Annotated in this window: 111 protein-coding genes (2 of these 111 cut by a window edge); 42 read left to right on the top strand and 69 right to left on the bottom strand. The window is 66.7% G+C overall.

Annotation, left to right across the window (positions count from 1 at the left end; all coding sequences use genetic code 11):
* Window positions 1–111, top strand: partial view of a hypothetical protein gene (locus tag BLV60_RS33955; RefSeq protein WP_143042549.1) — the 3' portion only. Its footprint begins 69 nt before the window's first position; 111 of the gene's 180 nt are visible here — the last part of the coding sequence; its start codon lies beyond the left edge, outside the window; the stop codon is at window positions 109–111.
* 74 nt (window positions 112–185) lie between these two features.
* On the top strand, window positions 186–335 hold the full coding sequence (locus tag BLV60_RS06345; RefSeq protein ID WP_176928717.1) for a hypothetical protein: 150 nt from the start codon (window positions 186–188) through the stop codon (window positions 333–335).
* A gap of 13 nt (window positions 336–348) precedes the next feature.
* Here the strand turns inward: BLV60_RS06345 and BLV60_RS06340 are convergent, their stop codons facing one another.
* Both BLV60_RS06340 and BLV60_RS06335 read right to left on the bottom strand, forming a co-directional pair.
* Complete coding sequence (locus BLV60_RS06340) at window positions 349–1,413, bottom strand: FecR family protein (RefSeq protein WP_256328879.1); 1,065 nt, start codon at window positions 1,411–1,413, stop codon at window positions 349–351.
* A complete protein-coding gene (locus tag BLV60_RS06335) occupies window positions 1,410–2,027 on the bottom strand; it encodes an RNA polymerase sigma factor (RefSeq protein ID WP_093051594.1) in 618 nt (205 codons plus the stop codon). Before BLV60_RS06335 ends, BLV60_RS06340 begins: the two co-directional genes overlap by 4 nt.
* Window positions 2,028–2,338: 311 nt before the next feature.
* On the opposite strand from BLV60_RS06335, the gene BLV60_RS06330 reads away from it, so the two are divergent.
* A complete protein-coding gene (locus tag BLV60_RS06330) occupies window positions 2,339–3,091 on the top strand; it encodes a siderophore-interacting protein (protein WP_093051591.1) in 753 nt (250 codons plus the stop codon).
* A gap of 23 nt (window positions 3,092–3,114) precedes the next feature.
* Here the strand turns inward: BLV60_RS06330 and BLV60_RS06325 are convergent, their stop codons facing one another.
* Complete coding sequence (locus tag BLV60_RS06325; RefSeq protein ID WP_093051588.1) at window positions 3,115–4,548, bottom strand: FAD-binding oxidoreductase; 1,434 nt, start codon at window positions 4,546–4,548, stop codon at window positions 3,115–3,117.
* Window positions 4,545–5,018, bottom strand: coding sequence for a DUF2069 domain-containing protein (locus BLV60_RS06320; protein ID WP_256328878.1), 474 nt, complete (start codon window positions 5,016–5,018; stop codon window positions 4,545–4,547). Before BLV60_RS06320 ends, BLV60_RS06325 begins: the two co-directional genes overlap by 4 nt.
* Here BLV60_RS06320 and BLV60_RS06315 point away from each other — a divergent pair.
* A complete protein-coding gene (locus BLV60_RS06315) occupies window positions 5,017–6,228 on the top strand; it encodes a YihY family inner membrane protein (RefSeq protein WP_093051585.1) in 1,212 nt (403 codons plus the stop codon). The genes BLV60_RS06320 and BLV60_RS06315 overlap by 2 nt on opposite strands.
* On the opposite strand, the gene BLV60_RS06310 is transcribed toward BLV60_RS06315, so the two are convergent.
* Entirely contained in the window at window positions 6,225–6,563 is a 339-nt protein-coding gene (locus BLV60_RS06310; protein ID WP_093051582.1) for an Mpo1-like protein, read from the bottom strand. The two genes, BLV60_RS06315 and BLV60_RS06310, sit on opposite strands and share 4 nt — an antisense overlap.
* A 123-nt stretch (window positions 6,564–6,686) precedes the next feature.
* Here BLV60_RS06310 and BLV60_RS06305 point away from each other — a divergent pair, with 123 nt between their 5' ends.
* Both BLV60_RS06305 and BLV60_RS06300 read left to right on the top strand, forming a co-directional pair.
* The gene (locus BLV60_RS06305; protein WP_093051579.1) at window positions 6,687–7,073 is read left to right on the top strand and encodes a thioredoxin family protein; all 387 of its coding nucleotides are present in this window, start codon (window positions 6,687–6,689) and stop codon (window positions 7,071–7,073) included.
* 14 nt (window positions 7,074–7,087) lie between these two features.
* Window positions 7,088–7,750: an NAD-dependent epimerase/dehydratase family protein gene (locus BLV60_RS06300; protein WP_093051576.1), complete on the top strand. Its 663-nt coding sequence runs from the start codon at window positions 7,088–7,090 to the stop codon at window positions 7,748–7,750.
* Window positions 7,751–7,759: 9 nt separating this feature from the next.
* Here BLV60_RS06300 and BLV60_RS06295 read toward each other — a convergent pair whose 3' ends face one another.
* Window positions 7,760–8,701, bottom strand: a complete 942-nt coding sequence (locus BLV60_RS06295; RefSeq protein ID WP_093051573.1) for a LysR family transcriptional regulator — start codon at window positions 8,699–8,701, stop codon at window positions 7,760–7,762.
* Window positions 8,702–8,817: 116 nt separating this feature from the next.
* On the opposite strand from BLV60_RS06295, the gene BLV60_RS06290 reads away from it, so the two are divergent.
* Window positions 8,818–10,245, top strand: coding sequence for a M20 family metallopeptidase (locus BLV60_RS06290; protein ID WP_093051571.1), 1,428 nt, complete (start codon window positions 8,818–8,820; stop codon window positions 10,243–10,245).
* Window positions 10,246–10,253: 8 nt separating this feature from the next.
* Complete coding sequence (locus BLV60_RS06285; RefSeq protein WP_093051568.1) at window positions 10,254–11,243, top strand: Bug family tripartite tricarboxylate transporter substrate binding protein; 990 nt, start codon at window positions 10,254–10,256, stop codon at window positions 11,241–11,243.
* A gap of 12 nt (window positions 11,244–11,255) precedes the next feature.
* Here the strand turns inward: BLV60_RS06285 and BLV60_RS06280 are convergent, their stop codons facing one another.
* Window positions 11,256–12,062, bottom strand: a complete 807-nt coding sequence (locus tag BLV60_RS06280) for an alpha/beta fold hydrolase (RefSeq protein WP_093051565.1) — start codon at window positions 12,060–12,062, stop codon at window positions 11,256–11,258.
* A 1-nt stretch (window position 12,063) separates the two neighbouring features.
* Window positions 12,064–13,374, bottom strand: coding sequence for an O-acetylhomoserine aminocarboxypropyltransferase (locus BLV60_RS06275; RefSeq protein WP_093051563.1), 1,311 nt, complete (start codon window positions 13,372–13,374; stop codon window positions 12,064–12,066).
* 164 nt (window positions 13,375–13,538) lie between these two features.
* Between BLV60_RS06275 and BLV60_RS06270 the strand changes: the two genes are divergently transcribed.
* Window positions 13,539–13,991, top strand: a complete 453-nt coding sequence (locus BLV60_RS06270) for a CBS domain-containing protein (protein WP_093051560.1) — start codon at window positions 13,539–13,541, stop codon at window positions 13,989–13,991.
* Window positions 13,992–14,006: 15 nt separating this feature from the next.
* Here BLV60_RS06270 and BLV60_RS06265 read toward each other — a convergent pair whose 3' ends face one another.
* Genes BLV60_RS06265 through BLV60_RS06255 form a run of 3 tightly spaced genes read right to left on the bottom strand, consistent with a single transcriptional unit; the run spans window position 14,007 to window position 17,189 of the window.
* The gene (locus BLV60_RS06265) at window positions 14,007–15,083 is read right to left on the bottom strand and encodes a nucleoside hydrolase (RefSeq protein WP_176928726.1); all 1,077 of its coding nucleotides are present in this window, start codon (window positions 15,081–15,083) and stop codon (window positions 14,007–14,009) included.
* A gap of 19 nt (window positions 15,084–15,102) precedes the next feature.
* Entirely contained in the window at window positions 15,103–16,080 is a 978-nt protein-coding gene (locus BLV60_RS06260) for a Bug family tripartite tricarboxylate transporter substrate binding protein (RefSeq protein ID WP_256328877.1), read from the bottom strand.
* An 8-nt stretch (window positions 16,081–16,088) separates the two neighbouring features.
* Window positions 16,089–17,189 carry an adenosine deaminase family protein gene (locus tag BLV60_RS06255; RefSeq protein WP_176928716.1) on the bottom strand — a complete coding sequence of 367 codons (1,101 nt, stop codon included), beginning with the start codon at window positions 17,187–17,189 and terminating at the stop codon, window positions 16,089–16,091.
* Window positions 17,190–17,277: 88 nt separating this feature from the next.
* On the opposite strand from BLV60_RS06255, the gene BLV60_RS06250 reads away from it, so the two are divergent.
* Complete coding sequence (locus tag BLV60_RS06250) at window positions 17,278–18,240, top strand: LysR family transcriptional regulator (protein ID WP_093051551.1); 963 nt, start codon at window positions 17,278–17,280, stop codon at window positions 18,238–18,240.
* On the opposite strand, the gene BLV60_RS06245 is transcribed toward BLV60_RS06250, so the two are convergent.
* Window positions 18,237–19,457, bottom strand: coding sequence for a polyhydroxyalkanoate depolymerase (locus tag BLV60_RS06245; RefSeq protein WP_093051548.1), 1,221 nt, complete (start codon window positions 19,455–19,457; stop codon window positions 18,237–18,239). The genes BLV60_RS06250 and BLV60_RS06245 overlap by 4 nt on opposite strands.
* Before the next feature lie 81 nt (window positions 19,458–19,538).
* Here BLV60_RS06245 and BLV60_RS06240 point away from each other — a divergent pair, with 81 nt between their 5' ends.
* Complete coding sequence (locus BLV60_RS06240) at window positions 19,539–20,195, top strand: glutathione S-transferase (protein ID WP_093051545.1); 657 nt, start codon at window positions 19,539–19,541, stop codon at window positions 20,193–20,195.
* Window positions 20,196–20,205: 10 nt separating this feature from the next.
* Here BLV60_RS06240 and BLV60_RS06235 read toward each other — a convergent pair whose 3' ends face one another.
* Window positions 20,206–21,033 (bottom strand): helix-turn-helix domain-containing protein, encoded by an 828-nt coding sequence (locus BLV60_RS06235; protein WP_093051877.1) that lies wholly within the window; start codon window positions 21,031–21,033, stop codon window positions 20,206–20,208.
* Between the two features lie 110 nt (window positions 21,034–21,143).
* Between BLV60_RS06235 and BLV60_RS06230 the strand changes: the two genes are divergently transcribed.
* Together BLV60_RS06230 and BLV60_RS06225 are read left to right on the top strand one after the other, a co-directional pair.
* Entirely contained in the window at window positions 21,144–22,130 is a 987-nt protein-coding gene (locus BLV60_RS06230) for a tripartite tricarboxylate transporter substrate binding protein (protein WP_093051542.1), read from the top strand.
* Window positions 22,131–22,148: 18 nt separating this feature from the next.
* Window positions 22,149–23,465, top strand: a complete 1,317-nt coding sequence (locus BLV60_RS06225) for an aromatic ring-hydroxylating oxygenase subunit alpha (RefSeq protein ID WP_093051538.1) — start codon at window positions 22,149–22,151, stop codon at window positions 23,463–23,465.
* Here BLV60_RS06225 and BLV60_RS06220 read toward each other — a convergent pair.
* From BLV60_RS06220 to BLV60_RS06195, 6 genes are read right to left on the bottom strand one after another with little or no spacing between them, the layout of a single operon-like run.
* A complete protein-coding gene (locus BLV60_RS06220; protein WP_093051535.1) occupies window positions 23,462–23,809 on the bottom strand; it encodes a DOPA 4,5-dioxygenase family protein in 348 nt (115 codons plus the stop codon). The two genes, BLV60_RS06225 and BLV60_RS06220, sit on opposite strands and share 4 nt — an antisense overlap.
* Before the next feature lie 7 nt (window positions 23,810–23,816).
* The gene (locus BLV60_RS06215) at window positions 23,817–24,446 is read right to left on the bottom strand and encodes a DUF4166 domain-containing protein (RefSeq protein ID WP_093051532.1); all 630 of its coding nucleotides are present in this window, start codon (window positions 24,444–24,446) and stop codon (window positions 23,817–23,819) included.
* Window positions 24,443–25,477 (bottom strand): SRPBCC family protein, encoded by a 1,035-nt coding sequence (locus BLV60_RS06210; RefSeq protein WP_093051529.1) that lies wholly within the window; start codon window positions 25,475–25,477, stop codon window positions 24,443–24,445. Before BLV60_RS06210 ends, BLV60_RS06215 begins: the two co-directional genes overlap by 4 nt.
* A 43-nt stretch (window positions 25,478–25,520) precedes the next feature.
* Entirely contained in the window at window positions 25,521–26,477 is a 957-nt protein-coding gene (locus tag BLV60_RS06205; RefSeq protein ID WP_093051526.1) for an SAM-dependent methyltransferase, read from the bottom strand.
* A gap of 35 nt (window positions 26,478–26,512) precedes the next feature.
* A complete protein-coding gene (locus BLV60_RS06200; RefSeq protein ID WP_093051523.1) occupies window positions 26,513–26,935 on the bottom strand; it encodes a thiol-disulfide oxidoreductase DCC family protein in 423 nt (140 codons plus the stop codon).
* A gap of 59 nt (window positions 26,936–26,994) precedes the next feature.
* A complete protein-coding gene (locus BLV60_RS06195) occupies window positions 26,995–27,597 on the bottom strand; it encodes a GbsR/MarR family transcriptional regulator (protein WP_093051520.1) in 603 nt (200 codons plus the stop codon).
* A 120-nt stretch (window positions 27,598–27,717) separates the two neighbouring features.
* Between BLV60_RS06195 and BLV60_RS06190 the strand changes: the two genes are divergently transcribed.
* Window positions 27,718–28,812, top strand: a complete 1,095-nt coding sequence (locus BLV60_RS06190) for a PA0069 family radical SAM protein (protein WP_093051516.1) — start codon at window positions 27,718–27,720, stop codon at window positions 28,810–28,812.
* Here BLV60_RS06190 and BLV60_RS06185 read toward each other — a convergent pair.
* Window positions 28,809–29,363 (bottom strand): MarR family winged helix-turn-helix transcriptional regulator, encoded by a 555-nt coding sequence (locus BLV60_RS06185; RefSeq protein WP_093051513.1) that lies wholly within the window; start codon window positions 29,361–29,363, stop codon window positions 28,809–28,811. The two genes, BLV60_RS06190 and BLV60_RS06185, sit on opposite strands and share 4 nt — an antisense overlap.
* A 332-nt stretch (window positions 29,364–29,695) precedes the next feature.
* Here BLV60_RS06185 and BLV60_RS06180 point away from each other — a divergent pair, with 332 nt between their 5' ends.
* The 12 genes from BLV60_RS06180 (at window position 29,696) to BLV60_RS06125 (ending at window position 41,018) form a co-directional block, all read left to right on the top strand.
* Window positions 29,696–30,628: a LysR family transcriptional regulator gene (locus BLV60_RS06180; RefSeq protein ID WP_093051510.1), complete on the top strand. Its 933-nt coding sequence runs from the start codon at window positions 29,696–29,698 to the stop codon at window positions 30,626–30,628.
* A 394-nt stretch (window positions 30,629–31,022) separates the two neighbouring features.
* Complete coding sequence (locus BLV60_RS06175) at window positions 31,023–31,493, top strand: type IV pilin protein (RefSeq protein WP_093051507.1); 471 nt, start codon at window positions 31,023–31,025, stop codon at window positions 31,491–31,493.
* Window positions 31,490–32,080, top strand: a complete 591-nt coding sequence (locus BLV60_RS06170; RefSeq protein ID WP_093051874.1) for a GspH/FimT family pseudopilin — start codon at window positions 31,490–31,492, stop codon at window positions 32,078–32,080. Before BLV60_RS06175 ends, BLV60_RS06170 begins: the two co-directional genes overlap by 4 nt.
* Entirely contained in the window at window positions 32,077–32,499 is a 423-nt protein-coding gene (pilV, locus tag BLV60_RS06165; protein WP_093051504.1) for a type IV pilus modification protein PilV, read from the top strand. The genes BLV60_RS06170 and pilV overlap by 4 nt, the downstream gene beginning before the upstream one ends.
* Window positions 32,496–33,653, top strand: a complete 1,158-nt coding sequence (locus BLV60_RS06160) for a PilW family protein (RefSeq protein ID WP_093051501.1) — start codon at window positions 32,496–32,498, stop codon at window positions 33,651–33,653. The genes pilV and BLV60_RS06160 overlap by 4 nt, the downstream gene beginning before the upstream one ends.
* Complete coding sequence (locus tag BLV60_RS06155) at window positions 33,650–34,243, top strand: pilus assembly PilX family protein (RefSeq protein WP_093051498.1); 594 nt, start codon at window positions 33,650–33,652, stop codon at window positions 34,241–34,243. Before BLV60_RS06160 ends, BLV60_RS06155 begins: the two co-directional genes overlap by 4 nt.
* Before the next feature lie 17 nt (window positions 34,244–34,260).
* Window positions 34,261–38,025, top strand: coding sequence for a pilus assembly protein (locus tag BLV60_RS06150; protein WP_093051495.1), 3,765 nt, complete (start codon window positions 34,261–34,263; stop codon window positions 38,023–38,025).
* Window positions 38,026–38,052: 27 nt separating this feature from the next.
* The gene (locus tag BLV60_RS06145) at window positions 38,053–38,727 is read left to right on the top strand and encodes a hypothetical protein (protein WP_093051871.1); all 675 of its coding nucleotides are present in this window, start codon (window positions 38,053–38,055) and stop codon (window positions 38,725–38,727) included.
* A complete protein-coding gene (locus BLV60_RS06140) occupies window positions 38,724–39,266 on the top strand; it encodes a GTP-binding protein (protein ID WP_093051492.1) in 543 nt (180 codons plus the stop codon). Before BLV60_RS06145 ends, BLV60_RS06140 begins: the two co-directional genes overlap by 4 nt.
* Window positions 39,263–39,658, top strand: coding sequence for a roadblock/LC7 domain-containing protein (locus tag BLV60_RS06135; RefSeq protein WP_093051489.1), 396 nt, complete (start codon window positions 39,263–39,265; stop codon window positions 39,656–39,658). Before BLV60_RS06140 ends, BLV60_RS06135 begins: the two co-directional genes overlap by 4 nt.
* Before the next feature lie 48 nt (window positions 39,659–39,706).
* Complete coding sequence (locus BLV60_RS06130; RefSeq protein ID WP_093051487.1) at window positions 39,707–40,066, top strand: hypothetical protein; 360 nt, start codon at window positions 39,707–39,709, stop codon at window positions 40,064–40,066.
* A gap of 28 nt (window positions 40,067–40,094) precedes the next feature.
* On the top strand, window positions 40,095–41,018 hold the full coding sequence (locus BLV60_RS06125) for a LysR family transcriptional regulator (protein WP_093051484.1): 924 nt from the start codon (window positions 40,095–40,097) through the stop codon (window positions 41,016–41,018).
* Between the two features lie 24 nt (window positions 41,019–41,042).
* On the opposite strand, the gene BLV60_RS06120 is transcribed toward BLV60_RS06125, so the two are convergent.
* The 3 genes from BLV60_RS06120 to BLV60_RS06110 are packed head-to-tail and all read right to left on the bottom strand — an operon-like array spanning window position 41,043 to window position 47,007.
* The gene (locus BLV60_RS06120) at window positions 41,043–42,533 is read right to left on the bottom strand and encodes an efflux transporter outer membrane subunit (protein WP_256328876.1); all 1,491 of its coding nucleotides are present in this window, start codon (window positions 42,531–42,533) and stop codon (window positions 41,043–41,045) included.
* Window positions 42,530–43,795, bottom strand: a complete 1,266-nt coding sequence (locus BLV60_RS06115; RefSeq protein WP_093051478.1) for an efflux RND transporter periplasmic adaptor subunit — start codon at window positions 43,793–43,795, stop codon at window positions 42,530–42,532. Before BLV60_RS06115 ends, BLV60_RS06120 begins: the two co-directional genes overlap by 4 nt.
* Window positions 43,792–47,007 (bottom strand): efflux RND transporter permease subunit, encoded by a 3,216-nt coding sequence (locus tag BLV60_RS06110; protein ID WP_093051475.1) that lies wholly within the window; start codon window positions 47,005–47,007, stop codon window positions 43,792–43,794. The genes BLV60_RS06115 and BLV60_RS06110 overlap by 4 nt, the downstream gene beginning before the upstream one ends.
* Window positions 47,008–47,116: 109 nt before the next feature.
* Between BLV60_RS06110 and BLV60_RS06105 the strand changes: the two genes are divergently transcribed.
* On the top strand, window positions 47,117–47,623 hold the full coding sequence (locus tag BLV60_RS06105; RefSeq protein ID WP_256216817.1) for a gluconokinase: 507 nt from the start codon (window positions 47,117–47,119) through the stop codon (window positions 47,621–47,623).
* Here the strand turns inward: BLV60_RS06105 and BLV60_RS06100 are convergent.
* Complete coding sequence (locus BLV60_RS06100; RefSeq protein ID WP_093051472.1) at window positions 47,613–48,107, bottom strand: MarR family winged helix-turn-helix transcriptional regulator; 495 nt, start codon at window positions 48,105–48,107, stop codon at window positions 47,613–47,615. The two genes, BLV60_RS06105 and BLV60_RS06100, sit on opposite strands and share 11 nt — an antisense overlap.
* Before the next feature lie 57 nt (window positions 48,108–48,164).
* Between BLV60_RS06100 and BLV60_RS06095 the strand changes: the two genes are divergently transcribed.
* A complete protein-coding gene (locus tag BLV60_RS06095) occupies window positions 48,165–48,692 on the top strand; it encodes a thioesterase family protein (RefSeq protein WP_093051469.1) in 528 nt (175 codons plus the stop codon).
* 3 nt (window positions 48,693–48,695) lie between these two features.
* Here BLV60_RS06095 and BLV60_RS06090 read toward each other — a convergent pair whose 3' ends face one another.
* Both BLV60_RS06090 and gnd read right to left on the bottom strand, forming a co-directional pair.
* Complete coding sequence (locus BLV60_RS06090) at window positions 48,696–49,253, bottom strand: GNAT family N-acetyltransferase (RefSeq protein WP_093051466.1); 558 nt, start codon at window positions 49,251–49,253, stop codon at window positions 48,696–48,698.
* A gap of 4 nt (window positions 49,254–49,257) precedes the next feature.
* A complete protein-coding gene (gene gnd, locus BLV60_RS06085; protein WP_093051464.1) occupies window positions 49,258–50,685 on the bottom strand; it encodes a decarboxylating NADP(+)-dependent phosphogluconate dehydrogenase in 1,428 nt (475 codons plus the stop codon).
* Window positions 50,686–50,839: 154 nt separating this feature from the next.
* Here gnd and BLV60_RS06080 point away from each other — a divergent pair, with 154 nt between their 5' ends.
* Complete coding sequence (locus tag BLV60_RS06080) at window positions 50,840–51,799, top strand: AraC-like ligand-binding domain-containing protein (RefSeq protein ID WP_093051461.1); 960 nt, start codon at window positions 50,840–50,842, stop codon at window positions 51,797–51,799.
* A gap of 8 nt (window positions 51,800–51,807) precedes the next feature.
* On the opposite strand, the gene arsH is transcribed toward BLV60_RS06080, so the two are convergent.
* Genes arsH through BLV60_RS06060 form a run of 4 tightly spaced genes read right to left on the bottom strand, consistent with a single transcriptional unit; the run spans window position 51,808 to window position 54,556 of the window.
* Window positions 51,808–52,527 carry an arsenical resistance protein ArsH gene (gene arsH, locus BLV60_RS06075; protein ID WP_093051457.1) on the bottom strand — a complete coding sequence of 240 codons (720 nt, stop codon included), beginning with the start codon at window positions 52,525–52,527 and terminating at the stop codon, window positions 51,808–51,810.
* Window positions 52,511–52,942 (bottom strand): arsenate reductase (glutaredoxin), encoded by a 432-nt coding sequence (arsC, locus tag BLV60_RS06070; RefSeq protein ID WP_093051454.1) that lies wholly within the window; start codon window positions 52,940–52,942, stop codon window positions 52,511–52,513. The genes arsH and arsC overlap by 17 nt, the downstream gene beginning before the upstream one ends.
* 19 nt (window positions 52,943–52,961) lie before the next feature.
* Entirely contained in the window at window positions 52,962–54,245 is a 1,284-nt protein-coding gene (locus tag BLV60_RS06065) for an arsenic transporter (protein ID WP_093051865.1), read from the bottom strand.
* Window positions 54,239–54,556, bottom strand: a complete 318-nt coding sequence (locus BLV60_RS06060) for an ArsR/SmtB family transcription factor (RefSeq protein ID WP_093051451.1) — start codon at window positions 54,554–54,556, stop codon at window positions 54,239–54,241. Before BLV60_RS06060 ends, BLV60_RS06065 begins: the two co-directional genes overlap by 7 nt.
* Before the next feature lie 143 nt (window positions 54,557–54,699).
* Between BLV60_RS06060 and BLV60_RS06055 the strand changes: the two genes are divergently transcribed.
* Entirely contained in the window at window positions 54,700–55,428 is a 729-nt protein-coding gene (locus BLV60_RS06055) for an alpha/beta fold hydrolase (protein WP_093051448.1), read from the top strand.
* Between the two features lie 15 nt (window positions 55,429–55,443).
* On the opposite strand, the gene BLV60_RS06050 is transcribed toward BLV60_RS06055, so the two are convergent.
* From BLV60_RS06050 to BLV60_RS06005, 10 genes are read right to left on the bottom strand one after another with little or no spacing between them, the layout of a single operon-like run.
* Complete coding sequence (locus BLV60_RS06050; RefSeq protein WP_093051445.1) at window positions 55,444–56,055, bottom strand: 3'-5' exonuclease; 612 nt, start codon at window positions 56,053–56,055, stop codon at window positions 55,444–55,446.
* On the bottom strand, window positions 56,052–56,477 hold the full coding sequence (locus tag BLV60_RS06045) for a TfoX/Sxy family protein (RefSeq protein ID WP_093051442.1): 426 nt from the start codon (window positions 56,475–56,477) through the stop codon (window positions 56,052–56,054). Before BLV60_RS06045 ends, BLV60_RS06050 begins: the two co-directional genes overlap by 4 nt.
* Window positions 56,474–56,863 carry a VOC family protein gene (locus BLV60_RS06040; RefSeq protein WP_093051439.1) on the bottom strand — a complete coding sequence of 130 codons (390 nt, stop codon included), beginning with the start codon at window positions 56,861–56,863 and terminating at the stop codon, window positions 56,474–56,476. The genes BLV60_RS06045 and BLV60_RS06040 overlap by 4 nt, the downstream gene beginning before the upstream one ends.
* Window positions 56,864–56,885: 22 nt before the next feature.
* Window positions 56,886–57,380 (bottom strand): GNAT family N-acetyltransferase, encoded by a 495-nt coding sequence (locus BLV60_RS06035; RefSeq protein WP_256216816.1) that lies wholly within the window; start codon window positions 57,378–57,380, stop codon window positions 56,886–56,888.
* Window positions 57,381–57,428: 48 nt separating this feature from the next.
* Window positions 57,429–58,307 (bottom strand): S-formylglutathione hydrolase, encoded by an 879-nt coding sequence (gene fghA / locus BLV60_RS06030; protein WP_093051433.1) that lies wholly within the window; start codon window positions 58,305–58,307, stop codon window positions 57,429–57,431.
* Window positions 58,304–59,227, bottom strand: a complete 924-nt coding sequence (locus tag BLV60_RS06025; protein WP_093051430.1) for an alpha/beta fold hydrolase — start codon at window positions 59,225–59,227, stop codon at window positions 58,304–58,306. The genes fghA and BLV60_RS06025 overlap by 4 nt, the downstream gene beginning before the upstream one ends.
* Before the next feature lie 19 nt (window positions 59,228–59,246).
* Window positions 59,247–60,353, bottom strand: coding sequence for an S-(hydroxymethyl)glutathione dehydrogenase/class III alcohol dehydrogenase (locus tag BLV60_RS06020; RefSeq protein ID WP_093051428.1), 1,107 nt, complete (start codon window positions 60,351–60,353; stop codon window positions 59,247–59,249).
* A 52-nt stretch (window positions 60,354–60,405) separates the two neighbouring features.
* The gene (locus tag BLV60_RS06015) at window positions 60,406–61,053 is read right to left on the bottom strand and encodes a glutathione S-transferase family protein (protein ID WP_093051426.1); all 648 of its coding nucleotides are present in this window, start codon (window positions 61,051–61,053) and stop codon (window positions 60,406–60,408) included.
* Window positions 61,050–61,892, bottom strand: a complete 843-nt coding sequence (locus BLV60_RS06010) for an aromatic ring-hydroxylating oxygenase subunit alpha (RefSeq protein WP_093051424.1) — start codon at window positions 61,890–61,892, stop codon at window positions 61,050–61,052. Before BLV60_RS06010 ends, BLV60_RS06015 begins: the two co-directional genes overlap by 4 nt.
* A gap of 8 nt (window positions 61,893–61,900) precedes the next feature.
* A complete protein-coding gene (locus BLV60_RS06005; protein WP_093051421.1) occupies window positions 61,901–62,578 on the bottom strand; it encodes a Rieske (2Fe-2S) protein in 678 nt (225 codons plus the stop codon).
* 109 nt (window positions 62,579–62,687) lie between these two features.
* Here BLV60_RS06005 and BLV60_RS06000 point away from each other — a divergent pair, with 109 nt between their 5' ends.
* Together BLV60_RS06000 and aroQ are read left to right on the top strand one after the other, a co-directional pair.
* Window positions 62,688–63,656, top strand: a complete 969-nt coding sequence (locus BLV60_RS06000; RefSeq protein ID WP_093051418.1) for a LysR family transcriptional regulator — start codon at window positions 62,688–62,690, stop codon at window positions 63,654–63,656.
* Window positions 63,657–63,683: 27 nt separating this feature from the next.
* The gene (gene aroQ / locus BLV60_RS05995; RefSeq protein WP_093051415.1) at window positions 63,684–64,124 is read left to right on the top strand and encodes a type II 3-dehydroquinate dehydratase; all 441 of its coding nucleotides are present in this window, start codon (window positions 63,684–63,686) and stop codon (window positions 64,122–64,124) included.
* Between the two features lie 11 nt (window positions 64,125–64,135).
* On the opposite strand, the gene BLV60_RS05990 is transcribed toward aroQ, so the two are convergent.
* The 19 genes from BLV60_RS05990 to BLV60_RS05900 form a co-directional block, all read right to left on the bottom strand.
* Window positions 64,136–65,668, bottom strand: coding sequence for a SpoVR family protein (locus tag BLV60_RS05990; protein ID WP_093051412.1), 1,533 nt, complete (start codon window positions 65,666–65,668; stop codon window positions 64,136–64,138).
* Window positions 65,665–66,957 (bottom strand): YeaH/YhbH family protein, encoded by a 1,293-nt coding sequence (locus BLV60_RS05985; protein ID WP_093051409.1) that lies wholly within the window; start codon window positions 66,955–66,957, stop codon window positions 65,665–65,667. Before BLV60_RS05985 ends, BLV60_RS05990 begins: the two co-directional genes overlap by 4 nt.
* Before the next feature lie 51 nt (window positions 66,958–67,008).
* Entirely contained in the window at window positions 67,009–68,931 is a 1,923-nt protein-coding gene (locus BLV60_RS05980; protein ID WP_093051862.1) for a PrkA family serine protein kinase, read from the bottom strand.
* A gap of 762 nt (window positions 68,932–69,693) precedes the next feature.
* Window positions 69,694–70,833: a molecular chaperone DnaJ gene (gene dnaJ / locus BLV60_RS05975; RefSeq protein ID WP_093051406.1), complete on the bottom strand. Its 1,140-nt coding sequence runs from the start codon at window positions 70,831–70,833 to the stop codon at window positions 69,694–69,696.
* A gap of 108 nt (window positions 70,834–70,941) precedes the next feature.
* Window positions 70,942–72,879 carry a molecular chaperone DnaK gene (gene dnaK, locus BLV60_RS05970; RefSeq protein ID WP_093051403.1) on the bottom strand — a complete coding sequence of 646 codons (1,938 nt, stop codon included), beginning with the start codon at window positions 72,877–72,879 and terminating at the stop codon, window positions 70,942–70,944.
* Between the two features lie 121 nt (window positions 72,880–73,000).
* A complete protein-coding gene (gene grpE / locus BLV60_RS05965) occupies window positions 73,001–73,573 on the bottom strand; it encodes a nucleotide exchange factor GrpE (protein WP_093051400.1) in 573 nt (190 codons plus the stop codon).
* Between the two features lie 151 nt (window positions 73,574–73,724).
* On the bottom strand, window positions 73,725–74,075 hold the full coding sequence (locus BLV60_RS05960) for an FKBP-type peptidyl-prolyl cis-trans isomerase (RefSeq protein WP_013540334.1): 351 nt from the start codon (window positions 74,073–74,075) through the stop codon (window positions 73,725–73,727).
* 84 nt (window positions 74,076–74,159) lie between these two features.
* The gene (locus BLV60_RS05955; RefSeq protein ID WP_093051859.1) at window positions 74,160–74,591 is read right to left on the bottom strand and encodes a winged helix-turn-helix transcriptional regulator; all 432 of its coding nucleotides are present in this window, start codon (window positions 74,589–74,591) and stop codon (window positions 74,160–74,162) included.
* A 136-nt stretch (window positions 74,592–74,727) separates the two neighbouring features.
* On the bottom strand, window positions 74,728–75,579 hold the full coding sequence (gene asd, locus BLV60_RS05950; RefSeq protein ID WP_093051397.1) for an archaetidylserine decarboxylase: 852 nt from the start codon (window positions 75,577–75,579) through the stop codon (window positions 74,728–74,730).
* A 104-nt stretch (window positions 75,580–75,683) separates the two neighbouring features.
* Window positions 75,684–76,679: a Bug family tripartite tricarboxylate transporter substrate binding protein gene (locus tag BLV60_RS05945; protein WP_093051394.1), complete on the bottom strand. Its 996-nt coding sequence runs from the start codon at window positions 76,677–76,679 to the stop codon at window positions 75,684–75,686.
* Window positions 76,680–76,715: 36 nt separating this feature from the next.
* Window positions 76,716–77,783: a lactonase family protein gene (locus BLV60_RS05940; RefSeq protein ID WP_093051391.1), complete on the bottom strand. Its 1,068-nt coding sequence runs from the start codon at window positions 77,781–77,783 to the stop codon at window positions 76,716–76,718.
* 11 nt (window positions 77,784–77,794) lie between these two features.
* Window positions 77,795–78,772 (bottom strand): Bug family tripartite tricarboxylate transporter substrate binding protein, encoded by a 978-nt coding sequence (locus tag BLV60_RS05935; protein ID WP_093051388.1) that lies wholly within the window; start codon window positions 78,770–78,772, stop codon window positions 77,795–77,797.
* Window positions 78,773–78,853: 81 nt separating this feature from the next.
* A complete protein-coding gene (locus tag BLV60_RS05930; RefSeq protein ID WP_093051385.1) occupies window positions 78,854–79,615 on the bottom strand; it encodes an SDR family NAD(P)-dependent oxidoreductase in 762 nt (253 codons plus the stop codon).
* A 34-nt stretch (window positions 79,616–79,649) separates the two neighbouring features.
* Window positions 79,650–81,233 (bottom strand): galactarate dehydratase, encoded by a 1,584-nt coding sequence (gene garD, locus BLV60_RS05925; RefSeq protein WP_093051382.1) that lies wholly within the window; start codon window positions 81,231–81,233, stop codon window positions 79,650–79,652.
* Between the two features lie 14 nt (window positions 81,234–81,247).
* Window positions 81,248–82,543: a TRAP transporter large permease gene (locus BLV60_RS05920; RefSeq protein ID WP_093051379.1), complete on the bottom strand. Its 1,296-nt coding sequence runs from the start codon at window positions 82,541–82,543 to the stop codon at window positions 81,248–81,250.
* Window positions 82,544–82,549: 6 nt separating this feature from the next.
* Entirely contained in the window at window positions 82,550–83,038 is a 489-nt protein-coding gene (locus BLV60_RS05915) for a TRAP transporter small permease (protein ID WP_093051376.1), read from the bottom strand.
* A gap of 64 nt (window positions 83,039–83,102) precedes the next feature.
* Window positions 83,103–84,080, bottom strand: coding sequence for a TRAP transporter substrate-binding protein (locus BLV60_RS05910; RefSeq protein WP_093051373.1), 978 nt, complete (start codon window positions 84,078–84,080; stop codon window positions 83,103–83,105).
* A gap of 40 nt (window positions 84,081–84,120) precedes the next feature.
* A complete protein-coding gene (locus BLV60_RS05905) occupies window positions 84,121–85,017 on the bottom strand; it encodes an SMP-30/gluconolactonase/LRE family protein (protein ID WP_093051370.1) in 897 nt (298 codons plus the stop codon).
* Complete coding sequence (locus BLV60_RS05900) at window positions 85,007–85,822, bottom strand: NAD-dependent epimerase/dehydratase family protein (protein ID WP_093051367.1); 816 nt, start codon at window positions 85,820–85,822, stop codon at window positions 85,007–85,009. The genes BLV60_RS05905 and BLV60_RS05900 overlap by 11 nt, the downstream gene beginning before the upstream one ends.
* 224 nt (window positions 85,823–86,046) lie before the next feature.
* On the opposite strand from BLV60_RS05900, the gene BLV60_RS05895 reads away from it, so the two are divergent.
* From BLV60_RS05895 to BLV60_RS05865, 7 genes are all read left to right on the top strand, one after another.
* A complete protein-coding gene (locus BLV60_RS05895; protein WP_093051364.1) occupies window positions 86,047–86,913 on the top strand; it encodes a FadR/GntR family transcriptional regulator in 867 nt (288 codons plus the stop codon).
* Between the two features lie 112 nt (window positions 86,914–87,025).
* A complete protein-coding gene (locus BLV60_RS05890) occupies window positions 87,026–88,024 on the top strand; it encodes a Bug family tripartite tricarboxylate transporter substrate binding protein (RefSeq protein ID WP_093051361.1) in 999 nt (332 codons plus the stop codon).
* 52 nt (window positions 88,025–88,076) lie between these two features.
* Window positions 88,077–88,988, top strand: coding sequence for a 5-dehydro-4-deoxyglucarate dehydratase (gene kdgD, locus BLV60_RS05885; RefSeq protein ID WP_093051358.1), 912 nt, complete (start codon window positions 88,077–88,079; stop codon window positions 88,986–88,988).
* Between the two features lie 45 nt (window positions 88,989–89,033).
* Window positions 89,034–89,483, top strand: a complete 450-nt coding sequence (locus BLV60_RS05880; RefSeq protein WP_093051355.1) for a nuclear transport factor 2 family protein — start codon at window positions 89,034–89,036, stop codon at window positions 89,481–89,483.
* A 5-nt stretch (window positions 89,484–89,488) separates the two neighbouring features.
* Complete coding sequence (locus BLV60_RS05875; protein WP_093051351.1) at window positions 89,489–90,475, top strand: Bug family tripartite tricarboxylate transporter substrate binding protein; 987 nt, start codon at window positions 89,489–89,491, stop codon at window positions 90,473–90,475.
* Window positions 90,476–90,491: 16 nt separating this feature from the next.
* A complete protein-coding gene (gudD, locus tag BLV60_RS05870) occupies window positions 90,492–91,853 on the top strand; it encodes a glucarate dehydratase (protein WP_093051348.1) in 1,362 nt (453 codons plus the stop codon).
* A gap of 13 nt (window positions 91,854–91,866) precedes the next feature.
* Window positions 91,867–93,303 carry an aldehyde dehydrogenase family protein gene (locus BLV60_RS05865; protein WP_093051345.1) on the top strand — a complete coding sequence of 479 codons (1,437 nt, stop codon included), beginning with the start codon at window positions 91,867–91,869 and terminating at the stop codon, window positions 93,301–93,303.
* 7 nt (window positions 93,304–93,310) lie between these two features.
* Here the strand turns inward: BLV60_RS05865 and BLV60_RS05860 are convergent, their stop codons facing one another.
* Complete coding sequence (locus tag BLV60_RS05860) at window positions 93,311–94,864, bottom strand: ABC transporter permease/substrate-binding protein (RefSeq protein WP_093051342.1); 1,554 nt, start codon at window positions 94,862–94,864, stop codon at window positions 93,311–93,313.
* Window positions 94,865–94,969: 105 nt separating this feature from the next.
* On the opposite strand from BLV60_RS05860, the gene BLV60_RS05855 reads away from it, so the two are divergent.
* Window positions 94,970–96,040: an ROK family protein gene (locus tag BLV60_RS05855; protein ID WP_371127349.1), complete on the top strand. Its 1,071-nt coding sequence runs from the start codon at window positions 94,970–94,972 to the stop codon at window positions 96,038–96,040.
* Between the two features lie 13 nt (window positions 96,041–96,053).
* On the opposite strand, the gene BLV60_RS05850 is transcribed toward BLV60_RS05855, so the two are convergent.
* The 6 genes from BLV60_RS05850 to BLV60_RS05825 all read right to left on the bottom strand — a co-directional run bounded on the left by BLV60_RS05850 (window position 96,054) and on the right by BLV60_RS05825 (window position 104,622).
* Window positions 96,054–97,700, bottom strand: a complete 1,647-nt coding sequence (locus tag BLV60_RS05850; protein ID WP_256328873.1) for an Ig-like domain-containing protein — start codon at window positions 97,698–97,700, stop codon at window positions 96,054–96,056.
* 301 nt (window positions 97,701–98,001) lie between these two features.
* Window positions 98,002–99,531: an efflux transporter outer membrane subunit gene (locus tag BLV60_RS05845; protein WP_093051336.1), complete on the bottom strand. Its 1,530-nt coding sequence runs from the start codon at window positions 99,529–99,531 to the stop codon at window positions 98,002–98,004.
* A 15-nt stretch (window positions 99,532–99,546) separates the two neighbouring features.
* Window positions 99,547–100,674 (bottom strand): ABC transporter permease, encoded by a 1,128-nt coding sequence (locus BLV60_RS05840; protein WP_093051333.1) that lies wholly within the window; start codon window positions 100,672–100,674, stop codon window positions 99,547–99,549.
* An 11-nt stretch (window positions 100,675–100,685) separates the two neighbouring features.
* The gene (locus tag BLV60_RS05835; RefSeq protein WP_093051330.1) at window positions 100,686–101,822 is read right to left on the bottom strand and encodes an ABC transporter permease; all 1,137 of its coding nucleotides are present in this window, start codon (window positions 101,820–101,822) and stop codon (window positions 100,686–100,688) included.
* The gene (locus BLV60_RS05830; protein ID WP_093051327.1) at window positions 101,819–103,609 is read right to left on the bottom strand and encodes an ATP-binding cassette domain-containing protein; all 1,791 of its coding nucleotides are present in this window, start codon (window positions 103,607–103,609) and stop codon (window positions 101,819–101,821) included. Before BLV60_RS05830 ends, BLV60_RS05835 begins: the two co-directional genes overlap by 4 nt.
* Window positions 103,609–104,622 carry an HlyD family secretion protein gene (locus BLV60_RS05825; RefSeq protein ID WP_093051324.1) on the bottom strand — a complete coding sequence of 338 codons (1,014 nt, stop codon included), beginning with the start codon at window positions 104,620–104,622 and terminating at the stop codon, window positions 103,609–103,611. The genes BLV60_RS05830 and BLV60_RS05825 overlap by 1 nt, the downstream gene beginning before the upstream one ends.
* Before the next feature lie 102 nt (window positions 104,623–104,724).
* Between BLV60_RS05825 and BLV60_RS05820 the strand changes: the two genes are divergently transcribed.
* Window positions 104,725–105,414, top strand: a complete 690-nt coding sequence (locus tag BLV60_RS05820) for a TetR/AcrR family transcriptional regulator (protein ID WP_093051321.1) — start codon at window positions 104,725–104,727, stop codon at window positions 105,412–105,414.
* On the opposite strand, the gene BLV60_RS05815 is transcribed toward BLV60_RS05820, so the two are convergent.
* From BLV60_RS05815 to BLV60_RS05805, 3 genes are read right to left on the bottom strand one after another with little or no spacing between them, the layout of a single operon-like run.
* A complete protein-coding gene (locus tag BLV60_RS05815) occupies window positions 105,392–106,771 on the bottom strand; it encodes a phospholipase D-like domain-containing protein (RefSeq protein WP_093051318.1) in 1,380 nt (459 codons plus the stop codon). The two genes, BLV60_RS05820 and BLV60_RS05815, sit on opposite strands and share 23 nt — an antisense overlap.
* A gap of 46 nt (window positions 106,772–106,817) precedes the next feature.
* Window positions 106,818–107,483 (bottom strand): glutathione S-transferase family protein, encoded by a 666-nt coding sequence (locus BLV60_RS05810; RefSeq protein WP_093051315.1) that lies wholly within the window; start codon window positions 107,481–107,483, stop codon window positions 106,818–106,820.
* Window positions 107,484–107,510: 27 nt separating this feature from the next.
* Window positions 107,511–108,632, bottom strand: a complete 1,122-nt coding sequence (locus BLV60_RS05805; protein WP_093051312.1) for a 5-methyltetrahydropteroyltriglutamate--homocysteine S-methyltransferase — start codon at window positions 108,630–108,632, stop codon at window positions 107,511–107,513.
* 146 nt (window positions 108,633–108,778) lie between these two features.
* Between BLV60_RS05805 and BLV60_RS05800 the strand changes: the two genes are divergently transcribed.
* Window positions 108,779–109,058, top strand: the beginning of a protein-coding gene (locus BLV60_RS05800) for an aromatic ring-hydroxylating dioxygenase subunit alpha (RefSeq protein WP_093051309.1). The gene runs 827 nt beyond the window's last position; the window shows 280 of its 1,107 coding nt (coding positions 1–280); the start codon lies at window positions 108,779–108,781; its stop codon lies beyond the right edge, outside the window.

The raw sequence follows: 109,058 nt of genomic DNA, 5'->3' as shown, positions 1-109,058 counted from the left end.
ACGCATCCGCCCGCATTCGACCGTGCCCTGCGCCTCTGGGCACTGGCGGGCGCCGCTCTGGTCGTCAGCCGCCGCAGGAATTTTCATCCGCCCACGGGCGGGCTCGAATGAGGCGCGCCGGGTTGGCCGCGCACTGCCTCGTGCCCGATGAATGCGTCCGCACCGCGGCGTCGCTTTTCGCTTGCATGCACGCCTCGCCGACCCTGCAGAACACGGAGGAACTGGCCCAGTGGCTCGGGAAAGACCCCCGGCACCTGCGCGCGCTCGACATCGCGCTGGCGGAGTGGGGCCTGGTGCAGTCCGGCCACCCCGTGGGGAATGTGCGCGGCGCCTGACGCGGCGAAGGACTCAGCGCGTTCGCAGGGTCACGCTGCCGTCCGGCTGCGGTTCGGCGGCCAGAGGCAGGATCGTCGGCAGGGCGGCCACGAGGCCGTCGGAATCGTTGGTGCGGAAACGGCCCGACAGCCGCATCGCGTCGACGCGCGAACTCGTGCTGACGATGGGCCGTGCGCGATAGCTGTTGACCGCGGCCAGAGCGTCGCCGAGCGGTGTGTTCTCGAAGACGAGCCAGCCATTGCGCCACGCGGACAGGGCTGCCGTGTCGGTTTGCCGCACTGCGGCGGCACGGCCGTCGTCGATTTCAAGCAGGTCTCCCATGCGCAGGTCGATCACTTCCGCCTCTGCGCCAGTGGACCCGTCGCGCGGCGGCATGTGCACGCGCACATGGCCATGCTCCACGCCCACGGTGATCGGGCCGCCACGGTCGCGCACGGTGAACGCGGTGCCGACAACTTCGATGGTGACGCCGCGCGTGCGGACCCTGAAAGGGCGGTCTGCATCGCGCGCCACCTCGAAGCGCACTTCGCCGTGCGCCATGTCGACGGCGCGGTGCTGGCGATAGAGCGCCACGTCGATCGCGCTCTGCGGTGCCAGGTCGAGTTGGCTGCCGGGCGCGCCGCTGCGGCCGTCGGTCAGCGTCACCTTCAGCATCTGCGCGGTACGGGTTTCGTAGGCTGCGCGGAACACGGGTTGCTGCCAGTACCACTGCACGCCCCGGCCCGCGACCAGGCCGGTGCCCAGCAAGGCGGCGACCGAAAGCAGCATCTTGCGGCGCTGCTGCCGGTGCGTCGATGCGGCCGCAGTGGCGGCCGCGTTGGCCATCAGCGCGGCGTCGGGTTCGTCGAAGTGCGCGCGCAAGTCGTTCGCCATGCCGCCGAGTGCGTCCCAGCGCTCGCGAGCCTCCTGCACGGCCGCTGCATGTTCCGCCGATTTGCCGCGCCACTGGTTGAGCAACGCGCGGGCGCGGCCCGCGGCCTCGCCGGGTGCGATCTCTCCTTCGACGATCAGCGCGAGCGCGCGCTCGATCAGCCGTTCGCGCGGAGGAGCGCTTGCCGCCATGCTGTCGCCGTTCACGAGAAGTCTTCGGCCAGCGCCGCGTCGAAGCCCGGCCGGCTCAGCACGACCTGCGGCTCGATCAGCTCCGAGCGCAGCTCGGCGAACACGCGCGAGCAATCGATGGTGGCGCGCAGCAGGTGCTTGGCCACGGCCATCTCGGTGATGTTCAGCCGCTGCGCAATTTCAGCGCGCGTGTGGCCGTAGGCGCGGAACAACAGGAATACCTCGCGCCGGCGCGGCGGCAGTTGTTCCATGGTTTCGACCACCCGCGCCAGCACCCGTTGCTGGGCCACGACGTATTCGCTGGACTGGGCCGTCTGGTGCGTGCCGATGCCTGCATGCGTGCTGACCCATTCCTGCGCGACCTTGCGCCGGCGTGCATCGTCGACGCACAGGTTGCGCGCCACGCGAAACAGCAGGGCGCGGGGCGATTCGATGGAATAGGCGGCGTCCTGCAGATCGGGCAGGGCATCGCCACGATTGCCGCCGCGCGTCTTGAGCGACGCCGCATAGACCCGCTCGAAGCTGGACTGCGCGATGTCGGCCGCGTAGTGCGGGTCTCTCAGGTCGCGAGTGAGCTGCCGGCGCAAGTCCGCGTAGTGAGCTACCAGTTCCTGAACGAGGTCGCGCATCCGGCCGCCTTCTCGCAAGCATCGACGATGGACCCCGGGGCCGCTTGCCAGAACGCACCGACGGATTCGCCCCGACTTCCACTTGGGAAGAGGCGAGCTGGCCGCAGAAGCATTTGGTTTTGAAAATCCCCGGGAAGGGTGAATAAGAACTATTCTTATTGGAGTGTATCACTGAATTGTTAGCCGAAGACATGACTGTGGCGCGTCGCGGATGAGCCGCCTTTGCCACTTTTGCCACTGGCTGTCGAAACTAACTTGTCAGGTTCTCGCGGCGTTGCCGCATCCACTCACTGTCCAGAGAGTTCCTTCTTATGTCTTCTTCCCGTTTCGCGGCGCCTTCGCCTGATGCCCCCCAACCCGGGCTGATCGAACGCACGTTTACCCGCCTGTTCCTGCGTCCGGTGCGTGTCATTGCGGCCACCAGCCTGTCGACGCACTTCCGGTTCATCGACCTCGAAGGCGCGGCTTTCGAAGGCCATCGCTGGTCGCCTGGACAGAAGCTCCAGATCAAGGCCGGCGGCACATTCGAGGCGCGCACCTACACCCCCGCGTCCTTGGATGTGGCGCGCGGCGTCATGCGCATCGTGGCGTTTGCGCACGGCGAGGGGCCGGGCAGCGAATGGGTGCGCCGCACCCGGCCCGGCGACGAACAGCAGGTGTTCGGGCCGCGCCGCTCGCTGGAACTCGAGCCGCTGCCGGCGTCGACGATTCTCTTCGGCGACGAGACCTCCTTCGGCCTCGCGGCGTCGCTGTGCGGCAGGGATGCGCCCGGGCAGGGCGTTCGCGCCGTGTTCGAGGTGAACGCCATCGCCGAATCGCGTCAGGTACTGGATGCGCTGGGCGTCCAGCCGCTCGCGCTGATGGAGCGCCGCGCCGACGGTTCGCACATCGGCGAGCTGCTGGCCGCGATGGTGCCGCCCATGGACGGCAGCACGCACTATGTGCTGACCGGCAAGGCCGCGTCGATCCAGCAGGTGAGTCGGGCGCTCAAGGCGCAGGGCGTCGAGGCGCGGCGCATCAAGGCCAAGGCGTACTGGGCACCGGGGAAGACCGGGATCGACTGAACGCAGTCCGCGAGCGGGCCAGGCTAGACCCGGATCACGCGGCCCGGGTTGAGGATGTTCTTCGGATCGAGCCCGCGCTTGATCGCCCGCATCATCTCCAGCGCCACCGGCGACTTGTGCTTTTCCAGCTTGTCGACCTTGAGCGAGCCCACGCCATGCTCGGCCGAGAACGAGCCGCCGAACTTCTCGACTGCGTCGTACACCAGCGTGTTGATGCGCTCTTCTTCGTTCTTCAGGAACGCCTTGGTGTCGATGTTCTCCGGCGCCTGCACGTTGTAGTGCAGGTTGCCGTCGCCCAGGTGGCCGAAATTCACCAGCCGCACGCCGGCAATTTCACGCGCCAGCAGCGCGTCGGTTTCTGCCACGAAGGCCGGGATGCGCGACACGGGAATCGAGATGTCGTGCTTGATGTTCAGGCCTTCCTCGGCCTGCGCGAGCGGAATGCTTTCGCGGATGTGCCACAGCTGGTGCGCCTGCGTGAGGTTCTCGGCCACCACCGCGTCGGTGACGCAGCCGTCTTCGAAGGCGGTTTCGAGCAGCGCCTCGAAGCGTGCGCGCGCGTGGTCTTCGGATTCGCTGTCGGAGTTTTCGAGCAGCACGCAGTACGGCACGGCCTCATCCTTGATGAAGGGCACGCGCAGCTGCGGCATGTGCTTGTCGACCAGGCTCAGCGCAAACTTGCCCATCACCTCGAAGCCCGTGAGGCCCGAGCCCAGGTGCTTGTGCGCAAGGCCCAGCAGCGTGACCGCATGGTCGAGCGATGGCACCGCGGCCCAGGCCGTGAGCTGCGCGGCCGGCAGCGGGTAGAGCTTCATGGTCGCGGCGGTGATGATGCCGAGCGTGCCTTCGCTGCCGATGACGAGGTCGCGCAGGTCGTAGCCGGTGTTGTCCTTGCGCAGGCCGCTGGTGCCTTCCCAGATCTCGCCCTGCGGCGTGACCACTTCGAGGCCCAGGCACAGCTCGCGCGTATTGCCGTAGCGAACCACCTGCGTGCCGCCCGCATTCGTCGCGAGGTTGCCGCCGATGGTGCAGCTGCCTTCGGCCGCGAGGCTCAGCGGGAAGAGGAAGCCGGCCTTCTCGGCGGTCTCCTGCAGCGTTTGAAGAATGCAGCCGGCCTCGACGGTCATCGTGAGGTTGGCGCCATCGATGGTGCGGATCGCGTTCAGGCGCTGCAGGCTCAGCACCACCTGCGTGCCGCTCTCGTCCGGAATGGAGCCGACCGCCAGGCCAGTGTTGCCGCCCTGCGGAATGATGGCGGTGCCGGCCGCCGCGCAGGCCTTCACCACGTCGGCCACCTGCTGCGTGGTGCCGGGCCGCACCACGGCCAGCGACTTGCCGCGCGCGCGCTTGCGCCAGTCCTGCTCGTAGGCAGTGAGGTCGCCCTCGTTCAGCACGTTCGCCGCGCCGACGATGGCGCGCAGTTGATCGATCAGGGAAGAAGAAGAAGCAGTGGTCATTGGGTGGAAGCCTCCAGTTGGCGGGCAGCGTTCTTGGCGTGGCGCAGGCGCAGCCGCACATGCCATGCGCAGGCCGCGAAGAGCACGAGGCACAGCAGCACCTCGACGAGCGCGAGCACCTGGCCCACGCCGTTGGTGTCGCTCCAGGCGCGCACAACGCCCTCGGTGAAATAGAGCCAGATCATCAGGCTGACCCAGCGGTAGGTGTACATGCGGTTCTTCCACAGACCCGCGAGCGGAATGACGAGCGGCAGCACCTTCAGCGCCAGCAGCGAGCCACCCGGGCGCAGCGGCGCCAGCCATAGCTCCCAGGCCAGGCCCAGCACGATGAGGCCGACGAGGCTGCCCACGGCGGCCCAGCGGGTCGCGCGAACGGAAGAGGGCGGGAGCGGAGTGTCGGACACGTTGGGCAGCGAAGGGAAGAGAGCGCCCGGCAGGCGGCCAGCGGCGACAAAAAGAGCGGATGGCATGATAGCCGCCATGAATCGCAGGCAACTCTGGAGGGATCTTTCGCGCTTTCCGTGGCGCAACACCGCAGCGGTGCTGGGCGAGCGTTTTCGCGAAGACCGGCTCGGCCTCACAGCCAGCAGCCTGACCTTCACCACCACCATCGCGATGGTGCCGTTCTTCACCGTGGCGCTGGCGCTGTTCACCGTGTTCCCGATGTTCGCGAAGATGCAGGGCCGCCTGCAGCGCTGGCTCATCGAGAGCCTGATTCCCGACAACATCGCACGGCAGGTGCTGGGCTACCTGAACCAGTTCGCGAGCAAGGCCAGCGGGCTGGGCATCGCAGGCCTGATCGTGCTGCTGATCACTGCCATCGCGCTGATCCTCACCATCGACAAGACGCTCAACAACATCTGGCGCGTGCGCTCGCCGCGGCCGTTCGCGCAGCGGGTGCTCATCTACTGGGCGGCCATCACGCTGGGGCCGATCATCCTTGCGGTGAGCCTGTCGACCACTTCGTACGTGGTCTCGGCCACCAGCGACGTGGTGGGGCGCGGCATGGTCAAGCTGTTCTTCGACACCTTCGAGTTCGCGCTGCTCGCGGTCGGCATGGCGTCGCTGTACCACTACGTGCCCAACACCAACGTGCGCTGGTCGCATGCATGGGCCGGAGGCATCTTCGTGGCGGCCGCCATCGAAATCGCCAAGCGCGTGCTGGCCTACTACCTGAGCCTGGTGCCGACCTATTCGGTGCTGTACGGCGCCTTTGCCACGGTGCCGATCCTGCTGGTGTGGATCTATGTGGCCTGGGTGATCGTGCTGCTCGGCGCGGTCATCGCGGCCTACTTGCCGAGCCTGCTCACGGGCGTGGCACGGCGCGGCGGCACCGCGGGCTGGCCCTTGCAACTGGCAATGGAAGCACTGCAGCACCTGGCCCGCGCGCAGGCCACGCCGGCCAAGGGCATGGGCGCGACCGAACTGGTCACGCGCATGCGGGTCGATGCGCTGCAACTGGCGCCGGTGCTCGAGACGCTGGTGGCGCTCGACTGGATCGCACCACTCGCGGAAGAGCCCGCCAACGAAGACCCGCGCTACGTGCTGCTCGCTGACCCTTCGACGCCCATCGAGCCGCTGCTGAAAGAACTGCTGATGCCGCAGGCCGAGCCGCTCGAAGACCTCTGGCAGAAGGGTCCGCTGCGCTCGCTGCGCCTGGGCGACGTGCTCCTGATCTAGATCTTCACCCGACCGAGCCAGATGTCGCGGTACATCGCCCAGTCGCCCATGAAGGAGTAAAGCGGCCGCTTGAACGAGGCCGGCTTGTTCTTCTCGAACCCGAAGTGCCCGATCCAGGCAAAGCCGTAGCCCGCCACCAGTCCGGCCAGCAGCCACAGCGGGTTGAGCGTGACCACCAGCGCCACCAGGCACAGCAGCGAAATGGTCGAGCCCGCGAAGTGCAGCCGCCTGCAGGTGAGGTTGGCGTGCTCGGTCAGGTAGAAGGGATAGAACTGCGCAAAGCTCTTGAATTGACGCGGATCGACGGCAGATCCTGGGGCAGTCGTGGTGTTCATCGTGCGAGTCTCCTGTGCCCCTGAAACCCGGTGGTCCCGGCGGATGAGGGCTTTGTCCATAATAGCCACGACCTTCCGGCCGCACCACCCCGGCCTTCCGATCACACCACCGACGCATCAGCCTTGAGCGCCCTTCCAAGCACCCCCGAATCCGTCGAGCCGGCCAGCAACGATGCGCCTTGGGTCGTGTGCCTTTGCGCCGAATGGTGCGGCACCTGCCGCGACTACCGGCCGCTGCTCGAAGAGGTGGCGCGCGCGCACCCGCAGTTCCGCTTTGCCTGGGTCGACATCGAAGACCACGCAGACATCGCTGACGCCTTCGACGTAGAGACCTTCCCGACCCTGCTGGTTGCGGGCGCCGACGGCACGCGCTTTCTGGGCCCGCTGCTGCCGCATGCCGAGACGCTGTCGCGCATGCTCTCCGCGCTGCAGCTGCCGAAGCCTTCGAGCCTTGACGTCGACCTGCTGCTCGCCGTGCTCAACAAGAAACCGGCCGTCTTCACGGTCTGACCGGAAGCCCCGTCATGAAAATCCTGATCTTCGGCGCCACCGGCATGGTGGGGCAGGGTGTGCTGCGCGAGTGCCTTCTGGCGCCCGACGTCGAGAGCGTCATCGCGGTCGGCCGCAATGCCACGGGGCAGCAGCATCCCAAGCTGCGCGACCTGGTCCACAAGGACATGTACGACTACAGCGCCATCGAGCCGCAACTGCAGGGCTTCGACGCCTGCTTCTTCTGCCTCGGCGTGTCGTCGGTCGGCATGAAGGAGCCCGAGTACAAGCGCATCACCTACGACCTGACGCTGGCCGCCGCCACCGTGCTCGCGCGGCTCAACCCGGCCATGACTTTCACCTACGTGACGGGTGCCGGCACCGACAGCAGCGAGCGCGGCAGCAGCATGTGGGCGCGCGTGAAGGGCGCGACGGAAAACGCCTTGTTGCGCCTGCCGTTCAAGGCGGCCTACATGTTCCGGCCCGGCATGATCCAGCCGCTGCATGGCATTCGCTCGAAGACGCCGCTCTATGACGCTGCGATCGTCGTGCTCAGGCCCGTGCTCGGGCTGGCCCACAGCCTGTGGCCGAACAAGGTGACGACCACCGAGAAGATCGGTCGCGCCATGCTGGCCGTGGCGCGCAACGGCGCACCGAAGGTGCTGCTCGATCCGGCGGACATCAACGCGCTGGGCTGAAGAGCTTCTTCAGGCCGCAGCGGCCCGCGCGCGCCCCAGCTTGCGCCGGCCCGCGCTGGCGATTGCGCTCACCAGGTGCCGAACGAAGTCCTGCGCCAGCGGCGGCAGCGTGCGGCCTTCGAGCGCCAGCACCTGCAACTGCCGCTGCTGCAGCGGCGCCTCCGCAAAGGGCCGCGCCACCACCGTGCCCGCGTCGACCAGGTGCATCACCGTGAGCAGGCCCGACAGCATCACGTCGGGTGTGCGCAGCAAGGGCAGCAGCACTGAAGAGAAATTGCTCACGAACAGCGCGTGGTACTGCAGCCCCTGCAGGCTGCAGGCCTGGTCGAACAGCTGGCGCGCGGTCACGCCCCTGTCGCCCACGGCCAGCGGATAGCGCACCGCATCGGCCACCGACACCACGCGCTGGCGCGCCAGCGGATGGTCGGGGCGCAGCACCGCGTACACCGGCGCGGTGGCCGTGTGCTCGATCTTCAGGCCCGGCTCGGGCGCAACCACGTACTTGAGTGCGATGTCGGTCTCGCCGCGTGCCAGCAGCGCGCTCACGCCGTCGGGCGAGCCCACGTGCAGTTCGAGCTGGCAGCCCGGATTCGCCGTTTCGAAGCTGCGCATCACCAGTGGCATGAAATGCCCCGCGAAGCCCTCGGTGCAGGCCATGCGAATGCGCCGTGCGCGTTGCCCGCCAAGATCGCGTACCTGCTCGACCACCTGCTCGATGTCGAGCTGCGCATTGCGCAGGTGCGCGGCCAGCCGTTCGCCGGCGGCCGTGAGCGCCATGCCGCGCGCATGCCGCTCGAACAGCGGCGTGCCCAGGCTGTCTTCGAGCTTGGCGATCTGCCGGCTCACCGCCGAAGACGCCACGAACAGCCGCGCCGCCGCCTGGTTGACCGAGCCGCTGCGCGCCACTTCGAGGAAGTGGCGCATCGGGATGCTGAGAAGCGGGAGAGTCATGACGCCAGGGTGTTGCCTTCAAGGCAATGATAGCTTGCCAAAACGATGCTGGAAGCATCGGCCTTCAGGCCTTGTACTTGCTGCACCCGATGGAAAGACAGACAAGGAAGCACTTCATGCAACGCACAGACAGCCTGGCCGCTGCCGCCGCCTACTTCGACGGGGGCGGCTTCTTCGCCGACCTCCGGCGCCGCATCGCCTTTCGCACCGAGAGCGACACCGGCGCCGCAACGCCCGCGCTGGAGGCCTACCTGCGCGAAGAATTGATGCCGCCGCTCGCGGCGCTCGGCTTCGCCTGCGAGGTGATCGCCAACCCGGTGCCCGGCGGTGGGCCGTTCCTCATCGCGCGCCGCGTCGAAGACCCGGCCCTGCCCACGGTGATGACCTACGGCCACGGCGACGTGGTCAGCGGGCAGGACGCGCACTGGGAAGAGGGCCTCGCCCCGTGGGCGCTGACCGTGCGCGGCGAGCGCTGGTACGGGCGCGGCACTGCCGACAACAAGGGCCAGCACAGCATCAACCTCGGCGGGCTTGCTGCCGTGCTCGAGGCGCGCGGCGGGCGCCTGGGCTACAACATGACGTGGCTCGTCGAGATGGGCGAGGAGGCCGCCTCGCCCGGCCTGCACGCGGTGTGCGCGCAGGAACGCGACAAGCTGCGCGCCGACGTTTTCATCGCCAGCGACGGCCCGCGCGTGAGCGCCGCGCGGCCCACGCTGTTCCTCGGTTCGCGCGGCGCGGTCAACTTCAGCCTGCGGCTGCGCGCCCGGCCGCGCGGCTACCACTCGGGCAACTGGGGCGGTGTGCTGGTCAATCCGGGCACAGTGATCAGCCATGCGGTGGCCTCGCTGGTGGATGCGCGCGGCCGCATCCTCGTCGAAGCCTTGCGCCCGCCGCCGGTCACGCAGGCCGTGCGCGATGCGCTGGCCGACATCGCCATCGGCGGCGGCGCGGACGACCCCGCGGTCGACGAGGGCTGGGGCGAGCCCGGCCTGAGCCCGGCCGAGCGGCTGGTGGCGTGGAACACCATCGAGGTGCTGGCGCTCGGCGCGGGTTCGGCGCAGCGTCCCGTCAACGCGATTCCGTCTGAAGCCGTGGCGCATTGCCAGCTGCGCTTCGTGGTCGGCACGCCGTGGCAAGACCTGGAGAAGATCGTGCGCGCGCACCTGGATACGCACGGCTTCGGCCAGGTCGAGGTGCAGATCACGCTGACCGGCGCGGCGACGCGGCTCGATGTCGAGAACCCGTGGGTGGGCTGGGCGCGCCACTCCATCGCGCAAAGCAGCGGGCAGCGCGTCGACCTGCTGCCCAACCTGGCGGGCTCGCTGCCCAACGACGTGTTCGCCGACCTGCTCGGGCTGCCCACGCTGTGGGTGCCGCATTCGTACCCGGCCTGCGCGCAGCACGCGCCCAACGAGCACCTGCTCGCGCCGCTGGCGCGCGAGGGCCTGCAGATCATGGCCGGCCTCTACTGGGACCTGGGCGAGCCAGGGCTCGCGCCGTGGGCTGCCGGGCAGCTGCCGCCATCCGTTTCTTCCCTTTCCTGACACGCACCATGAACCTCGCCATTTCCCGTCGCGCCTTCGGCCTGCTGCTTTCCGCTTCCGCCGTCCTGGGCGCCCAGGCACCCGCCTTCGCGCAGAGCGCATGGCCCGATCGGCCGGTCAGGCTGGTCGTGCCCTTTCCGCCGGGCGGCGGCACCGACATCGTGGCGCGGGCAATGGGGCAGACGCTGTCGGAGCACCTCGGCCAGCCCATCGTGGTCGACAACAAGCCCGGCGCCTCCACCATCATCGGCACCGATGCGGTCGCCAAGGCCGCGCCTGACGGCTACACGCTGCTGCTCTCGGGCTCTACCAGCTACAGCGTGAACCCGGCCCTGCGAGCCAAGCTGCCGTACGACCCGGTGCGCGACCTGGCGCCCATCGCCATCGTGGCGCGCACGCCGCTGGTGCTGGTGGTGGGCAAGGGCACGCCGTGGCACTCGATGCCCGAGCTCATCGCCGCGGCCAAGGCCAAGCCGAAGAGCATCCGCTACGCCACCTTCGGCTCGGGTTCGGGCCCGCACCTGGCCGGCGAACTGCTCGCGCTGGCCGCCGGCATCCAGCTTCAGGACATTCCGTACAAGGGCAGCAGCCAGAGTTCGATGGCGGTGATCGGCGGCGAGATCGAGATCGGCATCGACACCGTGGCCGCCGTGGCGCCACATGTGCGCTCGGGCAAGCTGCGCGCGCTCGGCATCGTGGGCGCGACCCGCTCCAGCATGCTGCCCGAAGTGCGCACGCTGGCCGAGCAGGGGCTGCCCGACGCCACCTTCGATGCCTGGTATGGCTTTGCCGCGCCAGCCCGAACCCCGGCGCCGGTGATAGACAAGCTCGCCCGCGCGGTCACAGCGACCATGGGCAACCCTGCGCTGCAGGCGCAACTGCGCGCGCAGGGCATGGAGCCGGTGGCGATTGGCGCAGCGGCCTTCCGTACGCAGATGGAGGGCGAGATCTCGCGCTACCGTGCGCTTGCACACCGCGCGGGCATCGCAGCGGAATAAGAGCGTGCCTGCTCAGGCTGTCGCGAAGTCGCGCAGCGCGAACAGCACCTCGTCGGGCGCCTCGCTCATCAGCGAGTGGCCGGCATGCACCGTCACCACCTTGGCGTTGCGCGCCTTGCCCACCAGCGCCTTGGTGGCGCGCGGCGGCGTCATCTGGTCGGCGTCGCCGAGCAGGAACAGCACAGGGCACTGCACCCTCTCCATCGCGGCCTCGCCGTTGGCGTAGTCGTTGCAGGCCTTGAAGCCGATGTGGAACACGTTCGCATCGCGGTTGCTCGCGAGCACGCGGCGCATCAGCGCGCGCGAGCTGCCGTAGAGCCAGGTGCCCGGGCCGAGCGAGGAGGGCGGCGGCGCCAGCAGCGAGTGCGAGAAGGTGTTGACCATGGCGATGGCGCGCTGCGGGTCGCTCACCGAGCTTTCGAGCAGCGCGGGCGACACCACCATCGGGTAGGCCGTGCCGACCATCGCGAGGTGTGTGATGCGGTCGGGTGCGCGCGAAGCCGTTTCGAGTGCGATCAGCGAACCGAAGCTGTGGCCGACCAATGCGGCCTTCTGCACGCCGGCCGCGTCGAGCAGCGCAATGACGAACTGCGCCGCGTCCTCCACGCTGGCGGGTGGCGGGCCTTCGCTCTTGCAGTGGCCGGGCAGGTCGACTGCGAGCACGTTCCAGCCGTGGTTGGCGAACCAGCGGCTCTGCAGGATCCACACGCTGTGGTCGTTGAGCACGCCGTGGATGAACACCACGGTTGGCTTGGCCGCATCGAAGGGCTTGCCGCCGGTGTAGCAGTAGGTGGTGTGGCCGTTGACGGTGTAGTTCATGTCAGGCGCCCGCCTTTTCCGCGGCTTTCAGGGCACGCTTCAGGTCGTCGATCAGGTCGGCCGGGTCTTCGAGCCCGATCGACAGGCGAATCGTGCCTTGCGAGATGCCCGCACCCGCCAGCGCCTCGTCGGTCATGCGGAAGTGCGTGGTGCTCGCAGGGTGGATCACCAGGCTGCGGCAGTCGCCCACGTTGGCCAGGTGGCTGAAGAGCTTCAGCGCTTCGATGAAAGCCTTGCCCTGCGCACGGCTGCCCTTGATGTCGAAGCTGAACACCGCGCCCGCGCCGCGCGCGCCATGGCGCAGCAGCTTCTGCGCGAGCACGTGGCTCGGGTGCGATTCGATCAGCGGATGTCCCACGCGCGACACGAACGGGTGGGTGGACAGGAACTCGACCACCTTCTGCGTGTTGTCGATGTGCCGCTCCATGCGCAGCGGCAGTGTCTCGATGCCCTGCAGGATCAGCCAGGCCGTGTGCGGGCTCATCGAGGCGCCGAAGTCGCGCAGGCCCTCGCGGCGGGCGCGCAGCAGGAAGGCGCCGACGGTGCTTTCCTCGCTGAACACCATGTTGTGGAAGCCGTCGTAGGCCTGGGTCAGCTCGGCGAATTTGCCGGACTTTTCCCAGTCGAAGCTGCCGCCGTCGACCACCACGCCACCGATGACGGTGCCGTGGCCCGACAGGAACTTGGTGGCCGAGTGATAGACCAGGTCGGCGCCCCAGTCGAAGGGCTTTATCAGGTAGGGCGAGGTGAGGGTCGAGTCGACCAGCAGCGGTACGCCGGCCTCGTGGGCGATGTCGCTCACGGCCGGAATGTCGAGCACGTCGAGCCCGGGGTTGCCCACGGTCTCGCCGAAGAACAGCTTGGTCTCGGGGCGTACCGCGGCGCGCCAGCCGTCGAGGTCGCCGGGCTTCACGAAGGTGGTGTCGATGCCGAAGCGCCGCATCGTGTAGTGCAGCAGGTTCTGCGAGCCGCCGTACAGGGCTGTGCTGGCCACGATGTGCGAGCCAGCGCCCATCAGCGTGGCCACCGACAGGTGCAGCGCCGCCTGCCCGCTGGCGGTGGCGATGGCGCCGATGCCGCCCTCGAGCGCAGACACGCGCTGCTCCAGCACGGCGTTGGTCGGGTTGCTGATACGCGAATACACGTGGCCCGCGCGCTCCAGGTTGAACAGGGCCGCCGCGTGGTCGCTCGACTCGAAGACGAAGGAGGTGGTCAGGTGGATCGGCACCGCCCGTGCGCCGGTGGCGGGGTCGGGCGCGGCGCCGGCGTGCAGCGCGAGGGTGTCGAAACCGGGGTCGGAATAACCGGGCATGAGGGCCTTTCTGGGTCTGAGCAGTTGTCTCCTGGCAATGCCCCGTTACGTATGCAATTCATGCGTCCGCGACATGGGCGCTCAGGTCGGCGTCGATTGTGGGCTATATTCAAAAACGGCACGCCCGCCGAGATAGCCGAGATTGAGTCCGAGAGGAGCACACGATGAAAGTCAGCGACATCCTTCGCGTCAAGGGCAATACGCTCTTCACCATCACGCCAGACGACCTGCTGGCAGAAGCCGCCAACACCATGGCGGAAAAGGACATCGGTTCGCTGGTGGTCATGGAGCACGGTGACCTGGTCGGCATGCTCACCTTCCGGGAAGTCATCGTGGCCATCGTCGGCAACGGCGGCCAGGTCGGCACCACGCTGGTCCGCAAGGCCATGGACGACGCCCCCGTCACCTGCACGCTGGAAACCGACCTCGACGAAATCCGCCGCATCATGCTGGAGCGCCACGCGCGCTACATGCCCGTGATGGACAAGCGCATGCTGATGGGCGTGATCAGCTTCTACGACGTGGCCAAGGCCGTGGTGGACAGCCAGAACTTCGAGAACAAGATGCTCAAGGCCTACATCCGCGACTGGCCGGCGGAAGACGAAAAGGCCGGCTGATCCCGGCCAGCCCGTTCAGGGCAGCCGCGCGATCTGCGCGCGCAGCAGCGCGTAGAAGCCTTCGGTGTCGGCTTCGCTGATCCACAGCGTATTGGGCGTGCGGCGGTTGTAGCCGCGAAAGTCGACCACCGTCGCGCCGGTCGTGAACTCGCCCTTGGTCTCCACGTCGACGCTCACCTTCGCGCCCTTGAAGAGTTCGGGCTTCAGCAGATACGCGATCACGCACGGGTCGTAGATCGGCCCGACCGCCACGCCCCGGCGGCGCTGGCCGTACGCCATCATCGAATCGAAGATATCCGCTACCACCTTGCCGGCGTTGTTGCCCATGGTGCGGAAGGGCCCGATGCGCTCGGGCGTCAGCAGCACGCGGCGCGCCGCGTCGTGCGACATGGCCGTGACGGGCACGCCGCTGCGGAACACGATCGATGCCGCCTCGGGGTCTGCGTACACATTGAAGGTGGCGGCGGGCGTGATGTTGCCGCCCACGCCCCAGGAGCCGTCCATCACCACGATCTCGGCAATGGCGGGCTTGATGTCGGGCGCCGAGTTGAGCGCCGCCGCGAAGTTGGTCAGCGGCCCCAGGCCCACGAGCGTGATGCTTTTCGGCGCTGCGGCGCGCAGCGTGTCGATGAGGTACTGCACCGCGTGCGTGGGCATCAGCGGTCCGCGCGGCTCGTGCAGCGTCGGGCCTTCCATGCCGGTCTTGCCGTGTACGTCGTCGGCGAAGATGGGTTCGCGCACCAGCGGGCGCGGGTAGCCGGCGTAGACCGGAATCTCGGGCCGGCCTGCCCAGTCGCGCACGATGCGCGCGTTCTTCTCTGTCACCGTCAGCGGCAGGTTGCCCACGCTCACCGTCAGCGCCTTGATGTCGAGCCGGTCGGTCGCGGCCATGGCCATCAGCAGCGCGATGGCATCATCCTGGCCGGGGTCGGTGTCGATGATGACCTGGCGCTTGCCTGCCACGGGCGGCAACCGCGTGGCGGGCGTGCCGGCGAGCGCCTGTGCCAGTTCGGCGGGGCTGGGGCTCTGCGCGAAGGCCATGCCTGCAAGGCCGGCGGCGGACACGCCCAGCAGGGCGCGGCGGGACAGCATGGGCGTCGTCTTCACGCGCTCACTCCTTGATGTTGGCCGTCTGCACGATCTTCTGGTTGCGCGCGTACTCCGTCTGCACGAACTTCGCGAAGCTCTCCGGCGTGCCGCTGCCCGGCAGCGCGCCTTGCTCCATCAGCTTGCTGCGCACGCCTTCTTCCTGCAGCACCGCGTTGAGCTCGTGGTTGATCTGCGCGACCACGGCCGGCGGCGTCTTCGAGGGCGCGAAGATGCCGGTCCAGCTCACCATGTCGAAGCCCTTGAGGCCGGGCATCTCGTCGAAGGTAGGCACGTTGGGCAGCGCGGCCAGCCGCTTGCTGCTGGTGATGCCGAGCGCCTTCAGCCGCTTTCCGTTCACGTGCGGAATGGCGCTGGTGCTCACCAGCATCGCCAGGTCGACCTGGTCGCCAATCACGTCGGTGGCAATCTGCGCGCCGCCGCGGTAGGGCACGTGCGTGACGAAGATGCCACTGCGTTCCTTCAGCAGTTCCATGGCCAGCTGCAGCACCGTGCCCACGCCCGAGGTCGCGTAGTTGTATTTGCCGGGCTTGGCCTTCGCAAGCTTCACGAAGTCGGAAAAAGTCTGGGCCTCGAGGCCGGGGCGCGCCACCAGCACCATCGGCGCAGTGTTGAGCAGGCCGACCGGCGCCAGGTCTTTCAGCGGATCGAAGCGGAAGGCCGTGGGGTTGACCAGCTTGCCGATGGCGATGGCGCTGTCGGGGCCCACCACCAGCGTGTAGCCGTCGGGCGTGGCATTCACCGCCTTGGCTACGCCGATGGCGCCGCCCGCGCCGCTCACGTTCTCGATGACGACCGACTGTTTGAGCCGCTCTCCGAGGCGCTGCGCGACCAGGCGCGCATTCACGTCCACGCTGCCGCCGGCCGTGTAGGGAACGATCAGCGTGATGGGCTTGGCAGCGGGCCATGCCTGCGCGAGGGCCGCGGTGGGCAGGGCGGCGCAAAGCGCAGCGGCGAGAAGCAGGCGGCGAGGGGTGTTCATGGCGTGGGTCATTCGAGGGTGGTGGGGGCGGGTTCGGTATCGAGGCGGGCGCGCAGCGTGTCGAATTCATCGCTCCACTGCGTGCGCCATGCGCGGCGCTGCGTGTCGTCGATCCACGCGCCGTCGAGGCCGTTGTGCATGAAGCCGCGCAGGTCATCCAGGCCGAAGCCGAAGTCGCGCACCATCATCAGCCAGGCCTGCGTAGGCGTGACCTTGTGCAGCGTCGGGTCGTCGGTGTTGGGGTGGATGCGCAGGCCCAGGCCGGGCATGCGGCGGATCGGATGGTCGATGGCCCATCGCTCGGGCGGCAGCGTGCGCAGGTAGTACGAGTTGGTCGGCACCACCGTGAAGATCACGCCGCGATCAGCACATTCGCGCGCGAAGTCGGGCTGGTCGACCACCGTGTAGCCGTGGTCGATGCGGTCGACCTGCAGCACGTCGAGCGCAGTGCGCACGTTGGTCCAGGGCATGCCGAACTCGCCCGCGTGCGCGGTGGTCTTCAGGCCCGCCTTCTTCGCATCGGCATAGGCCTGCGTGAACAATTCGGGCGGACGGTCGACCTCGCGGTAGTCGATGCCGATGCCGATCACCTCGTCGCAGCGATGCGCCTTGACCCACTCGACCATCTCCACGGCCGCCTCGGGCCTGGCTTCGCGGTCGATGGCGGCGATGAGGCGGCCGACGATGCCGAATTCTTGTTGTGCGTCCTGGATCGCGCGGACGATGGCGCCTTGCGCGAGCGGGTAGGCAATGCCCGACTCGTGTACGGTGCCGGTCGGGTTCCAGAAGAACTCGGCGTAGCGCACGTTGTGCGAGGCCGCATCCTGCAGGTATTCGAGCGTGAGCTGATAAAGGTCGCCGGCGCTGCGCACCAGCTGGGCGTCGAGCGCGCGCAGCACCCGCAGCACGCCGACGGGCTTTTCGCCGCGCGTGTAGAAGCCCTCGATTTCGTCGGCCGCCAGCGGCGAGCCGGCGCGCAGGTTGAGCTGCTTGAAGGTTTCGTGGCGCACCGTGCCGAACAGGTGGCAATGCAACTCGGCCTTGGGCGTGGCGCGGAGCATCGATTCCAGCGTGAGAGGCGCGGTGGAGGCAGGCGTGGGGCTGGTCATGCTGACCAGTCTAGTAACGGCGCTCTCATAAAGAAAATTTTGAATTTCTATAATTTGATTCACTGAATCAATAACCGGGGATTCACCCATGGCCGTCTTGCCCCTGCGTGCACTCACCTTGCGCCAGCTGCAGTTCTTCTCGGTGCTGGTGGAAGAAGGCCAGTTCGGCCGTGCCGCGCGCCGGCTCGCCATCACGCAGCCGGCCTTGAGCAACGCCATCAAGCAGATGGAGAAGCTGCTCGGCGCTGAACTGCTCACGCGCTCCACCCACCGGCTGGAGCTCACGCCCGTGGGCGCCGAGGTGCTGGCGCGCACCGACTTCCTGGTCAACACCTTCGAGGTGGCGCTGCGCGACATCGAAAGCACGGTGCAGCGCGGCCGCGCCTTCGTGCGCATCGGCGTGATTCCCTCGGCCAGTGCGCGCGTGGCGGCGGCTGCCAGCGAGTTTTTGCAGAATGGGCCGCGCGAGGTGGAGCTGGCCTGGCGCGACGCCCCCTCGAACACGCTGCTGGCCGAACTGCGCAGCGGGCAGATCGACATGGCGGTGGCCGCCATCACCGAGCCGCCGGGCGGGCTGACCTGCATCGACCTGTTCCGCGACCCGCTGGTGCTGGTGGTGCGACGCGACCACGCACTGGCAGCGGCCGGCGATGCCCAGTGGGAGGCCATCGGCAAGGAGCGGCTGGTGCTGTTCGAACGCGGCAGCATGCCTGCGCTGGGCAACCCGGCGCGCGCGCAGTTCGCGCAGGGCCCGGAACCGTACCGTGTGAGCTATTCCGAGACGCTCTATGCGCTGGTGCGCAGCGGGCAGGCGCTGGGCCTGATGCCGCGCCTGTACACCTCGTCGCTGCGCGACCCCGAACTGGTGGTGGTGCCGCTGCTGAAGCCGCGCGTCGAGCGCCGAGTGGTGCTGGCCTACCTGCCGGGGCCGATGCGCAACGTGGTGGCGCAAGAGCTGATCGCGTTCCTGCGCGAGCGCCTGCCGCAGGCCGGCGAAGCGACGGTGCGGCGCGTGAGCGGCAAGGGCGTGCGCGCGCGGCGCCAGTCCTAGCCGTTCAGTTCAGCCGCGGCGTGGATCGTCTCGCGCACGCGCGGATAGATCTGCGCATTCCACTTGCTGCCGCTGAACACTCCGTAGTGCCCAACGCCGGCTTGCAGGTGATGCGTCTTGAGGTACGGCCGGATGCCCGTGCAGAGGTCTTGCGCCGCCACCGTCTGGCCCACGGCGCAGATGTCGTCGCGCTCGCCTTCCACCGTCAGCAGCGCGGTGCGGCGGATGGCGGCGGGGTTCACGGTGCGGTCGCCCACGGTGAGCACGCCTCGTGGCAGGTCATACGTCTGGAAGACTCGTTCGACGGTCTCCAGGTAGAACTCGGCCGGCAGGTCGTTCACGGCCAGGTACTCGTCGTAGAAGGTGCCGATGGTGCGGGCCTTCTCGATGTCGCCCTCGACCAGATGGCTGTACATGTCCTCGAACTGCTTCTTGTGCCGCTCGGGGTTCATGCTCATGAAGGCCGAGAGCTGCAGGAAGCCCGGGTACACGCGCCGCATCATGCCGGCGTGCGGCCACGGCACATGGCTGATGAGGTTGCGCCTGAACCACTCGATGGGCTTGCTGGTGGCCAGCGTGTTCACGCCAGTCGGGTTGATGCGGCAATCGACCGGGCCGGCCATCAGCGTGAGGCTGCGCGGCGTGGCGGGGTTGTCGTCTTCGGCCATCAGCGCGGTGGCGGCCAGCGCGGCCACGCAGGGCTGGCAGACCGCGACCATGTGCACGCCCGGCCCCACGGCCTCCAGGAAGCTGATGAGCTGCCGCGTGTAGTCGTCCAGGCCGAAGCCGCCGTGCCACAGCGGCACGTCGCGCGCGTTGTGCCAGTCGGTCAGGTACACGTCGTGGTCGCGCAGCAGGGTGCGCACGGTTTCGCGCAGCAGCGTGGCGAAATGGCCCGACAGTGGTGCGGCCAGCAGCACCGGCGGGTGCACCGCATCGGTGTCCTTGCGGAAATGCAGCAGGGTGCCGAAGGGCGAAACGAGGGTCGTCTCCTCGTGTACGGCCACTTCCGCGCCGTCGACCATGACGCTGTGTATGCCGTAGTCGGGCCGCGTGTGGGTCAGCCGCATGCGCGAGAACACCTCGAACTGGGCGGCCATGCGCCGCAATATGGTGCGCTCCGTGCCGTCTTTCCACAGGGCCTTGCTCATGTACTGCGCCGCGAGCCGCGCCGGAGAGAGCAGGTCGGCTTGGTTCTGGTAGGCCCGGTACAGCATGGATACCTCGCAGGCAAGTTGCGGGCCAACCGCATGGCATGGCGCTTGCACGCAACAGCACAACGCCCAAGGAGCTTCACGATGGCCAAACCCGTTCTCACCATCAGCAGCAAGAACTACGGCGCGTGGGCGCTGCGCGGCTGGCTGATGTGCAGGCTGGCCGGGCTGGACTTCAGCGAGAAGGTCATTCCGCCCGACGATCCGGCCATGAAGGCCGAGATGCTGCTGCTGTCTTCGTCGATGCTGGTGCCCTCGCTGCAGCACGGCAGCGTGAAGGTGTGGGACACGCTGGCCATCGGCGAATACCTCAACGAGATCAAGCCCAAGGCCGGCCTGCTGCCGGACGACGTGGCGGCCCGCGCCCATTGCCGCGCCATCTGCGGCGAGATGCACTCGGGCTTCGGCTCGATGCGCGGCGCGCTGCCGATGAACATCAAGGCCCATTTCAAGAACTTCAAGGTGTGGTCTCGCGCGCAGGCCGACATCGACCGCATCGTCGCCATCTGGCGCGAATGCCTCAAGGCGTACGGCGGCCCCTTCCTGTTCGGCAAGCAGCCGGGCATGGCCGACGCGATGTACGCGCCGGTGGTCACGCGCTTCCTGAGCTACGACGTGGCGCTAGACAGCGTGTGCGCGGCCTACTGCAAGCGCGTGATGGAACTGCCGGCCATGAAGGAATGGGTGACGGCCGCGAAGCAGGAGCCGGAAGAGATCGACGAGCTCGACGCAGAGTTCTGAGCAGCGCGCTTCATGAACTCGCCGGGGGCGGCTCGAAGCCGGCCTGCGCCAGCTTGCGCTCGATGTTCTGCGCGGCCTGCTGCAGGTCGGCCAGGTGGGCCGAGACGATCTCGCGCTCGCTCTTTACCGCCGGCAGCCAGGCGCAGCTGAGGCAGCCCACCACCAGTTCGCCCTGTCGTAAGGGCACCGAGATCGCGCCGAAGCGGTCGGGCGAATCCATGCTGGTCGAGGTCGGGTCGCGCGCCACGTAGCCGAGGTCGCGGGCGTGCGCCACCATGCGCCGGATGTTTTCGGGCCGCCGCGCGGTACGGTCGAAGTCGTTGGGCGAACGCGCCAGCGCCGCGAGGATTTCGCGTCGCTCGTCTTCCGGGCAGAACGAGAGATAGCAGCGCCCCAGTGAAGACAGCAGCATCGGCGGACGAAAGCCCAGCGCACGGTAGTTGACGGCCAGGCCGTTGCGCGGCCGGTCGGTGTCGAGGATGAGCATGGCCGTGCCGTCACGCACGCCCAGGTCGATGGGCCACGGCACCACCCGCTGCAGCGTGGCGCGCGCGGGCCCCGCCAGCGCTGACAGGCGCGTGCGCCATGCCATTGCAGGCCCCGACTGCCCGGTGGCCGACGTGGGCACGTAGCGCCTGTCGTGCTCGCTGCGCTCGGCCCAGCCCGCCTGCTGCAGTGTCTTGAGGATGCGCAGCAACGTGGCCTTCGACAGGCCGGTCTGGCGGTGCAGCTCCTGCAGCGTGACGGCCGACGAGCGCTGGATGGCCAGCATCACGTCGAGCCCGCGGCGCAGCGCGTCGATGGCTTTCACGCTCTGCGCGCCCGTGGTGTCCGACATGCCGGTCTCCGGAAAAAAGTTCACTGAGTGAAACTATATCTTCTGGCTTCGAGGCCCCGTTCCTACAGTGCGGACGACACCAACGTCGTCCCACCGAGAAGGAAAAGAGCATGATGTTTCACCCGCGAAACGCGGTCCGTGCCGCTGCAGCAGCCGTTCTTTCGCTATGCGCCGCCACCGCGGCCATGGCGCAGGCCTGGCCCTCCAAGCCGATCACCATCGTCGTGGCCTACCCGGCCGGCGGCGACACCGACGCCATCGCGCGCACCTATGCCGAGAAGCTGTCGCAGCGCATCGGCCAGCCGGTGCTGGTCGACAACCGGCCCGGCGCGAGCGGGATGATCGGCAACGTCTGGGTCGCCAAGGCGCCGGCCGACGGCTACACGCTGCTCTTCACGCCCAGCACCTTTCCCATTGCGCAGCACGTGCTGAAGACCGGCCCCGGCGTGGGGCACGACGTGGTGAAAGACTTCACGCCCATCGTGAAGACCGGAAACATCCCGCTGCTGCTGGTGACCGCGCCGTCGACCGGCATCCAGAGCGTGGCGCAGCTCGTGGCCGGCGCGAAGGCCGGCAAGACCACGACCTACGGAACGCCCGGTGCCGGTTCGCCGATGCACATTGCAGGCGAACTGCTCAACAAGGACGCGGGCATCGCGGCCACGCACGCGCCGTACCGCGGCGTGGCGCCGGTGGTCAACGATGCATTGGGCGGCCATGTCAGCGTGGGCTGGATCACGCCCGGCGCCGTGGCGGGCCACATCGCCGCGGGCAAGCTGATTACGCTCGCGGTCGCGGAACGCCAGCGAACGAAGCTGATGCCCAACGTGCCCACCTTCATCGAGCTGGGCTTCAAGGACGTGGACGTGAGTGCCTGGATGGGGTTGCTCGGCCCGAAGGCGATGCCGGCAGAAGTCGTGCAGGCGCTCAACAAACACTTCAACGAGATCCTGAAGATGCCCGACGTGCAGGCAAAGATGGCCGCGCTCGGCATCGAGCCCGTGGGCGGCGCGCCCTCCGTGCTGGCGCAGCAGATTGCAGACGACGACCAGCGCTTCGGCAAGCTGGTGCGCGAGTTCGGCATCCGCGCCGATTGAAGAAGAAGGAGACGATGCATGTTGAGCGAAGAAAAGAACCGCCTGCTGACCGAAGTGGGCCCCGGCAAGCCGATGGGCGACTACCTGCGCCGCTACTGGCACCCGATTGCCGGTGCGAGCGAGTTCGGCGACAAGGCCGTGAAGCCGCTGCGCATCCTCGGCGAGGACCTGGTGCTCTACAAGGATCTGAGCGGCAACTACGGCCTGGTCGACCGCCGCTGTCCGCACCGCAACGCCGACATGTCGTACGGCTACGTCGAGCAGTGCGGCCTGCGCTGCAGCTACCACGGCTGGCAGTACGACCAGAGCGGCCAATGCGTGCACCAGCCCTTCGAGGAAACGTTGGACCCCGGCGCGCGCATGCGCAAGAACACGAAGATCAAGGCCTACCCGGTGCAGGAGAAGGCTGGCCTGCTATGGGCCTACATGGGCCCGCAGCCCGCGCCGCTCTTGCCCGACTGGGAGCTGTTCAACTGCAGGAACGGTTTTGCGCAGGCGGTGTTCGCGGAGATTCCGTGCAACTGGTTCCAGTGCCAGGAAAACTCCATCGACCCGGTGCACTTCGAGTGGACCCACAACAACTGGACCACGCGCCTGCAGGGCGAAGAAGGGCCGTACGTGCCCACGCACCTGAAGCTGGCCTTCGAGGAGTTCGAGCACGGCTTCGTCTACAAGCGCCTGCGCGGCGGCGAGCGTGAAGACAACGTGATGTGGACCACCGGGCGCGTCACGCTGTGGCCGAACGGCTTCTTTCTCGGCCATCACTTCGAATGGCGCGTGCCCATCGACGACCACCGCACGCTCAGCGTGCTGTGGGTGCTGAGCCGCGTGCCGAGCGAGCAGGAACCTTATGTTCAGGAGCGCATTCCTTCGTGGTACGGGCCCATCAAGGACCCGGCGACGGGGCGGTGGATTACCAGCCACGTTGCCAACCAGGACTTCGTGGTGTGGGTCGGGCAGGGCGCCATCACCGACCGCACGCGCGAGAAGCTGGGCCAGAGCGACAAGGGCATCGTGATGATGCGCCGCCGCTTCTTCGAGGAGATCGAGGCAATGCAGGCCGACCCGGCGCACGAGCCCAAGGGGCTGATCCGCGATCCCGAGAAGAACCGCGATGTATTCCTGCCGTCAGCCTGCCGCGACGAGATGCTGAACGGCTTGCCGCGTGCCGAACTGGCCGCGCATCCGCTGCTGGGGTCGTATCTGAAGGATTTCTTCGGCCAGGCCGGGCAGCCTGAGGAGGTGCGCGCGGCCTATGAGAAGGCCATTGGCCAGAAGGTCGAGGGCGCGACCTTCTTCAAGGTGCACGGCGCCGGGGTCGAAGAAAAGGCCTAGTGGCGGAACATCCGCAGGTCGAGCGCGCTTTCTTCGCCCAGCCACATGGCATGGGCTGTGTGGTCGGCAAAGTCGTCGCCCGTCACGCCGTGCACGAACACGTCGAGGCCGTTGCGGTTGGCGTCGAGCCAGCCGATGACCTGGTCGAACTCGGCGGCGTCGAAGGCGAGCTGGCAGCTCCAGTGCGGATGCGGCCCCACCAGCCGCTCGTGCACGCGGCCGACCACCACCATCAGCTCGTGGCCCGCGCGCTCGCAGAGGGCGCGGGCCTGCGCCACCGTGTCGGGCGCGAAATAGACGTGGGCGTGGTACTGGGCGTAGAGGTTTTCGGGGCGGCGTGGCATGGTGCGCTCATTGTGGCCCTAACCGCGGGCCCAGGTGAAAACGCCCGCTGTAGCGGAACACGTCGCCGAACCAGCGGTGGCGCAGCAGCATCTTCATGGTGAAGTGGTCGGCATCGACGGGGTCGGGCCGCTCCTCGACATAGGCGGTGCCGAGAAAGAGGCCCAGCGGCAGCGGAATGCGCAGCCCCGCGATGCGCCAGATGTAGCCCATGTCGCGGAACACCACCGCGCCGTCTTCTGCGCTCACCGCCAGGCGCATGCCGATGCCGAAGCGCACGTATTCGATCACCTCGCTGCCTTGCTTCGCATCGTGTTCCATGTGCGAGCGGAAATGGAAGGGCGGCTTTCCCGGAAAGTGGAAGACACGGTCCCAGTAGAGATTGGCGTCGTCGGGGCGGCAGCGGTAGTGCACCTCGATCGGCACATTCGTGCCCTGGTGCGGAACGAGCGCGCCGAACAGCCGGCCGAAGGGCATCAGCAGCGCGGCCCAGGGGGCGTGCCAGACCTCGTTCATCGTGCCGCGCACGCATACGTAGTCGCCGGAGAACGGTGTCATCGTGTAGTGGCGGCGGATGACGTCGCCGAGCCGGTCCCACGCGGGGCCGAGCGCCTGCTGGAAGACGGGTTGCATCGTCATCCTGCTGCCGCCGTTGCCGTGGCTTCGCTGCGCGCCTTGTAGAAGCGCAGGATGTTCTCCGAGGCGTCATTGAGCAGCATCTGCATGACCCGGTCCGCATACCAGTTGAAGCGCGTGCTCAGGCGCCACGACACTTCTACGCGCAGCTCGGTGCCGCCCTCACGCGGGGTCAGCGTGTAGGTGGCGTCGCGCAGGTCGAAATACTGGCCGCCGATCATCACGTGGTCGTCGAGCGCACCGGCGGGGAAGGAGTCGGGCGAGAAGCGAAAGCGCCACTTCAGCAGGCGGTTGGGCTGCCACTCGGTGACGATTTCTTCGAAGTGCACGTTCTTCCGCCATTGCACCTGGCGCACGCGGCCCTCGGGCGTGTCGACGGTCACCCCAGACACCGGCATCGGCACGCCGATGCGGTAGGCCCATGCGTCGCCGACTTCGGCGGGGCGGATGTCGCGCGCGGCATTGAGCTCGTGCCACACGCGCTCGGCCGGCGCGGCAATGAAGAGCGTGCGCGAGGTGTTCGAGAACTGGTCCGGGTTGGGCAGTTGCGGCTCGATGCCGCCGAGCAGCAGCGGCATCAGGGCGAAGCTGTACAGCGCGGGCTTGGGCCAGTTGGTGATGCGGCACACGATGCCCATTGCGAGCCCGCCGACGCTGCCCATCACCGCGAACAGCGGAATGATGACGATGGCGCAGATGATGCCTTCGATGAACACCGCCAGCGTGCCGGTGACGAACAGCGCTGTCGCCACCCAGGGCGCCCAGAGGTAGTAGCCCCAGCTGCGCCGCTCGATGCGCTCGGCAAGGTACACCGTGACCGCGCCGCACACGGCGGGCACGAAGTACACGAACGACCCGAGCATCGGGGAGAAGCGCTGGCCAGGCCCGCCGCTGAAGACGACACGCAGCACCAGCGCGACGAGCGCGCCCGCCAGGATCGGCCAGAACCATGCGAAGGGCATGCGGCGCCGGGGCTCGGCCTGCTCGGCGGGGGCGAGCTCGGAGAGCCTGCCTTCTTTGTTGTCGTTGCTCATGTGGAAACCTCTTCTCCTCGTTGTGCTTGTGTTGTTCGTCCTGTCAGTCGGCGCGGCGCTTCGCCGTGACCATGCAGTAGTCGAAGTCGCGCCAGAACATGCCCAGCGCGAGCGCGCAGTAGCTGGCCACGATGTGCTTGCGCCGCCACGGGCTGAGCTTGCCGCGCGCCTTCCAGAGCTCGGCCAGCGTGAAGCGGGTGGCCAGCACCGGGATGTGCAGCGCGCTGGGCGCCACGCGCCAGCGCAGCGACTTCACCTCGATGTCGTCGAAGCCGTGCTCGCGCAGCGCGGCGACGAAGTCTTCGCGCACGGCCAGCGTGGGCACGGCCCAGCTGTCGGCCCACAGGCGGTGCAGCCAGCTTGCCAGGCGGCCGGGCTGGGGCCGCAGCAGAAAGCCGTCGACAACAGCCAGCCGCGCACCGGGCTTCAGCAGCCGGGCGGCTTCGCGGATGAAGTCGGCCTTGGCGGTGCCGTCGGCATAGCAGGCGCTCTCGACGGCCCACGCGCCATCGGCCTGCGCGGCGGGCAGGCCGGTGCGTGTGTAGTCGGCTTCGAGGTGCGCCATGCGGTCGGCCACGCCGGCAGCGGCGTCGAGCTTCGCGGCAATGCGGTTCTGCACGGCGACGTTGGTCACGGTGATGGCGTAGAGCGACGGATCGTCGCCGACCAGCGTGCGCGCGGTGGCGCCGGCGCCGCAGCCCATGTCGATCACGCAGCGGCGGTGCGCGGTGCCGGGCTGTGCGTCGCCGAGCTGCAGCGCACGGCCGACCGCGCGGTTCATCTCCACCAGCATGCCTTCGCGCCGCAGCGGGTTCAGGCCCACGCGCCAGAAGCCGAAGTGCATGTTGTAGCTGGGGCTCCAGGCGCTGTAGTCGGTCGCTACTTCGGTGAAGTAGTCCTGCGTGTCCTCGGTCGTGATGGGCGTGCTGGCGTGGCTTGCCGGGGTGCGCAGGGGCGTTTCGTGCGGCACGCGGAAGTCGGGCTGGAAGACGGTGGGCATGGCGATTCCCTCGATGGTTGCTTGTTCGTTGGTTCTCAGAGGCGGCAGTTGCCGTCGTCGCAGGAAGGCGCGACACGCCCGGCCAGCCTTGCGGCCAGCCAGCGCGGAATGCGGTAGCGGTTGCGGGCCAGCAGTGCATAGGCGCGGTCGGCCAGCGGCGCGACGATCGGCAGGTCGAGCAGGAAGCTGCCGCTCGACAAGCCGACAGCTGTGCGGCAGATGCGGATCGCGGGCACGCCGACGAACACCCGGCCTTCGGCGTCCGACACATGGATGGCCGCCATCAGCGCGTCGCGCGGAGCCGGGCCGCTGCTGAACGCCAGCGGCGAGCAGTCGACCAGTTGCAGCCGGCCCCCCGCATCGCGCGCCTTGAGGCTGCCCATTTCGGCCGAGCAGATCACGCAGCTTGCGTCGAAGTAGATCGTGAGCGGGTAGGCAGGAAGGGCGGTGTGGCTCATGTTGCTTTTGGTTCTCGATATTTCTGTCAAAACAGAAACTGAAGGGCAAAAAAAAGGGCTCAGATCATCGGCAGGCTGGCATGGTGCGCGTCCGGGTCTTCGTCCTTGCCGCCCTTGCCGCCCTTGCCGGTCGCAGCGGTATCGCCGCGCACGAACCTCTGCACGCTCGCGCCCAGCGTCATCACCTTGTCGAGCGTGCCGGGCGACAGCCGCAGCATTTCGTCGGCCCAGGTGGCGAGCTTGTCCATGAGTTCCATGGTGGAGCGGATGCGGTCCTGTGCATCGGCCGGTTCTTTCTGGAAGTCGGGGCTGGAGACCAGTTCGCGCAGCACGCGTACGGTGGGGTCGAATTCGCGTTCCTTGCGTTCGCGCACGACGGTGCGAAACAGCTCCCACACGTCGACGCTGGTCTCGAAATAATCGCGGCGGTCGCCCAGCGTGTGGGTTACGCGCACGAGATTCCAGGCCTGCAGCTCCTTCAGGCTGTTGCTGATGTTGGAGCGGGCGACGCCGAGCGTGTCGCACAGCTCCTCGGCGTTCATCGGCTTGCCATGCGCGAAGAGCAGGGCGTGGATCTGCGAGACGGTGCGGTTGACGCCCCACATGGAGCCCATTTCGCCCCAGTGCAGGACGAACTTGCGTTGAATGTCGGTGAGTTCCATGGCGTCGAGTTTAGGATTTATGAAATTTCTGTCAATAGAGAAATTAAAAAACTGGCGACAACGGTGAATCGGTGGAATACTGTATGAATAAACAGTAAATCCAGCCTCGAAGGAGTTGCCATGCCAGCTGCCCGGATCCCCATTCACGCCATCAAGGGCCGCGGCGCGGCCACGCATATCGCGCATCGTTTCTCGAAGGACGAGCGCAACGCCTTCGACGACGGCTGGGGCACGCTCGAAGAAGGCGTGGCCGAGGCCGATGAGCTCCAGCCCATTGCCACCGAGGTGCGCTTCGAGGACGTGAAGTCGGTGCTCAACGGGAACGACTCGCCCGACATCTACTTCGACCGATCGCTCAATCCCTACCGCGGTTGCGAACATGGCTGCATCTACTGCTTCGCCCGGCCCACGCACAGCTACCTGAATCTCTCGCCCGGACTCGACTTCGAGACCAAGCTGATCGCCAAGCGCAACATCGTCGAGGTGCTGCGCACCGAGCTCGGGCGCAAGAGTTACAAACCCAGCTACATCGCCATCGGCACCGCCACCGACTGCTACCAGCCCATCGAGCGCGATCTGCGGCTCACGCGTTCGATCATCGAGTTGCTGCAGGAAACGCGGCATCCGTTCGCGCTGGTGACCAAGTCGAGCGCCATCGAGCGCGACCTCGACCTGATCGCGCCCATGGCGGCCGACCACCTGGTGGCCGTATACGTGACCGTGACCACGCTCGACGGCGAACTCGCCCGCAAGCTGGAGCCGCGCGCCGCCGCGCCGCATCGCCGGCTGCGCACCATCCGCACGCTGACCGACGCCGGCGTGCCGGTCGGCGTGAGCGTGGCGCCGCAGATTCCCTTCGTCACCGAAGACATGGAGCAGGTGCTCGAAGCCGCGTGGGAGGCCGGCGCGCGCAGCGCCTTCTACACGGTGGTGCGGCTGCCGTGGGAGGTGGCGCCGCTCTTCAAGGAATGGCTGATGCTGCACTACCCGCAGCGCGCCGACCGCATCATGGCGCGCATCCACGAGATGCGCGGAGGCAAAGACTACGACGCCGACTTCGCCACGCGCATGAAGGGCTCGGGCCTGTGGGCCGACCTGATCCACCAGCGCTTCGAGAAGGCCACGAACCGCCTCGGCTACAACCGCGAGCGCATTCCGCTGGATGTCACCGCGTTCCGGCCGCCTGGGGCTGCGGGGCAGGGCAACTTGTTCTAGCCGTACTCAGGCGCGCACTCGGGCCACCGATGGCGCGTGCCGCCCGAGCGGCGGTCGGCTTTTTCCGGGACCACGCCCAGCGCGCTCAGTTCCCTGCCGCGCAATTCGAGCCGGTGCAGGCACTCGAGAAAGATGTCGAGGTGCTCCGCGTCGATGCCGTCGAGAAGATCCATGTTGAGGCGGGCGACCCGCGGAAACAGCGCGTCGCAGAGCTCGCGGCCGGTGGAGCTCAGGCGCACATGTACTTCGCGGCCGTCCTGCGCATCCTGGCGCCGCTCCACCAGTTTCTTCTCGCTGAGGCTGCGCAGGCCGCGCGAGGTGCGCACACGGTCCAGTTGCAGGCGCTCGGCAAATGCGGAGGAGGTGATCTCGCCGATCTGCGCGAGCATGCCGATCATTCCCCACTCGCGATGCGTGATGCCGAAGCCGCCCTCGACCAGGCGGGTTGCCATGCCGCTGCAGGCACGAACCGCGCGCGACAGCCGGTACAGGAGCAGGTCGTCCAGGGAGCGCGGATCGCGCAAGGCATCTGCATTGGGAAAAGCTTGCATGCGAGTCGGAACTGAAAGGTTGTGGCCAGCCCGCCTTGGTGGTGGGTAATGGATTAGATTAACTACTGGTTATTGTCTATAACCAAGACGCAATCCCTGAATATTGCCGCAACAACGACCGATTTGCGACTTTATCCGACAAACCCTCTGCCAATGCTAATTGGTCAGTTGCTGCTCAGTCTTGACTTCATTTTCCCTCGCGATGAGCGGGAATTCATGAATCTGGATGGATTTGAATGATTGCAAATCGGTGATCGATTGATAGCAAATACGTAATTAAGACCTTCCACGCCGCAAGCGTATTGCATTCAGCATTCAAGGAAAGAATCTCCGTGCTCGACCTGAACGAAGTCGCAATGTTCGTGCAAGTTGCGCGCCTTGGCAGCTTTGCCGAGGCGGCGCGGCAGCTGCGTATGCCATCGGCAACGGTGAGCCGGCGCATCCAGCAACTCGAGGCGCGCCTGGGCACCCGGCTGATGCAGCGCTCGACCCGCAAGCTGACGCTGACGAGTGCGGGCCAGACCTTTCATGAGCGATGCGGCCCGGCGGTCGAGGAACTGATCGAAGCAGGGCAATCGCACGTCGCGGGCAGCCAGGCGCCGAGCGGCCCGATCCGGGTGGCGGCCTCGGCCAGCTTCTTCGAATACTTCGAGATGGAATGGGTGTCGGCTTTTATCGCCGCGCACCCGCTGGTACAGCTCGATTTCGTTCTCAGCGACGTCCCGGCCGACCTCATCACCGACCGCATCGACGTGGCGTTTCGCATCGGGCCCCTGCCGGACTCGAGCTACGTGGCTCGCAGGATCTTCGCGAGCTACGGGGGCCTTCTTGCCAGCCCCGCCTATCTGGCGGCGCACGGTGCGCCCACCAATCTGGAGGAGCTGAGCAGGCACGCGTGCGTGACACAGCCGCCGGACACCGGAAATTTCACCACCTGGCGCCTGCAGGGGCCTGACGACGTGGAAGAAGAGGTGCGGGTGAGAGGGGCCTTCACCAGCAACATGCAAGTGGCGCTGCGCGAGGCCGCGTGCGCCGGACTCGGCATCGTCGCGTTGCCGTCGATCCTCACGGCGGCGGAGGTGGCCGCCGGCCGGCTGGTGCCGGTGTTGCCGCAATACATGCGGGCGGGCCGCGGCCTGAGCGTCGTCTATCCCAGCCGCCAGCAGCGGCCGCTGGCAGTCTCGGCGTTCGTCGACATGGCCGTGGAAAAGCTCAGCCTGCAGGAGTGGACACCTCTGTCCAGCGCGGAGACAGAGACGGCCTGAGCACCGGGCGCGGCGCGCCAATTGGCATGCCGCAATTCGGCGACGCATTGCATTTCTGCTATCGACTCAATTCCCGCGCCCGCGCGACCCATATCGGAGCAATGCGCCTGATTTTGGTGCATCTCACGCGATGCGATGTCGCGATTACCTCGAAACTTGAGCGGCTGAATTTCATTTCGAGCGCTAGTAGGAAACTACAAAGATCGTAAACAATTGTCACATGCGATCTCTCAATAGAGATGCGCATTAGCGATCCGATTTTCGTTCCATCTGGAGCCAATTTGCGGATTGCTCGAATTGGACCAGTCTTTTAGTGCCAGTCCAATTCATTCGTTTTCATCGTTTCTCCAATCTGGAGGCAAACGGCTTTCTTTGTTGCAAGGGTGGACAGCGGATGCAGACACGGTCTTTGAGCGCAGCGGGCTTCACTTTGATCGAAGTCATGGTCACGGTGGCCATCGTGGCCATCCTGGCGTCACTCGCCTTGCCCAGCTATCGCGACTACGTGCTGCGGGGCCAGCTCGTCGACGGCACCAATGGCTTGTCGGCCATGCGCGCCGACATGGAGCGCTTCTACCAGGACAACCGGAGCTATCTCAAGACGGGAAGCTTCGTTCCTCCCTGCACAGCGACCTCGACCAGGACCAATGTCGTCGGCAATTTCACGCTGTCCTGCACCACTGACCCCGCGGCGACTTCGACGACCTACACGCTGCAGGCCGTAGGCAGTGGCCCGACCACCGGGTTCACGTTTTTTGTGGACCAGCTCGGGGTGCAGTCCACCACCATCGACAGCAAAGTGTCGGGATGGACGGGCTGCAACAAGGCCTGGGTGACCAAGCGCGGCCAGGCGTGCCCGGCATGAAGGGCCATCTGCGCCGTACGTCGGGCTTCACCCTCATCGAGCTGATGGTGACGATCGTGCTGCTGGCCATCCTGACGATGCTGGCCATGCCTTCGTTCATGACGTGGATCAACAACAACAAGGTTCGCACCGTGAGCGATTCGCTGCAAAACGGACTGCGGTTCGCGCAGAGCGAAGCGTTGCGCCGCAGCCGGCCCATGGTGTTCTCGCTGACCAACAGTTCGGCTCCGCAAACCAGCCTGACGGCCGTTGCCAACGGCAGCAACTGGTCGATCAATGTCTCCAAGTCGAGCCTGGATGCGAACAACGTGTTCGTGCAGGCCGGCGTGCTCACGGATGTCGCATCCGGCGTTCAGATCACTGGGCCTGCAGCCATCTGCTTCAACGCCATGGGGCGGGTGGTCGCGAATACCGACACCGACGTGAATGGCGCCAGCTGCGACACAGCTTCGGTGTTGCAGACCTACGACGTCACCCTGACTCCCGGCGCCGACCGGCCGCTGCGCGTGCTGGTCGCCCTGGGTGGGCAGATCCGCATGTGCGACCCGGCACGCAAGCTGAGCGATTCCCCCGACGGTTGCCCATGAAGAAAAGTCTTTCTCCCGCTTCCAGCGCCTCGCAGTCGGGCTTTGCACTGCTCGAAGTGCTGGTCTCCCTCCTGCTGTTTTCATTCGGCGTGCTCGGCCTCATCGGCCTGCAGGCGCGCGCCATCAGCCTGTCGACGGATGCGGAAGACCGCAACCGGGCCGCCTTGCTCGCCAACGACATCGCCAGCGCGATGTGGCTCGGCAAGTCGGTCTCCGTGGACACAGGCAAGGGCTCGGTCTGGCAGACCCGTGCCAGCGACGCCACGAAAGGCGGGCTTCCGAATGGCGCCGTGACGGTCACCGCGGTGAGCGGCACCACCAATAGCGCCGACATCCTGATCACCTGGAAGGCGCCTTCCCGCGCAAGCGCAAGCACCGAGCAGAGCAGCACGTTCACCACGCGGGTGACGCTGCCATGAGGCGCGCTTTCTCATCGGCGCTGCCGCGGCAGCGCGGCCTCTCGCTGATCGAATTGCTCGTGGCGATGGTCATCGGGCTGGTGCTGACGCTGGCCGTTACCAGCATCGTCACGGTCGGAGAGGCGCAAAAGCGCAGCACCACTTCCACCAACGACATGGACCAGGCAGGCGCCTATGCCTCCTACGTGCTCGACCGTGCGCTGCGCAGCGCCGGTTCGGGCCTGACCCAGTCGATCCAGCCGACCGACCGTGGCGTGTTCGGCTGCAAGCTCAACGCGGCCGCGCTGCTGCCGGCCACTGCTGCATTTCCGGCGCCCTTCAAGAAAAGCTTCCTGCCCAGCGCCACGGCCAACCTGCGCGTTGCGCCCGTGCTCATCGGCAAAAGCCAGTCCGATGCCGGCTCCGACGTGCTGGTGGTCATGGGCGGCGATGCCGTGGCGGGCGGGGTGCCGCGCGGCCTCACGGACCCCGGCAGCGCCACGACGCTCTCGATGGACAACACGGTCGGCATTTCCACTGGCGACGTCGTCCTGGTGAGCCAGAACGGCACGGCGGACTGCCTGCTCGAGCAGGTGTCCGGCATCACTGCCAAGGTGCTGACACTGGGCGGCACCTACTACACGGCCGGCAAGACCACGTCGCTGGAGACGTTGGCCGCGAGCACGTCGACCTACGTCACGCCGCTGGGCAACCCCGCGAACGGCAACGTCCAGTTCCAGCTCTTCGGCGTGGGCGACAACCGCACGCTCTACGGCTACGACCTGCTGCAGGTCGGGGGAACAACCACGTCGCAGGCGCTCGCGGACGGCGTGGCCGAGATGCATGCCCTCTACGGCCTGGACACCAACGGCGACGGCATCCTCGACGCCTGGGCGGACCCGGGCGCGAAGGGTTACGACATCGCCACCGTCATGACGACGACCGCCACCATGCGGCAGATCGTGGCCGTTCGCGTCGCGCTGCTCATGCGCAGCGCGAGCAAGGAAAAGGATGTCGTTTCGCCCGGAACGCTAACCCTGTTCGACGGCGTGCTGGATGCATCGAAGAACTCGCTCGCGCAGACCGTGACGCTGAGCGCCACGGAAGACCAGTACTACCGCTACCGGGTTGTCGAATTCACCATCCCGCTGCGCAACATGCTGCTGCTGCCATGAAGATTCCCATGCCCCGCGCGGCGAAGCGCCAGCATGGCGTCGCCCTGCTGTTCTGTCTCGTCATCCTCGTGATCCTGCTGGCTGGCGGTGTCGCGGTGGTGCGCTCCATGCACACGTCGCTGTCCACGGCCGGCAACCTGGCCTTCAGGCGCGACCTCGTGAATCAGGGGGAGCGGGCGGTGTCGGCGGTGCTGGCCAAGTTCGCCACCAGCGGAACGCTGGCCACCGCGACGACCGATGTGCCCGCCGAGAACTTCAAGGCGACCAAGCTCGACACCAACGCGCAAGGGGTGCCGAAGGCGCTGCTCGACGACACGGCCTTTGGCGTCGTCGGCAAGGCTTCCAACGACATCACCGACGCCGCCGCACAGGTGAGCATCCGCTATGTGATCGATCGCCTCTGCACCAGCAGCGGCACCGCCACCAGCACCGGCTGCGTGCAGTCTTCCGCGGCGCCGAGCGGCGGTACGGCCGGACCTGTGCCGCCGCCGCCCCCACCGACGGCCACCGTCTACCGCCTGAGCATGCGCATCAGCGGGCCACGCGACACGCAGGTGTTCGTGCAGTCGACCTTCACCAAGCCAGATTGAGAAAGCACCGCATCACCATGACACGTGTTTTTCGTCGCTCGCCACCCGCGGGCTCCGGCATCGTTGCGGCCGCCTTCGCATTGCTGCTGGCCTTGCCATGCATGACTGCAATGGCGGCGCTCAAGCTCTCCGATCAGCCGGTGTTCGCCACCTCCGACGTGCCGGGCAACCTGGCTCTGGCACTGTCGGTCGAATACCCCACGGCAATCAGCGTGGCCAATCTCGGCGACTATGCCGATGCCACCGAGTACCTCGGCTACTTCGATCCGCAGAAGTGCTACACGTACCAGTACGTCAAGCCGGCTGTCGACGGCAACGCAGCCTCCGACAGCTACTTTCAGCCAGCGGGCGCATCGACCGGCACCAGCAAGCACACCTGCTCGGGCCAGTGGAGCGGCAACTTCATGAACTGGGCCACGATGCAGACCATCGACCCGTTCCGATGGGCGCTGTCCGGTGGTTATCGCAGTGTGGACACCACGAGCCAGACCATCCTCGAAAAGGCATGGGGCTCCACCCAGGGGGGGCTGAGCAATTTCCCCCTGCGAGGAACCGACCAGGGCACGGGGCACAAACTGCCCAAGGCCCTCGTCTCCTCCGTCACGCCTTTCAGCAACTGGAGCAAGTTCAACTCGAGCATCTGGTCGCGCGGCAACACCATGGTGTTCACCGGCTCGGGTGATTCCACCAAGACAGGCACCGACCTGAGCGACCTCGACGCCGCCAACAAGAGCGCGAAGTCTGTCTACCAGGTCTATGTTCGCGTCAAGGTCTGCGACACAAGCACGACCGCCGGCGGGCTCGAAGCCAACTGCGTCAAGTACGGCAGCAACTACAAGCCCGAAGGGCTGCTGCAGCAGTACGCCAACAAGATCCGCTACGGCGCCTTCTCCTATCTCAACGCCGGGGGCGACACACAGCAGGGCGGCGTGATGCGCGCTCCGATGGGCTTCATCGGGCCGACGTACCCGCAGCCGCTCTCGACCGCGGTGGTCACCAACACCCGCGGCGAGTGGGACGCCACGACCGGCATCATGACCAGCAACCCCGATACGGTCTCGGCTACCGCCAGCGGCGTCTCGCAGAGCGGGGTGATGAACTACCTCAACAAGTTCGGCCAGGCCGCCAAGACCTACATGACGTACGACAACGTCAGCGAGCTCTACTACGCGACCGTACGGTACTTCGAGAACCTGGGCAACGTGCCCGAGTGGACCAATTCGGTGGCCGCCGGCACGGCGGGCAGGGACGCCAAGCTCGACGGCTTTCCCGCCGTGATTGACTGGAGCGGCAAGGACCCGATTGCCTATTCGTGCCAGAAGAATTTCATCCTGGGCATCGGCGACGACCACACCCACTACGACTACAACGTGGGCGGAAGCTCGGTCAGCAAGAGTGCGCGGGCCATTCCTGCCGCCGTCAAGTCGGACACGCTGAACCAGGCCGACACCTGGACGAAGAACCTGCAGACGCTCGAAGGCTTCACGACCACCACGCCGTGGTGGAAGAACGGCGGCACCGACTCGACCTACTACATCGCGGGCCTGGCCTACGGCGTGCACGTCAACGACATCCGCCCGGACCTCACAGGTACCCAGAACATCTCCACGTACTGGATGGATGTCATGGAATACCAACGGGCCGAAGACCTGAACCCCTATTACCTGGCCGCCAAGTACGGCGGCTTCAGTGTGCCCGCCAACTACGACCCCGCCAACACCAAGACGCCGCTGACGCAGAGCTGGTGGAACGCGTCGGGCGACAGCATCAACATGAACGGCAGTACCCGCCAGCGGCCTGACAACTACTTTCTGGCGGGCAATGCGGGGCAGATGGTGAGCGGCCTGAAGGCGGCCTTCACCGACATCGCCAATGCCATCCAGGCGTTCACGACATCGTTCTCGCTCTCGAGCGCGCAGGTTTCTTCCACCGGCAGTGCTTCGTACGCATCGCAGTACGACTCCAAGGGCTGGACGGGCGTGCTGACGGCCAGCACGATCAGCTTTGCCAGCGACGGCACGCCATCCACCGCAGCAGCCTGGGCGACCAGCACCACGCTCGAAGCCCAGCTGGCAAGCGGCGGCTGGGACACGGCGCGGCGCGTTGCCACATGGGATGGCAGCAAGGGCGTGGCCTTCCGCGCCGGCAGCGTCACATCGGCCCAACTGGCCGCGCTGGCGCCTTCCTACGCAAAGAGCAATACCAGCACCGACTACCTCAACTACCTGCGCGGCGATCGCACGAACGAATCCACGTCGACCGCTGCAGGCAGCACCAAGGCCCTGCGCAGCCGCACCCTCCTGCTCGGCGACATCGTCAACGCCAAGCTGACGCCCGTCGGGCCGCCCGGCACGAACTATTCGGAAAACAGCAATCCGGGCTACGCAGCCTTCAAGACCAAATGGGCCGCCCGCCCCACCATGGTCTATGCCGGTGCCAACGACGGCATGCTGCATGCGTTCAACGGCGCGCTCAAGGGGAGTACCGCCGGCACCGAGCAGTTCGCCTATGTGCCGAGCGCCCTGTTCCAGGGGCCGAACGGCACGCCGCAGGTCGACGGGCTGGCGCAGATCGGCAACCCCAGCTACGCGCATCACTACTACGTGGACGCAACGCCGCTGGCCTTCGACATCGACTTCAACAATGCGGGCGGAGCATTCACCACCACGAGCACTGGCAGCAATGCAGACTGGCACACGCTGCTGATCGGCGGCCTTGGCAAGGGCGGAAAGAGCTACTACGCCATCGACGTGACCGATCCCGCCAGCATGAGCACCGAAGCCGCCGTGGCGGGCCAGGTGAAGTGGGAGTTCACGGACACCACCATGGGCTACAGCTACGGCGCCCCCACGGTCGTGAAGACGAAGAAGTACGGCTGGGTCGCGCTGCTGACCTCGGGCTACAGCAACAGCGACGGCAAGGGCTACCTGTACGTCGTCAATCCGAAGACCGGCGCGCTGCTCGAGAAGATGGCGACGCCCACGCCCTCCAACGGACTGGCGCAGGCCTCCGCCTATGTCGCCGACTTCGGCGACAACACGACCGACGCGGTGTACGCGGCAGACCTCGACGGACAGCTCTGGCGCTTCGATCTCACGGCCGCCAAGGGCAGCACGAGCCCTTATCCGGCACCGACCCTGATGGCCACGCTCGCCGATGCATCGGGCACGGCGCAGCCCATCACCACGCCACCGCTGATTGAAGTCCACCCCGTCACGCGCAAGCGCTTCGTGCTGCTCGGAACCGGCAGGCTGCTCGATTCGTCCGATGTGAACTCGACGGCTGCGCAGTCGTTCTACGCCATCCTCGACGGCACGGCCGGAGCCTTCAACGCCGTGAGCACGCCCATCACGCGCAAGCAGCTCACGCAGGTGAGCGACGTGACCGCGGGCATCACCCTGTCGAACACTTCGCAGGGCTGGTACCTCGACCTGGGCGCCACCAGCGGCGTCGGCTGGCGCATGGTGATCAATCCGACCGCCTTCAACGGCATCGTGGGCTTCTCGAGCCTGCTGACCACCGGCGACGCCTGCAGTCCTTCGGGGCAGAGCCGGGTCTATGCCGTCAACTACGGAACCGGCCGGTCGGTGCTGTTGCCGTCGTCTACCGGCTACGTGAGCGTCTCCAGCGCCATCACCGATCTGAAATTCGTGAGCGTGGACGGCACCACCCAGATCGTCACTGGAACGACCAAGGGAGACACCAAGAAGATCGACGCCGACCTGACCAGCGGCATCTCTCTGCGCCTGCTGAACTGGCGCGAAGTGCCGGCGGTGAACTGACATGGGCGTCGCAGGCAGGACATGGCCATGCTGAGGCTCGGCGTCTACAAGTTGCCAGTCGCCGAGGTCGTGGTGATCCAGACGATCGTCCGGCTGTATGCGAGCGACGCTGCCTTTCCGTGGCAGCTGGTCAACGCGCCGCCGTACGACGCACTGCTTGTCGATGCCGCCGCCGTGGAGCACGAATATTCCACGGTGGTCGGCATGGCCGCGGCCGTGCTCAGGCTCACGCGCATGAATTCGGGTGGACAGCCCAACGCGCTGGAGCGGCCGATACGTGCCGACAAGCTGCAGCGCTGGCTCAAGAGCACCGAGCAGGCACTGCGCGAGTCGCGACCCGCGGGGCCGACGCTGGACGAGCAGACCGCCCTGGAGGTCGAGGTTTCCGATGCGGTCCGCTTCATGCTGCGTCGCTGGCCACCGGCCACGCTGTTGCGCAACGACCTCGACAACATCCGCATGGCGAGCCTGCTGGCGCGGCGCGCGCTGAATGCGAGTGAGCTGGCCGAGATCAGCCAGCTTCCATTCACCCAGTGCGCCGCGTTCCTGCAGGCGCTGCGAACGGCCGGCGTGCTGGAGCTGCATGTCGAGCAGGCCCTGCCGCCGTCGTTCACACCGCAATCCGACAGGCCGATCCGCAGCGACTTCGCGCGAAGTCTCCTCGATGGCATTCGCCGCCGGCTGGGCCTGCGAGCGTCATGAAGGAATACAAGATCCTTCTCACAGGCACTGTGGGGGCAGGCAAGACGACCGCGATCGGATGCGTGAGCGAAACCTCGCCGGTCATGACCGAGGTGCCGAACTCCGATGCGGCCATCGACAAGGAGCGCACCACCGTGGGCCTCGACTTCGGCCAGCTCACGCTGGACAACGGGGACCGCGTTCGCCTGTTCGGCACGCCCGGGCAGGCCCGCTTCGACTTTCTCTGGAAGATTCTCGTCAGGAACGCGCTGGGCGTGATCGTTCTGATGGACAACTCCCGGCCCGACCCGCTGGGCGACCTGTCCATGTACATGCAAGGCTTCGCCGAAGCCTTGCGGACCTTGCCTTGCGTGATCGGCGTGGGGCGGATGCACTGCCACCCTGTGCCGACCCTCGACGACTACGCGCAACGACTCGAGTCCATGGGCCGGGTGTTTCCGATTCTCGATGTGGACGTGCGAAGCAGGGCCGACGTGATCCTGCTGATCGACACGCTGCTGATGCAACTTGAAGCCGACATGCAGGGAGAGACAGAGTGAGTGTTCGACATGGCTTGTCCAGGACGGCAACCGCGCACGCGCAACGCGAGGTGCAGAAACTGGTCGACGAACTGAACGGCGTGACGGCTGCCGTGGTGGCTACCGTGGACGGTTTCGACGTGGCGTCCACAACCATCGGCGATGCCGATCCTGCCCGCATGGCTGCCATGGCCAGCTCCATCGTGGCGATCAGCGGCGTTGTCGCCGAAGAGGCACGCCTCGGCCGCCATCAGAGCGTGATGGTCCTGACGGATTCGGGCTTTGCGGTTTTCCACAGCGTGCACCGGCGCGACGGCGAACTCGTCATCAGCGTGCTCGCCCGCGACAGCGCGGTTCCGGCACTGGTGGCCTACAAGGCCGCCCAACTCGCGAAGACCCTCGCCGAGGCATGACGGCAGATTTCCACAACAACCTTTTCAACCATCCGACAGGAGAACAACTTGGCATCCATCAAGCAAACGCTCGACGACATCCTCACCATCGACGGCGCCATGTGCGCCGCCGTTGTCGACTCGGGCAGCGGCATGATCCTCGGCGCCGTGGGTTCGGGCGTGGACATGGAGATTGCCGCCGCCGGCAACACGGAAGTCGTGCGCGCCAAGCTCAAGACCATGCAGGCTCTGGGCCTGAGCGACGTGATTGAGGACATCCTGATCACCCTGGGCAAGCAGTACCACATCATCCGCCCCTCGGCATCGAAGGAGGGTGTCTTTCTCTACGTCGTGCTCGACAAGCAGCGCGCCAACCTCGCGCTGGCCCGCCGCAAGACGCAGGACGTGGACAAGCTGATGGACTTTTGAGATCAGCGGAAAGGCAGAAAGAATCTCCGTGCTCGATCTGAATGAAGTCGCAATGTTTGTGCAAGTGGCGCGTCTCGGCAGCTTCGCGGAAGCCGCGCGGCAGCTGCGCGTGCCGTCAGCGACGGTGAGCCGGCGCATCCGGCAACTCGAGGCGCACCTGGGCACCCGGCTGTTGCAGCGCTCCACCCGCAAACTGGCGCTGACCAATGCCGGCCAATCTTTCCAGGAACGATGCGGCCCGGCGGTCGAAGCGTTGATAGGCGCCGGGCGGCTGCAGGTCGAGGGCGGCCAGGAACCGAGCGGCCTGGTACGCGTGGCCGCGCCGGCCAGTTTTTTCGATTTTTTCGAGATGGAATGGGTTGCCGATTTCCTGGCCGCGCATCCACGGGTGCGGCTGGACTTCGTTCTCGACGATGTCGTGGCGGACCTCATCGGCGATCGTATCGACGTCGCCTTTCGCGGCGGGCCCCTGCAGGACTCGAGCTTCGTGGCCCGCAAGATCTTCGCAAGCTACGGCGGCCTTCTTGCCAGTCCCGCCTACCTGGCGGCGCGGGGCACACCCGGCAGCCTGCAGGAGCTGCTCGAACACGACTGCGTGACGCAGCCACCGGACAGTGGCAATCTCTCGACCTGGCGCTTGCAAGGCCCCGACGGCATGGAAGAAGACGTGCGGGTGAGGGGGCGTTTCATCAGCAACGTGCAGGGCGTGCTGCTCAAGGCTGCGTGTGCAGGGCTGGGCATTGCCGCGCTGCCGTCGATCCTGACGGCGTCCGACGTGGCGGCCGGCCGGCTGGTGCCGGTGCTGCCGCAGTACATGCGGGCAGGGCGCGGCCTGAGCGTCATCTACGCCAGCCGGCAGTACGTTCCGCAGGCGGTGTCCACGTTCGTCGACATGGCGATGGAGAAGCTCAGCCAGCAGGATTGGGCGCCCGCAGCCAGGCTGGCTGCCTAGCGTCGCCGCCTGCGCCCGTCGCGTTCAACCCGCCTTGGCGGAACGATCGGCGACGGTGGTGGGGCAGGACGAGGGCGTCGCACCGGTCGAGTCGGCACCACACCAGTCGCCGCCCAGCGCCTTCACCAGGAACACCGAGGTCAGCAGCCGCTGCCCCTGCAATTGCGCGGCCTGGCGCTCGACCGTCAGCAGCGACTGCTGCGCGGTGATCACGTCGAGATACGTCGAGGCGCCGCCTTCATAACGGCTGGTCGCCATGTCGAGCACGCGCCGCGCCGCCGTCACGGCCGACTGCGCCTGCGTGGTCGCGCTGTCGAGTGCCGACAAGCCGGTGATGCCGTCTTCCACTTCCTGCATCGCCGTCAGCACGGTGCGGCGGTAGTTGCCCACGGTGGCGTCGTAGCCGGCCTTGGCGAAGTCGACGTTGGCACGCACGCGCCCGCCGTCGAACAGCATCTGCGTGGCCGACACGCCCACCGACCACAGCAGGCTGGGCCCGTTGAACAGCGACTCGATCAGGCGGCTGTCCACGCCCACCGTCGGCGAGATGATGAAGCTCGGATAGAAGGCCGCGGTGGCCACGCCGATCTGCGCATTGGCCGCGGCCATCGCGCGCTCGGCCGAGGCCACGTCGGGCCGGCGCTGCAGGATTTCCGAGGGCACGCCCAGCGGCACCGCGGGCGGCTTGATCTCGCGCAGGTCCACCGGCAGTGCGAAGTTCGGCGCGGGCGTGCCAGTGAGCGTGGCCAGCGCGTGCTCGTACTGCGAGCGCTGCTTCTTCAGCACGTCGACCTGCGTCAGCGTGGTTTCGAGCAGCGCCTGCTGCTGCGCCACGTCGAGGCCCGACACCGCGCCCAGGTCATGCCGCGCCGTAACCAGCTCCAGCGCGCGGCGTTGCAGCCCGATGGAGCGCGAGAGCACGTCGAGTTCGATGTCGGTCGAGCGCAGGTTGAAGTAGTTGCTGGCCACGTCGGCGCTCAGCAGCAGCCGCGTGTTGGCCAAGTCGGCAGCCGATTGCTCGGCGGAGGCCGAGGCGCCCTCGACGGTGCGCTGCACGCGGCCCGCGAGGTCGAGCTCGTAGCTGGCGTTCAGCGAAACCGTGAAGTCGTTCTGCACCGTCGACGCATTGGCGGTCGCGTAGTTCGTCAGCGGCCGGTTGGCGGAAATCTTCAGGCGCGAGGCGCGCGTGCCGAGGCCCAGCTGCGGATATTGGCTGGCCGCGTTGGACGCCAGCGCGGCCCGCGCCTGCGCCAGCCGCGCGTTGGCGATGACCAGCGTCGGGCTGCCGGCCAGGGCCTGCGCCTGCAATGTGTCGAGCGTGGCGTCGTCGAAGCGCTTCCACCACGGACCTTTGTCGGCGCTGTCGCTGGGCGTGCTCATGCGCCAGGGCTCTTCGAGCTTCCAGCTGACGGGCAGGGGCGTGTCGGGTGTCTTGTAGTCGGGGCCGACCGCGCAGCCCGCGACGAGCGCGAGCACGGCAGCGGCCACTGCAACGGCTGGCGATCGCAATGTCACGCCGGTTCCTTCTTCGGCATGACGGGCGGGGCAGCCTTTGCGGCGGCCGGCGGCGTTTCGGGCGCGACGGCCACGATGTCGCCTTCGGCCAGCGAGTCCGAAGGGTTCAGCACCATGCGGTCTGTGCCTTCGAGTCCATCGATCACTTCGACGTTTTCGCCGTAGTTGCGCCCCAGCGTCACGGCGCGCAGGCCGACGCGGCCCTTCGCATCGACCACCGCGATGCGCGTGCCCTCGGCGCGGAACAGCAGCGCGTTCGACGGCACGGTGAGCGTGCGGCTCGCGGCCAGCGGCAGCGACACCTGCACGTAGGCACCCGGCAGCAGCGCGCCGTCCTTGTTGGGCAATGACACCTCGACCTGCATCATCCGCGTGGTCGTGTCGATGGAGCCTGCGGTGCGCGCCACCTGGCCCTTGAAGCTCTGGCCGCGCAGTTCGGCCTGCGTGACGACCACCGGCTGGCCTGCCTTCACCAGTTGCGCATAGGCCTGCGGCACGTTGATGTACACGCGCAGCGGGTCTGTCTGCGCAAGCAGGAAAAGGGCGCGCCCGGCACCGCCGCCCGCGCCCGCGTCGATCAGGTCGCCCACGTCGACGTTGCGCCGCGTGATCACGCCCGCGAACGGCGCCATCACGCGCTTGAAGCCTTCGGTCTGCTTGAGCCGCTGCACGTTGGCATCGGCCGCCGCCACGTTCGAGGTAGCCTGCGACACGGCGCTGCGGCGCTCGTCCAGGTCTTGCTGCGAAACCACGTCTTTCTTGCGCAGCGCTTCCCAGCGGTCGGCGGTGCTGCGTGCCAGCTCCAGCCCCGAGGCGGCCTGCGCGCGCGCGGCCACGGCCTGTGAGAGCTGCTGGTCGATTTCGGGCGTCTCGATTTCGGCGAGCAGCTCGCCCTTTTCGACGCGGCTGCCGATGTCCTTGGTCCAGCGCTTGAGGTAGCCGCTGGCGCGCGCCGAAATGGGCGATTGCACGAAGCCCTGCAGCGTGCCCGGCAGCGCCAGCGTCTGGCCGGCGGTGGGCACGCGGGGCAGGGCGGTCTGCACGTACTGCCTGGCGCGCTCGCTGGTGCCCGCTTCGAGCGCGCGAGCGTTGGCGATGCGCACGAACACGGTGCGCGCCGCACCGAGCGCCAGCAGCACCAGCACGATCAGCACCAGCCAGCGCGTGCGCCGCACGATCTGTCGGCGGCGCAGCAGTTCACCCTCGCCCTCTTCAACGGCGATGGGGTGGATGGCCAATGCCGAATGGCGTTGCTCCGTCATGAAATCAGTTCTCCTGGGGCGTTGCGCCCGCTGGCGGTAGATGCGGCTGCCCGGCGGTGCGCAAGCCGACTGTGCACCCCCGCGAACACGGCGGGTACGAAAAACAATGTCGACACCGTGGCAAAGATCAGGCCACCGATCACCGCGCGGCCCAGCGGCGCGTTCTGCTCTGCGCCTTCGCCCAGGCCCAGCGCCATCGGGATCATGCCGATGATCATCGCCAGCGCCGTCATCAGCACCGGGCGGATACGGGTGGCGCCGGCTTCCAGCGCGGCCGACAGCGGCGGAATGCCCGCCTGCAGCCGCTCGCGCGCGAACGACACCAGAAGAATCGAGTTGGCCGTTGCCACGCCCATGGTCATGATCGCGCCGGTCAGCGCCGGCACGCTCAGCGTGGTGCCGGTGATGAACAGCATCCACGCAATGCCCGCCAGCGCGGCCGGCAGGGCGGTGATGATGATGGCCGCGTCAAGCCATGACTGGAAGGTGACCACGATCAGCAGGTACACCAGCACGATCGCCATCGCGAGGCCGACGCCCAGGCCTATGAACGACGACTGCATGGTCTGCACCTGCCCGCGGATCTCGACCCGGCTGCCGCGCGAGAGTTTGGGCCGCATCTCGTCGACCAGCTTCTGCACCTTCGACGCCACGCTGGCTAGGTCGGTGCCCTGCACGCTCACGTACACGTCGATCACCGGCGCGATGTTGTAGCGCGACATCACCGCCGGCTGGCGGTCGGCCTGCGTGCTCACGAGGTTGCCCAGCAGTTGCTGCGCGCCGGTTCCCCCCGTTGCTGCGCCTGCACCCGCACCAACCGGAATGTTCAGCAGCGAGTCGAGCGAGTCGACGGTGTACTGCGGCGTCTGCACCGCAATGCTGTAGACCACGCCGTTCACCGGGTTCAGCCAGAAGGCGGGTGCCGTCTGCGAGCTGCCCGACAGCGCGATGAGCACGTTCTGCCCCACGTTGGAGGCGGTCAGGCCGTACTGCTGCAGCCGCGTGCGGTCCATCTGCAGGCTCAGCGCCGGGCCGTCGAGCCGCTGGTGCACGTGGGCGTCGACCGCGCCCGGAATCTGGCGGATCGCCTTGGTCAGTTCGGCCGCGCGCAGGGCGTTGCCGGCCATGTCGTTGCCGCTGAACTGCACGTCAATGGCCGCGGGCAGGCCGAAGTTCAGGATCTGCGTGACGATGTCCGCTGGCTGGAAGAAAAATTCGATGCCCGGAAAGCGCTTGGGCAGTTCGGCCCGCAGGAGCGACACGAACTGCTCGGTCGGCTTATGGCCCTCTTTCAGCGACAGCAGCAGCTCGCCGTCGAAGGTGCCGATGGTGCCGGCATTGCTGTAAGACAGGTTGATGCCGCTGTTGGGCACGCCCAGGTTGTCGAGGATGGTTTCGAGCTGGTCCTGCGGCACCAGCTCGCGGATGGCGGCCTCCACCTGGTCGGTGAGGCGAGCGGTCTCCTCGATGCGCGTGCCGGTGGGCGCACGCAGGTGCAGGCGGATCTGGCCGGCATCGACGGTCGGGAAGAAGTCGCGCCCCAGCGCGGGGTAGAGCAGGCAAGACAGCAGGCAGAAGCCGAGGAACAGGCCAATGAACCCGGCGCGCTTCGATAGCACCGCCGACAGCACCAGCGTGTAGGCGCGGCGTACGCGTTCGAAGCGGCGGTCGAAGGCGCGGTACAGGCGCTGCAGGGCGCTCTGCTTCGCGCCTTCCGCTGGTGCATGGCCGCCGCCGTGCGAGCCGCCCATCAGCAGCATCACCAGCGTCGGCACCAGCGTGCGCGAGAGCAGGTAGGAGGCCAGCATGGCGAACACCACCGCTTCGGCCAGCGGCACGAACAGGAAGCGCGCCACGCCCGAGAGGAAGAACATCGGCACGAACACGATGCAGATGCACAGCGTGGAGACGAAGGCCGCCGAGCCGATTTCGCCCGCGCCGACCTCGATGGCCTCTTTCAGCGGCGTGCCCATGTGCAGGTGCCGCTCGATGTTCTCGATGGTCACGATCGCCTGGTCGACCAGGATGCCCACCGAGAGCGCCAGCCCGCCCAGCGTCATGAGGTTGAGCGTTTCGCCCAGCGAGTACAGCACCAGGATGGACGCCAGGATCGACAGCGGAATCGTCAGCCCGATGATCAGCGTGCTGCGCCAGTTGCCGAGAAACAGCAGCACCATCGCGGCGGTGAGCGCTGCGGCCAGGATGGCTTCGAACACTACGCCCTTGACGGCCGCTTTCACGAACACCGACTGGTCGAACAGCGGCGTGATCTTGATGTCTTCCGGCATCGTCTGCGCGGCGATGGGCAGCATGGCGCGGATGTTGGAGACGATGTCCAGCGTGGAGGCGCCGCCGTTCTTCAGCACCGACAGCAGAACGCCGCGCACGCCGTCCTGGCGTACCACGTTGGTCTGCGGCGAGAAGCCGTCGCGCACGTAGGCCACGTCGCGCAGGTAGGTGGTGGCGCCGTTCACCGTGCGGATCGGCAGGTCGTTCAAGCCCGCGATGGCGTCGGGCGAGCCGTTCATCTTCACGTTGTATTCGGTGGCTCCGAACTTGGCCGTGCCCGACGGAAGAATCAGGTTCTGCGTGTTCACCGCGTTCACCACGTCGGCCGGCGAGAGGCCGCGCGCCTGCATCGCCTGGGTGTCGAGGTCGACCGAGATCAGCCGGTTCTTGCCGCCGTAGGGAAAGGGAATGGCCGCGCCCGGCACCGTGATGAGTTGCGGGCGCAGCTGGTTGACGGTGGAGTCGAACAGCGAGTTTTCAGAGCGCGTGGGGCTCGACAGCGCCAGCTGGATCACCGGCACGCTGGAGGCCGAATACTTGATGACCAGCGGCGGCGTGATGCCCGGCGGCAGCTGCCGTACCTGCGCCTGCATCGAGGCCACCACCTGCGAGATGGCCATCTCGATATTGGCCGTGGGCTGGAAGAACACCTTGATGATCGACACGCCCGCCAGCGATTGCGATTCGATGTGCTCGATGTCGCTCACCGTGGTGGTCAGCCCGCGCTCGACCTGCCCCGAAATGCGCTGCCCCATTTCCTGCGCCGGCAGGCCGGTGTAGTTCCAGATGACGCTGACCACCGGTATGTTGATTTCCGGGAAGATGTCGGTCGCCATGCGTGCGAGGACAAAGGGCGTGGCCAGCACGATCAGCATCGCCATGACGATGAAGGTGTACGGACGACGCAACGCAAGCTGGACCATGGAGGGGGCTCTCTGCTTCCGACGGAAAAAGGTTTTGCATCATAAGGAAGTAGATTTAAGTTTGCCGACTCCGTTAAATAGGGTGTGGCGCTTTACCAAAAGGGTGCATATGGACAGGGTCTGGCTGGTAGTGATGGGCGTTTCGGGATGCGGCAAATCGAGCCTGGGCGCGGCGCTGGCCACCGCCCTCGACCTGCCGCTCATAGAAGGCGACGACCATCATCCGCCGGCCAACGTCGAGAAGATGAGCCACGGCATCGCGCTGACCGACGCCGATCGCGCGGGCTGGCTCGCCACGCTGGGCCGCGCGCTGGCCGATGCGCCGCAGGGCGCGGTGCTGACCTGCTCGGCGCTCAAGCGCATCTACCGCGAGCAGCTGCGCGCGGCCGCGCCGGGGCTGCGCTTCGTGTTCATGGCGATCGAGCGGGCCGAGGCCGAGCGCCGCGTGGCCGCGCGGGCCGGGGCGGGGGAGCACATGTTTCCCGCCAGCCTGGTAGCCAACCAGTTCGCCACGCTGGAGTCGCCGGTGGGAGAGGCGGGTGTGCTCGCAGTGGATGCGACGGCGCCGCTGGCGCAGTCGGTGGGGGCCGTGAAGGCGTGGCTGGTCAGCCCTTGAGTTCGGCGCGCATGCCTTCGAGCGTGGTGGCCACGCGGCCCATCACGTCGGCCACTGCGTCCAGTTCGTCGCGCGTGGCCGGCGCGACCATCGCGGTCACCATCTCCGCCTGAACCGCCAGGCACTTCTGCGCCATTGCCATGCCGTCGTCGGTGAGCGTGAGGCGCCGCACGCGCGCGTCGGCGCCATCGCTGTCGCGCCGCACCCAGCCCCTGGCCTCCATCTGCGTGAGCAGCATGCTGACGCCGCTCTTCGCCACGAAGCAGCGCGCGGCCAGCGCCTGCTGCGTGATGCCCGGCGTGGTCGCGATGGTCGCCAGCACCTCGTGCTCGCCCACGCGCAGGCCTATGGCGGCGAGCCGTGCCGTCATCACTGCATCGCAGAGGTTGTAGGCCCGCACCACCGCCAGCCATGCGGCCGTGCCGTGGGGCGAGGAGGGGGCCTTGTCGGTCTTGCCGGGCTTGGAGGACTTTGCTGCGGGCATCGAGATGGTTCAGCCTTGAACTAGAATGTTCTGAGTTGAACCAATTCTAGGCTGTCCATGAATCTCTATCTGCGCTTGCTGATGACCCTGTTGCGCGCCTGGCGTGCACCGCGCCTTGCGCCGGGCGACACGCTGGAGCGGCAACTGCGCGTGCTGCCGAACGACCTCGACATCAACGGCCACATGAACAACGGCCGCTACCTGACGGTGGTCGACCTGATGCTGGTCGAATACTTCGTGCGCACCGGCTTCGCAACAGCCATGCTGCGCCAGGGCTGGAGGCCGATGTCCGGCGGCTCGCTCATCAGCTACCGGCGCGGGCTCAACCCCTTTCAGGTGTACACGCTGCGCTTTCGGCTCGACGCCACCGACCAGCACTGGAACTACATGCGCTTCGAGTTCGTGCGTGGCGACAGGGTGTGCGCGGCCGGCTACATGAAGGGCGCAGCCGTGGGGCGCGGCGGGCTGGTGCCGAACCAGGAGTCGTATGCGGCCATGGGGCTCATGCCGCCGGCGCATGCACTGCCGTTGCCGGTGCGCGACTGGATCGCAGCCGAGCAGGGCGTGATGAACGCGGCCTGGTAAGGCTCAGCGCGTTGGCGGCGCATCGAGCGCCAGGCGCAGCCGCGTGACGTTCGGGTTGCCCGGATCGCGCTGCAGCTTGAAGCCCAGCTTGCGCGCCAGCGCCAGCATGCCGATGTTGTCGTAGAGCGTGATGTCCGCCAGCTGCTTTACGCCGGCTGTCGCGGCCGCGTCGATCAGCTTGCGCATGAGCTTGTGGGCAACGCCGTGGTGCTGCCAGGCATCTGCAATGACGACGGCGAATTCGGCGACGTGCGCCGTCTCGGGCGTTTCGCCGCGCACGTAGCGCACCACGCCCATCTGCTGCTCCACGCCATCGACCTCGGTCGTCGCGATGAGCGCGAGTTCGTGGTCGTAGTCGATGTGCGTCATGCGCCACAGCTCGTCGGGCTGCGGCTTTCGCGGCGACAGCAGGCGGTGGTAGCCCGTTTCTTTCGAGAGTCCGTCCACGAAGGCCGTGTGCATCGCCAGATCGTCGGCGCGGATCGGGCGGATCCGCACCGGCGTACCGTCGCGCAGTTGCCAGTCCTCGACCAGGTGGCTGGGGTAGTCGAGGGCCGGCATGGCATCAGCCGATCACTTCGGGCCAATCGGTGTGGAAGAACTGGCCTTCGGGTTTGTCGGTACGCTCGTAGGTGTGGGCGCCGAAGAAATCGCGCTGAGCCTGCAGCAGGTTCGCCGGCAGGCGCTCGGTGCGGTAGCTGTCGTAGTAGGCCAGCGAGGCGCTGAAGGCCGGCACAGGAATGCCGTTGCTCACCGCCAGCGCCACCACTTCGCGCCAGTTCTGTTGCGTGCGGTTCAGCAGGTCCTTGAAGAACGGGTCGAGCATCAGGTTGCCCAGGGCAGGGTCGGTGCGGAAGGCGTCGGTGATGCGGTTCAGGAAGCGCGCGCGAATGATGCAGCCGCCGCGCCAGATCGACGCGATGCCGCCCAGGTCGAGGCCCCAGTTCTTCTTGTCGCCCATGGTCTTGATGAGGTCGAAGCCTTGCGTGTAGCTGATGACCTTCGACGCATAGAGCGCGTCGTGCACCTTGGCCACCAGCGCTTTCTTTTCGACCGACAGCTCGATCTTCGGCCCCTGCAGCAGCTTGCTGGCCGCCACGCGCTGCTTCTTCTGCGACGACAGCACGCGCGCCTCCACGGCCGCGTTGATGGTGCTGATGACCACCGCGTTCTCGGCCGCGTTGATCAGCGTCCACTGGCCCGTGCCCTTCTGTCCAGCCTTGTCGAGAATCACGTCGACGATGGGCTTGCCCGTCTCCGGATCCTTCTGTTCGAGCGCCTTGGCGGTGATCTGGATCAGGTAGCTCTGCAGCTCGCCGTCGTTCCACTCGTTGAAGATGGCGGCCATCTCGTCGGTGCTGAAGCCGGCCGCCTTGAACAGGCTGTAGGCCTCGCAGATCAGCTGCATGTCGCCGTACTCGATGCCGTTGTGCACCATCTTCACGTAGTGGCCGGCGCCGCCGGGGCCGATGTGAATGACGCAGGGCTCGCCGTCCACCTTGGCCGCGATGCTCTCGAAGATCGGCTTCATCACCTCCCAGGTGGAAAGCGGTCCGCCCGGCATGATCGACGGCCCCTTGCGCGCGCCTTCTTCTCCGCCCGACACGCCCGCGCCGATGAAGCGCAGGCCCTTGCTGGAGAGGTATGCGTCGCGGCGCTCGGTGTCGGTGTAGAGGCTGTTGCCGCCGTCGATGACGATGTCGTCCTTGTCCAGCAGCGGAATGAGCTGCTCGATCACCTGGTCGACCGGCGCGCCGGCCTTCACCATGATCTGGATCTTGCGAGGCTTGGCCAGGCTCTGCACGAACTCTTCCAGCGTCTTCGCGCCGACCAGCTTCTTGCCGGGGTTGGCGGCAATGAAGGCTTCGGTGGTGGCCTCGGTGCGGTTGTACACGCTGACCTGGAAGCCGCGGCTTTCCACATTCAGCACGAGGTTCTGGCCCATCACGGCCAGGCCGATCAGTCCGAAATCGCTTTGCTTGTTGCTGCTCATGACCCGTCTTGCCCTTCTTTCATGTGCGTGCGCCGGAATGTCCCGCGCACGGGTTGGTTCGCGGGTCATTTTGCCGGTGCCGGGCGCAGGGTGGCGTCGGAGGCGGTCTATACCCGCTTGGCAAGCGGGCATGGCTTGGGTATGTTTGGCGCGCATGAGCGAAGCCATCGACACCATCCACCGCTGGTCCACCGACGCCGTGCCGTCCGCGCAGCGGCTGGACTACTGGGTGGGCGCGGTCTGCGAGGGCTTCCTGGAGATGGACGTGACCAGCCCGGTGGCCGGCAGCTTCGGCGCCACGCTCGAATCCGCGCCGCTCGGCCCCATCGTCGTCAACCAGGTGCGCGGCAGCGCACAGGACGTCTACCGCACGCGCCGCGCCATCGCCCACAGCCGCAACAACTACTTCTACCTGCTGTGCAAGACCGACTCGGCCTGGGTGGCCGTGCAGGACGGCCGTTCTGCGCGACTGCTGCCCGGCGATGCGGTGCTGGTCGACTCGCGCCGGCGCTACGAATTTCACCTGCTGCAATCGGCCGACACCATTTCGCTCGAACTGCCGACCGCCTGGGTCGATGCATGGATTCCCGACGCGGGCGACCAGGTGGCGCGGCGCATCGACGGGCAGGCGGGGTGGGGCGGCGTGCTGTGCAGCTTCGTGCAACAGCTGACACCGCAGATGGCAGCAAAGCCGCCACTGCCGGCGGCTTTGCTGGGCGACCAGCTCGGTAGCCTGCTGGCACTGGCCACGGGGCACAGCCCTTCAGAGTCTGGGAGCGAAGGGCGCGCCGCGCTGCGCCGCCGCGTGCTCGACACCACGCGCGAGCGCCATGCAGAGCCGGGCCTCACGGCCGCGGGCGTGGCGCGCGAGCTGGGCATTTCGGAGCGCAGCCTGCACCGCTGCCTGGGCGAAGGCGGTACCACCTTCGCCACCGCGCTGGCGGGCTTTCGCATGCAGGCGGCGCGGCGCATGCTGGCCGATGCACGCTTCGATCGCCTGGGCATCGCGGAGATCGGCTTCCGCGTGGGGCTGACCGATGCCTCGCACTTCGTTCGCCAGTGCCGCAGGCATCTGGGCGCCACGCCGGGTGAGCTGCGCCGCTCGCGGCACTGAGCCGTCGCTCAGATGCTGCGCAGGTTGACCCGCTTCGACAGCGCCTCCGCACTCTCGCGCCGCTCGCTGTAGCGGTCCACAAGGTAGCCCGCGCAGTCGCGCGTGAGCAGCGTGAACTTGACCAGCTCTTCCATCACGTCGACCACTCGCTCGTAATACGGCGAGGGCTTCATGCGGCCGTTCTCCTCGAACTCGAGGAAGGCCTTGGCCACCGACGACTGGTTGGGGATGGTGAGCATGCGCATCCAGCGGCCGAGCACGCGCAGCTGGTTCACGGCGTTGAACGACTGCGAGCCGCCCGACACTTCCATCACCGCAAGCGTCTTGCCCTGCGTGGGCCGCACCGAGCCGACGGACAGCGGGATCCAGTCGATCTGCGCCTTCATGATGCCGGTCATGGCGCCGTGGCGTTCGGGCGATGTCCAGACCATGCCCTCGGACCATTGGGCGAGGTCGCGGAGCTCCTGCACTTTCGGATGGTCTTCCGGTGCGCCGTCGGGCAGGGGCAGGCCGCGGGGGTCGTAGATGCGCGGCTCGGCGCCCAGGGCCTGGAGCAGCCGCGCGGCTTCTTCGGTGAGCAGCCGGCTGTAGGAGCGCTCGCGCACCGAGCCGTAGAGCAACAGGATGCGCGGCGCGTGCGTGGCGCGCTCCGTGGGCAGCAGTTGCCGCAGGTCCGGCCGGTGGAAATGCCCGGCGTCGACGTTCGGCAGTTCAGGGCTTGACGACACGCTGGCCCTTCGCGTCGATGACGGCCTCGCCGTCTTCCTTGGAGAAGGCGCCTTGCTGCGGCCGCGGCAGGATGTCGAGCACCGCTTCCGAAGGCCGGCACAGCCGCGTGCCGAGCGGCGTCACCACGATCGGCCGGTTGATGAAGATCGGGTGTTGCAGCATGAAGCCGATCAGTTCATCGTCGCTCCACTTCGCATCGTCGAGGCCGAGTTCGTCATAGGGCGTGCCCTTGCGGCGCATGACTTCGCGCACCGGCATGCCCATTGCCGCGATCAGTTGCTTCAGCGTCGCGCGATCGGGCGGGGTCTTCAGGTACTCGATGACGGTGGGCTCGTCGCCCGTGTTGCGGATCAGCGCGAGCACGTTCCTCGACGTGCCGCAGGCGGGGTTGTGATAGATCGTGATGTCGTTCATGGAAGTGTGGTGTCGGGTTTCAAAGACTCAGTCGAAGCGCCAGTGCCGCCAGGGTGACCAGCAGCACGGGCAGGGTCAGCACGATGCCGACCTTGAAGTAGTAGCCCCAGCCGATTGCCATGCCCTTCTTCGCGAGCACGTGCAGCCAGAGCAGGGTGGCGAGGCTGCCGATGGGCGTGATCTTCGGGCCGAGGTCGCAGCCGATCACGTTGGCGTAGACCATCGCTTCCTTCACCGCGCCGCTCGCGCTCGACGCGTCGATGGACAGCGCGCCCACCAGCACGGTGGGCATGTTGTTCATGACCGACGAGAGCAGCGCCGAGAGAAAGCCCGTGCCCATCGCCGCACCCCAGACGCCGCCTTGCGCGAACACATTCAGCAGCGAGGCGATGTAGCTGGTCAGGCCGGCGTTGCGCAGCCCGTAGACCACGAGGTACATGCCCAGCGAGAAGATCACGATCTGCCAGGGCGCGCCGCGCAGCACCCTGCGAATGCCGATCACCGGGCCGCGCCCTGCAACAGCCAGCAGCACGACCGCGCCGAAGGCGGCCACCGCGCTGACCGGCACACCCAGCGGCTCCAGGCCGAAGAAGCCGACGAGCAGCAGTACCAACACGACCCAGCCCGCGCGGAAAGTCGCGGGGTCGCGGATCGCATCCGCAGGCGCCTTGAGTTGGGTCGTGTCGTAGCTTGCCGGGATGCCGCGGCGAAAGAAAAGCATCAGCGCCAGCAGGCTCGCGAGCACCGCCGCGATGTTCACGGGGAACATGACCGAGGCGTACTCGCCGAAGCCGATGCGGAAGAAGTCGGCCGACACGATGTTCACCAGGTTCGAGACGATCAGCGGCAGGCTGGCCGTGTCGGCGATGAAGCCCGCCGCCATCACGAAGGCGAGCGTGGCAGCCGGCGAGAAGCCTAGCGCCACGAGCATCGCCATGACGATGGGCGTAAGGATCAGCGCCGCGCCGTCGTTGGCGAACAGCGCCGACACGGCGGCGCCCAGCAGCACGATGAACGCGAACAGCAACCGCCCGCCCCCGCCGCCCCAGCGCGCCACGTGCAGCGCGGCCCATTCGAAGAAGCCCGCCTCGTCGAGCAGCAAGCTGATGACGATCACGGCGATGAAGGTGGCGGTTGCGTTCCACACGATGCTCCAGACGACGGGGATGTCGGACAACTGGACCACGCCGAGCAATAGCGCGATGACGGCGCCGAGCGAGGCACTCCAGCCGATGCCCAGCCCGCGCGGCTGCCAGATCACCAGCACGAGCGTGAAGACGAAGATCGCAACGGCGCTCAGCATGTCGGCGGGCATCCGACAGCGCAGGTTTCTCCCTCGCAGCAGTTCTCGGTGAGGTAGGCCAGCAGTCCATTCATCTGCTCGAACGCCGCGCGGTAGATGAGGTTGCGGCCCTGCCGCTCCTGCGAGACCAGCCCCGAATGCACGAGCTCCTTGAGATGGAACGACAGGCCCGTGGCCGACACCTCGAGCGCTTCGGTCAGCGCGCCGGGCGTGAGTCCGGCAGGGCCCGCCACCACCAGCGCACGAAACACCCGCAGGCGAACGGGCTGCGCCAGTGCGGCAAGGGATCGGACAACGTCGTTTTCTTCCATAATTCAAGTATCGTTGAATAATTGAATCGAAGCAATACGGCTGGCGCGAATCGGCCATCGCGCTGGCACGCATCGGCCATGCGCAAGTCACCGATGTTCCTTACAGTCGTGCTCCGTCACAAACAAAAGGAGACACACCCACCATGTCCGACACCTATGTTCTCGTCCACGGCGCCTGGCACACCGGCGCAGAAATCGAAGCCGTGGCCGATGGCCTGCGCGCAGCAGGGCACACCGTGTATTGCCCGACGCTCGCTGGCAACAACCCCGGCGACGATCGCTCGAGCATTGGCCTGGAAGACGCCATTGCTTCCGCCGTGCGCTACATCGAGGAAAAGAATCTCACGCAGGTGCGCCTCGTGGGCCACAGCTACGGCGGCATGGTGATCTCGGGCGTGGCGGACCGCATCGCGCCGCGGCTGAAGCGGCTGGTGTACATCAACGCCTTCGTGCCGCTCGATGGCGAATCGCTCAACGACATGGTGCCGCCGCATTACGTGACGATGTTCGACGCCGTCGCGGAGGCCAACGGCAATGCCGTGACCTTGCCCTTCGAGATCTGGCGCGAAGCCTTCATCAACGACGCGGACCTGGCGACCGCGACGGCTGCCTACGGCAAGCTCAACCCGCATCCGTACCGCACCTTCACCGACAAGATCAGGCTGCAGCAGCCGCTGGCCGCGCTGGCGCTGGGCAAGTCGTATGTCAACTGCCTGCAGGACACCGCGCTGCCGCACGGCATGCCGTGGCATCCGCGCCTGTCGGAGCGGCTGGGCCTGTTCCGGCTGGTGGAGTGCCCCGGCAGCCACGAGATGTTCTTCTCGAACCCCCAGAGGCTCGCGCAGGCGATCCTGGAGGCGGGGCGCGACTGACCCCGTTTCGATCGGTCAGTTGCTGCTGCTGAAGAGCGCGTCGTACACGCGGATCGACGCATAGGCGTCGTTCGCGGCATAGCGGATCTGCGCCTCGGTGAGCTGCTTGTTGGCCCAGTTGGAAGTGGTCGCCTTGCGCGACTTGATGAAGCGGCGGTTGAACACCAGAGCCACCGCCGCCTTCACGCCGACCGACTTGCGATAGCCCCGATGGCGGAATTCGTTGTCGATGTCGAACACCGCCTTCGGCTCGATGTTGAGCCGGTTGCGGATCAGCGTGAGGTCGCCCGACAGGCCGAAGCCGACCTTGCGCAGCTCGGTGGAGGCGATCAGCGCGGCCACCACCGGGTTGCACTCGGTGCGGTGAAGCTGAAACAGCCACGCCGTGTCGCGCGTGGAGAACTGCACCACGTGCGGGCCGCCCGACACCTCGTTCTTCGCGAAGGTGGGCTTGGATTCGGTGTCGAAGCCGGCGATGCCCGCGGCGAGCAGCGTGGCGGCGGCACGTTCTGCATCTTGCAGTGTCTGCACGACCACGATGTCTTTCAGGCCGAGGCCTTCGAAGGGTTCGAGCAGCGCGATCTGTTCGCGCTCGGGCAGTGGTGGGAGCTTGGGGTTCTCGCTCACCGGGAGGCTGCTTTCGCTGTCTTTTTCTTCACTGAGGTTTTCTTCACTGCGGCTTTCTTCACTGCTGTTTTCTTTGCGGGTGTTTTCTTCGGCTTCGGTGGCTGGCCCGAGCGCAGCGCTGCTTCATATGCAAGGCGGCCCCACAGGGCGGCTTCCTCGCGGTCTTCGAAAAGATCCGCCGGGGCTTGCCGGTACGACATCGGCATCGACTTGCCCTGGCGCACGTAGGTGAAGGGCGGCAGGTTCAGCTTGTCGAAATGCGCGGCGCTCTCGGCATCGGCCTTGAGGTAGAGCGTGTCCTTGGCGACCAGCGCGATCATGCGGCCTTCGTGCCAGATGCCGTGGCCGCCGAACATGCGGCGCGTTTCGATGCGGCCGAGCCGCTCGAAGGTTTCGTGCAGGCTTTCGACGAATTCGCTCATGCGGTGATCTCGATGCGGTTGCCGTCCGGGTCGAGCACCACGCTCTCGTAGTAGCCATCGCCAGTGCGGCGCGGGCCGTCGAGCAGCGGGTAGCCGTCGGCCTTCAGACGCTGCGTGAGTTCGTCGACCGCAGCGTCTGAGCCCACGCTGATCGCCAGGTGCGTCCAGCCCATGCGCTGCGCGCCGGCTTCGGCCGTCACGGGCGAGAGCGTGCTCGTGGTCATGGCCTCTATGCGCGCGCCGTCGCCCAGGCTCAGGAAGCACGAGGCGAAGCCCTTGGCCGGGTTGACATAACCCGCGCCGGCGGTGGCGCCGAAGTAGTCGACATAGAAGCGCTTGCAGCGTTCGAGATCGGTGGTCCAGAGTGCGATGTGGTCGATGCGCATGGGCACGAAAAGAAGATGGGGTTCAGCCGATGCGCCACGGCGGGCGCGAGGGCGACCAATGGTAGGCGATGCGTTCGCGGCCGCTCGAGGGGTGCCGATCGACCGCACCGCGCTCGAGGCCATAGCGCTCGTAGAAGCGCTGCGCCGACGTGTTGGTGGAGGCAACGTGCAGCCACCAGCCTGTGGGAATGCGCACGCAGGCCTCGTCGAGCAAGGCCTTGCCCAAACCCTGGTTGCGCAGATGGGGCTCGACGAAGAGCTGGGCCACGTACTCGCGCCGCTCCAGCAGCACCATGAACGCCAGCACCTGCCCGTCGCGCTCCGCCAGCACCACTTCGGCGGGCGGGCCGAACTCGGTCTGCACGCGGTGCAGCCAGTAGCCGATCGGCTCGAAATGGGGAACGCCCCGGTTGGCCGCGATCCAGGCGCGGCGCCAGATGCCGGCCAGCACCATGTTCTCTTCGGCGCTGCCTTCGCGCAACCGCAGGTGGAAGGCGGGAATTTGGGCGGCGGACATGCGAACCATGATACGGCGCGGGGCCGCTGTGGTCGATGAGGCGCGGCCCTAGGAGCGCAGGGTTTGCGCGTGGTGCGCTATGTGGTCGGCCATGAAGCTCTGGATGAAGTAGTAGCCGTGGTCGTAGCCCGCGTGGCGGCGCAGCGTGAGCGGCTGGCCCGCCGCGAAGCAGGCGGCCTCGAAGGCCTCGGGGTGCAACTGCTCGGCGAGGAATTTGTCGGCCAGGCCCTGGTCGATGAGGATGCCCTGCGGGTAGGGCGCCACCACCTGCGACTTCATGAGCGCGCTGGCGTCGTGCGCCAGCCACTGCGCACGGTCGGCGCCGGGCTGGCCCAGATAGCCGCCGAGTGCCTTCTCGCCCCATGGGCACTGCGTGGGCGCGCAGATCGGCGCAAAGGCCGAGAGCGACTTGAAGCGCCCCGGATGCCGCAGCGCCAGGGTGAGCGCACCGTGGCCGCCCATCGAGTGGCCGAAGATGCCGATGCGCTCGCCGTCGATGGCGAAGTGCTTCGCGACCAGCGGCAGCAACTCGTGCACGACCCAGCTTTCCATGCGCCAGTGCGTGGCCCATGGCTCTGCCAGTGCGTCGAGGTAGAAGCCGGCGCCGATGCCGAAGTCCCAGTCGTCCTTCGCACCCGGAATGCTTTCCGCTTCGCGGCCTCGCGGGCTGGTGTCGGGCGCGATCAGCGCAAGGCCCAGGCTCGCGGCCATGCGCTGCGCGCCGGCCTTCATCGCGAAGGTCTCCTCGTTGCAGGTCAGGCCCGCGAGGTAGAGCAGGGCGGGCACCCGCTCGTGCGCGACCTGCGGCGGCAGGTAGACCGAGAAGCGCATCGGCAGGCCGATTTCATGCGAGCGGTGTTCGAGAAAGCGCTGCACGCCGCCGAAGGCGTGGTGCTCGGAAAGAGTCTTCGGAGTGTTGTCGGTCATTGCGGGTTCTTGCCGCGCAGGGCGGGCACGAGTTCGAGCACGGCGTCGGCAAAGGTGCGCGGCGCTTCCTGCGGCATGTTGTGGCCCGCGCCGGGCACGAGCCGGTGCGAACGCGGGCCGCTGAAACGGTGTGCGTGGGCCGATGCGTCGGCGGGCGGGCGCACGCCGTCGTCGATGCCGTCGAAGGTGATGGCGGGCACGGTGATCGTGGGCTGGACTGCAAGGCGGCGTTCGATGTCGGCGTAGGCCGGGTCGCCCGGCACGAGGCCGAAGCGGTGGCGGTACGACTGGATCACCACGTCCACGAAATCAGGGTGGTCGAAGGCGGCGGCGCTGCGCTCGAAGGTGGCGTCGTCGAACTTCCAGGTTGGCGACCAGAGCTTCCACAGCAGCTTTGTGAGCGCCTTGCGGTCTTTTTCGAGGCCGGCGCGGCCGCGCTCGCTGTGGAAGTAGTACTGGTACCAGAGGCTGTGCTCGTTGGCCGGCGTGTCCGGCTCCATCGCCTTCGCGATGTTCTGGATGTTGTAGCTGTTGAGGGACACCAGCCCCGCGCAGCGTTCGGGCCACAGCGCCGCGACCACGCAGGCGGCGCGGCCGCCCCAGTCGTAGCCGGCCAGCACGGCACGGTCGATCTTCAGCGCGTCGAGCAGCGCGAGCAGGTCGGCGCCCAGCGCGGCCTGCTCGCCCGAGCGTGGTGTGGCTTCGCTCAGGAAGCGCGTGGCGCCGTAGCCGCGCAGGTACGGCACGATCACGCGGCAGCCCTGGTCGGCCAGCATTGGCGCGACTTCGGCGTAAGTGTGGATGTCGTACGGAAAGCCGTGCATCAGCAGCACGGGAGGCCCGTCGGCGGGGCCTGCTTCGAAGTAGGCGATTTCGAGAACGCCCGCTTCGATCTTGTGCAGGGGCTCCATGCGATTCATGGCGAGCGCCTCCCGGGGTTTAGTAGAGAACCACGCCGCGAATGGATTCGCCGCGCTTCATCAGGTCGAAGCCCTTGTTGATGTCCTCCAGCGGCATGGTGTGCGTGATCAGGTCGTCGATGTTGATCTTGCCTTCCATGTACCAGTCGACGATCTTCGGCACGTCGGTGCGCCCGCGTGCGCCGCCGAAGGCCGAGCCTTCCCACTTGCGGCCCGTGACCAGCTGGAACGGCCGCGTGCTGATCTCCGCACCCGCTTCGGCCACGCCGATGATGATGCTGCGGCCCCAGCCCTTGTGCGTGCATTCGAGCGCCTGGCGCATCACCTTGGTGTTGCCGATGCACTCGAAGCTGTAGTCGGCGCCGCCGTCGGTAAGCTGCACGATGGCGTCGACGACGTTCTCGGTGTCCTTGGGGTTGATGAAGTGCGTCATGCCGAACTTGCGGGCCATGGCCTCACGCTCGGGGTTCAGGTCCACGCCGATGATCTTGTCGGCACCCACCATCCTGGCGCCCTGGATCACGTTCAGCCCGATGCCGCCGAGGCCGAACACCACCACGTTGGCGCCGGCTTCCACCTTGGCCGTGAAGATCACCGCGCCGATGCCGGTGGTGACGCCGCAGCCGATGTAGCAGACCTTGTCGAAGGGGGCGTCTTCGCGGATCTTGGCGAGCGAGATTTCAGGGGCGACCGTGTAGTTGCTGAAGGTCGACGTGCCCATGTAGTGAAAGATCGGCTTGCCGTCGAGGCTGAAGCGCGAGGTGGCGTCGGGCATCAGGCCCTTGCCCTGCGTGCCGCGGATCAGCTGGCACAGATTCGTCTTGCGGCTCAGGCAGAACTTGCACTGGCGGCATTCGGGCGTGTACAGCGGGATGACGTGGTCGCCCTTTTTCAGCGTGGTGACGCCGGGGCCGACATCGACCACGATGCCCGCGCCTTCATGGCCGAGGATCGCGGGGAAGATGCCTTCGGGGTCGGCGCCCGAGAGCGTGTAGTAGTCGGTGTGGCAGATGCCGGTGGCCTTGATCTCGACCAGCACTTCGCCGAATTTCGGGCCTTCGAGGTCCACGGTTTCGATGGTGAGCGGGGCTCCGGATTTCCAGGCGACGGCGGCTTTGGTTTTCATGGCGAGTGTGATTCTTCAGAAAGGCGAAGCGGTAAGGATACCCAGACGACGTTCAAACAGGGCCGGCGGGAAAGATTCCCGACATTCCCACAAAGCCGGGCAGGTGGCGAAAGTCCCAGACCCAGTTTCGCAGTGCGGGAAATTCATCGAGAGAAATGCCGCCTTCGCCGGCGAGCGCGACGTAGGGGAAGCAGGCGAGGTCGGCAATGGTCGGCTCGGGTGGGGACGCAAGCCAGCGCAGGCCCGCGCTGGCCTGTTCGGCAAGATGGTCGTCGAGCACGCGGAACACGGCGCGGGCGCCGCTGCGGCAGGCTTCGATGTCGAGGTGGTGGTAGCCCAGTGCGTCGTGCAGCCGTGCGGCCGAGGCGGTGCGGGTGATGTCGTCGGCAGTGGCGAGCCACATCGCGACCTGGCCGCGCAGCTTCGGGTCGGCGGGGTACCAGCGGCCTTGCGCGTCGTAGCGGCTTGCCAGGTAGACCAGGATGGCCTGTGCATCGCGCAGCACGAAGCCGTCGTCGTCGATCACCGGGAGCTGGCCGAGCGGGTTGATGTTCGCCAGGAATGCGGCGGATTTGTGCTCGCGGCCGGGAAAGAAATCGACCGGCACCGTTTCGTACGCGACACCCAGCCAGGCCAGCATCTGCCGCACCTTGAAGCAGTTGCCCGACAGCGGGTAGTCGTACAGCTTCAGCGTCGTCATGCCGCTGCCCTCACGCCGAAGCGCATGCCGCGCTCGCGCAGCCATCGCCGATAAGTGACGGAGGATGTGTCGCCGCGCGTCGGCGTTTCGGCACGGCCTTCGAGCGGCATGCGCTTGAAGGCATGGTTCTCCAGGATGGGCTTGTCCTGGCCGAAGATGGTGTGCTGGAAGGCGATGAGCTCGGCATCGGTGGAGTCGTCGTCGTAGCAGGCGAGCAGCGTGTGGGCGACAACGTGCTCGTCGTCGATGGGCTGAAGAAAAAGGCCGATCGCGTCGAGCGCGCCCGCACGGAAGCTCGATTTGTAGAGCATGGCCGAGAAGGGCTGCATCACGCGGTACTTGTAGAGCACCTCGCTGCCCGAATCGTGGGCGGCGGAAGCGCGCGGCTGCCAGAAGCGGCAGTCGGTGGCCCAGATCTCGCCGGTGGCGGGCTCGACCTGCACCTGATACTGCGCCACCTCGGTGTGCGGCACCTTGCCGAGGTAGTCGGCATGCACGAAGGGAAAGTGCGCCATGTCGAGGAAGTTCTCGATCACGCGCAGGCCCGACACCGCGACGCCGATGCCGCCGCAGTCGATGATGCGGCGGCCGGGTTCGCTGTGCTCGGGAAAGTCGAACAGGGCGCGCGCGGGTCGGCCGCTGGGGCAGACCCAGAAGTAGCCGTAGCGCGACTTCACAGTAAGCGGCTGGTCGCCGAGGCGGCATTGGGGCGTGCCGTCGGCGTCGGTCCAGAGCTGCACGGTTTCGCCGAGCAGGCGGGTCGTGCGGGGCGTGGTCGTCGCGGGCCCGACGACCAGCCAGTCGTCGAGCATGTTGGGGTCGTTGGTGACGAAGGGCATGGGTGCTTTCAGCCTTGGGGCAGGGCTTCGATGCCGGCGCGCAGTTCGCGGGCGGCGGTGTGCAGGGTCTTCATGGCGGGCGAGCCGGGCGCTGCATCGGTCCACAGGTGGACGAAGGCAAGCCGGGGCTGGGCGTCGAGGACGAGGGCGACGGTGTTCACGTCGTCGAGCAGGCCGCGCCAGGCGGCTGAGACCGCATCGGCTGTCAGGCCGCGCTGTGCCAGCGTTTCTCGCACCGTGCCGGCGGGCGCACGCACGGTCAGCGTGCGGCAGAAGTGCCAGCCGGTGGGGATGGCGCCTTCCAGTTCGGCGGGCGCGGGCGGCACTTCGGGCGACAGGTGAACCCACAGCATCCCTGCGGCCTCCATCGTGCCGAAGGTCTTCGCGCAGACGTTGCGCGGAGCCTGCATGGCCGGATGCGCCGGAATGCTGGTGCACTGCCCGCTGCCCGCCGCGTACTGCCAGCCGTGGTACGCGCAGGCCAGGCGGTTGTCGACGACCTGGCCCAGCGTGAAGCGCACGCTGCGGTGCGGGCAGCGGTTCTCCCAGGCCTGGGCGGTGCCGTCGGCGGCGCGCCAGAGCGCGAGCTCCTGGCCCTCGGCAAAGCCGGCGACGATGTTGGTGCCGGCGCGCAGGTCGGCCGAGCGCGCGACGGGGTGCCAGGTGGCGGTGTTCTGTGTGTTCATGGATCGTGGGGGAGCAAGGCTGGGCGCCGGTGATACCGTAACGCTTCCGCCGCATCGATGAAAGCCACATGAAGAGACGCTACTTTTCATTCCTGCAACGCCGGGCCTCATGAGCCGGATCGATCTCGCCCTTGTAGAGGCCTTCGTACTGATCGCCCGGAGCGGCAGTCTCACCAAGGCCGAAAGCCTCTCGGGCGTGTCCAAGGCCACTTTGAGCCGGCAGCTCACGCGGCTGGAGAAATTGCTTGGCGCGCAGTTGCTGATGCGCAGCCCCCGCCGCATTGCGCTCACCGAGGCCGGCCGCGCGTTCTTTGCGCGCGGCGAAGGGCTGCTCGACGAAGTGACGGGCCGGCTCGAAGCGGCCAGCACCGAGATCCACGCGCTGACGACGGGCGTCTCGGGCGGCCTCTCGCTGCTGTCGGACACGCAGTTCAGCACCTCCTTCGTCTGCCATGTCGTCAAGCTGTTCCTGGAAATGCACCCGGACGTGCGCTGCCAGCTCGACGTGGCGAACGGCTTCCATGCGCCGCAGATCGGCGATGTCGACTGCTACGTGTGCTCCGAGCCGCCCGATGCGCCGAACCTCGTGGCCAAGCTGCTCGGGCGGCTGAACTACGGGCTGTATGCGAGCCCGCAGTACCTGGCGCGCCGCGGCACGCCGTCGTCGCCTGAAGAGCTGGCCACGCACCAGTCCATAGTGATGAAGGAGCCTTCGGTGCGTTCGCAGGTGCTGCTGGTGTCGGGCGCATCGAGCTTTGCCTTCCAGCCCGAGCCCGCCTTTGAGACCAACGACCACTGGGTCATGAAGACTTTCTGCATCGACGGCCTGGGCATCGCGCTGCTGCCGGCCTTCTTCGTGCGGCCCGAGCTGGAGCAGGGCGTGCTGGTGCCGGTGCTGCCGCAGTGGCAGCCCGAGCCGCGGCGCATCTACTGTGCCTACCAACGGCAGCGCTACATGGGGCAGAAGCTGCGCTCGTTCGTCGACCTGATGGCGCGCTGCGTGGTCGACATCGATTCGTACAACTACTACGTCGGATCGTCCACGGCGCGGCGCCGCAGGACGGCCGCGAGACCATAATTGCAGTCCGCCAGACCCTCATCCATCATGAAGAAAATCCTCGTCCTCAACGGCCCCAACCTCAACCTGCTCGGCACGCGCGAGCCCGAACAGTACGGACGCGACACGCTGGCCGACGTCGAGCGCCTGTGCAAGGACACGGGCGCGAAGCTGGGCGTGGAGATCGAATGCCGCCAGTCGAACCACGAAGGCGTGCTGATCGACTGGATCCAGGAAGCCGGCCGCGAAGTGGCGGCGGGCAACATGCTCGGCGTGGTGATGAACCCCGGCGCCTACACCCACACGTCGATTGCGCTGCACGATGCGATCAAGGGCGCGAGCGTGCCGTTGATCGAGCTGCACATCTCGAACGTGCACGCGCGCGAGGAGTTTCGCCACCACTCGTACATCTCGCCCGCGGCGAAGGGAATCATCGTGGGGCTGGGCGTGAAGGGCTACACCTTGGCCATCGCGGCCCTGGTGCCCTGACCCTCATACTTCTAGTACAGCTGCTTCGGCGCCGTGGCCTTCCAGCTGCGGCTGATGCGCCCGGCGCTGTCGATGCTTTCGAGGTGCACGTCGAAGCCCCAGAGCCGCGCGACGTGCTTCAGCACTTCTTCCGCCCCGTCGTGCAGCGGCAGGTTGTTGCGCTGCGTGTGACGCAGCGTCAGCGAACGGTCGCCGCGCGTGGCCACGCTCCACACCTGGATGTCGGGCTCGCGGCTGCTGATGTCGTACTGGCGTGACAGCGATTCGCGCAGCGCCTGGTAGCCGCTGTCGTCGTGGATGGCGGATACCTCCAGCTCGGCCTCGCTCTGGAAGTCGCGGATCGAGAACAGGCGGAAGTCGCGCATCGTCTTCGGGCTCAGGAACTGGCCGATGAAGCTCTCGTCCTTGAAGTTGCGCATCGCGTAGTCGAGCGTCTTGAGCCAGTCGCTGCCCGCGAAGTCGGGGAACCAGCGGCGGTCTTCCTCGGTCGGCTTCTCGCAGACGCGCCGCAGGTCGGTGTACATCGCGAAACCCAGCGCATACGGGTTGATGCCGCTGTAAGCGCGGTGTCCCACTGGCGGCTGGAAGATCACGCCCGTGTGCGAACTGAGCCATTCCATCATGAAGCCGTCGGCCAGCTGGCCGCGGTCGTACATGGTGTTGAGCAGCGTGTAGTGCCAGAAGGTGGCCCAGCCTTCGTTCATCACCTGGGTCTGGCGTTGCGGGTAGAAGTACTGCGCGATCTTGCGCACGATGCGCACCACTTCGCGCTGCCAGGGTTCGAGCAGCGCGGCGTTCTTCTCGATGAAGTAGAGCAGGTTCTCCTGCGGCTCCGACGGAAAGCGTTTTGACGAATCAGACTCGGCCGCCTGCTCGCTCTTGCGCGGCAGCGTGCGCCACAGGTCGTTCACCTGCTGCTGCATGTGGCGCTCGCGCTCGGTACGCTGGGCACTCTCTTGCGCCAGCGAGCGCTTCTGCGGGCGGCGATAGCGGTCGACGCCGTAGTTCATGAGCGCGTGGCAGGAGTCGAGCAGTTCCTCGACCGCGTCGAGGCCGTGGCGCTCCTCGCACTCGGCGATGTAGTGCCGTGCGTAGACGAGGTAGTCGATGATGGACGACGCATCGGTCCACATGCGGAACAGGTAGTTGCCCTTGAAGAAGCTGTTGTGGCCGTAGGCCGCATGCGCGATCACCAGGGCCTGCATGGCCATGGTGTTTTCTTCCATCAGGTAGGCGATGCACGGATCGGAGTTGATGACGATCTCGTAGGCCAGCCCCATGTGCCCGCGGCGGTAGTTCTTCTCGGTGGCGATGAACTGTTTGCCGTACGACCAATGGCGATAGATCATCGGCATGCCCACACTCGCGTAGGCGTCCATCATCTGTTCGGCCGTGATGACCTCGAGCTGGTTCGCGTACACGTCGAGGCCATAGCCCTTGGCGGTCTTGGCGATCTCGGTGTGATATGTCTCGATAAGGTCGAATGTCCAGTCGGAAGGGCTGGGCAGGCGTTCGAGCCGAGGGGGGACGATGATGGCGCTCATGACGTGACCCCTTCCTTCTTGAACAGGTCGCGGAAAACCGGATAGATGTCTTGCGCGTCGGACACCTTGCGCATGGCGAAGTTGGGCGCGACGCCCTCGAGCTGCTGGTACTCCTGCCACAGGTTCTGCTCGGTCTCGGCCACCTGCACGTAGGCGTAGTAGCGCACCACCGGCAGGATGTTCTCGACCAGCAGCTCGCGGCAGCGGCCGCTGTCCTGGTGCCAGTTGTCGCCGTCGCTGGCCTGTGCGCCGTACACGTTCCATTCGCCGCTGGGGTAGCGCGCCTTGATGATCTCGTCCATCAGTACCAGCGCGCTCGACACCACGGTGCCGCCGGTTTCGGTGGCGTGGAAGAACTCTTCTTCAGTCACCTCCTGCGCCTGCGTGTGATGGCGCAGGAACACGAGGTCGATGGTCTCGTAGTGCCGCGTGAGGAACATGTACAGCAGCATGAAGAAGCGCTTGGCCATGTCCTTGCGCGCCTCGTCCATCGAGCCCGACACGTCCATGAGGCAGAACATCACGGCCTTGGCACTGGGCACCGGCGTCTTCACGCGGTTGCGGTAGCGCAGGTCGATGGGGTCGATGTAGGGCACGTGCCGCATGGTGCGGCGCAGCTCGGCGATGCGCTCTTCGGTCTCGCGGATTTCCTTCTGGATGAGCGCTGAAGTGACCTGCGGATGCAGCTTCAGGTGTTCGAGGTGCGCTTCCAGGCGCTTGAGCTCCTTGCGCGGTTCGCCGCCCAGCGCGATGCGGCGGGCGAGCGCACCGCGCATCGAGCGCACCACGTGCAGGTTGTTGGGCGAGCCGTCGCTGGTGAAGCCGGCGCGGTGGCTCTTCCACTCGGGCACGTCGGCGATCTGCGTGCGAATGAGGTGCGGCAGCGCGAGGTCGTCGAAGAACACGCGCATGAACTCTTCGCGCGTGAGGCGGAAGACGAAGTCGTCCTCGCCTTCGCCGCTGTCGCTGGCCTCGCCGCTGCCGGAACCACCGCTGCCCCCGCCTTCGGGGCGCTTGATGCGGTCGCCTTTCAGGTACTCCTGGTTGCCCGGATGCACGTACTCGCGGTCGCCGCCGCGTGCATGCCCGAACACCGGCTCGGACACGTCGTGGCGCGGCAGGGTCACGTCTTCGCCTTGCTCCAGCTCGCGGATGTTGCGGCCGCTGACGGCGCGCCTCACCGCTTCCTGGATCTGCCCCTTGTAGCGCCGAAGGAAGCGCTCGCGGTTGCCAATGGACTTGTTCTTGCCCGATAGCCGGCGGTCGATGATCTGCTGCAGGATGGCCACGATGTTGTCAAAGCTCCTTGCAAAGAGAGAACGAACGAAGGGTCGTCTTTTTTATGAACTCTTGCGCACCCGCAGATACCACTCGCAGAGCAGGCGAACCTGCTTGGCCGTGTAGCCCTTCTCGACCATGCGGGTCACGAAGTCTTCGTGCTTCTTCTGTTCGTCGGCGCTGCTCTTGGTGTTGAAGCTGATCACCGGCAGGAGCTCTTCGGTGTTCGAGAACATCTTCTTCTCGATCACCGCGCGCAGCTTCTCGTAGCTGGTCCACGCCGGGTTGCGCCCCGCGTTGCCGGCCCGTGCGCGCAGCACGAAGTTGACGATCTCGTTGCGGAAGTCCTTCGGGTTGCCGATGCCGGCGGGCCGCTCGATTTTTTCGAGTTCGCCATTGAGCGAGGCGCGATCGAACACTTCGCCGGTGTCGACGTCGCGGAACTCCTGGTCCTGGATCCAGTAGTCGGCGTAGGTGACGTAGCGGTCGAAGATGTTCTGGCCGTACTCGCTGTAGCTCTCGAGGTAGGCGGTCTGGATCTCCTTGCCGATGAACTCGGCGTAGCGCGGCGCCAGCAGCTCCTTGATGTAGCTGATGTACTTCTGCTCGATCTCGGGCGCGAACTGCTCGCGCTCGATCTGCTGTTCGAGCACATACATCAGGTGCACCGGGTTCGCGGCCACTTCCGAGCTGTCGAAGTTGAAGACCTTCGAGATGATCTTGAAGGCGAAGCGCGTGGACACACCGCTCATGCCTTCGTCGACGCCCGCGTAGTCGCGGTACTCCTGGATCGACTTGGCCTTGGGGTCGGTATCTTTAAGGTTCTCGCCGTCGTACACCTGCATCTTGCTGAAGGTGCTGGAGTTCTCGGGCTCCTTCAGGCGCGTGAGCACCGAGAGCTGGGCCATCATGCGAAGCGTTCCGGGCGCGCAGGGTGCCTGGGCCAGCGACGAGTTGCGCACGAGCTTCTCGTAGATCTTGATTTCTTCCGAGGCGCGCAGGCAGTAGGGCACCTTGACGATGTAGATCCGGTCGAGGAAAGCCTCGTTGTTCTTGTTGTTGCGGAAGGCCTTCCACTCGCTCTCGTTGCTGTGCGCGAGCACGATGCCGTCGAACGGGATGGCGCCGAAGCCTTCGGTGCCCTTGAAGTTGCTTTCCTGCGTTGCCGTGAGCAAGGGGTGCAGCACCTTGATGGGCGCCTTGAACATTTCCACGAACTCCAGCAGGCCCTGGTTGGCCAGGCACAGGCCGCCGGAGTAGGCGTAGGCGTCCGGGTCGTCCTGGGCATAGGTTTCGAGCTTGCGGATGTCGACCTTGCCGACCAGCGAGGAAATGTCCTGGTTGTTCTCGTCGCCGGGCTCGGTCTTGGCGACGGCGATCTGCCGCAGCACCGACGGGAAGCGCTTGACGATCTTGAACTGGCGGATGTCGCCGCCGTACTCCTCGAGCCGCTTGACGGCCCAGGGCGAGAGAATTCGATTCAGGTACCGGCGGGGGATGCCGTATTCTTTTTCAAGGATCTCGCCGTCTTCGAGCGTGTCGAAGAGGCCGAGCGGGGATTCGTTCACCGGCGAGCCCTGGATGGCGTAGAAGGGCACGTGCTCCATCAACTGCTTCAGGCGTTCGGCGATCGAGCTCTTGCCGCCACCGACCGGGCCCAGCAGGTAAAGGATTTGCTTCTTTTCTTCCAGCCCCTGGGCTGCGTGTCGGAAATAGGACACTACCTGTTCTATGGCGTCTTCCATGCCATAGAACTCCTTGAACGCCGGATAGATCTTGATGACCTTGTTGGCGAAGATGCGCGAAAGACGGGGGTCGTTGCGCGTGTCGACCAGCTCCGGGTCGCCGATGGCCTTGAGCATGCGCTCGGAGGCAGTGGCGTAGGCCGTGGGGTCACGCTTGCAGATATCCAGGTAGTCCTGCAGCGAGATGACTTCCTCGCGGGTGCGCTCGTAGCGGGCGGCAAAGTTGCTGATCACATCCATGGTCACGCCTCCATCAAGTCAGTGGGCTTTTAGCCCGATGGCGTGCAGCAAAGGCCTTGCGCAACATTTAAAGGTGTGCCTGCCCATGGCTGCATGCCGCGGAAAACTCCCTTACAACAATCTGCTAACAATCAGCATAAAGCAAAGATTGAACCCGGCAAATCATTTGTTAATTCAGAACCACACGGACGAGTAAAGTTCAACGAAAAACAAGGAACAAATTTCCGGATTTCAGTTAAATTCAAAGGCTCGCTTTCCCAATTCTCCCCGGGTGAAAACACCTATGCCAAATGGCTATCGTCCGTTTTTGCCTTTTCTCCGGGAAAGCATCGCCTATTGAGCCTCGGGGCTCAAAAAAACGGGCGTCTCCTGCAATAACGCGCGGTCTGTCGTTTGGTTTATTGCACAGCCAAAAAAAATATAAAAGCAATCCTCGCGCCACTTTTTGATGGGCCGCTTGCGCGTGTTGGCGTGGGAAGGAAGCTTGGGCGCGGGTCGGCATGTACCGCAGAGGTGCAGGACGCACTGCCAATGTGCCTGCTACGGGCCTGGGAGGCCTGGATGCACCAGTCCGGCGACTCCAGCATGACAAAGGGCCGCTAAGCGGCCCTGGTTGGAGGTGGTGGCATCCACTGAAGTGAAGCCCCCGGCGTTACATATCTCAGATGGAGAACAGGTCCGACGTGTAACGCTGGCGCCGGATGAGGCAGGGATTCAGGCAGCTGGCCAGTCCCTGCACGCCTTTGGTGCTCACAAGCCAGCTCAGCTGAAGAATTCCTTCGCCTTGTCGAACCAGCCCTTGTCGGTCGGGCTGTGCTTCTCGCCGCCCTTCTTGAGCGACTCGTCGAGGTCCTTCAGCAGCTTGCGCTGGAACTCGGTGAGCTTCACCGGCGTCTCGACGCGCACGTGGCAGTAGAGGTCGCCGGGGTAGCTCGAGTTGACGCCCTTGATGCCCTTGCCGCGCAGGCGGAACTGCTTGCCGCTTTGCGTACCTTCGGGAATGTCGATGGCCGCCGCGCCCTTGAGCGTGGGCACGTTGATCTCGCCGCCCAGCGCCGCCGTGGTCATGCTCACGGGCACCACGCAGTGCAGGTTGTCGCCGTCGCGCTCGAAGATGTCGTGCTTCCTGAGCCGGATCTCGATGTACAGGTCGCCCGGCGGGCCGCCGTTGACGCCGGGCTCGCCGCTGCCGGTCACGCGCATGCGCTGGCCGTCGTCGATGCCTGCGCGGATCTTCACTTCGAGCGTCTTGTTGCGCTTGATCTTGCCCTGGCCGTGGCACACGGTGCAGGGCTCTGGAACGATCTTGCCGCTGCCGTGGCAGGTAGGGCAGGTCTGCTGCACGCTGAAGAAGCCCTGGCGCATCTGCACCGCGCCCGCGCCGTGGCAGGTCGTGCAGGTGATGGGCTTGGTGCCGGGCTTCGCGCCCGAGCCATGGCAGGTGTCGCACTCGTCCCAGGTGGGGATGCGGATCTCGGTGGTCTTGCCTTCTGCAGCCTCTTCGAGCGAGATCTCCATCGCGTAGCTCAGGTCGCTGCCGCGGAACACCTGGCGGCCGCTGCTGGTGCGGCCTCGGCCGCCGCCGCCGAACACGTCGCCGAAGATGTCGCCGAAGGCTTCCGCGAAACCGCCGAAGCCTTCGGCGCCCGGGCCGCCGCGCATGTTGGGGTCGACGCCGGCATGGCCGTACTGGTCGTAGGCCGCGCGCTTCTGTCCGTCGGACAGCATTTCGTAGGCTTCCTTCACCTCCTTGAACTTGGCCTCGGCCTCCTTCGAGGTGTCGCCGTGGTTGCGGTCGGGGTGGTGCTTCATCGCAAGCTTGCGATAAGCCTTCTTGATTTCTTCCTCGCTCGCGTTCTTGGGGACGCCGAGGGTTTCGTAGTAGTCGCGTTTGGTGGCCATGGCAGGTCGATCAGCAGATCAGGGAAGCAGCGGGAACTCGGGTAACTTGAAGCGAGAAAGGCTGGAGCACCTTTTCAGGTGTTCCAGCCTTGCTCAAGGGACTGAAGATCAGCCCTTCTTGACTTCCTTCACTTCGGCGTCGACCACGTTGTCGTCGGCCTGCGCGCTTGCAGCAGCTTCCGCGCCACCCGGGCCGGAGGCGGCCGAGGCGCCGGCCGCGGCCTGCGATTCGGCGTACATCTTCTCGCCCAGCTTCTGGCTTGCGGTCATCAGCGTGTTGGTCTTTTCCTCGATCGCGGTCTTGTCTTCACCCTTGAGGGCTTCTTCCAGGTCCTTGATCGCTGCTTCGATCGCGTCCTTCTCGGCGGCTTCGAGGCTTGCACCATGTTCGCCCAGCGACTTCTTCACGCTGTGCACCATTGCCTCGCCCTGGTTGCGCGCCTGCACGATTTCGAGCTTCTTCTTGTCGTCTTCGGCGTTGAGTTCGGCGTCCTTCACCATCTTCTGGATCTCGTCCTCGGACAGGCCCGAGCTCGCCTTGATGGTGATCTTGTTTTCCTTGCCGGTGCCCTTGTCCTTCGCGCCGACGTGCAGGATGCCGTTGGCGTCGATGTCGAAGCTCACCTCGATCTGCGGCGTGCCGCGCGATGCCGGCGGAATGCCTTCGAGATTGAATTCGCCGAGCGCCTTGTTGCCCGCGGCGATGTCGCGCTCGCCCTGGAACACCTTGATGGTCACGGCCGGCTGGTTGTCTTCGGCGGTCGAGAAGGTCTGCGCGAACTTAGTCGGGATCGTCGTGTTCTTGGCGATCATCTTCGTCATCACGCCGCCCATCGTTTCGATGCCCAGCGACAGCGGGGTCACGTCGAGAAGCAGCACGTCCTTGCGGTCGCCCGAGAGCACCTGGCCCTGGATGGCGGCGCCGACAGCCACGGCTTCGTCGGGGTTCACGTCCTTGCGCGGCTCCTTGCCGAAGAAGGCCTTCACCTTGTCCTGCACCTTGGGCATGCGGGTCATGCCGCCGACCAGAATCACGTCGTTGATGTCGCCCACGCTGATGCCGGCGTCCTTGATGGCCACGCGGCAGGGAGCGATGGTGCGCTCGATCAGCTCGTCGACCAGGCTTTCGAGCTTGGCGCGGGTGAGCTTGATGTTCAGGTGCTTCGGACCCGAGGCATCGGCCGTGATGTAGGGCAGGTTGATGTCGGTCTGCGCGCTGTTCGACAGTTCGATCTTGGCCTTTTCAGCGGCTTCCTTCAGGCGCTGCAGGGCCAGCACGTCCTTGCTCAGGTCGACGCCCTGGTCCTTTTTGAACTCGCCGATGATGTAGTCGATGATGCGCTGGTCGAAGTCTTCGCCGCCCAGGAAGGTGTCGCCGTTGGTCGACAGCACTTCGAACTGCTTCTCGCCGTCGACGTCGGCAATTTCGATGATCGACACGTCGAAGGTACCGCCGCCGAGGTCATACACGGCGATCTTGCGGTCGGCCTTGTCCTGCTTGTCGAGGCCGAAGGCCAGGGCGGCAGCGGTGGGCTCGTTGATGATGCGCTTGACGTCCAGGCCCGCGATGCGGCCGGCGTCCTTGGTGGCCTGGCGCTGGGCGTCGTTGAAGTAGGCCGGCACCGTGATCACGGCTTCGGTCACGGTTTCGCCGAGGTAGTCTTCGGCGGTCTTCTTCATCTTGCGCAGGATGTCGGCGCTGACCTGTTGCGGGGCCATCTTCTTGCCGCGCACTTCCACCCATGCGTCGCCGTTGTCGGCCTTGGCGATGGTGTAGGGCATCAGGTCGATGTCCTTCTGGACTTCCTTTTCCTCGAACTTGCGGCCGATCAGTCGCTTGATCGCGTACAGCGTGTTCTTGGGGTTGGTAACGGCCTGGCGCTTGGCCGAGGCACCGACCAGCACTTCACCGTCTTCCTGGTACGCGACGATCGACGGCGTGGTGCGCGCACCTTCCGAGTTCTCGATCACACGCGTGGTGTTGCCTTCCATGATCGACACGCACGAGTTGGTGGTGCCGAGGTCGATGCCGATGATCTTTGCCATGTTCTTTACTCCTGAAAGCCTGAAAAATATGTTGTTATGAACTTGTGGATAACCCGTCGCGATTCAAGGTATGAAGCGGGGATTTCCTGTGGGAATCTTGTGTGCTGGCGAATGCCGCGGATTACTTCGGCGCGCTGACCGTGACCAGCGCCGGGCGCAGCACGCGCTCGTTGATGGTGTAGCCCTTCTGCAGCACGCTCACCACGGTGTTCGGCTCCTGGTCGGCGGGCACCACCGAGATGGCCTGGTGCTGGTGCGGGTCGAACTTGGTGCCGGGTGCGGGGGCCACTTCGATCACCTTGTTGCGTTCGAGCGCGCTCTTGAGCTGGCGCAGCGTGGCTTCGGCGCCTTCGCGGATCTGCTCGGGGGTGGCGTCCTTGATGGCCAGGCCGGCTTCGAGGCTGTCGGTCACCGGCAGCAGGCTCTCGGCAAAGGCCTCGACGGCGAACTTGCGGGCCTTGGTGATCTCGTCGTCGGCGCGGCGACGGGCGTTCTGCACATCGGCCTGGGCGCGCAGGTACTGGTCGGCCAGTTCGGCATTCTTGGTCTGCAGGGCGGCGAGCTCGCCTTGTGCCACGGCCAGGGCGTCGAGCGCCTCGGCTTCGTTGGCGGCGTGCGCAGCCTCCAGTTCTTCGGGGCTTGGCTCGCCTTGCAGCATTTGAGAATTCTGTGCGGATTGTTGCGGGTCAGACATTTTTCAAAGAACCGGCGTGTGCCGGAAAACAAACGTTAGCCAGCCACATGGGGCTGGCCCAAAGCATTTCAAGCGAAAAAACGCGGCCAAAAGGGCCGCGGAGGCATGAAAAAGGCCCGGAATCGGGCCTTGGAGCCGTCGGCTCGAATGCTCAGTGTGCGTCCAGGAGCTCGACGTCGAACTTCAGGGTGGCGTTCGGGGGGATCACGCCGCCGGCGCCGCGGGCGCCATAGCCCAGCGATGCGGGAATGATCAGCGTGCGCTTGCCGCCGATCTTCATGCCGGCCACGCCTTCGTCCCAGCCCTTGATGACCTGGCCCGCGCCCAGCGAGAACGCGAACGGGTCGTTGCGGTCGCGGCTCGAATCGAACTTGGCGCCTTGCACGCCGTCGTTGTAGAGCCAGCCGGTGTAGTGCACGTGCACGTGCTGGCCAGCCTTGGCTTCGGCGCCGGTGCCGACTTCGGTGTCTTCGTATTGCAGGCCGGAGGGAGTGGTGGGCATGAGAAACGCTCCTTGCGTCGATGTGAGATCAGTGGATCGAAGGCGCGGAGTTTACCGATGCCGGGCAGGCAGGCCTGTGGTCCGTCAGCTCTGGCTGGTGTCGTCGGAAGGGGGCGCGGGTGTGGACGCAGGTGCCGCCACCGGGGCTGGAGCGGGTGCGGCCGCTGGAGAAACCGGCGCGGCGGGCGATGCGGCCGCTGCGGGTGCCGCTGCTTTCTTGAGTTGTCCCAGTTGCCATTTGCCGGCAAAGGCCTGCAGGTCGGAAAGGCGCTTGAGCAGGTCCTGGCCGCTGAGCGTGAGGCTGTAGCCGTCGCTGCCGTGGCCGACGATGCCGGCTTCGCGCAGTTCCTTGATGCGGGTGTTGAGCGTGTTGGGAGTGATGCTGCCCACGCTGTCCTGAAGCAAACGGAAGGTCTGCGCATGGCCGTCGCGCAGGGCCCAGAGCACGCGCAGCGCGTAGCGGGCTTCGAGCAGGGCGAGCAACTGGCTGACGGCTGCGTTTTCCTTGGTACTCATCGACATCATCTCCTCGAAGCGTTCTTGTGGTTGGTATGAACCGTCTCGTTGGCCGGCGACTATAGCGCAATCGATGGGGATGCTACTAGTTTTATAGCTGTCAGGGCATGCTGCATGCGGGTTGTGAGACAAACACTCACAAATTGGTGTAGTTGGCCATGGCTTCGCCCAGGCGGATCGCGCGGGTGGGCGACCAGTCCTGGTTGAAGGCCAGCGCAGGCGCCGGGAACAGCATGACGACCGTCGACCCGAGCAAGAAACGGCCCATCTCGTCGCCCTTGCGGATGTCGATCTGCTGGTCGGTGTAGTGCCACTCGCGCAGCTCGCCCACGCGCGGCGGATTGACCACGCCGTGCCATACGGTGGCCATGCTGCCGACGATGGTGGCGCCCACCAGCACCAGCACGAAGGGCCCATGCGCCGATTCGAAGACGCACACCACGCGCTCGTTGCGCGCGAACAGGCCGGGCACGCCGCGCGCCGTGGTGGGGTTCACCGAGAACAGGTCGCCCGGCACATGGATCATGCGCACAAGCCGCCCGTCGCAAGGCATGTGGATGCGGTGGTAGTCCTTGGGGCTCAGGTACAGCGTGGCGAAGCTGCCGTGCGCGAACTTCGCGGCCAGCGTAGCGTCGCCGCCGACCAGTGCGGTGGTCGTGTAGTTGTGGCCCTTGGCCTGGAAAATCTGGTCGCCCTGGATCGCGCCGAACTGGCTGATCGCGCCGTCTACCGGGCAGACCAGGTCGGCCTGCGCGAGCGGCCGCGCACCAGGCTTGAGTGCGCGCGTGAAGAACTGGTTGAAGCTCTTGTAGTGCTGGATGTCCGACTCGAGCGCCTCGCCCATGTCCACGCCGTACTTGGCCACGAAGCGCCGGATGATCCACGTCGTCACGGCGCCCCGTTCCTTGCCCGCAACCCAGCCGGCGAAATTGGTCAGTGCCTGCTTGGGGAACAGGTATTGGGGCAGTACGGCAGAGCGGTCGGACACGTGGGGAAGGCCTGGAATGCGGAATCGGAGGGGCATTCTATAAAGCGCTTCTTCCTCGGGGCGTAGGAAGCTTCCCTTGGTTCGCCCGGCCCGCAGTCAGCCGGTCAATCGGCCTTGATGCCTGCCGCCTTGATCACCTGCGCCCACTTCTCCACCTCGGCCTTCTGGAACGCCGCGATCTGCGTGGTGCTCAGGTCGGTCGGCCCCATGCCGAAGCCCTTGAGCTTGTCCTGCATCTCGGGCGTTGCGAGGATCTTGCGGATCTCGGTGTGCAGCTTGTCGACGACCGGTGCAGGCGTGCCCGCAGGCACGAAGATCGCCTGCCACGACACCACCTCGAAGTCTTGCAGGCCCGGCACGCCCGACTCGGCCACCGTCGGCACGTCGGGCATCGAGGCCAGGCGCTTCGACGATGTGACGGCAATCGCGCGCAGCTTGCCGCTCTGGATGTGCGGACCCGCGACCACCGTGGTGTCGAACATCATGTCGACCTGTCCGCCGATCACGTCCTGGATCGCCGGGCCGCTGCCCTTGTACGGAATGTGAGTGAACTTCACGCCCGACTTGAAGGCCAGCAGTTCCAGCGCCAGGTGCTGCGAAGTGCCCGTGCCGGCCGAGGCCGACGAGAGCCCGCCCGTCTTGGCCTTGCTGGCCGCGATCACGTCCTTCAGCGTCTTGTACGGGCTCGCCTGGTTCACCACCAGCACCACCGGGTTGGTGCCGATCAGCGTCACCGGCGCGAACGACTTCTGCGGGTCGTAGCCGATCTTCGGATACAGGCTCACGTTGATTGCGTGCGAGCTGATGGTGCCGCCGATCAGCGTGAAGCCATCCGGCGCCGCACGCGCGCCGACTTCCGAGCCAACGCTGCCGCCGGCGCCGCCCTTGTTGTCGATGATCACGCTGGTGCCCAGCACGGTGCCGAGCTTCTGCCCGATCAGTCGGCCCAGCACGTCGGTGGTGCCGCCCGCCGGAAAGGGCACGAGGTAGGTGATGGCCTTGCCCGTCGGCCAGTTGTTGCTGCTCTGCGCGAAGGCCACCGGAAGACCGGCGGCGAGCGAAGAGGCGAGGGCGGTGCGAATGAGTGTGCGGCGTTGCATGCGAAGGTCTCCTGTTGAAGTGTGGTGCGGTGCCCGTCAGGGCATGTCGACGATCTCGATCCAGTTCGGGTTCTTGCCCACGTCCAGGTGCTGGGGCTTGCCCAGCGCACCGGTGGCGACGTCGATGGCGTAGAGCGAGATGCCGTTCGACTCCTGCCCTGCGGCAATCAGGTAGCGGCCGGTGGCATCGATGGCGAAGCCGCGCGGTGTTTTCTCGGTCGGGGTCTGCCCGAGCGGCTGAAGCTGCCCCGTGGCGGCATCGACCTTGAATGTCGAGAGGGTGCTCGACGTGCGCTCCGACGCGTACAGGTAGCGCCCGTCGGGTGTCAGGTGCAGGTCGGCGGCCCAGGGCTTGCCGGTGAAGCCGGCGGGCAGCGTGGTCGTGCTCTGCTCGAGCTTGAGCGTGCCGCGCGCGGCATCCCACGCGAACACGTGCAGCGCCGCGTCGAGCTCGTCCAGCAGATAGACGTGCCGCTGCGCCTTGTCCCAGACGAAGTGGCGCGGGCCCGCCTTCGCGGCGGTGGTCGTCAGCGGCGGATCGTTGGGCGACAGCAATCCTTTCTCCGCATCGAAGCGCCAGCTCGACACGTTGTCGCCGCCGAGGCTGGTGGCGAGCACGAAGCGGTTGCTCGCGTCCGCATGGATCGCGTGCGCGTTGGGCCCGGTCTGGATCAGCTGGTGAATGGGGCCCACCGCGCCGTCCTTGCCGATGGCATTGACCGTGATCTTGCCGCCCTGATACGAGGCCGCGAAGAGCCATTTGCCGCTCGCGTCCAGGTCGATGTTGGCCATGCTGTCGGCCAGCGGCGCCTCGCCGAGCTTCTGCAGTTTTCCGGTGGCGCCGTCGATCGACAGCGCGGTCACGCGAAACGGCTGCGAGCGCAGTGCGGCATACAGCATGCGCTTGTCATGGCTCACCACCATCGGCATCACGGTGCCGCCGACGTTCAGCGTCTGAACGGGCTTGAGCGCGCCCTGGGTCCGATCGAGTTCGAGCACCGAGATTTCCTGGCTGTCGGCGTTCGACACATAGACCCAGGTCGCGGCCGAAGCCTGGCCGATGGCGGCCAGCCACAGCAGCGATGCGATGGTTGTTTTCTTCATGGCTGTGCGGCTCAGGGCTTGATGTTGAGCTTGGTGATGAGCTGCTTGAAGTACACGTTGTCCTTCGCCAGCGTTTCCTTGAACACAGCGCCGTCGGTGTAGACATAGCCGAGGTTCTGCTTGTCCATTACCTCGTGCATCAGCGGCTCGGCGGCGGTCTTCGCGGTGATCTCGCGCAGCTTCGCCATCACTTCGGGCGGCGTGTTCTTCGGCGCGCCGAGGCCGCGCCAGGTGCCGATCGACAGGTCGATGCCGCGCTCCTTGGCGGTAGGCACTTTCTCGAAGCCCTTCACGCGCTTGTCGGCCATCACCATCAGCACCTTGAGCTTGCCGCCCTGCACGTGCGTCGTCACTTCGGCCGGGCTCACCGCCACGGCTTCGATGTGGCCGCCGAGCAGCGCCAGCACGGCGGGTGCTGCGCCCTGGAACGGAATGTGGCCGAACTTGGCGCCGGTCTTGTCTTCCAGTGCTGCGGCAGCAAGGTGCCAGATCGAGCCGTTGCCCGAATTGCCCACGCGCACGCTCTCGGGTGATTTCTTCGCGGCGGCGAGGAATTCCTCGATGGTGTTCCACGGCGCGTCGGCCTTCACCGTGATCGCGGCCGGGTCGGCGTTGAGCTGTGCGATGGGCTGGAAGTCGTCGTAGTTGAACTTGGCCAGGCCCAGGTGCGGCAGCGTCAGCAGCTCGACCGTGAGCACCGCGAGCTTGTAGCCGTCGGGCTTGGCGTTGATCACTTCCGTCCAGCCGATGGCGCCGCCCGCGCCGGGGCGGTTGACGATCACGATGCTCTGCGAGATGTGCTTGCGGCTCGCTTCGGCGAACGCACGCGCCAGGCCGTCGGTGCCGCCGCCGGGCTGGTAGGGCACCAGCAGCTCGATCGTGCGGTTCGGAAAATCGGCCTGCGCCGCGGCCGGCGCGGCCAGCCCGAGCGAGAGCACGGCCGTGGCCGAGAGGGCGGCGATGCCGCGAAGAAGTTGGCTTCTCTTCATGATGTCTTTGTCTCCGTTGTTGATCTGATCCTTCAGCCCCGGGGGTGTTTCCTCTGTGGGCTTCCTCACTGTCCTCGCGCGTCAGGGCATGTACTGGCCTCCGTTCACCTCGATCACCTGCCCGGTGACATAGCCCGAGAGCTGTTCCGAGGCGAGATAGAGGAAAGCGCCCACGCATTCCTCGGGCTCTCCGATGCGGCCCATCGGAATGCTGGCGCGGAAGTTCTCCAGCATCGCGGGCGTCGAGAAGCGGTCCTGGAACGGCGTCTGGATGACGCCCGGTGCCACCGCGTTCACGCGGATGCGGTCGCCCACCAGTTCCTTCGCCAGGCCGTGCGTCGCCGTGCTCACGAAGCCCTTCGAGCCCGCATAGAGGTACGCGGCCGGCCCGCCGCCGGTGCGCGCCGCGACCGAGGTCACGTTGATGATGTTGCCGCCGCCCTGCGTGCGCATCAGCGGAACCACCTCGCGGCAGAACGCGAGCACCGAGCGCGCGTTGATGTGCATCACCTCGTCGAACAGCGCATCGTCGAACTCGGCGATGGGCACGCGCTTGACCAGGCTGCCGGCGTTGTTCACCAGCACGTCGATGCGGCCGAACTGCGCCGCAGTCTGCTTCACGCAGTCGCGGATCGCGGCCGTGTCGCGCACGTCGGCCTTCAGCGCGAAGGCCGTGCCGCCGGCCGCACGGATGGTGTCGACCACGCGGTTCGCTGCATCGGCCGAGCTGTTGTAGTGCACCGCCACACGCATGCCGCGTGCGGCGAATGCGATGGCCACGGCGGCGCCGATGCCGGTGCTGGCACCGGTGACGAGCGCGGTCTTGTCCTTGAGGTCTTCCATGTCGTCGCTCCGTGTCTGAAGGGAATGAAAAGAGTCAGGTGACCGGGGCCGGGTTGAACAGCACCAGCGCGTTGTGCAGCTTCCAGTGCTCGGCCCAGGTCTTCTTGCGGCCGCTGGCCACGTCGAGCATCAGGTGGAACATCTCCCAGCCGATGTCCTCGATGGTGGCGTCGCCATCGGCGATGCGGCCCGCGTTCACGTCCATCAGGTCGTGCCAGCGGCGCGCGAGGTCGCTGCGCGTGGCGACCTTGATCACCGGCACTTCGGCCAGCCCGTAGGGCGTGCCGCGGCCGGTGGTGAACACGTGCAGGTTGATGCCGGCCGCCAGCTGCAGCGTGCCGCAGATGAAGTCGCTGGCTGGCGTGGCGGCGTAGATCAGGCCCTTCTGCGTTGCCTTCTCGCCGGGCGCGAGCACGCCGGTGATGGGGGCCGAGCCCGACTTGACGATGGAGCCCATCGCTTTCTCGACGATGTTCGACAGCCCACCCTTCTTGTTGCCCGGCGTGGTGTTGGCGCTGCGGTCGACGCGGCCCTTCTCCAGGTAGGCGTCGTACCAGGCCATCTCGCGGATCATGGCCTCGGCCACCTCGGGCGTGGATGCGCGCGAGGTGAGCTGGTCGATGCCGTCGCGCACCTCGGTCACTTCCGAGAACATCACGGTGGCGCCGGCGCGCACCAGCAGGTCGGTGCAGAAGCCCACGGCGGGGTTGGCGGTAACGCCCGAGAAGGCGTCGCTGCCGCCGCACTGCACGCCCACCACCAGCTCGCTGGCGGGCACGGTTTCGCGCTTGCGCTTGTTGAGCCGCGCGAGGTGTTCCTCGGCCTGCCGCATGACCGAATCGATCATCGACATGAAGCCGACGTGCTCGTCGTCCTGCAGGCAGACCACGTCGAGTTCCGCGTCACCTTGCTTGCCTTCGGCTTCGCCGCGCTTGTCGACGATGGGAATGCTCCCCGGCGGCAGCAGGCGCTCGGGCTGCAGCTTCTCGCAGCCCAGGCTCACCACCATCACCTCGCCGCCGAAGTTCGGATTGAGGCTGATGTTGCGCAGCGTGCGGATCGGCACGATGGCATCGGGCGCATCGATGGCCACGCCGCAGCCGTAGGTGTGCGCCAGCGCCACCACGTCGTCGACGTTCGGGTACTTGGGCAGCAACTCGGCCTTGATGCGCTGCACCGCGAAGTCGGTCACGCCGGCCACGCACTGCACCGTCTGCGTGATGGCCAGGATGTTGCGCGAACCCACCGAGCCGTCGGCGTTGCGATAGCCCTCGAAGGTGTAGCCCTCCAGCGGCGGCAGGGCAGGGAGCTTGACCGTGGCGATGGGCAGCCCGTCGAGCTCGGGCGCGGTCGGCATGCGCATCACGCGCTCGTGCACCCAGCTGCCGCGCGGCAGCGCCTTCAGTGCGTAGCCGATCACCACGTCGTAGCGGCGGATGGCGTCGCCTTCGGCCAGGTCGACCAGCGCGACCTTGTGGCCTTGCGGCACGTTGTCCACCAGCCGAAGGCCGTCGGCGAACTCCGCGCCGGCCTTCAGCCCGCCGTCGTTCGCGACGATGGCCACGTTGTCTGCCGCGTGGATGCGGATGTAGAGCGGTGGGCGGGTGGGTTCGGACATCGTGGGCTCCTTGCTTACTTCACGACCATGAACATGCTGGGCAGCCAGGTCGAGAACGCGGGAACGAATGTGACTACTCCCAGCGCAAAGATCAATGCCCCGTAGAACGGCCAGATGGTCTTCATCACCGTGCCCACAGACACCCCGCCGATCGCGCAGCCGACGAACTGCGTCGTGCCCACCGGCGGCGTGTTCAGGCCCAGCGCGCAGTTGATCAGCATCACGATGCCGAACTGCACCGAGGTCATGCCGTAGTGCTGGGCGATGGGCAGGAAGATCGGCGTGCACAGCAGGATGGTGGCCGCCATGTCCAGGAAAGTGCCGAGCACGAACAGGATGATGTTGATCAGCAGGAAGATCACCCATGGCGTGCTGGTTACCTGCGACAGCATCTCGCCCGTGAGCTCGGCCACGCCGTACAGGCTGATGAGGTAGCCGAAGGTGCTGGAGATGCCGATCAGCAGCAGGATCACGCCCGTGGTGCGCACCGCCTTCGAGGCCGCCTTGATGAAGTGCTCCCACTTCAGCGTGCGGTACACGAAGATCGTGAGGCCCAGCGCATACAGCACGGCCACCGCCGCAGACTCGGTTGCCGTGAACACGCCCGACAGGATGCCGCCGAGGATCAGCACCACGATGAACAGGCCAGGCAGCGCTGCCGCGAACGAGCGCGCCACGATGGACCAGCCCGGGAAGCTGCCGGCCGGATAGCCGCGCTTCACCGCCACCAGGTAGGCGGCCGCGAGATTGCTGATGGTGAGCACGGCAGCCGGCAGCAGCGCCGCCAGGATCAGCGCCGCGATCGACACCTTGCCGCCTGCTGCCAGTGAATAGATGATCAGGTTGTGGCTGGTCGGCATCAGCGCGCCGACCAGTGCCGCATGGGTCGTCACGTTGACTGCGTAGTCGGCGTGATAGCCCTCCTTCTTCATCATCGGGATCATCACGGCGCCCATGGCCGAGACGTCGGCCACGGGCGAACCCGAGACGCCGCCGAACAGCGTGCAGGCCACCACGTTCGACATGCCGAGGCCGCCGCGCACGTGGCCCACGAGGTCGCGCGCCAGGTTGACGATGCGGTCCGCGATGCCGCCGTAGAGCATCAGCTCGCCGGCGAAGATGAAGAACGGAATGGCCAGGAACGAGAAGATGCCCATGCCGGAGGTCATCTGCTGGAAGCCGACCGCCAGCGGCAGGCCTTCATAGAGCAGCGTGGCCAGGGCCGACAGGCCGATGGAAAAAGCGACCGGCACGCCCAGCAGCAGGAAGAGCGTGAACGAGATGCAGAGAATGAGCAGAGGAATGGTCATGGTGGCTCAGGCCCAGGCAGGTTCGACTTCGCGGCCTTGGGCGAGCGCGATGATGTGTTCGATGGAGAACATCACGATGAGGACGCCCGACACGGCGGCGGGCACGTACTTCCAGCCCTCGGAGATCCAGAGCGTGGGCAATCTGTAGTCCCACACCGATTCGGCGAGCGAGGCGCAGTTCCAGGCCATGGCAATGCCGAACAGCAGGATCAGTGCGTGGATGAGGTATTCCATCTTCAGCCGCAGCCAGTCGGGCGCGAGCACGAGGAAGGATTCGAGTCCGATGTGGCCCGCGTCGCGCACGCCCACGGCCACGCCGAGCATGGTGACGTAGAGCACCAGCAGCAGCGCGAGGCTTTCGGCCCAGGTGGGGGTGTTGTTGAGCACGTAGCGGCCGAACACCTGCCAGCTCACGGCGCAGATCACCGCGACGAGGCCGAAGATGCCCAACCACATGCAGGCACGTGCGAGGGTGCGGCAAAGTTTGGTGTACATAGATTTTCTTTGCCCTTCCCCCGAGGGGGAAGGAGGGGAGCGGGTCGAGTCGACGAGGGCGGGCTTACTTCGTGTCCTGCACGCGCTTGACGAGGTCTTTCAGCTTCGCGTCGGTGATGAACTTGTCGTACACCGGCTTCATCGCTGCCTGGAACGGAGCCTTGTCGACTTCGATGATCTCGGCGCCGCCGGCCTTCACCGTGGCCAGCGACTTCACTTCACGCTCTTCCCACTGCTTGCGCATGTAGGGCACCGATTCCTTGGCGGCCTGGCGGATCCAGCCTTGCTCTTCGGTCGAAAGCTTGTCCCACACGCGCTTGGAGAACAGCAGCATCTCGGGCGCCATGGAGTGCTCGGTCTTGCTGTAGTACTTGGCCACTTCGAAGGCGCGCGCGCTTTCATACGTGGGGTAGTTGTTCTCGGCGGCGTCGATCAGGCCGGTCTTCAGGCCCGTGTAGACCTCGCCCATCGGCATTGGCGTGGCGTTGGCGCCCATGGCTTCGAGCATCGACACCCACAGGTCGGACTGCTGCACGCGGACCTTCAGGCCCTTCATGTCGGCGAAGGTGCGCACCGGCTTCTTGGCCGTGAACATTGAACGCGCGCCGCTGTCGTAATAGGCCAGGCCGATGAAGCCCTGCTTCTCGCACGACTTCAGGATCTCTTCGCCGATCGGGCCGTCGAGCACCTTGTGCAGATGGTCGACCGAACGGAACAGGAAGGGCATGGTCGGCACCTGCGTCTCGGCGCAGATGTTGTTCATGGGCGCGATGTTCACGCGCACCATCTGCAGCGCGCCGATCTTGGTCTGCTCGATCGTGTCTTTCTCGCTGCCGAGCGAACTGTTGTTGAACACCTTGATGCTGTGCTTGCCGCCCGACAGCGCCTTCAGGCGCTCGCTCATGAACTTCACCGCGGTCACGGTGGGGTAGTCGTCGGGGTGGATGTCGGCCGAACGGAACTCGGTGGCGTGTGCAGCCAGTGTGGTCAGCGCGGCTGCGGCGCACGCGGAAAGTGCGATCAGGGTCTTGGTGAATTTCATTTGTCTCATCCTCTGCTTGGTGGTTGTCGAAAAAGGTTCTTCAGGCGCCGAAGGCCGGTTCGGGAACACCCGCGATGCCGGTGCCGGGCCGCAGCGCGAACACGCCGCCGGCCAGCGGCTGGTCCGACAGGTCGATGCCGCCGGGGCGGATCGAGGTGACGAACAGGGTGTCGAGGGCCGGGCCGCCGAAGGCGCACATCGCGGGCTTCTTCACCGGCACTTCGAGCGAGCGGTCGAGCCGGCCGTCGGGCGTGAAGCGGTGCACCAGGCCGGCGTCGTTGCCGCAGATCCAGTAGCAGCCGTCGGTATCCATGGCGGCACCGTCGGGGCGGCCGGGCAGGGGCTTCATGTCGATGAACAGGCGGCGGTTGCTTGGCGTGCCGGTTTCCGTGTCGTAGTCGAAGACCCAGACGGCCTGCACCGTGGGGTGCGAATCAGAGAGATACATCGTGCGGCCGTCGGGGCTGAAGGCCAGGCCGTTGGGCACGATGAGGTCGTCGAGGCGCAGAGCGGCGCTCTTGTCGCCCTTGCCGTAGCTGTAGAGGCGGCCGACGCGCGCGCCCGCCGCCATGTCCAGCAGCATCGTGCCGGCCCAGAAGCGGCCCTGGCGGTCGCAGCGGCCATCGTTGAAGCGCATGGCCGGGGCTGCGTGCTCGACCGGGGCGAGCGAGGTGGCGGCCAGCGTGCCGTCGGCCTGCGGCTTCAGCGAGAACAGGCCGCTTTCCATGCCGGAGATCCATTCGCCCGGCGAATCGGCGCGCGGCGCGATGCAGGCGACCATTTCGTTCGCCGTCCACTGCGCGTGGCCTTCGCTCGCGTGCCAGCGGTTCAGCGTGCGCGCGGGAATATCGACCCAGTAGAGCGCCTGTTCGATTGCGTGCCACACCGGGCTCTCGCCGGTGCCGTTGCGTGCGTCGAGAACGAGCTCAGCGTTCATCGCCGAATGGGCCTTGGGCTGTGAAGGCGCCGCCCTGGTAGATTGCGTTCGGATCGGTCGGCGCGACAGGCGGCTGTGCCTCGACCTTGTCGCGGAACACCTCCGAGCTGTCCTGCGGCACGAAGCCCAGGTGCGCGGCCGCGCTGTTGTCCCACCACACGTCGCGGTTGTTCGACATGCCGTAGACCACGGTGTGCTTCACGTCAGGCGTGAACAGCGACTTCTCGATCAGCGAGGTCAGGTCGCGGTAGCTGAGCCAGGTGCTCATCATCCGGCGGTTGGCCGGCTCGGGAAACGAGGAGCCGATGCGGATGCTCACGGTCTCGATGCCCCAGCGGTCGAAGTAGAACTGCGCCATGTCCTCGCCGAAGGACTTCGACAGGCCGTAGTAGCCGTCGGGCCGGCGCACGGCATGCGCGTCGATGTGCTCGCTCTGCTTGTAGAAGCCGATCACATGGTTGGAGCTGGCGAACACCACGCGCTTCACACCGTGGCGGCGCGCGGCCTCGTACACGTTGAAGATGCCCTTGATGTTGGCTTCGAGGATTTCCTCGAAAGGCCGCTCGACCGAGACGCCGCCCAGGTGGACGATGGCGTCGCAGCCTTCGAGCAGCGCATGCACCGCGGCCTTGTCGGAAAGATCGCAGGGCACGACTTCCTCGCTCGCATCGGCGGCCGGAGCCAGCGAGGCGATGTCCGACAGGCGCAGCACGTTCGCATACGGCTTGAGCCGCTCGCGCAGCACCTTGCCCAGGCCGCCGGCCGCGCCGGTCAGGAGGAGGCGGTTCATCTTGTTGTCGTTCATCGTTGCCTGTCCATACACGGAAGAGTCATGGTTTCCGAGGGCCCGCCGTCACGGTGCTTTTCTGAAAGCGGCCGGTACGATGCCGACGGAGCAAGGTCGAAAGGGCGCTGCATGTCGGTGCCGTGGAGACCGGAAAGCCGCTGGCGGAATGGCCAGCGGCGCCGGGAGTTGAGTGATAAGTTATCTGTTGTCGTACAACTAGTTTGAGGATTATCATCGTGGCCATGGTTCAGACGACTGCGGGTAATCCCTTGATATCGGAAGCGGAGGCGCCGGCGGAAACGGCGTCTGCTGCTTTCGTGGGCCGTCCGCGCCAGCGCGCACGCGGCCTGGCGCATGGGCTGGTGGAAGACCTGGGCGAGAAGATCCGCAACCAGTCGCTGCGGCCCGGCGACAAGCTGCCGACCGAGTCGGCCATCATGCAGGCCTATGGCGTGAGCCGCACCGTGGTGCGCGAGGCGCTGTCGAAGCTGCAGGCCGGCGGGTTGGTCGAGACGCTGCACGGCGTGGGCACCTTCGTGCTGCAGCCGCGGGCCGGCGGGGTGTTTCGCCTCGATCCCGGCGAGATCGCCGCCTCGGTCGACGTGCTGGCCGTGCTGGAGCTGCGCATCAGCCTGGAGACCGAATCGGCCGGCCTCGCCGCCACCCGCCGCACCGACGAGCAACTGGTCGCCATGCGCCAGGCGCTCGACGACTTCGAGCACAACGTGGCAGTGGCGGGGGACACGGTGGCGCCCGACTTCCGCTTTCACCTGCAGATCGCGCAGTCGACCGGCAACCCGTATTTCGCCGACATCATGCGGCACCTGGGCACCACGCTCATTCCGCGCACGCGCATCAGCGCCATCCGAACGCACGAGGGTGGTGGCGCGCCTTACCTGAGCCGCGTCAATCGCGAGCACGAAGAAATCTACGCGGCCATCGCGCGCCGCGATCCCGAGTCGGCGCGCGCTGCCATGCGCATCCACCTGACCAACAGCCGCGAGCGGCTGCGCATGGCGCAAGAGGCCGCGCAGCAGAAGGCGAAAGCCGATGCGGCCGCCGGTACGGGTGCGGCCGCACCGGCGCCTGACGACGCTCCCTCCCGCTGAGTTTTTCTTGTCTTGCCCGCTGGACAAGTTGTTTTTCTAGTTGTACGATGACTGATAACTCGCACGGCCAGTCGTGCGCAGCCATGACGACCATCGAACAACAGGAGGCAGCATGTCCATCAACCGACGCGGCGCACTTGGCGCCGCACTGGCCACGACGCTGGCCGCCAGCCTGCCCCTGCGCGCCATTGCGCAGGGCACGCAGGGCGGCACCGGCAACTGGCCCTCGAAGCCAATCAGGATCATCGTTCCGTACCCGCCGGGCGGCTCGTCCGACATCATTGCGCGGGCCATCAGCCAGCCGCTGTCGGAGGCGCTGGGCCAGTCGGTAATCATCGACAACCGCGCGGGCGCCAACGGCAACCTCGGCGCCGACCTGCTGGCCAAGGCGCCGGCCGACGGCTACACGCTGATGCTGTGCGACCTCGGCGCGCTGGCCATCAGCCCGTCGCTGTACCCCAAGCTGCCTTTCGATCCGTCGAAGGATCTGCGCAGCGTGTCCATGCTGGCCTACTCGCCGCACCTGCTGGTGGTGCACCCCTCGGTGCAGGCCAGCACGTTGAAGGAACTGGTCGAGCTCTCGAAGAAAAGCGATCTCAACTTTGCCGTTACTGCCAGCGGCAGCACCGCGCATCTCGCGGGCATCGAACTGCAACGCAAGGTCGGCGCCAAGTGGGAATACGTGCCCTACAAGGGCGGCGTGCAGGCAGTGCTCGACACCGTGTCTGGCCAGACGCAGGTGCTGATGAACGGCATGCTCGCGACCTACCCGCAGGTGCAGGCCGGCAAGCTCAAGCTGATTGCCGTGTCCAAGGCCACGCGCATGCCGCTGATCGGCAGCGTGCCCACCATCGCGGAGCAGGGCGCGCCCGGCTACGAGTCGGGCACGTGGCAGGGCGTGGTCGCGGCGCGCGGCGTGCCCGACGCGGTGATCGCCCGGCTCAACAAGGAGCTGGTTCGCATCATCCGCACGCCCGACATCCGGGCCCGCCTCGCGGGGCAGGGCGCCGAGGTCGTGACCATGACCGCGCCCGAGCAAGACCAGTTCTTCGCCAAGGAGCGCGCGCGCTGGGCGCAAGTCATCAAGGAAGCCAACGTCAGGCTCGACTGACCGGCTGCTTCACCCCCTTTTCTTTTTTCAAATCTTCACTGGACGATTCCCGATGAACCCGCAAGAACTCAAGACCATCATGGGCTCCGGCCTGCTCTCGTTTCCGCTGACCGACTTCGACAGCAACGGCGACTTCAACCCGGCGGGCTATGCCAAGCGCCTCGAATGGCTCGCCCCCTACGGCGCGAGCGCGCTGTTCGCGGCCGGCGGCACGGGCGAGTTCTTCTCGCTCACCGGCGAGGAGTACCCCGGCATCATCAAGACCGCAGTGGACACCTGCCGCGGCGTGGTGCCGATCATTGCCGGCGCCGGTGGTCCCACGCGCTTTGCCATCCAGTGTGCGCAGGCTGCAGAGAAGGCCGGCGCGCACGGCATCCTGCTGCTGCCGCACTACCTCACCGAAGCCGGCCAGGAAGGCCTGGCCGCGCACGTCGAAGCCGTGTGCAAGAGCGTGAAGTTCGGCGTGATCGTCTACAACCGCGCCACCAGCCGCCTGAAGCCCGACACGCTGGCCGGCCTGGCCGAGCGCAACCCCAACCTCGTCGGCTTCAAGGACGGCGTGGGCGACATCGAAGCCATGGTCGCCATCTACCAGAAGATGGGCGACCGCTTCGCATACCTGGGCGGCCTGCCCACGGCCGAGGTCTATGCCGCCGCCTACAAGGCAATGGGCACGCCGGTGTATTCGTCGGCCGTCTTCAACTTCATTCCGAAGACCGCCATGGATTTCTACAAGGCCGTTGCCGCCGACGACCTGCCCACGCAGCACCACCTGCTGAAGAACTTCTTCATGCCCTACCTCGAGCTGCGCAACCGCGTGCCGGGCTATGCCGTGAGCATCGTCAAGGCCGGCGCAAAGATCGTCGGCCACGACGCAGGCCCCGTGCGCGCACCGCTCACCGACCTGAAGCCCGCGGAGATGGAACAGCTCAAGGCGCTGATCGACGCGCTCGGCCCGCAGTAAGCCTGCAGCGTCGAACACCACAAACAACAACGGAGACAAGACGCCATGTTCCTCAAGAAGTTTTTCCTGATCGCCGCTTCGGCAGCCCTGTTCTCGGCCTGCTCGATGATGCCCGCGGGCAGTGCGGCACCGGCCGCACCCGAAGTGGCTGCCGCCGCCGAACGCCTGCGCATCGCGATGGTCGACCCAACCCCTGCCGCACTCGGCGCGCTGGTGTCCGACGACCTGAGCTACGGCCACTCGGGCGGCAAGGTCGACACCAAGGCCAGCTTCATCAGCGACCTGCTCGACGGCAAGTCGGACTTCGTGTCCATCGCCATCACCGAGCAGACCGTCAAGGTGGTCGATGCCAACACCGCCATCGTGCGCCACACGCTCACGGCCGACACCAACGACTCGGGCAAGCCCGGCAAGGTGGCGCTGAAGATCCTCGGCGTCTGGCAGAAGCAGGGCGGAAGCTGGAAGCTGCTCGCCCGCCAGGCCGTGAGGATCTAGTCCGCATGAAGAAGAGACTCCTTCTTGCCGCGGCCCTCGCAGCTGCCTCGACCGCGCTGCTGCCCCTGCATGCCTCGGCGCAAGCCGATGCATGGCCGCAGCAGAAGCCGGTGACCATCATCGTTCCGTTCCCGGCCGGCGGCTCCACCGACATGGTGGCGCGCGCACTCGCACTGCAGATGCAGACCAAGCTCGGCGGCAGCTTCGTCGTCGACAACCGGCCTGGCGCCACAGGCACCATCGGCACCGGCTTCGTCAAGCGCGCGGCGCCTGATGGCTACACGCTGCTGGTGTCCTCGCTCGGCGCCTTCGTCGTCACGCCGCACCTGCAGAAGAGCGTGCCCTACGACGCGACCAAGGACTTCGACTACATCAGCGTGCCCGTGCAGGCGCCCAACGTGCTCGTCGCCAACGTCGCGCGGCCCGAGCACACGGTGGCCGACGTGCTGGCGCTGCTGCGCAAGACGCCGGGCAAGGTCTCGTTCGCGAGCTCAGGCAACGGCTCGTCCGACCATCTCTCGGCGGAACTCTTCTGGCAGCAGACCAAGACCGAAGGCGTGCACGTGCCCTACAAGGGCGGCGCGCCGGCGGTCAACGACCTGCTGGGCAACCAGGTCGACTTTTCGTTCCAGAACGTGAATGCCGTGCTGCCGCACATCCGCGCGGGCAAGCTGCGCGCCATTGCCGTTACCGGCGACAAGCGCTCACCCGTGCTGCCCGACGTGCCCACGCTGGCCGAAGCCGGCGTGAAGGGTGCGGAGGTCTATTCGTGGCAGGGCATGGCCGCACCCAAGGGACTGCCGCCTGCCGTCAAGAAAAAGCTGAGCGACGCCGCGATTGCCGCCATGCAAGACCCCGAGACAAAGAAGCGCATGCTCGACCAGGGCCTGGAGATCGTCGCCAGCACGCCCGAAGAATTCACCGCCTTCCAGTTGCGCGAATGGGCGCGATGGAAGACATTGATCGATACCCGCCACATCACCGCAGACTGAGGCACCGAGCCCGAAGATGACAAGTCCTGAATCCGTTGTTTCCAAAGTCGTGTCGGGCGCACCCGTCGTCACCGGCATGCGCGTGGTTCCCGTCGCGGGCCACGACAGCATGCTGATGAACCTCAGCGGCGCGCACGGCCCGTTCTTCACGCGCAACCTGCTGATCCTGACCGACAGCGCCGGCCACACCGGCGTGGGCGAAGTGCCCGGCGGCGAGAAGATCCGCCAGACGCTCGAAGACGCGCGCGACCTCATCGTCGGCCAGCCGATCGGCCGGCACAACGCGGTGCTCAACAGCCTGCGCAGCGCCTTTGCCGGCCGCGACAGCGGCGGCCGCGGCCAGCAGACCTTCGACCTGCGCGTGACCATTCATGCGGTGACGGCCGTCGAGGCCGCGCTGCTCGACCTGCTCGGCCAGTTCCTCGAAGTGCCTGTGGCGGCCCTGCTCGGCGAAGGCCAGCAGCGCGACGCGGTTCAGATGCTCGGCTACCTCTTCTACGTGGGCGATCGCAAGAAGACCGATCTGCCGTACGAGACCGACCCCAACGCCGACAACGACTGGTTCCGCCTGCGCCATGAAGAAGCCATGACGCCCGAAGCCATCGTGCGCCTGGCCGAGGCCACGCATGCGCGCTACGGCTTCACCGATTTCAAGCTCAAGGGCGGCGTGCTGCGCGGCGAGGAAGAAGTCGAAGCCATCCGCGCGCTGCACGAGCGCTTTCCGAAGGCGCGCGTCACGCTCGATCCGAACGGCGGCTGGCTCCTGCAGGACGCGATTCGGCTGTGCCGCGACCTGCACGGCGTGATGGCCTATGCAGAAGACCCGTGCGGCGCCGAAGGCGTGTTCTCGGGCCGCGAGGTAATGGCCGAGTTCCGCCGCGCCACCGGCCTGCCGACCGCAACCAACATGGTCGCCACCGACTGGCGCGAGATGGTGCACAGCCTCTCGCTGCAGTCGGTCGACATTCCACTGGCTGATCCGCATTTCTGGACCATGCAGGGCTCGGTGCGCGTGGCGCAGTTGTGCCAGGCCTGGGGCCTGACCTGGGGCTCGCATTCGAACAACCACTTCGACGTGTCGCTGGCGATGTTCACGCACGTGGCGGCGGCTGCGCCGGGCAAGGTCACGGCAATCGATACGCACTGGATCTGGCAGGATGGCCAGCGCTTGACGAAAGCGCCATTGCAGATCGAAGGCGGCTTCGTGAAGGTGCCGACGCGTGGTGGCCTGGGCATCGAACTCGACATGGACGAAGTCGAGAAGGCGCACCAGCTGTACCTGAAACATGGCCTCGGCGCGCGCAATGACGCACAGGCGATGCAATATCTCATTCCCAACTGGACTTTCGACAACAAGCGCCCGTGCATGGTGCGCTGAAGGAAACGACGCAATGCAGAACTTCGACAACCTCATCGCCGGCGAATGGCGTGCTGGCGCAAGCTACAGCCCCAATGTCAACCCGAGCAACCTGTCCGACGTGCTCGGCCAGTACACGCAGGGCGATGCCGCCCATGTCGACGCCGCCGTGGCAGCCGCCACCGCAGCGTTCCCGGCCTGGGCCTCGGGCAGCGTGCAGGCGCGCTCCGACGCGCTCGACAAGATCGGCAACGAGATCCTGGCGCGCAAGGAAGAGCTGGGCACGCTGCTGGCGCGCGAAGAAGGCAAGACCAAGGCCGAAGGCATTGGCGAGGCCACGCGCGCGGGCCAGATCTTCAAGTTCTTCGCGGGCGAATGCCTGCGCCTGTCGGGCGAGTTGCTGCCTTCGGTGCGCCCCAACATCGGCGTGGAAATCACGCGCGAGCCGGTTGGCGTGGTCGGCCTCATCACGCCGTGGAACTTCCCTATTGCCATTCCCGCGTGGAAGATCGCGCCTGCACTGGCCTTCGGCAATTGCGTGGTGCTCAAGCCTGCCGACCTCGTGCCGGGCAGCGCCTGGGCTCTCTCCGAAATCATCAGCCGCTCGGGCATTCCGGCCGGCGTGTTCAACCTGGTGATGGGGCGCGGCAGCGTGATCGGCGAGGCGCTGGTCAACCACCCGGGCATTCATGCGATCAGCTTCACCGGCTCGGTGGGCGTGGGCCGCAACATCGCGATCCAGTGCGTCACCAAGCACAAGAAGGTGCAGCTCGAAATGGGCGGCAAGAACCCGCAGGTGATTCTTGACGACGCCGACCTCGCGCAGGCCGTGGAACTCAGCGTACAGAGCGCGTTCTACTCGACCGGCCAGCGCTGCACCGCCTCGAGCCGCCTCATCGTCACCGAAGGCATCTATCCGAAGTTCATCGCCGCCATGAAGGAACGCATGGCGAAGATCAAGGTGGGTGACGCGCTCGCGCAAGGCACCGACGTGGGCCCGGTCTCGTCGAAGTCGCAGCTCGAGCAAGACCTGAACTACATCGAGATCGGCCAGAGCGAAGGCGCCACGCTGGCCGCCGGCGGCGAACGCCTGAAGCTGGAGACCGACGGCTACTACATGTCGCCGGCCCTCTTCAGCGAATCGGCCGCGGCCATGCGCATCAACAAGGAAGAGATCTTCGGCCCGGTGGCGAGCGTGATCCGCGTGAAGAACTACGAAGAGGCGCTGGCCACGGCGAACGACACCGAGTTCGGCCTGTCGGCCGGCATTGCCACCACCTCGCTGAAGTACGCCACGCACTTCAAGCGCCACAGCCAGGCCGGGATGGTGATGGTCAACCTGCCGACGGCCGGCGTGGACTATCACGTGCCGTTCGGCGGCCGCAAGGGCAGCAGCTACGGTCCGCGTGAGCAGGGCCGCTATGCGCAGGAGTTCTTCACGACGGTGAAAACGGCCTACACGCTGGCCTGATCGATCTTCAGGCGGGCGGCAGCGAAGACGGCGGCGCGCGACGGCGCCGCCGCATCAGGTACTCCACGAGCTCGAAGATCCCTTCGCTCAGCAGCGCCAATGCGGCTGCCGGCAGTGCGCCCGCTACGAGCAGCTCGCGGTCGTTGAGCGCCAGCCCCGTCACGATGCGCTCTCCGAAGCCGCCCGCGCCGATGAAGGCCGCGATGGTCGCCGTGCCGATGGCAATCGCGGTGGCGGTGCGCACGCCCGCCAGCAGGGTGGGCAGCGCCAGCGGTAGCAGCACCAGCTGAAGGCTCTGCGGCGGCGTCATGCCGAGCGCGGTGCCGGCGAGCCGCAGGCCGTTGGGCACTTCGGCCAGGCCCGTCACCGTGTTGCGCATGATCGGCAACAGCGAATAGAGCGTGAGCGCAATCAGCGCGGGCAGCGCGCCGATGGCGCCCAGCATCGAGATCAGCACGGCTAGCAGCGCGAGCGAGGGCACGGTCTGCAGCAGGCTCGCAAAGCCCAGCACCACAGCGCGCAACCGCACATGCGGGAACACCAGGATCGCGATCGGCACGCCGATCAGGATGGCGATGCCGACCGACAGCGCCACCAGCACCAGGTGCTGCCGCGCAAGCTTCCACAGGTCGGGCCCGAACAGCTTGGCCATGAAGCCGCGACGCGCTTCCTGCGGCTGCGCCTTCGCATCCTTGCCCGTGTTCGCCAGGAAGTCGCGCGCGATCACGTCGAAGGGCACGCTCTGCAGCTCGGCGCGCGCGTTCATCGCGATCATCGCGTGCTCGTCGACCTTGCCTTCGAGCGTCTGCAGCGCGGCCCAGGCCTTGGGCAGCCGCGTGGGCAGGTCGAGCTTGTAGAGCACCACGGCGTCGTAGCGCGGAAAGTATTTCTTGTCGTCTTCCAGCACGCGCAGGCCGAGGTGGTCGATCTTGGCGTCGGTGGTGTAGATGTCGATCACGTCGATCTGCTTGGCGGCCACGGCGTCGTAGGCCAGTCCGTGGTCGAGGCCGGTGGGCACCTGCGTGAAGCCGTAGCGGTCGGCCAGGCCCTTCCATCCGTCGGCGCGGCCGATGAATTCGTTCGACAGGCCGAGCTTGAGTTCGGGGTGCTTCGCCAGGTCGCTCAGCGTGCGCAGGCCCAGCCGCTCTGCATCGGGCGCGCGCACCGCGAGTGCGTAGCCGTCGTTGAAGCCCAGCGGAATCGCCACGCCCAGGCCCATCGGCGCGAGTGCCGCGTTCATGGCCTCGCGCGTGTTGGCCGGCGAGCCCTTGAGGATTTCGAGCGCGATGGTGCCGGTGTATTCGGCGTACATGTCGATGGCGCCCGAGCGCAGCGCCTCGTAGACGATGGCCGTGTTGCCCAGCCCCTGCCGCACGACGGGGGGCGATGCAGTGTGCGGCGCCGCCGTCTGCGCCAGCAACTCGGCCAGGATGTACGACTCGGTGAAGCGCTTGGAGCCGACGCGCAGCGTCTCGTCCGCGGCCCGAGCGGCGCCGGACGCGGCAAGCCAGGCAAGGGCGAACAACAGGGCGGCGCGCCAGAGGCTGCGGGGCAGATGCATCCGGGCCAGTGTATAGACAACGCCCCGTTCGGCGTACCCGTCAATCTCCTACACGCCGTGGTGCGCGGTGCCGATGCGGCGGGCCGCCGATCGGCCCCACAGTCGATGGCCATGAAGACCCAACCCAGGAAAGACAAGCTCCCCGGCCCCGACGTCCACGGCCTGCGCGAACTGCCGGGCGTGCAGGTCGACGGCTACAGCCTGCAGCTGCGCGACAAGGACGGCTTTGTCGGCGACCAGGCCAGCCAGACGGCCTTCCGCGAACTGCTCGAACGCTGGCGCAAGCGCCGCCGCAGGAAGGGAAAAGACCCGCTGGGCCTCTCGCATTCGCGCGACCTGAGCAAGAGGGAGCTCGACCAGGCGCTGCAGGAAAAGAAGGCGTCCGAAGCCACCGACGTGATGCATGCAGCCATCGAGGAGTTCGCGCAGGAACTGGCTTTCGTGATCCAGCGCTTCATGCGCCAGCCCTCGTGGCAGAAGGTGCAGCGAATCGTGATCGGCGGCGGCTTTCCCGAGAGCGACGCGGGCGAGCGCGCCATCCTGCAGGCCGGCGCCATCCTCGAAGAGATGGGCCTGCACGTGCAGATCGGCCGCCTCTCGCACGATGTGGACGACGGCGGCCTGATCGGCTGGGCGCATCTCGTGCCGCCCCACATGCTGAAGGGGCACGACGCGATCCTCGCGGTGGACATCGGCGGCACCAACGTGCGCTGCGGCATCGTGAAAACGCGCCACCGCAAGGCGCCCGACTTCTCGCTCGCGAAAGTGGTGCGGCGCGAGAAATGGCGCCATGCGGACGAGGACCCCAACCGCGGCGGCATGGTCGATCACATCGCCGGCATGCTCGAGGACATGGTGCTTTACAGCGAGCGCAAGAAGATCCGGCTGGCGCCCTTCATCGGCATCGGCTGCCCGGGCCTGATCCGGCAGGACGGCTCGATTGCGCGCGGTGCGCAGAATCTGCCGGGCGACTGGGAAGGCCACGCCTTCCACTTGCCGAGCCAGCTGTGGCGCCGCATGCCGATGATGGGCTCCGGCCCGACGCTGGTGCTGATGCACAACGATGCGGTGGTGCAGGGCCTGAGCGAGCTTCCCTTCATGCGCGACGTGCGGCACTGGGGCGTGCTGACCATCGGCACGGGGCTGGGCAACGCGAGCTTCACCAACCGGCCCTGAGGCCGGGCCAACGCTACAGGTCTTCGGGCCGCAGGCCTTCGATGCGCATGCTGGCGGAAGCGGTGGCGACGTTGCCTGCCGCATCGATGGCGCGCACTTCGATGTTCGCGGCGCCGGGCCTCTTCGGCGTCCACGTGCAGACGTACGGCGCGGCGTGCAGCGTGCACGCGGTCTTGCCGTCGACGACGAACTTCAGCTCGGCCACGGCCACGTTGTCGGATGCCGTGGCGGAAAGCCTTGTCGCCATGCCTGCCGCGGCGGTTGGCGGTGGGGCCAGCGCAACTGTCGGCGCCACCGTGTCGGAAGGCGCATTGACGATCACGTTGGCGGAGGCCACGGCGGAGTTGCCAGCCGCGTCGATCGCGACCACGCGGATCGTCTGCACGCCGGGTGCGGTCGGCGTCCAGCTGCAGGTGTAGGGCGGGGCGGTGAAGGTGCAGATCGGGATGCTGTCCCGGCCCAGCACCTTGACGCCCCATACGCCCGCGTTGTCCACCACGGCCGGCGCGATGGTGGTGGGTTGGCCCACCACGGCCATGGAAGGCGCGGCCAGCGAAACGGTCGGCGGCGTCGCGTCGGTGCCGCCGAGAGCCAGGTCGATGGTGAACATCGGCTGGCCCTGCACGGCCTTCTGCTCGAACGCATCGAAGATGGTGAACCAGCTCGCACCGGGGGCGCGGTTGGCGGCGCGCGCCTTGACCAGCAGCGTCGTCTTGCCGACGGCGAAGCAGCTGAAGCCGCAGTTCCAGTCGAACACGAAGCGGCCCGACGCATCGGCCACGCCGGTCACCAGCATGACCAGCGGCTTGCCGGCCCCGGGGTCGCGCCACACCGACACCTGCGCGCCGGGCAGCGCGGCGCCGGTGTCACGGTCGGTCACGCGCACCTGGGTGCCGGTGGTGGCCGCCATGAACTTCGAGCTGCCGAGCTTGGGCCAGTCGGTCCAGTCGGTGTCGATGTTGGCCTTGGTGCCGGCCGTGAAGCGGATCATCTCCAGCGTGGCGATGCGATTGGCGGCGGGGTCGCGGCGCTGCTCGAAGACGGTGCCCAGCAGCGGGTCGAGCCGCCAGTGCTGGCGCGTCCACCAGTAGCGGTCGTTGTCGTTGGCCAGGGCGAGGTCGACGATGGGCGCGACGCCGGTGGTGTCCGCCACCGCGACGCCGTTGTAGTACTCGCCCGCGCCGGCGCCGAACACATGCTCCAGCTCGTGCAGCAGGGTCTTGAGCTGGCGGCCGAGGTAGTCCTTCTCGGTGGACTCAGGCGCGCCCGGGCTGGGCGCGCGCGACAGGCGCAGCGGGTCGTGGATGGCGATCCAGTTCAGGTTCCAGGTCACGCCTTTCTGCGGAAAGGTCCAGCTGGTGGAGAGCCCGCCGTGGCTGTAGCCGCGGGTGGACTTCGATATGCACACCACCACCTCGCCGTTGACCAGGCCGTTGTAACTGCACTGCGGCGCGGTGGCGGGGGCTGCGAGCTGCAGGTCGGCGGCGGGGTCGAAGGCAAAGCTGCGCACGGTCTCGCGCGTGAACACCGTGTTGACGTCGGCCACGTACTGCGCGAGCCGGCGGGCGGCTTCGGCGGCGCCGATGTCGGTGGCCAGCTCGGGGTCGACGATGAACTTCAGGCGATGGGTGCTGGGGGCGGCCCGACCGACTTCGTCCATTGCGGCGAAGGCGGGCACCATTCCAGAAAGCGCGAACAGAGCTGGTAGCACGAACGCCAGACTCGCGAATGCACGCAGCGAGAAGAAAGCTCGCATCGGTTTTCCCCCGGGGCAGGGGCGCAGGACTCAAACGGATGACGCCTCGGTCGGCCTTTTCAGGGGCCAGGCCCAGGCGGGCTGCCCCGCGATGCAGGGGGTGCCGGAAGATCCGTTCACGCTTGCCCGATGACGAATCAGTGGGCAGGCAGGCTTGTCAATCCCGGAAACCGGTGGGTATTTTAGTCTGCATGTTCAACTTGTTTCAATTGTGTTGCATTTGTGCTTCTGACGCCACAGTGTCACCACCCAGTGCCTTGTAGACCGCCACCAGGCCCACCGAGAGACGGCTGGTGCTCTGTGCCTGGTCGCGCTGCGCCTGCAGCAAGGTGCGGCGCGCATCGAGTTCAACGCCAAAGTCGGTGAGCCCGCCTTTGTAGCGAGCCGCCGCCAGCACCAGCGCATCACGGCTGCGGCGTTCGCGCTCGGCCAGCTCGACCTGGCGTTGGCCCTCGGCGGCGTAGGCGTTGAGGGCTGAATCGATCTCGTGCCAGGCCTTGAGCACGGTCTGCTGGAAGGCCACGGCCGCTTCCTGCTGCTGCAGCTCGCGCAGTTCGATGGTGGCGCGGCGGCGGCCGTTGTCGAAGATCGGCAGGCTGATCGACGGGCCCACGTGCCACTGCCGGCTGCCCCAGTCGCCGAAGCGCTCGCTGCCCACCGATTCATAGCCGAAGCCGGCGCCCAGCGTCACGCGTGGGTAGAGGTCGGCCACGGCCACGCCGATGCGGGCTGTGGCGGCGTGCAGCTGCGCCTCGGCGGCTGCGATGTCGGGGCGGCGGCGTGCGAGCTCGGCGGGCAGGCCCAGCATGAGTGCGGGCAGCGCGGGGGCGTCTAGCGTGTCGCCAGTGGAGGTGTCGGCCAGCTCGGTGTTCAGCGCGCCGGGCGCGGCGCCGGCCAGCAGCGTGATGCGGTTCATTGCATCGGCCTCTTGCTGCAGCAGCGCGGGAATGCGTGCGCGCAGCTCGGCCACCAGCGCACGCTGGCGCACCGGGTCCAGGTCGGTGACGAGGCCGCCGTCGGCGCGCGCCTGCACCAGTTCGAGCGACTCGGTGGCCGCTGCGATGTCGGCGCGCGCGATGCGCAGTTCGCGCTGCGTGCCGCGCAGCTCAAAATAATTGCGCGCCAGTTCGGCCTGCACGCTGAGCCGGGCCTGCTGGAGCAATGCGGACGATGCGCTCGCATCGGCATCGGCCGCCTCGATGGCGCGGCGCACGCGACCCCACAGGTCGATTTCCCACGAGGCGTCGAAGCCGGCCTGATAGAGGTTGTAGGGCTCGCTGAGCGTGCGGATGAGCTGGTCGCGGTTGGAGACCGACGAGCCCAGCGCGTCGATCATCCGTGTGGCGGAGCCGCTCTCGCTCTGGCGCTGCCGGGTGACGCCGGCGCTCGCATTCAGCTGTGGACCCTGCTGGGCCGCGGTGGTGGTGCGCTGCACGCGGCTTTGCGCGAAGCGCAGGGCGGCGGTCTGCAGGTCGGGGTTGCTCGCGAGCACCATGGCTTCGAGGCGGTCCAGCACCGGATCGTTGAAGGCCTTCCAGTCGCCAGATGCGACGCCGCCAAAGGAACCTTGCCGCTCCGCGCCGAGCAGCGCGGGCGAACCGCCATGCCATGCAGACCAATCGACGGGAGCGCGGGCTTCGGCCGGCTTGTGATCGGGTCCCACGGCGCAGCCGACAAGAATGAAAGCAAGAGAGAGCGTGGCCGCGGCGGAAGAATGAGGAAATGGAAGGGGCATGACGTGCTCCCGTTATCAGACAAGACGATTGCGGAACAGCCACGCCGCCAGCGGCAGCGTGACGGCGGCGATGACAGCAAGCGGAATCAGGTTGTGCCAGACCGTGCCCAGCCCCACGCCTTCGAGGTACACGCGCTGCACCAGGTCGATGGCAAAGCGCAGCGGGTTGGCCAGCGTTGCCACCTGCAGCGCGTGCGGCATGTTGCGCACTGGCGTGGTCAGGCCCGACAGCAGCATCAGCGGCATCAGCAGCACGAAGGCATAGAGCATGGCCTGCTGCATGTTGGCCGACACAGCGGAGATCGACAGGCCGATGCCCACGCTCGCCACCGTGAAGAACAGCAGCCCTGTGTACAGCGTGACGAGCGAGCCCGCCATCGGAATGCCGAACCAGAAGAGCGCCACCAGCAGGATCAGCGACGACTGCACCAGCCCCACCAGCACAGGCGGCAGCGCCTTGCCGATCATGATTTCGAGCGGCGACATCGGCGTTACCAGCAGCTGGTCGAAGGTGCCTTGTTCGCGTTCGCGCGCCACCGACAGTGCGGTGAGCAGCAGCGTCTGCAGCATGCTGAGCGCGGCGATCATGCCGGGCAGCAGGTTCCAGCGCGTTTCGAGATTCGGGTTGAACCACGCGCGCGATTCCACGACCAGCGGCGACGGCGGTGCGCCCACGCGCGTGCGCAGCTCGGCGTTGTAGCGCTCGACCACCGCGCTCACGTAGCCGGCTGCCGAGCCCGCGGTGTTGGAGTTGCGCGCATCGAGGATCAGCTGGATGGCCGCCGTCTGCCCCGCGCTGAGCTGCTGCTCGAAGTTGGCGGGTATCTGTATGACCAGCAGTGCCTTCTCGGTGTCGATCACTTCGCGGATGTCGGCCTGCGAGCGCAGCGTGGCCACGCGGTGGAACACGCCGGTGCTGTCCAGGTGCGCAATCAACTCCGTCGACGCGCCGTTGCGGCTCTGGTCGAGCAGCGCGTAGGGCACGTTGGTGAGGTCGTAGGTCGCGCCGTAGCCGAAGACCAGGCTCTGCATGATCGCCGGTGCGATCAGGATGGCGCGCGTGGCCGGGTCCTTGAGGATGGTCAGCAGCTCCTTGCGACAGAGGTTGGCGACGCGCAGGAAGAAATCGATGAGGGCGTTCATGGCCGGGGCTTTCAGTCGAGGCTCTTGCGCGTCACCGCACGCGCCACCAGCAGCAGGCCCACCGCGTACGCCATCAGGATCGCGCAGTTGCGCCAGATCAGCGGCCAGACGTCGCCCGCGAGAAACAGCGTCTTGATGAGGTCCATGAAGTAGGTGGCCGGCAGCAGGTGGCCGATCACCCACACGGCGGTGGGTACGTTGCGCAGGTCGAACAGGAAGCCCGACAGCATCATCGAGGGCATGAAGGTCGCAATCAGCGCCACCTGGCTCGCGAGAAACTGGTTGCGCGTGACCGACGAGATCACCAGGCCCAGGCTCACCGCCACGATCAGGTACAGCATCGAGCTGAACACCACCACGACCAGCGAGCCGTACATGGGCACCGCGAACAGGTAGCGCGCCGAGAGCAGGCACAGCGCAAGGCCCAGCATGCCGACCGCGAAGTACGGAATGATCTTGGCCAGCAGAATCTCGACCGGCCGCACGGGCGTGACGAACAGCGCCTCCAGCGTGCCGCGTTCCCACTCGCGCGCCATCACCAGTGCTGTGAGAAAGGCGCCGACCAGCGTCATGATGAGCACGATGAGTCCCGGCACCAGATACCAGGTGCTGGTGTTCGCGGCGTTGAACCACATGCGCTGCTCCACCGTGACGCTGCCGACGAGCGGGGCGTCGGCGCCGGAGGCGTTGCCGCTCCTGTCCATCCGCCGGATTGCCGATTGCGCGAGGGCGCCTGTCACGTACGCCTGGATGATGCTCGCGCGCCCTGCGTCCGAACCGTGCACGATGAGCTGCACGCGCGCATTGCCGGCAGCCAGCGCGCGCGAGAAATCGGAAGGCACGCGCACGATGCCGTCGACCTTGCGTTCGCGCATCAGCTCTTCGGCGTCGTGCATCGAGCCCAGCAGCACCGGCGCGATGGTGGGCGAGAGCTGCAGCCCGGCGATGGCTTCGTGCGCGGTTGGCGAGGCGTCTTCCATCACCACCGCGACGGGTGCGTTCTTCACGTCGAGCGACATGCCGTAGCCGAAGATCAGGATCAGCACCATCGGCAGCAGGATGCCGATGGCCAGGTTGCTGCGGTCGCGCAGCAGCTGGCGGAATTCCTTGCGCGTGAGGGAGATCAGGCGGGACCGGAAGCCGCTCATGCCGTCACCTCTGTCTTTGTTTCTTGCCGTGCCTTCTCGACGATGCCGATGAAGGCCTGTTCCATGTCGATGCGCCTGCCGCTGTCTTCCTCACCGCCCAGCGCCTGCGCGCGCACTTCCTGCGGCGTGCCGATGGCCAGCACCCTGCCCGCGTCCTGGATCACGATGCGGTCGCAGTACTCCGCCTCTTCCATGAAGTGCGTGGTGATGACGACTGTGGTGCCGCCTTCGGCCAGCGCCGTGATGCGCCGCCAGAACTCGCGGCGCGCGAGCGGGTCGGCACCGCTGGTGGGCTCGTCGAGGAACAGGATCTCGGGCTCGTGCAGCAGGCCCGTGGCCATGGCCAGGCGCTGCTTGTAGCCGCCGGGCAACTGACCGCTGGGTACGTCGAGTGAGTGGGCCAGGTCGAACTGGCGCAGCACCGTGTCCATGCGATCGCGCAGCTTCGCGCCGCGCAGGCCGTAGGCGCCGCCGAAGAACGAGAGGTTCTCGCGCACTGTGAGGTTGCCGTAGAGCGCGAATTTCTGCGAGACATAGCCGATGCGCTGGCGCGCCTGCGCGCGGGCATGCCGCAGATCGACGCCGGCCACGCGCAGCTGGCCGCCGCTGGCGGGCAGGAGGCCGCAGAGCATGCGGAAGGTGGTGGTCTTGCCCGCACCGTTGGGGCCGAGCAGGCCGAAGATCTCGCCGCGCCGCACCGAGAAGCTGGTGCTGGCCACGGCCACGAAGTCGCCGAAGCGGCGTACGAGGTCCTTGACTTCGATGACCACTTCGCCGGGTTGGCCTGTGCTCGGTTGCGAAGTGGCCATGCTGGTGGCCGGGGTGGCGTCGGCATTGGGCGATGGCTGCGCACGCAGCAGCGTCATGAAGCCGTCTTCGAGGCGCGGCGCGACCGGCTCGGTGCGCGCGCCTTCGAGCAATGCATCGAGCCGCGCATCGTCTGTCTCGCTGCGGCGGATGAAGCGCACCTCGCCACCTTGCGGCACCGCATCGATGATCTCCAGCCGCGCGTCGAGCAGGCGGGCCTGCAGCAACCGTGGCGGCTCGCCGTCGGGCGGTGTCGCGATGAAGCAGAGGCCGTGTGCCCGGTCGCGCAGTTCGCTGGGCGCACCCTGCGCCAGCAGCTTGCCGCCATGCAGCACGAATACATGGCTGCAGCGCTCGGCCTCGTCGAGGTAGGCGGTGCTGACGATGACCGAGAGCTTTTCGTCGTCTACCAGCTGCTGCACGATCTGCCACAGCTCGCGGCGCGAGAGCGGGTCCACGCCCACGGTCGGCTCGTCGAGCAGCAGCAGGTCGGGCGAGCGCACCAGCGTGCAGGCCAGGCCCAGCTTCTGCTTCATGCCGCCCGAGAGCTTGCCGGCCGGGCGATCGGTGAAGCGGCCCAGGTCGGTCATTTCCATCAGCCGTGCATAGCGTTCGCGCCGCTTGTCGCGGGGCACGCCGTGCAGGTCGGCGTAGAGGTCGAGGTTCTCCTGCACGCTCAGGTCGTCGTAGAGGCCGAAGCGCTGCGGCATGTAGCTGATGCGATCCTGCACGGCCTGCGGATCGGCCGATACGTCGATGCCGAGCACGCGCAGCTCGCCCGCGTCGGCGCGCATCAGGCCGGCCATAAGGCGCAGCAGCGTGGTCTTGCCGGCGCCGTCGGGGCCGACCAGGGCGGTGAGCGTGCCGGCGGGCACTTCGAGCGATACGTCGTCGAGCGCGAGCACGGGTTCTTTCGACGCTTTCAGCAGGAAGCGCTTGTGCAGCGAGCGTCCGGCCACGGCCGGCCCGGTGATTGGCATCAGGGGTTGCCGGTGGCGGGCGACAGTTGGAGCCGCACGGTGGCCGGCATGCCGAGCCGCAGCCGGTCTTGCGGGTCATCGACCATCACGCGAATCTCGTAGACGAGGCTGCTGCGCAGTTCCTCCGTCTGCACGGTCTTGGGCGTGAACTCGGCCACCGACGAGATGTAGCCGACCTTGCCGGCGATCGCTTCGCCGGGCTGGCTGTCGGTGCTCACGCGGGCGTCCTGCCCGGCGCGCACGCGGCCAAGGTCGGGCTCGGCCACATAGGCGCGCACCCACTTGGGATCGGTGATGGCGAGCGTGAAGGCCGGGCGCTGCGGCGAGGCCATGTCGCCGGGCTCCAGCAGGCGGGCGCGCACGACGGCGTCGATGGGCGCCTTGAGCTCGGCCTCGGTGAGCTGGTGGTTCATGAGCGCGAGCTCGGCACGGGCCGATTCGAGCTGGGCCGTCGCCTGGCCGATGTCTTCCTTGCGCGGGCCGGTGATGACCAGCTGCTGCGCCTTGCGGGCGTTGTCGAGCTGCGCCAGCGCCACCTTGCGCCTGGCCTGTGCGCTGTCGAGGTCCTGCTGGCTCACGGCGCGGCCGGCCGTGCTGGCGCCGATGGCCTGCAGGCGCGCGAGCTGCTGCTGTGCCAGATCGGCATCGGCCTGCGCGCCGGCCACCTGGGCCTTGGCCTGTGCCACTTCTTCGGGGCGGCTGCCGGTCTTCAGGCGCAGCAGGGCCTGTTCCTGCACGCCGATGCGCGCCTGCGACTGCGCGACGCGCAGCACCAGCGAGCGGGTGTCGAGCCGTCCAAGCACCTGCCCGGCGCGCACGCGGTCGCCCTCGCGCACCGTCAGTTCGGCCACGCGATCGTTGGCGTTGAAGGCCAGCGAGACCTGGCGCAGGTCGACGTTGCCGTACAGCACGAGCTGGTCGGAGGGCGTGGCCGAGCGGTGCGTGTACCACCAGCCGCCCACCGCCGCGACGATGGCCACGGCGGCGATGGCAATGAGGGGCTTCTTGTTCATGGCGTGTGTGTCCTGACGAGGCTGCTGCCTGGAAGTCGGTGTGATGTTATCAAATTGAAATTTGAATTTGAAGTATTCTTTTGTTTGGGTTAGCCTCGGGGCATGGCAACCCGCACTCCGCGTACCGACGGCAACACCACGCGCCTGCACATCCTCGAAACCGCCGGCCGGCTGTTCGCGGCGCAAGGCTTCGCAGAAAGCACCAGCAAGGAAATCTGCACCCGCGCCGGCACCAACATGGCCGCCATCAACTACCACTTCGGCGGCCGCGACGGGCTCTACGAGGCGGTGCTGGTCGAAGCGCACAAGCAGCTGGTGAGCCTCGACGAGCTGATGGCGCTGTCATTGGAGTCGACCGATCCGCGCCTGAAGCTGCGCGCCTTTCTCACGCACATGGTCGAGATGAGCGCCCAGCCGAAGGCGCCGTGGGGGTTCCGCGTGGTGCTGCGCGAGGCGCTGTCGCCGTCGCCTGCCATGCCGGCGCTGATCCAGCGGGCTGTGCTGCCCAAGGCCAGGCTGATGCGCGGCATCGTCGGCGAGATCATGGGCTTGCCCGACGACCATCCATCGGTGCAGCGCAGCCTGCTGCTGACGGTGCTGCCGTGCCTGGTGATGACGGTGGCGCCCAAGGACCTGAGCAGCAAGGTGCTTCCGGCCCTGAAGGACACGCAGGCCCTGGCCGAAGAAGTTGTGCGCTATGTGCTCGCGGGGCTCGATGCCGTGGCGAAGGAGGCAAAGGCCACCGAGCCGCCCCCGGCGTCCACAACGCCTAAAGCTGGAAAGCGACGGTGAGCAGCAGCCCCTCGGCCACGTCGCGCATCAGCCCCGGGCGTCGCGCACGATAGGGCTCGCCGGCCGAGGCGGTGGTCTCGATCCACTCGGCCAACCATTCGATGTCTTCATGGCCGTAGAACACGACGGCCGCCTCGTGGTTCAGCAGCAGGCTGCGCAGGTCGAGGTTGATCGAGCCGCACATGGCGAGTTCGTCGTCCACCACCACGGCCTTGGCATGCGCCATGAACGGCAGCATGCTGAAGCTCACGCCCGCGCGCGCCAGGTCGCGCATGGCGCGTGCACGCACGAAGTCGGCAAGGCGATGGTTCGACTGCGCGGGCATCGCGATGGTCACCTGCACGCCGCGCCGCGCGGCCAGCCGCAGTGCATCGCGCAGGCCGTCGCCGGGCACGAAGTAGGGCGTGATCGCGAGCACGCGGTGCTCGGCGCGAAAGCAGGCGTCGATCAGCAGTGCATGCGCCGTGTCCTCGGTCTGGTCGGGGCCGCTCGGCAGGAACTGCGCCATGGCCGTGCCCGGACCCGGGGGCACGTCGTCGGCGGTGATGGCGCGGGCCTTGCGGCTGCGCACCGAGGCCCAGTCGTGGTCGAACTGGCGCGCCGCCGCCGCAGCCACGCTGCCATGCAGGTCGAACGACAGGTCACGCCAGGCCTCGGGGTGCTTGTCGTTGCCGGTGAAGTATTCGCCCGCGAGGTTGCGCCCGCCCGACCAGAGCCAGCCGTCGTCGGCAATGGTGAACTTGCGGTGGTTGCGCAGGTTGCGCGGGCCGATGCGGCGCAGGCTGAAGAAGGGGCGGAACACGGCCACCTCGCCGCCCGCCACACGCAGCCGGTCGAAGTGATGGCGCGGCAGCGACAGCGCGCCGAAGCCGTCGAGCAGCACCCGCACCTTGATGCCCTCGCGCGCCCGCTTCGCGAGCCGGTCGATCACCGCGTGGCCGAGCGGGTCGTCGCCGATGATGAAGGTGCACACGTCGATGCGCTCGCGCGCGCCGTCGATCACCTGCCACAGCGCATCGCGCGCGGCCTCGCCGTCGGCATGCATGCGGATCGCGCAGCGCCCCGGCGGCGCGAGGCCGAAGCTCTCGATCAGGTCGGCAGCCCAGTGGCCCGGCGGCACCGAGCGCGGCGGCCTGGGCGACCCCGCCGGGCGCAGCTTGCGCTGGCCGAACAGCAGGTACATCGGCAGGATGAAGTAAGGCATCAGCACCAGCCCCATGACCCAGGCGATGGCCGTGGTGGGGGCGCGCTGCTCGCGGCGCGCACGCGTGGTCAGCACGTAGACCAGCAGCGCGAAAGTGACGACGAGGAAATGCTGCGAAGGAGAGGGCAGCCAGTCGAACTCTTTGGTCGGCATGGACCGATGATGCCTCAGCGTTGCGGGCTGTGCCTTCAGTGCCCCTTCAGCGTTGCAGGAAGGCCGGCACGCCGCGCCCATGCGAGGCCAGGAACCGCATCATCGGATCGACCACCGCGCGCACCGCGGGCCGGTCGCCTACGCGCGTGCGCCAGGCCAGCAGGCGCGGCGTGGCGTCGGTCATGCCGGCGCCCTTGCGGTCGGCGAACACATAGGCCATGTAGAAGGCGATGTCGGCGAAGGAGTAGGGGCCGGCCAGGTACTCGCGTGTGGCCAGCAGGCCTTCCATCTCTTCATAGAAGCGCGCGCAGCCGGCGCAGGCTGCGACTGCCGCGGCGCTCTGCATGTCGTGCTGCAGGCCGAAGAGCTTGATGACGTTCGGGAAGAAGACCTCGTCGGACTTCTGCTCCAGCTGCCGCGCGCGGGCCCGTTCGGCAATGCCTTCAGGCCACAGCGCAAGGCTGGGGTAGCGGTCTTCGAGGTACTCGAAGATCTGCGTCGAGTCGAACAGCGAGACCTCGTCGTCGACCAGCACGGGCACCTGCTGCTTGACGGGGTTGACCCGAAGCACCTCGGGGTGCTTGGGCTCGTAGGCATCGTCCTTGGTGAAGGGCACCGTGACCAGTTCGAAGGGCACGCCTTTTTCGCGTGCCGCGATCTCGACCTTGGCGCCGAACATGCTGAGGGGGCCTGAGTAGATGTGAGTCGTCATGCCCCCGACTTCACCAGAAACGGCGCGTCAGGTCGAGCCCCAGACCTCCTGCGCGGTCTCGACCACCAGGCGCAGCTTGTTGCGCTGCGCTTCCACCGCGATGTTGTTGCCGTGCACGGTGCTGGAGAAGCCGCACTGCGGCGACAGCGCGAGCTGGTCGAGCGAGGCGTACTTGGCGGCGTCCTCGATGCGGCGCTTGAGCTCGTCCTTGTCTTCCATCTCGCCGAACTTCGTGGTCACGAGGCCGAGCACCACGGTCTTGCCCTTGGGCAGATAGCGCAGCGGCTTGAAGTCGCCCGAGCGGGCGTCGTCGTATTCCATGAAGTAGGCGTCGAGGTCCATCTCCTTGAGCAGCGCCTCGGCCACGGGCTCGTAGTTGCCGGCCGCGGCGTGCGTGCTTTTGAAGTTGCCGCGGCACAGGTGCATGGCCAGCAGCATGCCCGGGGGCTTCTGCGCCACCACCTTGTTGATGAAGGCGGCATAGCGGTGCGGCAGTTCGTTCGGGTCGTCGCCGCGCTTGCGGGCGGCTTCGCGCATGTGCTCGTCGCACAGGTAGGCGAGGTTGGTGTCGTCCATCTGCACGTAGGTGCAGCCGGCGGCGGCCAGCGAGCGCAGCTCGTCGCCATAGGCCTTGGCCACGTCGTCGTAGAACGCCGGGTCGAGCTCGGGGTACGCCTCCTTGCTGATGCCGGCGCGGCCGCCGCGGAAGTGCAGCATGGTCGGCGAGGGGATCGTCACCTTGGGCGTGCGGCCCGCCGAAACCTGGCTCTTGAGGTACTGGAAGTCGGCGAGTTGGATGTCCTTGACGTGGCGCACCTTGTCGAGCACGCGCATCGCGGGCGGAGCGAGTTCTTCGGTGCCGTCGGGCTTGCGGATGGTGACCGGGATGTCGGTCTTCACGCCGCCGAGCTGGTCAAGGAAGTCGATGTGGAAGTAGGTGCGGCGGAACTCGCCGTCGGTGATGCTCTTCAGGCCGATGTCTTCCTGGAAGCGGACGATCTCGGTGATGGCCTTGTCTTCGACGAGGCGGAGCTGCTCGGGCGTGATCTCGCCCTTGGCTTTCTGTTCGCGGGCTTCGAGCAGGTATTTGGGGCGCAGGAAACTGCCCACGTGGTCGTAGCGGGCAGGCAGGGCGGCGTGCTGTGACATGGATGACTCCGTCGTGATTTGGGGAACGAGCGGAACATCGTATCGCCTTCGAAATGCCGATGTCTGTATACATATATCTCGGTGTTTACCCTCGAAATGCTTCAAAAGACTGGAAATTTCAGGTTTTCTGTATACATTGAGTATTCATGAAAACGCCCACGACCGCCTTTCCACTGAACGCCTGGTATGCCGCCGCCTACGACGTCGAAGTGCGTCACGCGCTGCTGCCACGCACGATCTGCAACCAGAAAGTGGTGCTGTTCCGCCGCACCGACGGACAAGTCGCCGTGCTCGAAGACGCCTGCTGGCACCGGCTGATGCCGCTGTCGCTGGGCCGCCTCGAAGGCGACGAACTGGTCTGCGGCTACCACGGCCTCGTCTACAACAGCCAGGGCCGCTGCACTCACATGCCGAGCCAGGAAACGC

The organism is Variovorax sp. YR634 (assembly GCF_900106655.1).
Classification (GTDB): Bacteria; Pseudomonadota; Gammaproteobacteria; order Burkholderiales; family Burkholderiaceae_C; genus Variovorax.
Note: the sequence above shows the minus strand (reverse complement) of the source record. Positions and strands in the feature narration are given on the sequence as shown.

What these genes read in the sequence shown, in the direction of transcription:
- BLV60_RS06090 (WP_093051466.1), bottom strand. Translation starts at nt 49,253, where the DNA reads ATGCCGGCCCTCGACTACCCCAGCCACCTGGTCGAGGACTGGCAACTG.
- BLV60_RS05945 (WP_093051394.1), bottom strand. Translation starts at nt 76,679, where the DNA reads ATGCAACGCCGCACACTCATTCGCACCGCCCTCGCCTCTTCGCTCGCC.
- BLV60_RS05895 (WP_093051364.1), top strand. Translation starts at nt 86,047, where the DNA reads ATGGTTCAGACGACTGCGGGTAATCCCTTGATATCGGAAGCGGAGGCG.
- BLV60_RS05835 (WP_093051330.1), bottom strand. Translation starts at nt 101,822, where the DNA reads ATGAGCGGCTTCCGGTCCCGCCTGATCTCCCTCACGCGCAAGGAATTC.
- BLV60_RS06285 (WP_093051568.1), top strand. Translation starts at nt 10,254, where the DNA reads ATGAACCTCGCCATTTCCCGTCGCGCCTTCGGCCTGCTGCTTTCCGCT.
- BLV60_RS06055 (WP_093051448.1), top strand. Translation starts at nt 54,700, where the DNA reads ATGTCCGACACCTATGTTCTCGTCCACGGCGCCTGGCACACCGGCGCA.
- BLV60_RS06105 (WP_256216817.1), top strand. Translation starts at nt 47,117, where the DNA reads ATGGACAGGGTCTGGCTGGTAGTGATGGGCGTTTCGGGATGCGGCAAA.
- BLV60_RS05810 (WP_093051315.1), bottom strand. Translation starts at nt 107,483, where the DNA reads ATGACGACTCACATCTACTCAGGCCCCCTCAGCATGTTCGGCGCCAAG.
- dnaK (WP_093051403.1), bottom strand. Translation starts at nt 72,879, where the DNA reads ATGGCAAAGATCATCGGCATCGACCTCGGCACCACCAACTCGTGCGTG.
- BLV60_RS05890 (WP_093051361.1), top strand. Translation starts at nt 87,026, where the DNA reads ATGTCCATCAACCGACGCGGCGCACTTGGCGCCGCACTGGCCACGACG.
- BLV60_RS06215 (WP_093051532.1), bottom strand. Translation starts at nt 24,446, where the DNA reads ATGACGATGCAACCCGTCTTCCAGCAGGCGCTCGGCCCCGCGTGGGAC.
- BLV60_RS06280 (WP_093051565.1), bottom strand. Translation starts at nt 12,062, where the DNA reads ATGAACTACACCGTCAACGGCCACACCACCTACTGCTACACCGGCGGC.
- BLV60_RS06345 (WP_176928717.1), top strand. Translation starts at nt 186, where the DNA reads ATGCACGCCTCGCCGACCCTGCAGAACACGGAGGAACTGGCCCAGTGG.
- BLV60_RS05990 (WP_093051412.1), bottom strand. Translation starts at nt 65,668, where the DNA reads ATGAGCGCCATCATCGTCCCCCCTCGGCTCGAACGCCTGCCCAGCCCT.
- BLV60_RS05905 (WP_093051370.1), bottom strand. Translation starts at nt 85,017, where the DNA reads ATGAACGCTGAGCTCGTTCTCGACGCACGCAACGGCACCGGCGAGAGC.
- BLV60_RS06035 (WP_256216816.1), bottom strand. Translation starts at nt 57,380, where the DNA reads ATGTCCGCCGCCCAAATTCCCGCCTTCCACCTGCGGTTGCGCGAAGGC.
- BLV60_RS06230 (WP_093051542.1), top strand. Translation starts at nt 21,144, where the DNA reads ATGATGTTTCACCCGCGAAACGCGGTCCGTGCCGCTGCAGCAGCCGTT.
- BLV60_RS05955 (WP_093051859.1), bottom strand. Translation starts at nt 74,591, where the DNA reads ATGAGTACCAAGGAAAACGCAGCCGTCAGCCAGTTGCTCGCCCTGCTC.
- BLV60_RS06290 (WP_093051571.1), top strand. Translation starts at nt 8,818, where the DNA reads ATGCAACGCACAGACAGCCTGGCCGCTGCCGCCGCCTACTTCGACGGG.
- BLV60_RS05845 (WP_093051336.1), bottom strand. Translation starts at nt 99,531, where the DNA reads ATGCCCCTTCCATTTCCTCATTCTTCCGCCGCGGCCACGCTCTCTCTT.
- BLV60_RS06225 (WP_093051538.1), top strand. Translation starts at nt 22,149, where the DNA reads ATGTTGAGCGAAGAAAAGAACCGCCTGCTGACCGAAGTGGGCCCCGGC.
- BLV60_RS06160 (WP_093051501.1), top strand. Translation starts at nt 32,496, where the DNA reads ATGAGGCGCGCTTTCTCATCGGCGCTGCCGCGGCAGCGCGGCCTCTCG.
- garD (WP_093051382.1), bottom strand. Translation starts at nt 81,233, where the DNA reads ATGTCCGAACCCACCCGCCCACCGCTCTACATCCGCATCCACGCGGCA.
- BLV60_RS06235 (WP_093051877.1), bottom strand. Translation starts at nt 21,033, where the DNA reads ATGTCGGACACCACGGGCGCGCAGAGCGTGAAAGCCATCGACGCGCTG.
- BLV60_RS06270 (WP_093051560.1), top strand. Translation starts at nt 13,539, where the DNA reads ATGAAAGTCAGCGACATCCTTCGCGTCAAGGGCAATACGCTCTTCACC.
- BLV60_RS06265 (WP_176928726.1), bottom strand. Translation starts at nt 15,083, where the DNA reads ATGCTGTCCCGCCGCGCCCTGCTGGGCGTGTCCGCCGCCGGCCTTGCA.
- BLV60_RS06145 (WP_093051871.1), top strand. Translation starts at nt 38,053, where the DNA reads ATGCTGAGGCTCGGCGTCTACAAGTTGCCAGTCGCCGAGGTCGTGGTG.
- BLV60_RS06025 (WP_093051430.1), bottom strand. Translation starts at nt 59,227, where the DNA reads ATGAATCGCATGGAGCCCCTGCACAAGATCGAAGCGGGCGTTCTCGAA.
- BLV60_RS06095 (WP_093051469.1), top strand. Translation starts at nt 48,165, where the DNA reads ATGAATCTCTATCTGCGCTTGCTGATGACCCTGTTGCGCGCCTGGCGT.
- BLV60_RS06210 (WP_093051529.1), bottom strand. Translation starts at nt 25,477, where the DNA reads ATGAGCAACGACAACAAAGAAGGCAGGCTCTCCGAGCTCGCCCCCGCC.
- BLV60_RS06205 (WP_093051526.1), bottom strand. Translation starts at nt 26,477, where the DNA reads ATGCCCACCGTCTTCCAGCCCGACTTCCGCGTGCCGCACGAAACGCCC.
- BLV60_RS06310 (WP_093051582.1), bottom strand. Translation starts at nt 6,563, where the DNA reads ATGAACACCACGACTGCCCCAGGATCTGCCGTCGATCCGCGTCAATTC.
- BLV60_RS05815 (WP_093051318.1), bottom strand. Translation starts at nt 106,771, where the DNA reads ATGCCGACCAAAGAGTTCGACTGGCTGCCCTCTCCTTCGCAGCATTTC.
- BLV60_RS06110 (WP_093051475.1), bottom strand. Translation starts at nt 47,007, where the DNA reads ATGGTCCAGCTTGCGTTGCGTCGTCCGTACACCTTCATCGTCATGGCG.
- BLV60_RS06150 (WP_093051495.1), top strand. Translation starts at nt 34,261, where the DNA reads ATGACACGTGTTTTTCGTCGCTCGCCACCCGCGGGCTCCGGCATCGTT.
- dnaJ (WP_093051406.1), bottom strand. Translation starts at nt 70,833, where the DNA reads ATGGCCACCAAACGCGACTACTACGAAACCCTCGGCGTCCCCAAGAAC.
- BLV60_RS06195 (WP_093051520.1), bottom strand. Translation starts at nt 27,597, where the DNA reads ATGGAACTCACCGACATTCAACGCAAGTTCGTCCTGCACTGGGGCGAA.
- BLV60_RS06325 (WP_093051588.1), bottom strand. Translation starts at nt 4,548, where the DNA reads ATGACCACTGCTTCTTCTTCTTCCCTGATCGATCAACTGCGCGCCATC.
- BLV60_RS06115 (WP_093051478.1), bottom strand. Translation starts at nt 43,795, where the DNA reads ATGACGGAGCAACGCCATTCGGCATTGGCCATCCACCCCATCGCCGTT.
- gudD (WP_093051348.1), top strand. Translation starts at nt 90,492, where the DNA reads ATGACAAGTCCTGAATCCGTTGTTTCCAAAGTCGTGTCGGGCGCACCC.
- BLV60_RS06100 (WP_093051472.1), bottom strand. Translation starts at nt 48,107, where the DNA reads ATGCCCGCAGCAAAGTCCTCCAAGCCCGGCAAGACCGACAAGGCCCCC.
- BLV60_RS06155 (WP_093051498.1), top strand. Translation starts at nt 33,650, where the DNA reads ATGAAGATTCCCATGCCCCGCGCGGCGAAGCGCCAGCATGGCGTCGCC.
- BLV60_RS06295 (WP_093051573.1), bottom strand. Translation starts at nt 8,701, where the DNA reads ATGACTCTCCCGCTTCTCAGCATCCCGATGCGCCACTTCCTCGAAGTG.
- BLV60_RS06250 (WP_093051551.1), top strand. Translation starts at nt 17,278, where the DNA reads ATGGCCGTCTTGCCCCTGCGTGCACTCACCTTGCGCCAGCTGCAGTTC.
- BLV60_RS06330 (WP_093051591.1), top strand. Translation starts at nt 2,339, where the DNA reads ATGTCTTCTTCCCGTTTCGCGGCGCCTTCGCCTGATGCCCCCCAACCC.
- BLV60_RS05860 (WP_093051342.1), bottom strand. Translation starts at nt 94,864, where the DNA reads ATGCATCTGCCCCGCAGCCTCTGGCGCGCCGCCCTGTTGTTCGCCCTT.
- BLV60_RS05850 (WP_256328873.1), bottom strand. Translation starts at nt 97,700, where the DNA reads ATGGACGAAGTCGGTCGGGCCGCCCCCAGCACCCATCGCCTGAAGTTC.
- BLV60_RS06320 (WP_256328878.1), bottom strand. Translation starts at nt 5,018, where the DNA reads ATGCCATCCGCTCTTTTTGTCGCCGCTGGCCGCCTGCCGGGCGCTCTC.
- pilV (WP_093051504.1), top strand. Translation starts at nt 32,077, where the DNA reads ATGAAGAAAAGTCTTTCTCCCGCTTCCAGCGCCTCGCAGTCGGGCTTT.
- kdgD (WP_093051358.1), top strand. Translation starts at nt 88,077, where the DNA reads ATGAACCCGCAAGAACTCAAGACCATCATGGGCTCCGGCCTGCTCTCG.
- grpE (WP_093051400.1), bottom strand. Translation starts at nt 73,573, where the DNA reads ATGTCTGACCCGCAACAATCCGCACAGAATTCTCAAATGCTGCAAGGC.
- arsC (WP_093051454.1), bottom strand. Translation starts at nt 52,942, where the DNA reads ATGAACGACATCACGATCTATCACAACCCCGCCTGCGGCACGTCGAGG.
- BLV60_RS05820 (WP_093051321.1), top strand. Translation starts at nt 104,725, where the DNA reads ATGGCAACCCGCACTCCGCGTACCGACGGCAACACCACGCGCCTGCAC.
- BLV60_RS06020 (WP_093051428.1), bottom strand. Translation starts at nt 60,353, where the DNA reads ATGAAAACCAAAGCCGCCGTCGCCTGGAAATCCGGAGCCCCGCTCACC.
- BLV60_RS05880 (WP_093051355.1), top strand. Translation starts at nt 89,034, where the DNA reads ATGTTCCTCAAGAAGTTTTTCCTGATCGCCGCTTCGGCAGCCCTGTTC.
- BLV60_RS05840 (WP_093051333.1), bottom strand. Translation starts at nt 100,674, where the DNA reads ATGAACGCCCTCATCGATTTCTTCCTGCGCGTCGCCAACCTCTGTCGC.
- BLV60_RS06185 (WP_093051513.1), bottom strand. Translation starts at nt 29,363, where the DNA reads ATGCAAGCTTTTCCCAATGCAGATGCCTTGCGCGATCCGCGCTCCCTG.
- BLV60_RS05930 (WP_093051385.1), bottom strand. Translation starts at nt 79,615, where the DNA reads ATGGAAGACCTCAAGGACAAGACCGCGCTCGTCACCGGTGCCAGCACC.
- BLV60_RS06220 (WP_093051535.1), bottom strand. Translation starts at nt 23,809, where the DNA reads ATGCCACGCCGCCCCGAAAACCTCTACGCCCAGTACCACGCCCACGTC.
- BLV60_RS05980 (WP_093051862.1), bottom strand. Translation starts at nt 68,931, where the DNA reads ATGGATGTGATCAGCAACTTTGCCGCCCGCTACGAGCGCACCCGCGAG.
- BLV60_RS06060 (WP_093051451.1), bottom strand. Translation starts at nt 54,556, where the DNA reads ATGGAAGAAAACGACGTTGTCCGATCCCTTGCCGCACTGGCGCAGCCC.
- BLV60_RS06300 (WP_093051576.1), top strand. Translation starts at nt 7,088, where the DNA reads ATGAAAATCCTGATCTTCGGCGCCACCGGCATGGTGGGGCAGGGTGTG.
- BLV60_RS06005 (WP_093051421.1), bottom strand. Translation starts at nt 62,578, where the DNA reads ATGAACACACAGAACACCGCCACCTGGCACCCCGTCGCGCGCTCGGCC.
- BLV60_RS06255 (WP_176928716.1), bottom strand. Translation starts at nt 17,189, where the DNA reads ATGACCAGCCCCACGCCTGCCTCCACCGCGCCTCTCACGCTGGAATCG.
- BLV60_RS06045 (WP_093051442.1), bottom strand. Translation starts at nt 56,477, where the DNA reads ATGAGCGAATTCGTCGAAAGCCTGCACGAAACCTTCGAGCGGCTCGGC.
- BLV60_RS05830 (WP_093051327.1), bottom strand. Translation starts at nt 103,609, where the DNA reads ATGCCAATCACCGGGCCGGCCGTGGCCGGACGCTCGCTGCACAAGCGC.
- BLV60_RS05900 (WP_093051367.1), bottom strand. Translation starts at nt 85,822, where the DNA reads ATGAACGACAACAAGATGAACCGCCTCCTCCTGACCGGCGCGGCCGGC.
- BLV60_RS06190 (WP_093051516.1), top strand. Translation starts at nt 27,718, where the DNA reads ATGCCAGCTGCCCGGATCCCCATTCACGCCATCAAGGGCCGCGGCGCG.
- aroQ (WP_093051415.1), top strand. Translation starts at nt 63,684, where the DNA reads ATGAAGAAAATCCTCGTCCTCAACGGCCCCAACCTCAACCTGCTCGGC.
- BLV60_RS05910 (WP_093051373.1), bottom strand. Translation starts at nt 84,080, where the DNA reads ATGAAATTCACCAAGACCCTGATCGCACTTTCCGCGTGCGCCGCAGCC.
- BLV60_RS05855 (WP_371127349.1), top strand. Translation starts at nt 94,970, where the DNA reads ATGGCCATGAAGACCCAACCCAGGAAAGACAAGCTCCCCGGCCCCGAC.
- BLV60_RS05865 (WP_093051345.1), top strand. Translation starts at nt 91,867, where the DNA reads ATGCAGAACTTCGACAACCTCATCGCCGGCGAATGGCGTGCTGGCGCA.
- BLV60_RS06335 (WP_093051594.1), bottom strand. Translation starts at nt 2,027, where the DNA reads ATGCGCGACCTCGTTCAGGAACTGGTAGCTCACTACGCGGACTTGCGC.
- BLV60_RS06240 (WP_093051545.1), top strand. Translation starts at nt 19,539, where the DNA reads ATGGCCAAACCCGTTCTCACCATCAGCAGCAAGAACTACGGCGCGTGG.
- BLV60_RS06175 (WP_093051507.1), top strand. Translation starts at nt 31,023, where the DNA reads ATGCAGACACGGTCTTTGAGCGCAGCGGGCTTCACTTTGATCGAAGTC.
- BLV60_RS06275 (WP_093051563.1), bottom strand. Translation starts at nt 13,374, where the DNA reads ATGCCCGGTTATTCCGACCCCGGTTTCGACACCCTCGCGCTGCACGCC.
- BLV60_RS06245 (WP_093051548.1), bottom strand. Translation starts at nt 19,457, where the DNA reads ATGCTGTACCGGGCCTACCAGAACCAAGCCGACCTGCTCTCTCCGGCG.
- BLV60_RS05805 (WP_093051312.1), bottom strand. Translation starts at nt 108,632, where the DNA reads ATGTCACAGCACGCCGCCCTGCCTGCCCGCTACGACCACGTGGGCAGT.
- BLV60_RS05960 (WP_013540334.1), bottom strand. Translation starts at nt 74,075, where the DNA reads ATGCCCACCACTCCCTCCGGCCTGCAATACGAAGACACCGAAGTCGGC.
- BLV60_RS05825 (WP_093051324.1), bottom strand. Translation starts at nt 104,622, where the DNA reads ATGAACAAGAAGCCCCTCATTGCCATCGCCGCCGTGGCCATCGTCGCG.
- BLV60_RS05875 (WP_093051351.1), top strand. Translation starts at nt 89,489, where the DNA reads ATGAAGAAGAGACTCCTTCTTGCCGCGGCCCTCGCAGCTGCCTCGACC.
- BLV60_RS05935 (WP_093051388.1), bottom strand. Translation starts at nt 78,772, where the DNA reads ATGAAGAGAAGCCAACTTCTTCGCGGCATCGCCGCCCTCTCGGCCACG.
- BLV60_RS06200 (WP_093051523.1), bottom strand. Translation starts at nt 26,935, where the DNA reads ATGAGCCACACCGCCCTTCCTGCCTACCCGCTCACGATCTACTTCGAC.
- BLV60_RS06260 (WP_256328877.1), bottom strand. Translation starts at nt 16,080, where the DNA reads ATGAACACCCCTCGCCGCCTGCTTCTCGCCGCTGCGCTTTGCGCCGCC.
- BLV60_RS05940 (WP_093051391.1), bottom strand. Translation starts at nt 77,783, where the DNA reads ATGAAGAAAACAACCATCGCATCGCTGCTGTGGCTGGCCGCCATCGGC.
- BLV60_RS06170 (WP_093051874.1), top strand. Translation starts at nt 31,490, where the DNA reads ATGAAGGGCCATCTGCGCCGTACGTCGGGCTTCACCCTCATCGAGCTG.
- BLV60_RS06315 (WP_093051585.1), top strand. Translation starts at nt 5,017, where the DNA reads ATGATAGCCGCCATGAATCGCAGGCAACTCTGGAGGGATCTTTCGCGC.
- fghA (WP_093051433.1), bottom strand. Translation starts at nt 58,307, where the DNA reads ATGACCGACAACACTCCGAAGACTCTTTCCGAGCACCACGCCTTCGGC.
- BLV60_RS06065 (WP_093051865.1), bottom strand. Translation starts at nt 54,245, where the DNA reads ATGCTGAGCGCCGTTGCGATCTTCGTCTTCACGCTCGTGCTGGTGATC.
- BLV60_RS06080 (WP_093051461.1), top strand. Translation starts at nt 50,840, where the DNA reads ATGAGCGAAGCCATCGACACCATCCACCGCTGGTCCACCGACGCCGTG.
- gnd (WP_093051464.1), bottom strand. Translation starts at nt 50,685, where the DNA reads ATGAGCAGCAACAAGCAAAGCGATTTCGGACTGATCGGCCTGGCCGTG.
- BLV60_RS06000 (WP_093051418.1), top strand. Translation starts at nt 62,688, where the DNA reads ATGAGCCGGATCGATCTCGCCCTTGTAGAGGCCTTCGTACTGATCGCC.
- BLV60_RS05915 (WP_093051376.1), bottom strand. Translation starts at nt 83,038, where the DNA reads ATGTACACCAAACTTTGCCGCACCCTCGCACGTGCCTGCATGTGGTTG.
- BLV60_RS06010 (WP_093051424.1), bottom strand. Translation starts at nt 61,892, where the DNA reads ATGCCCTTCGTCACCAACGACCCCAACATGCTCGACGACTGGCTGGTC.
- BLV60_RS06140 (WP_093051492.1), top strand. Translation starts at nt 38,724, where the DNA reads ATGAAGGAATACAAGATCCTTCTCACAGGCACTGTGGGGGCAGGCAAG.
- BLV60_RS06015 (WP_093051426.1), bottom strand. Translation starts at nt 61,053, where the DNA reads ATGACGACGCTGAAGCTGTACGACTACCCGCTGTCGGGCAACTGCTTC.
- BLV60_RS06040 (WP_093051439.1), bottom strand. Translation starts at nt 56,863, where the DNA reads ATGCGCATCGACCACATCGCACTCTGGACCACCGATCTCGAACGCTGC.
- BLV60_RS05920 (WP_093051379.1), bottom strand. Translation starts at nt 82,543, where the DNA reads ATGACCATTCCTCTGCTCATTCTCTGCATCTCGTTCACGCTCTTCCTG.